General features: G+C 72.4%; 78 protein-coding genes, 1 pseudogene and 1 riboswitch (1 of these 80 only partly in view). Of the genes and pseudogenes, 54 read left to right on the top strand and 25 right to left on the bottom strand.

Annotated features, from left to right (window positions below; all coding sequences use genetic code 11):
• Positions 1-113 precede the first annotated feature (113 nt).
• Positions 114-1424 (bottom strand): MFS transporter, encoded by a 1311-nt coding sequence (locus tag ACIPYS_RS15455; protein WP_400746481.1) that lies wholly within the window; start codon positions 1422-1424, stop codon positions 114-116.
• A 55-nt stretch (positions 1425-1479) separates the two neighbouring features.
• On the opposite strand from ACIPYS_RS15455, the gene ACIPYS_RS15450 reads away from it, so the two are divergent.
• Complete coding sequence (locus ACIPYS_RS15450) at positions 1480-2487, top strand: helix-turn-helix transcriptional regulator (protein ID WP_093862882.1); 1008 nt, start codon at positions 1480-1482, stop codon at positions 2485-2487.
• A gap of 263 nt (positions 2488-2750) precedes the next feature.
• On the opposite strand, the gene ACIPYS_RS15445 is transcribed toward ACIPYS_RS15450, so the two are convergent.
• Positions 2751-3803, bottom strand: coding sequence for a threonine/serine dehydratase (locus tag ACIPYS_RS15445; RefSeq protein WP_400746478.1), 1053 nt, complete (start codon positions 3801-3803; stop codon positions 2751-2753).
• 54 nt (positions 3804-3857) lie between these two features.
• Between ACIPYS_RS15445 and ACIPYS_RS15440 the strand changes: the two genes are divergently transcribed.
• Together ACIPYS_RS15440 and ACIPYS_RS15435 are read left to right on the top strand one after the other, a co-directional pair.
• Positions 3858-4562, top strand: coding sequence for a TetR/AcrR family transcriptional regulator (locus tag ACIPYS_RS15440; protein ID WP_400746476.1), 705 nt, complete (start codon positions 3858-3860; stop codon positions 4560-4562).
• Between the two features lie 239 nt (positions 4563-4801).
• Positions 4802-5008 (top strand): hypothetical protein, encoded by a 207-nt coding sequence (locus ACIPYS_RS15435; RefSeq protein WP_400746474.1) that lies wholly within the window; start codon positions 4802-4804, stop codon positions 5006-5008.
• 358 nt (positions 5009-5366) lie between these two features.
• Here the strand turns inward: ACIPYS_RS15435 and ACIPYS_RS15430 are convergent, their stop codons facing one another.
• On the bottom strand, positions 5367-6101 hold the full coding sequence (locus ACIPYS_RS15430) for a maleylpyruvate isomerase N-terminal domain-containing protein (RefSeq protein WP_400746472.1): 735 nt from the start codon (positions 6099-6101) through the stop codon (positions 5367-5369).
• Entirely contained in the window at positions 6098-7009 is a 912-nt protein-coding gene (locus tag ACIPYS_RS15425) for an NAD(P)-dependent oxidoreductase (protein ID WP_400746470.1), read from the bottom strand. Before ACIPYS_RS15425 ends, ACIPYS_RS15430 begins: the two co-directional genes overlap by 4 nt.
• A gap of 159 nt (positions 7010-7168) precedes the next feature.
• On the opposite strand from ACIPYS_RS15425, the gene ACIPYS_RS15420 reads away from it, so the two are divergent.
• From ACIPYS_RS15420 to ACIPYS_RS15410, 3 genes are all read left to right on the top strand, one after another.
• Positions 7169-8209 (top strand): GlxA family transcriptional regulator, encoded by a 1041-nt coding sequence (locus ACIPYS_RS15420; protein ID WP_400746468.1) that lies wholly within the window; start codon positions 7169-7171, stop codon positions 8207-8209.
• Positions 8210-8339: 130 nt separating this feature from the next.
• Positions 8340-8768: an SSI family serine proteinase inhibitor gene (locus ACIPYS_RS15415; protein ID WP_400746465.1), complete on the top strand. Its 429-nt coding sequence runs from the start codon at positions 8340-8342 to the stop codon at positions 8766-8768.
• A 301-nt stretch (positions 8769-9069) separates the two neighbouring features.
• Positions 9070-11817, top strand: a complete 2748-nt coding sequence (locus tag ACIPYS_RS15410; protein ID WP_400746462.1) for a hypothetical protein — start codon at positions 9070-9072, stop codon at positions 11815-11817.
• Positions 11818-11848: 31 nt separating this feature from the next.
• On the opposite strand, the gene ACIPYS_RS15405 is transcribed toward ACIPYS_RS15410, so the two are convergent.
• The gene (locus ACIPYS_RS15405) at positions 11849-12790 is read right to left on the bottom strand and encodes a helix-turn-helix transcriptional regulator (RefSeq protein WP_400746459.1); all 942 of its coding nucleotides are present in this window, start codon (positions 12788-12790) and stop codon (positions 11849-11851) included.
• A gap of 73 nt (positions 12791-12863) precedes the next feature.
• On the opposite strand from ACIPYS_RS15405, the gene ACIPYS_RS15400 reads away from it, so the two are divergent.
• Together ACIPYS_RS15400 and ACIPYS_RS15395 are read left to right on the top strand one after the other, a co-directional pair.
• A complete protein-coding gene (locus ACIPYS_RS15400; protein ID WP_400746456.1) occupies positions 12864-13340 on the top strand; it encodes a hypothetical protein in 477 nt (158 codons plus the stop codon).
• A complete protein-coding gene (locus tag ACIPYS_RS15395; protein WP_400746453.1) occupies positions 13337-13885 on the top strand; it encodes an NIPSNAP family protein in 549 nt (182 codons plus the stop codon). The genes ACIPYS_RS15400 and ACIPYS_RS15395 overlap by 4 nt, the downstream gene beginning before the upstream one ends.
• Positions 13886-13942: 57 nt before the next feature.
• Here ACIPYS_RS15395 and ACIPYS_RS15390 read toward each other — a convergent pair whose 3' ends face one another.
• The 3 genes from ACIPYS_RS15390 to ACIPYS_RS15380 are packed head-to-tail and all read right to left on the bottom strand — an operon-like array spanning position 13943 to position 15383.
• Positions 13943-14176 carry a DUF397 domain-containing protein gene (locus ACIPYS_RS15390; RefSeq protein ID WP_400746451.1) on the bottom strand — a complete coding sequence of 78 codons (234 nt, stop codon included), beginning with the start codon at positions 14174-14176 and terminating at the stop codon, positions 13943-13945.
• Between the two features lie 56 nt (positions 14177-14232).
• Complete coding sequence (locus ACIPYS_RS15385; RefSeq protein WP_400746448.1) at positions 14233-14466, bottom strand: DUF397 domain-containing protein; 234 nt, start codon at positions 14464-14466, stop codon at positions 14233-14235.
• The gene (locus ACIPYS_RS15380) at positions 14463-15383 is read right to left on the bottom strand and encodes a helix-turn-helix domain-containing protein (protein WP_400746446.1); all 921 of its coding nucleotides are present in this window, start codon (positions 15381-15383) and stop codon (positions 14463-14465) included. The genes ACIPYS_RS15385 and ACIPYS_RS15380 overlap by 4 nt, the downstream gene beginning before the upstream one ends.
• 118 nt (positions 15384-15501) lie before the next feature.
• Between ACIPYS_RS15380 and ACIPYS_RS15375 the strand changes: the two genes are divergently transcribed.
• From ACIPYS_RS15375 to ACIPYS_RS15365, 3 genes are all read left to right on the top strand, one after another.
• Entirely contained in the window at positions 15502-15948 is a 447-nt protein-coding gene (locus ACIPYS_RS15375) for an ATP-binding protein (protein WP_400746443.1), read from the top strand.
• 20 nt (positions 15949-15968) lie between these two features.
• Complete coding sequence (locus tag ACIPYS_RS15370; protein ID WP_400746440.1) at positions 15969-16691, top strand: hypothetical protein; 723 nt, start codon at positions 15969-15971, stop codon at positions 16689-16691.
• An 82-nt stretch (positions 16692-16773) separates the two neighbouring features.
• Positions 16774-17583, top strand: coding sequence for an alpha/beta fold hydrolase (locus tag ACIPYS_RS15365; RefSeq protein WP_400746438.1), 810 nt, complete (start codon positions 16774-16776; stop codon positions 17581-17583).
• 128 nt (positions 17584-17711) lie between these two features.
• Here ACIPYS_RS15365 and ACIPYS_RS15360 read toward each other — a convergent pair whose 3' ends face one another.
• Positions 17712-19013 carry a nucleotidyl transferase AbiEii/AbiGii toxin family protein gene (locus ACIPYS_RS15360; RefSeq protein WP_400746436.1) on the bottom strand — a complete coding sequence of 434 codons (1302 nt, stop codon included), beginning with the start codon at positions 19011-19013 and terminating at the stop codon, positions 17712-17714.
• The gene (locus ACIPYS_RS15355) at positions 19010-19816 is read right to left on the bottom strand and encodes a hypothetical protein (RefSeq protein WP_400746433.1); all 807 of its coding nucleotides are present in this window, start codon (positions 19814-19816) and stop codon (positions 19010-19012) included. The genes ACIPYS_RS15360 and ACIPYS_RS15355 overlap by 4 nt, the downstream gene beginning before the upstream one ends.
• Positions 19817-20172: 356 nt before the next feature.
• Between ACIPYS_RS15355 and ACIPYS_RS15350 the strand changes: the two genes are divergently transcribed.
• The gene (locus ACIPYS_RS15350; RefSeq protein WP_400746431.1) at positions 20173-21576 is read left to right on the top strand and encodes an MFS transporter; all 1404 of its coding nucleotides are present in this window, start codon (positions 20173-20175) and stop codon (positions 21574-21576) included.
• 426 nt (positions 21577-22002) lie between these two features.
• Here ACIPYS_RS15350 and ACIPYS_RS15345 read toward each other — a convergent pair whose 3' ends face one another.
• Complete coding sequence (locus tag ACIPYS_RS15345; RefSeq protein WP_400746428.1) at positions 22003-26394, bottom strand: LamG-like jellyroll fold domain-containing protein; 4392 nt, start codon at positions 26392-26394, stop codon at positions 22003-22005.
• Between the two features lie 520 nt (positions 26395-26914).
• On the opposite strand from ACIPYS_RS15345, the gene ACIPYS_RS15340 reads away from it, so the two are divergent.
• The 3 genes from ACIPYS_RS15340 (at position 26915) to ACIPYS_RS15330 (ending at position 35371) form a co-directional block, all read left to right on the top strand.
• Complete coding sequence (locus ACIPYS_RS15340) at positions 26915-33880, top strand: RHS repeat-associated core domain-containing protein (RefSeq protein WP_400746425.1); 6966 nt, start codon at positions 26915-26917, stop codon at positions 33878-33880.
• Between the two features lie 155 nt (positions 33881-34035).
• Positions 34036-34452 carry a hypothetical protein gene (locus tag ACIPYS_RS15335; RefSeq protein ID WP_400746422.1) on the top strand — a complete coding sequence of 139 codons (417 nt, stop codon included), beginning with the start codon at positions 34036-34038 and terminating at the stop codon, positions 34450-34452.
• Positions 34453-34603: 151 nt separating this feature from the next.
• Complete coding sequence (locus ACIPYS_RS15330) at positions 34604-35371, top strand: transposase (protein ID WP_400746419.1); 768 nt, start codon at positions 34604-34606, stop codon at positions 35369-35371.
• Here ACIPYS_RS15330 and ACIPYS_RS15325 read toward each other — a convergent pair.
• The 4 genes from ACIPYS_RS15325 to ACIPYS_RS15310 form a co-directional block, all read right to left on the bottom strand.
• A complete protein-coding gene (locus ACIPYS_RS15325) occupies positions 35361-35642 on the bottom strand; it encodes a hypothetical protein (RefSeq protein WP_400746416.1) in 282 nt (93 codons plus the stop codon). The genes ACIPYS_RS15330 and ACIPYS_RS15325 overlap by 11 nt on opposite strands.
• 152 nt (positions 35643-35794) lie before the next feature.
• A complete protein-coding gene (locus ACIPYS_RS15320) occupies positions 35795-36754 on the bottom strand; it encodes a transposase (RefSeq protein WP_400746413.1) in 960 nt (319 codons plus the stop codon).
• Between the two features lie 24 nt (positions 36755-36778).
• The gene (locus ACIPYS_RS15315) at positions 36779-37489 is read right to left on the bottom strand and encodes a transposase (RefSeq protein WP_400746410.1); all 711 of its coding nucleotides are present in this window, start codon (positions 37487-37489) and stop codon (positions 36779-36781) included.
• A 904-nt stretch (positions 37490-38393) separates the two neighbouring features.
• Positions 38394-46502, bottom strand: a complete 8109-nt coding sequence (locus ACIPYS_RS15310; RefSeq protein WP_400746407.1) for an RHS repeat-associated core domain-containing protein — start codon at positions 46500-46502, stop codon at positions 38394-38396.
• 353 nt (positions 46503-46855) lie between these two features.
• Here ACIPYS_RS15310 and ACIPYS_RS15305 point away from each other — a divergent pair, with 353 nt between their 5' ends.
• Positions 46856-50641: a ricin-type beta-trefoil lectin domain protein gene (locus ACIPYS_RS15305; RefSeq protein ID WP_400746404.1), complete on the top strand. Its 3786-nt coding sequence runs from the start codon at positions 46856-46858 to the stop codon at positions 50639-50641.
• A 123-nt stretch (positions 50642-50764) separates the two neighbouring features.
• Here the strand turns inward: ACIPYS_RS15305 and ACIPYS_RS15300 are convergent, their stop codons facing one another.
• The gene (locus tag ACIPYS_RS15300) at positions 50765-51913 is read right to left on the bottom strand and encodes a serine hydrolase domain-containing protein (protein ID WP_400746401.1); all 1149 of its coding nucleotides are present in this window, start codon (positions 51911-51913) and stop codon (positions 50765-50767) included.
• Positions 51914-52039: 126 nt separating this feature from the next.
• On the opposite strand from ACIPYS_RS15300, the gene ACIPYS_RS15295 reads away from it, so the two are divergent.
• The 6 genes from ACIPYS_RS15295 to ACIPYS_RS15270 all read left to right on the top strand — a co-directional run bounded on the left by ACIPYS_RS15295 (position 52040) and on the right by ACIPYS_RS15270 (position 59277).
• On the top strand, positions 52040-53509 hold the full coding sequence (locus tag ACIPYS_RS15295) for a serine/threonine-protein kinase (protein WP_400746398.1): 1470 nt from the start codon (positions 52040-52042) through the stop codon (positions 53507-53509).
• 63 nt (positions 53510-53572) lie between these two features.
• A complete protein-coding gene (locus ACIPYS_RS15290) occupies positions 53573-54559 on the top strand; it encodes an aldo/keto reductase (protein WP_093862906.1) in 987 nt (328 codons plus the stop codon).
• A 280-nt stretch (positions 54560-54839) separates the two neighbouring features.
• Entirely contained in the window at positions 54840-56369 is a 1530-nt protein-coding gene (locus ACIPYS_RS15285; RefSeq protein ID WP_400746652.1) for an FAD-dependent monooxygenase, read from the top strand.
• Complete coding sequence (locus ACIPYS_RS15280; protein WP_400746395.1) at positions 56366-57943, top strand: PE-PGRS family protein; 1578 nt, start codon at positions 56366-56368, stop codon at positions 57941-57943. Before ACIPYS_RS15285 ends, ACIPYS_RS15280 begins: the two co-directional genes overlap by 4 nt.
• 13 nt (positions 57944-57956) lie before the next feature.
• Complete coding sequence (locus ACIPYS_RS15275) at positions 57957-58598, top strand: TetR/AcrR family transcriptional regulator (protein ID WP_400746392.1); 642 nt, start codon at positions 57957-57959, stop codon at positions 58596-58598.
• Between the two features lie 136 nt (positions 58599-58734).
• On the top strand, positions 58735-59277 hold the full coding sequence (locus ACIPYS_RS15270) for a DUF4188 domain-containing protein (RefSeq protein WP_400746390.1): 543 nt from the start codon (positions 58735-58737) through the stop codon (positions 59275-59277).
• A gap of 64 nt (positions 59278-59341) precedes the next feature.
• On the opposite strand, the gene ACIPYS_RS15265 is transcribed toward ACIPYS_RS15270, so the two are convergent.
• Complete coding sequence (locus tag ACIPYS_RS15265) at positions 59342-60202, bottom strand: SCO6745 family protein (protein ID WP_093862910.1); 861 nt, start codon at positions 60200-60202, stop codon at positions 59342-59344.
• A gap of 313 nt (positions 60203-60515) precedes the next feature.
• Between ACIPYS_RS15265 and rpe the strand changes: the two genes are divergently transcribed.
• Complete coding sequence (gene rpe / locus ACIPYS_RS15260; RefSeq protein WP_093862911.1) at positions 60516-61199, top strand: ribulose-phosphate 3-epimerase; 684 nt, start codon at positions 60516-60518, stop codon at positions 61197-61199.
• A gap of 555 nt (positions 61200-61754) precedes the next feature.
• Entirely contained in the window at positions 61755-64829 is a 3075-nt protein-coding gene (locus ACIPYS_RS15255) for an AAA domain-containing protein (RefSeq protein WP_400746388.1), read from the top strand.
• A 31-nt stretch (positions 64830-64860) separates the two neighbouring features.
• Here ACIPYS_RS15255 and ACIPYS_RS15250 read toward each other — a convergent pair whose 3' ends face one another.
• A complete protein-coding gene (locus ACIPYS_RS15250; protein WP_400746386.1) occupies positions 64861-65526 on the bottom strand; it encodes a hypothetical protein in 666 nt (221 codons plus the stop codon).
• A 415-nt stretch (positions 65527-65941) separates the two neighbouring features.
• On the opposite strand from ACIPYS_RS15250, the gene ACIPYS_RS15245 reads away from it, so the two are divergent.
• The 6 genes from ACIPYS_RS15245 (at position 65942) to ACIPYS_RS15220 (ending at position 74657) form a co-directional block, all read left to right on the top strand.
• Positions 65942-66580 carry an LmbU family transcriptional regulator gene (locus ACIPYS_RS15245; protein WP_093865255.1) on the top strand — a complete coding sequence of 213 codons (639 nt, stop codon included), beginning with the start codon at positions 65942-65944 and terminating at the stop codon, positions 66578-66580.
• A gap of 284 nt (positions 66581-66864) precedes the next feature.
• Positions 66865-67701 (top strand): phytanoyl-CoA dioxygenase family protein, encoded by an 837-nt coding sequence (locus ACIPYS_RS15240; protein ID WP_093862913.1) that lies wholly within the window; start codon positions 66865-66867, stop codon positions 67699-67701.
• 44 nt (positions 67702-67745) lie between these two features.
• On the top strand, positions 67746-69776 hold the full coding sequence (locus tag ACIPYS_RS15235; RefSeq protein WP_400746384.1) for an NAD-dependent epimerase/dehydratase family protein: 2031 nt from the start codon (positions 67746-67748) through the stop codon (positions 69774-69776).
• Positions 69777-69906: 130 nt separating this feature from the next.
• Complete coding sequence (gene asnB, locus ACIPYS_RS15230; protein WP_400746382.1) at positions 69907-71766, top strand: asparagine synthase (glutamine-hydrolyzing); 1860 nt, start codon at positions 69907-69909, stop codon at positions 71764-71766.
• A gap of 146 nt (positions 71767-71912) precedes the next feature.
• Positions 71913-73136, top strand: coding sequence for an MFS transporter (locus tag ACIPYS_RS15225; RefSeq protein ID WP_093862915.1), 1224 nt, complete (start codon positions 71913-71915; stop codon positions 73134-73136).
• 207 nt (positions 73137-73343) lie between these two features.
• A complete protein-coding gene (locus ACIPYS_RS15220) occupies positions 73344-74657 on the top strand; it encodes a UDP-glucose dehydrogenase family protein (protein WP_400746379.1) in 1314 nt (437 codons plus the stop codon).
• Between the two features lie 108 nt (positions 74658-74765).
• Here the strand turns inward: ACIPYS_RS15220 and ACIPYS_RS15215 are convergent, their stop codons facing one another.
• From ACIPYS_RS15215 to ACIPYS_RS15190, 6 genes are all read right to left on the bottom strand, one after another.
• Complete coding sequence (locus tag ACIPYS_RS15215) at positions 74766-75797, bottom strand: ABC transporter substrate-binding protein (protein ID WP_400746377.1); 1032 nt, start codon at positions 75795-75797, stop codon at positions 74766-74768.
• A 122-nt stretch (positions 75798-75919) separates the two neighbouring features.
• Entirely contained in the window at positions 75920-76504 is a 585-nt protein-coding gene (locus ACIPYS_RS15210) for an ABC transporter permease (protein ID WP_286158662.1), read from the bottom strand.
• Between the two features lie 326 nt (positions 76505-76830).
• A complete protein-coding gene (locus ACIPYS_RS15205; RefSeq protein WP_400746376.1) occupies positions 76831-78111 on the bottom strand; it encodes an MFS transporter in 1281 nt (426 codons plus the stop codon).
• On the bottom strand, positions 78108-78920 hold the full coding sequence (locus ACIPYS_RS15200) for an LLM class F420-dependent oxidoreductase (RefSeq protein ID WP_400746374.1): 813 nt from the start codon (positions 78918-78920) through the stop codon (positions 78108-78110). The genes ACIPYS_RS15205 and ACIPYS_RS15200 overlap by 4 nt, the downstream gene beginning before the upstream one ends.
• An 88-nt stretch (positions 78921-79008) precedes the next feature.
• On the bottom strand, positions 79009-80028 hold the full coding sequence (locus ACIPYS_RS15195) for a zinc-binding dehydrogenase (protein ID WP_093862921.1): 1020 nt from the start codon (positions 80026-80028) through the stop codon (positions 79009-79011).
• A gap of 214 nt (positions 80029-80242) precedes the next feature.
• Entirely contained in the window at positions 80243-80929 is a 687-nt protein-coding gene (locus tag ACIPYS_RS15190) for a DUF402 domain-containing protein (RefSeq protein ID WP_400746371.1), read from the bottom strand.
• A 356-nt stretch (positions 80930-81285) separates the two neighbouring features.
• Positions 81286-81416: riboswitch (FMN riboswitch) on the top strand.
• Between the two features lie 147 nt (positions 81417-81563).
• On the opposite strand from ACIPYS_RS15190, the pseudogene ribB reads away from it, so the two are divergent.
• The 15 genes and pseudogenes from ribB to ACIPYS_RS15115 all read left to right on the top strand — a co-directional run.
• Positions 81564-82232: pseudogene (ribB, locus tag ACIPYS_RS15185) on the top strand (3,4-dihydroxy-2-butanone-4-phosphate synthase); the annotation flags it as partial.
• 290 nt (positions 82233-82522) lie between these two features.
• Positions 82523-82765: a phosphopantetheine-binding protein gene (locus ACIPYS_RS15180; RefSeq protein WP_231977916.1), complete on the top strand. Its 243-nt coding sequence runs from the start codon at positions 82523-82525 to the stop codon at positions 82763-82765.
• A 3-nt stretch (positions 82766-82768) separates the two neighbouring features.
• Positions 82769-84022, top strand: a complete 1254-nt coding sequence (locus ACIPYS_RS15175) for an ATP-grasp domain-containing protein (protein WP_400746369.1) — start codon at positions 82769-82771, stop codon at positions 84020-84022.
• Between the two features lie 174 nt (positions 84023-84196).
• The gene (locus ACIPYS_RS15170; RefSeq protein WP_400746367.1) at positions 84197-85468 is read left to right on the top strand and encodes an MFS transporter; all 1272 of its coding nucleotides are present in this window, start codon (positions 84197-84199) and stop codon (positions 85466-85468) included.
• 9 nt (positions 85469-85477) lie between these two features.
• Positions 85478-86344, top strand: coding sequence for an isocitrate lyase/phosphoenolpyruvate mutase family protein (locus ACIPYS_RS15165; RefSeq protein WP_093862927.1), 867 nt, complete (start codon positions 85478-85480; stop codon positions 86342-86344).
• A gap of 50 nt (positions 86345-86394) precedes the next feature.
• A complete protein-coding gene (locus ACIPYS_RS15160) occupies positions 86395-87216 on the top strand; it encodes a transketolase (RefSeq protein WP_037849208.1) in 822 nt (273 codons plus the stop codon).
• Entirely contained in the window at positions 87200-88132 is a 933-nt protein-coding gene (locus tag ACIPYS_RS15155; RefSeq protein WP_093862928.1) for a transketolase family protein, read from the top strand. The genes ACIPYS_RS15160 and ACIPYS_RS15155 overlap by 17 nt, the downstream gene beginning before the upstream one ends.
• Positions 88129-89901, top strand: a complete 1773-nt coding sequence (locus tag ACIPYS_RS15150; RefSeq protein WP_093862929.1) for a thiamine pyrophosphate-binding protein — start codon at positions 88129-88131, stop codon at positions 89899-89901. The genes ACIPYS_RS15155 and ACIPYS_RS15150 overlap by 4 nt, the downstream gene beginning before the upstream one ends.
• Positions 89894-91198, top strand: coding sequence for a condensation domain-containing protein (locus ACIPYS_RS15145; RefSeq protein ID WP_400746364.1), 1305 nt, complete (start codon positions 89894-89896; stop codon positions 91196-91198). The genes ACIPYS_RS15150 and ACIPYS_RS15145 overlap by 8 nt, the downstream gene beginning before the upstream one ends.
• The gene (locus tag ACIPYS_RS15140; RefSeq protein ID WP_093862931.1) at positions 91195-92166 is read left to right on the top strand and encodes a phytanoyl-CoA dioxygenase family protein; all 972 of its coding nucleotides are present in this window, start codon (positions 91195-91197) and stop codon (positions 92164-92166) included. The genes ACIPYS_RS15145 and ACIPYS_RS15140 overlap by 4 nt, the downstream gene beginning before the upstream one ends.
• Complete coding sequence (locus tag ACIPYS_RS15135) at positions 92153-94669, top strand: amino acid adenylation domain-containing protein (RefSeq protein ID WP_400746361.1); 2517 nt, start codon at positions 92153-92155, stop codon at positions 94667-94669. The genes ACIPYS_RS15140 and ACIPYS_RS15135 overlap by 14 nt, the downstream gene beginning before the upstream one ends.
• The gene (locus ACIPYS_RS15130) at positions 94663-95688 is read left to right on the top strand and encodes a zinc-binding dehydrogenase (protein ID WP_400746359.1); all 1026 of its coding nucleotides are present in this window, start codon (positions 94663-94665) and stop codon (positions 95686-95688) included. The genes ACIPYS_RS15135 and ACIPYS_RS15130 overlap by 7 nt, the downstream gene beginning before the upstream one ends.
• Complete coding sequence (argC, locus tag ACIPYS_RS15125) at positions 95685-96776, top strand: N-acetyl-gamma-glutamyl-phosphate reductase (RefSeq protein ID WP_400746357.1); 1092 nt, start codon at positions 95685-95687, stop codon at positions 96774-96776. Before ACIPYS_RS15130 ends, argC begins: the two co-directional genes overlap by 4 nt.
• A 5-nt stretch (positions 96777-96781) precedes the next feature.
• Entirely contained in the window at positions 96782-98071 is a 1290-nt protein-coding gene (gene pgk, locus ACIPYS_RS15120; RefSeq protein WP_400746648.1) for a phosphoglycerate kinase, read from the top strand.
• Positions 98061-99215, top strand: coding sequence for an iron-containing alcohol dehydrogenase (locus ACIPYS_RS15115; protein WP_400746355.1), 1155 nt, complete (start codon positions 98061-98063; stop codon positions 99213-99215). The genes pgk and ACIPYS_RS15115 overlap by 11 nt, the downstream gene beginning before the upstream one ends.
• A 165-nt stretch (positions 99216-99380) precedes the next feature.
• Here the strand turns inward: ACIPYS_RS15115 and ACIPYS_RS15110 are convergent, their stop codons facing one another.
• Positions 99381-101735, bottom strand: coding sequence for a collagenase (locus ACIPYS_RS15110; protein ID WP_400746353.1), 2355 nt, complete (start codon positions 101733-101735; stop codon positions 99381-99383).
• Positions 101736-102096: 361 nt separating this feature from the next.
• Between ACIPYS_RS15110 and ACIPYS_RS15105 the strand changes: the two genes are divergently transcribed.
• The 9 genes from ACIPYS_RS15105 to ACIPYS_RS15065 form a co-directional block, all read left to right on the top strand.
• Positions 102097-103341 (top strand): aminotransferase class V-fold PLP-dependent enzyme, encoded by a 1245-nt coding sequence (locus ACIPYS_RS15105; RefSeq protein ID WP_400746351.1) that lies wholly within the window; start codon positions 102097-102099, stop codon positions 103339-103341.
• 217 nt (positions 103342-103558) lie between these two features.
• A complete protein-coding gene (locus ACIPYS_RS15100; RefSeq protein ID WP_400746349.1) occupies positions 103559-104902 on the top strand; it encodes an extracellular solute-binding protein in 1344 nt (447 codons plus the stop codon).
• Positions 104899-105831 carry a carbohydrate ABC transporter permease gene (locus ACIPYS_RS15095; RefSeq protein ID WP_231977919.1) on the top strand — a complete coding sequence of 311 codons (933 nt, stop codon included), beginning with the start codon at positions 104899-104901 and terminating at the stop codon, positions 105829-105831. The genes ACIPYS_RS15100 and ACIPYS_RS15095 overlap by 4 nt, the downstream gene beginning before the upstream one ends.
• Complete coding sequence (locus ACIPYS_RS15090) at positions 105828-106736, top strand: carbohydrate ABC transporter permease (RefSeq protein ID WP_400746346.1); 909 nt, start codon at positions 105828-105830, stop codon at positions 106734-106736. The genes ACIPYS_RS15095 and ACIPYS_RS15090 overlap by 4 nt, the downstream gene beginning before the upstream one ends.
• An 8-nt stretch (positions 106737-106744) precedes the next feature.
• Entirely contained in the window at positions 106745-108502 is a 1758-nt protein-coding gene (locus tag ACIPYS_RS15085; RefSeq protein WP_400746344.1) for a glycoside hydrolase family 36 protein, read from the top strand.
• 43 nt (positions 108503-108545) lie between these two features.
• Positions 108546-109577 (top strand): LacI family DNA-binding transcriptional regulator, encoded by a 1032-nt coding sequence (locus ACIPYS_RS15080; protein WP_400746342.1) that lies wholly within the window; start codon positions 108546-108548, stop codon positions 109575-109577.
• Between the two features lie 294 nt (positions 109578-109871).
• Positions 109872-111119, top strand: a complete 1248-nt coding sequence (locus ACIPYS_RS15075; RefSeq protein ID WP_400746340.1) for a styrene monooxygenase/indole monooxygenase family protein — start codon at positions 109872-109874, stop codon at positions 111117-111119.
• A 60-nt stretch (positions 111120-111179) separates the two neighbouring features.
• Positions 111180-113489 carry a PQQ-binding-like beta-propeller repeat protein gene (locus ACIPYS_RS15070; protein WP_400746338.1) on the top strand — a complete coding sequence of 770 codons (2310 nt, stop codon included), beginning with the start codon at positions 111180-111182 and terminating at the stop codon, positions 113487-113489.
• A 2-nt stretch (positions 113490-113491) separates the two neighbouring features.
• Positions 113492-115343: the 5' portion of a PQQ-binding-like beta-propeller repeat protein gene (locus ACIPYS_RS15065; protein ID WP_400746336.1), read on the top strand. Its footprint extends 575 nt past the window's final position; 1852 of the gene's 2427 nt are visible here — the first part of the coding sequence; the start codon lies at positions 113492-113494; its stop codon lies beyond the right edge, outside the window.

Raw genomic sequence — 115343 nt, 5'->3', positions numbered from 1 at the left:
TTATTGTCATGAACGCGACCTTAACGGGCCGGTGGCTCGAACGACAGGAGAACCGTGTGCTCCGGATCGGCCGCTCCGGGGAGGGGTGCCGGCTGCGGGGTGTGCCGCGGGGGCTACGGGGTGGGCTCGTGCTCGCGCCCGGCCCGCTGCCGGGTCGGTTGTTCGGTCCGCTGTTCCCTGGTTCGGCCGTCCCGCCGGTCGTCCTCGCGCGGCCGCTCCGGAAGGTGGTCGCGGACAGCCGGCGCCGCGGTGCGGCGGCGGCGCGCCTCGAACAGGTGGCGGCTCAGGGCGAGGGCGGTGAGCAGGGCGAGGAGGGTGCAGACGCCCGGCCAGCCCGCCAGGGCGTGGGCGCGCAGTCCGAGCCACGAGCCGACGCTGCCGCCGAGGTACCCGAACGTCATGTAGGCGGTGTTGAGCCGGCTGCGGGCGTCGGCCCGGAGCTCGTACACCCGGGTCTTGTTGGCGATCATGCCGGACTGCATCGAGACGTCCAGCAGCAGCGTGCCGCCCACCAGGACGGCCAGCCCCGCCGCGCCGCCCCCGCCCCCGGCTGCCAGGACCGCCGCCGAGGCGAGGGCGCCGAGCAGTCCGGCCAGGTTCACGGGGTCGGCGCCCCGGCGGTCCACCAGCCGTCCGGCGAACGGCGTGCAGACCATCGTCGCCGCCCCGACCAGTGCGACAAGCCCGACCGTCTGCGCGCCGAACCCGTACTCGGGCCCGGTGAGCAGCAGCGGCAGGCAGGTCCAGACGGCGCAGAACCCGCCGAAGACCATGGCCTGGTAGAAGCCCGATCGGCGCAACTCGGGTTCGTCGCGCAGCAGTCGGAGCGGCTCGACCAGCAGCGACCCGTACGACGGCCGGACGGCCGGGGCGACGGCGGTGACGTCCGGCAGGGCGCGGGTCAGGACGGCCGCGAGCACCAGCGTCAGCACCCCCGCCGCCAGGTAGGGGGCGCGCCAGCCCAGGTACTCGCCGAGCGTGCCGCTGAACGTCCGCGCCAGCAGCATGCCGCCGGTGGCCCCGCTCAGCAGGGTGCCCATCACGGCCCCGCGCCGGTCGGCCGGCACCAGCCCGGCCGCCATCGGCGACACCACCTGGGCGGCCACCGTGGTGGTCCCGACGGCGACGCTCGCCGCCAGCAGTACCGGCAGGGTGGGCGCGCAGCCGGCCGCGAGCAGTTCGACGCCGGTGAGTCCGAGCAGGGTGGTCAGCAGTCGGCGGTTGGGTATTCGGTCGCCGAGCGGCACGATGAGGAAGATGCCGATGGAGTAACCGATCTGAGTGAACGTCACCGCCAGTGCGGCGGAACTCTCGGACGTGTCCAGGCCGGCGGCGATCAGCGGGGTGATCGCCTGCGGGAAGTAGATCGTTCCCACGCCGACGGCGCAGGTGACGGTGAGCAGCAGGAGCAGGCGGCGAGTCATACCCGGAGGTTGGCCCGGCGGCGCGCCGTTGCCAATCGATGTAGCGTGGCGCTTCATGGTCATCACCTTCGAGCTGGGCGTCGAGGACCTCGCGGACACCCGGTTCGCCCTCTCGTCGCTGAACGAGACCGTGCTCAGCCTGCGCGTCCTGCGCGAACCGGGCCTGTCGGCGCTGCACCTGCCCTGGCGGCGGTCCGTCCTCCGGTCGATCGGTGAACTCGACGGTTTCGACAGCGGGTTGCTGCTCTCCCTGGTCGCCTCACGGCGGACGGTGCCGGACTTCCTCACTCCCCCTCCGGCGAGCTTCGCGCCGTCGTTCGAGGAGGAGCTGGCCGTCGTCCGCCGCACCGCGCCGGCGGTGGTCCGGCGCGACCTGCTGGACACCCACCTCCCCGATCCGCCGCCCGAGCCCCTGCGCACCGCCCTCGACCGCGCCGGCTCCGGCGACGCGGCCGTCCGCCGGCTGCGCGACGAGCTGTGCGAACTCCTGCGGCGCTACTGGGAGATCGCGGTGCGACCGGAGTGGCCGGGGATGCGGATGCTGCTGGAGGCCGACATGACCTACCGCGCGCGCCGGCTCGCCCTCGGCGGTGCCCGCCTGCTCTTCGCCGACATGCACCCCTCCCTGCGCTGGAACCGGGGGGTGCTGCACATCGCCGACATGATCGGCCGGCACCATGTCCTGGCCTCGGGGCGGGGGTTGCTGCTCCTGCCGTCCGTGTTCGCCCACAAGCCGGCGCCACCGCTCAGTCCGGACGGCGCGCCCACGCTGGCGTACCCGTGCCGGGGCGTGGCGACCCTCTGGTCCCGCCCGCCCGTCGTCGAGCCCCGGGCGCTCACCGCACTGGTGGGCGCGGCCAAGGCCCGGCTGCTCACCATGCTGGACGAGCCGCTGGCCACCGTCGAACTCGCGCGCCGGCTGCGGGTGACGCCGAGCGCCGTCTCGCAGCACCTGCGGGTGCTGCACGCCAACGGCCTGGTCGCCCGGGCCCGGGACGGGCGGCAGGTGCTGTACCGGCGGACGGCGCTGGGGGACCGGCTGGGGGGTGGGGCGGGGGAGTAGGAGGTGTCTCCCGGGCCCGTGCCGGGGCCGCGCTGCCCGGGAGCGAACGCCCCCGGGCCTGCGGGTCGGCGGGCCTGCGGCCGGGGGCCGGGGGCCGGGGAGGTCGGGGGGTCGGCGAGGTCGGCCGCGTACCAGCGGCAGGGCCGAATGCTCCGACCGTGCCCCGCTCGACGGACGGGCCCGGGTCAGGGCCTGCCGCAGCGAGCGGGAACGCCACCCGCCGGCCCCGCCGGCCGCGTCCCCTGCCTCGTGGGTCGGAGCACCTAGACCGCGGCCGGGTCGGTGTTGGCGCCGCACAGGACGACGCAGACCTTCTCGCCGTCGGCGGGGCGGTAGCCGTAGGTGGTGCCGGTGCTGCCGTCATCGGGCCCGCCGTCGTCGGTGAGCAGGGCGGCGAGGGCGGTGGCGGCGCCGTGCTCGACCAGGATCCGGCGGTCCTCCCAGAGCTCCCGGCGGGCCCGGACGATGGCCTCGTCCGGCACGAGCACCGAAAGGGCGCCGGTGCCGCCCGCCTCCGGGCGGGCGGCGTCCACGGCCAGGGCGGTGGCCCGGCGGGCGCCGAGCGAGTCACCGGCGACCGAGTCGACGGTGACGTCCACGGGCCGGCCCGCCGCGAGGGCGGCGTGCAGCGCGCGGGAGCCCTCCGGCTCGACCGCCACCGCGCGGATCCCGTGCTGCCGGGCGGCGGTCGCGACTCCCGCGAACAGCCCGCCGCCACCGACCGCGACCAGCACGGTGTCCAGGCCGGGCACCTGCGCGTGGATCTCCTCCAGCAGGGTGCCGGCGCCCGCTGCGATCAGCGGATGGTCGTAGGCGTGGCTCGCCAGCGCGCCGCTGGTCGCGGCGAACTCCTCGCAGGCCGCCAGCGCCTCGGCGTACTCCGTGCCGACCAGCCGGACGTCCGCCCCGTACGAGCGCAGCCGGGCGATCTTCACCTGCGGCGCGTTGGCGGGCAGGAACACGGTCGCCCGCACCCCCTGCCGGAGTGCCGCCCACGCGCACGCCATCCCGGCGTTGCCGCCGGAGGCGATGGTGACTCCCGCGTCAGGCAGGGTCCCGGCCTCGCGGTGGGCCCGGAGGAAGTTCTGCGCGCCGCGCGCCTTGAACGACCCGGTGTGCTGGAGGTACTCCAGCGCCAGCCACAGCTCGGCACCCTCGGTGCTCCCGGTGCTCCCGGTGCTCCTGGTGATTCCGGTGCTCCCGGTGAGCCCCGTGGCCCCGGGGCCCTCGGCGGGCGCGACGGCCACCGGCCGGACGTGGCCGGCGATCCGCTCCGTCGCCGCCTTGATGTCGTCGTAGCCGAGCTGCTGTCGCATGGTGCCGCCTCCACGGGTCCGTCTTCCGGTACGGCGTACCGTACGCTGTGCCGCATGCCCCGGCAATCCGCCTCCCTCGACCGCGCCACACCCGAACGCATCGCGGTCGCCGCCCTGTCCGTCGTCGACGACCAGGGCCCGGCCGCCCTCAGCTTCCGCACCCTCGCGGCGCGGCTGGACATCTCCGTCGCCTCGCTCCAGCGCCGCTGCACCGACCTGGCGGGCCTGCTCGACCTGGTCACCGACCACCTCGCCGAACGGCTCCCGGACATCGCGCCCGGCACCCCCTGGGCCGACGCCACCGAGAGCCGGTTCGCCGCCCTGTACCGGCTGCTCACCGCCCACCCCGGGCTCGTCGCCCTGCGCGGCAGCCGCCCCTGGATGGGCCGGAACCTGCTCGCCCGGCTCGTCGAACCGCAGCTCGCCGACAGCATCGCGGCCGGGATGACCGCCGAGGAGGCGATCACCGCCTACCGGCGGATGTACCTGCTCACCCTCGGCAGCGCGAGCTTCGTCGACCACCGCGACCCCGCCGCCACCCGGGCCGTGACGCGTGCCGCACTGGCCGCACTCGACCCGGAGGACTTCCCCGTGCTGAGCGGCGGGATCGCCGAGATCGTGCCCGTGGTGACCGACCACGAGGTGTACTACGGGGCCCTGCGCCAGCTGATCCGCGCCGCTGCGCCCGCCTCCCCGCCGGCCTTGTCGCCGTCGGACTCCCCGTCGGCCTCGTCGCCGTCGGACTCGTCCGGGGAGTGAGCGGTGCCCGGAAGGGCAGCTCTGTTCTTCCCGGACGGCCCTTCCGGTGCCGGGCCGGTCGTCGTGCGGCCCGCCCGGTCCGGCGCGCGCAGGCAATCCGCGCGTCGGTCCGCTCCCGCGTCGTCGGCGTGCCCGTCCCGTCCGGCCTGCCCGATCCGCGCGCCGGGCTGCTGAACCGGCGCCCGACCTGGGACTATGCTTCCAGCCGTACGAGAACGAAGGACTTAGGGGTGGGCGACATGATCGGTGCAGTGCTGATCGGCGTACTGGCGCTCGTCATCGGGGGCTGTGTGTGCGTGGTGTGGGCCGACCGCGGGGGCCCGCGCTGGACGCGCGTCGTGGCGGCGGCCACCGTCGGTGCGGGCCGGATGGTGCGGAGCTACCAGAAGGCCCAGCGCCGCCAGGTCAACAGTGGCGACGGCAACTCCGGCGCCAACGCGGGGTAAGTGCGGCGCCGCTGCGCCCGGAGTGTTGGCTCTCACCGGTGCCCCCTGCCGATCGGCAGGGGGCACCGGTGCGTCGGACGCAGCAGAAAGGTGCCGATCGGTACAAGCGGGCAGGGGCGCCGAAACGGCAGGCTGTGGGACGTGGGGCAGCCGGTGGGGCGGCCCCGGGATCGAGGCCCCGTGGTCGAGTACTTCGCCTGTCATGTCGTTGTCCGCCGTCCTGTTGCTGTCCCCGGCCCGGGTCGGGGTGTCGAGCTGTGGCGCCGCCTTCGTTCCTCGCTCCTGCGGGTGTTGTGGTGCACGGCGGCCGCCGTCCTGCGCCGCGTGTGCCGTCCGTCGGTGCGGTGGCGTCCGGTACTCAGCGCACGCGACCGTCCCACCGCCATTCCCCCGCCGGGCGGCGGGGGAGGTGCGGCAGTGCGGTGCGGCCGGTGCACCAGAGCAGGGTGTCCGTGCCACCGTGTCCGGGCGGGGCCTCCGGGAAGAGCCGGGCCACCGCCGGGCCGGCGAGACGGTCCGGCGCCGACCGGTCGAGCTGGAACACCCCGGCCAGGTCCCACCCGTGGACCAGCAGTTCCACGATGCCCATCGCGGCGAAGCCCGGACCGTCCGAGTGGCCCCAGGGGTGCCAGGCGCGGGCCTCCGGCGGTGCTGTGCGGACGGTTGCCGCCAGCAGTTCGGCGGCGATCCGCAGTCCCTCCAGGCAGTGGGAGATCGGAGCGGCCGGGTCCAGTGAGCCGAAGAGGGTGATGTACCGATCGGTGGGCCGCGCGGTCAGCAGGCCCGCGTAGCCGAGCACGCCCAGAGCGAGGTGGTCCAGGGTGGCCCGGGCGGTCCAGTCGCTCCCCTCGGGGCGGCGCGACCAGTCGGCGTCCGCCGCCCGTTCCAGGACGGTCGTGGTCACCTCGGCGGCGTCCACGACCAGCGCTGCCCATTCGGCAGCGGACGGCGAGTCAGGCGCGAGGGCGAGGGTGAGGGCAGAGGTGGAGGCGGCGTAGGTGGTGGTGGAGGCGGCGGGGGTGGGGGAGGGGGAGGGGGAAGCCCCTGTGCGCGAACCGGCGCCGACACCACGGACACCGGACGGAGCACTCACTTGGCGATCACCTCGATCAGCCGCGCGTAGCTGTCGCCACCGTGTCCGGCGGCGACAGCCCGGCGGACCTGGTCGGCGAAGACCTCCGGCAGCGTCGTGTCGACCCCACGGGCCCGGCTCGCGTGCAGCAGGTGTTCCATCGCGGCCAGATGCACGTCCAGGCTGGCGTCGTCCCCCGGGTAGGTCCGGGCGTCGGCCTGTCCGGCGTACCGGCCGACGAAGCCGGCGACGGCACCCGACAGCCACCGCGTGGCGACCGGGGTGAACTCGGCCGCGCGGACGCCGTCCGCGCCGACCAGGGCGACGCCGTGCAGCCAGCCGCTGAGGGCGGACCACATCAGCCCGAGCAGCGCCGTGTCGTACAGTCCGGCGATCCCCGCGTCCGGGCCGAGGTCGACCGGTTCGCCGAGGGCGGCGAGCGCGGTCCGGTGGCGGGCCAGGACGTCGGGGGCACCGCTGTAGAGCACCGTCGCGTCCGGACCGCCGATCCCGGGCGGGGTGATCATGATCGCGCCGTCCAGGTAGTCCAGGCCGATTCCGGCGGCCCGGTCGGCGAACGCGCGGGCCTGCTCGGGCGAGCCGGAGGTCAGATTGACCAGGGTCCGGCCGCTCAACAGCGCCTCCTGGCCCGACAGCACGGCGGACAGCGCGTCGTAGTCGAGCACGCAGGCGACGATCAGGCCGCCGGCCGTGATCGCGGCCTCCGGGGAGGCGGCCGGGACGGCGCCGCGCCCGACCAGGGCTTCGGCCTTGCCCGGCGTGCGGTTCCAGACGGTGGTCGGGTGTCCGGCGGCGAGGAAGGCCTCGGCCAGCGCGGTGCCCATCGCGCCCAGGCCGAGGACGGTCACGGGTTCGGGGGCGGTGGCCGGTGCCGGGTGCTGTGCCTCTTGCGGCTGTTCGTGCGTCATGGGGTTGTCTCCCGTTCAGGGCGTTCGTCGGTGCTTGTCCGCTCATGCCGTTGTGTCGCGGTTCTTGATCGGCAGGACCCACGTTTCCAGCGCCCGGGAAGCGCCAACAGTGGCAGGATTGCCCTTCGTCGAACTGTTCCTGCCAGAGAGGTGGAGCCGATGACCGCCCCCGTCTCCGCGTCCGATACGGTCGCGCGGCCCGGCACGGTCGCCGTCGCCGTCGTCGACCACGCCGAGATCCCGCTCTGGGACATGTACGAACTTGGCATGGCCTGCGCGGTGTTCGGCATCCCGCAGCCCGACCTCGCCGACCGCTGGTACGAGCTGCGCCTGTGCGCCGAGACCCCGGACGCGCCCCCACCGGCCCGCGCGCCGGGCGGCTTCGGCCTCTCCCTGCGCGCCCAGCACGGCTGGGACGCCCTGGCCGACGCCGACACCGTGGTCGTCACCTCGGTACCGGACGCCTGCGTGACCGGCGAGCGGGAGATCCCGCCCGCGCTGGTGGCCGAACTCCGCCGGGCCGCGGCGGCGGGCGCGCGCATGGTGTCCCTGTGCACGGGCGCGTTCGCCCTCGCCGCCGCCGGCCTGCTGGACGGACGGCGGGCCACCGCGCACTGGTCCCACACCGCCGAGCTCGCCCGCCGGTACCCGGCCGTCACCGTGGACGACGGCGTGCTGTACGTCGACGAGGGCCAGGTGCTCACCAGCGCCGGTGTCGCCGCAGGGCTGGACCTGTGCCTGCACATCGTCCGCCGCGACCTCGGCGCCCACGTCGCCAACCAGCTCGCCCGCAAACTCGTGGTGCCCGCCCACCGCCCCGGCGGACAGGCCCAGTTCGTCGACCTCGCGCTCCCGGTCGCCGACGACGACAGCCTCGCCCCGGTGCTCTCCTGGGCCACCGAGAACCTCGAACACCCGATCACCGTCGACGAGTTGGCCCGCCGCGCGCGGATGAGCCCGCGGACCTTCTTCCGCCGGCTCCAGGCCGCCACCGGCACCACCCCGCTCCAGTGGCTCCTGAACCAGCGCCTGGCCCGCGCGCAGTCCCTCCTGGAGGCCACCGACCTCCCGGTGGAACGGATCGGGGAGCGCAGCGGGCTGGGCAGCGCCACCAACCTGCGGCGCCACTTCACCGCCCGCGTCGGTGTGACGCCCACCGACTACCGCCGCGCCTTCCGCTCACCGGCCGCCCCGGCGTGACCTGGCGTGACCTGACGCGCGGTGCCTTCTGGCCAGGACCTCACCGCACAGGAAGTCGACGTCACCGACTTCCCACGCCAGTACCGCGATCTGCCGTGACGCCGCCACCGAAGGGCTCGTTGCACCGGACGTGAAGACGACCCGCGCCCTCGCCCTCCTCGCGACCACGCTGCTCACCACCGCCCTCGCGAGCATCGCCGGCCCCATCAGCACGGCTTCCCCGACCACCGTCCTCGCCCCGGGGACAAGTCTGCGCCTCACCGTCGCCCACGGTGACACCCCCTCCAGCGGAACGCCCCGCACCGTCACCCTCGAGTGCCCGCCCTTCGGCGGCACCGCCACCACCCACCCCGACCCGGTCACCGCCTGCCGCCTGGTCGACTCGGTGAACGGGCACCTCGCCCGGCTCAATGTCGACCCGGGCGTCTGCACCGACCAGTACGACCCCTACACCGCCACCGCCTCCGGCACCTACCGGGGTCGCCCGCTCTCCTTCCGGCACACCTACGGCAACCACTGCGTCCTTGTCCGCACCGCCGGGGAGGTCTTCGACTTCTGAACCCCCTGCCCCTGAGGCCCCGGGCCCCGGACGTCCACCGCCGTCCGGGGCCACTCGAATACTCGTGCGCGGAGCGAGTGATCGTTCTGCTTCAATGTCTCGTCCCCGTCGAGGCGTGCGCGATTCCCGCCCGTCCGGGTCGGGGGTTCGACGAGACGGGGGAAGCATGTTCACGCGACGACCGGGTTCCGGGCCCGGCGGGAGGTCAGGCCGCTGGGCGGTTCTCGCCGTGGCGGCCGGCCTGACGCTGTTTCCCGGCCTGGCCACGGCTGCAGCGGCCGCCGGCCCCGCGCCGGCTCCGGTGACCACAGCAGCTGCACCGGCGGTGCCGGAGGAGACCACGGCCAAGCTCGCCGGCGGAACGCTGCCGTATCAGCAGGACCTCGCCGGTGCCTTCGTCCCCAGCGGCCCGACCCGGCTGCTGGACACCCGCGACGGCACCGGCACCGGCGGCGACGTACGGCCCGTCGGGCAGAGCCCGTTGGTCCTGGACGTCTCCGAGGTGTCCGGCAACCCCTCGGTCCGGCCGACCGCGGTGGTCCTCAACGTCACCGTCACCAACCCGACCGGTGACAGCTATCTGGCCGTCTACCCGACCGGCAGCACCCGCCCCACCACCTCCAACCTGAACTTCTCGCCCGGCCAGACCGTGCCCAACCAGGTCACCGTCCCGGTCGGCTCCGACGGTCGGGTGGCCTTCTTCAATCACGTCGGCACCACCGACGTCGTCGCCGACCTCGCCGGCTACTTCACCCTCGACAAGGCCGCCTCGACCTTCGTCGCCAACGGCCCGACCCGGCTGCTGGACACCCGTGACGGCACCGGCACCGGTGGCGTGCGGGCCCAGGTGGGCGAGGACGCGAGCATCGGCCTGCAGGTCGCGGGCGTCGCGGGCGTGCCCGCCCGGAACGTCACCGCCGTGGTCCTGAACGTCACGGTCACCGGGCCGACCGGCGAGAGCTTCCTGACGGTGTACCCGAGCGGCAACGCCGTCCCCTCGGCGTCCAACCTGAACTTCTCGGCCGGGCAGACGGTGCCGAACCTGGTCACGGTGCCGGTCGGTGCGGACGGCAAGGTGGCGTTCTACAACCACGTCGGCTCCACCGACGTCGTAGCCGACCTCGCCGGCTACTACGTCTCCGGCGAGCCCCGGACCGGCGGCGTGCTCCGGACGCTGGGGACGCCGAAGCGGCTGCTGGACACCCGCGACGGCACCGGCACCGGCGGTGTGAAGGCCCAGGTGGGCGAGAACGCCAGCATCGGACTCCAGGTCGCAGGCGTCTCGGAGGTCCCGTCCCGGAACGTCACCGCCGTCGTCCTCAACGTCACGGTCACGGAGCCGACCGCCGAGAGCTTCGTCTCCGTCTACCCGAGCGGCAGGAGCGTTCCTTCCGCCTCCAACCTGAACTTCTCGGCCGGGCAGACGGTGCCGAACCTGGTCACGGTGCCGGTCGGTGCGGACGGCAAGGTGGCGTTCTACAACCACGTCGGCTCCACCGACGTCGTCGCGGATGTCTTCGGCTACTTCAGCGCGGGCGACCGGCTCGGCCTGTCCGCCCTGAGCTTCTCCCAGCCGACCGTCGACGCCTCCACCGGGACCGCCGCGGTCACCCTCACCTGGACCGTGACCGACTCTGACCCGCAGGCCCGGCAGAACGGCGGCACGATCGTCGTCCGCCAGCAGGGCGACGGGCCGGACACCTACGTCGGCCAGAGCCGCGTGGTCTCGTTCCTCCAGGAGAACAACGTCTACGGCGGGGCCTCGTTCGTCTCCGGCAACGCGGCGAGCGCCACCTACTCCTACCGCTTCGCCGTGCCCCGCTACGCGGGCGCCGCCACCGCGAAGTGGGCGGTCTCGCTGGTGACCCTCCACGAGATCCAGAGCCAGCAGCGCCAGGTGCTGGCCGGATCCGCCCTGGCCGGCTTCGGCAACGTGCTCACCGCCACCTCGCAGGTCTCGACGGCGACGGCGCTCCAGCCGACCGTGTCGACCGTCTACACCGGCCGCCCCGCCTACGTGTACGCGGGCAACAACGCCTATGTGGTCTACAACCTCGGCATCCAGGAGCAGCAGTCGGGCTTCTGGAAGGGCACGGTCAAGCTGGTCGGCCCTGGTGGGGCGACGCTCACGGGGTCGTTCGAGAACTCCACCTACGACGGGCAGCTCTACTCGACCTGCCAGTCCGACGCCAACCACCCGTACTGCTCCGCCGTGGTGCTGATCCCCTCCACGGCACCGGCCGGGACGTGGAGCGTCGCCTCGGTGACGCTCACCAACAACGCGGGCCAGGCCAAGTCCTTCAACGGCCTCAACGCCCCGCTGATCACGGTCACCTCCAACGGGACCGTCCAGGCCGACGGGTTCACCGCGACGCCGAACGAACTCAACACCTGGACGGGACCCGCCCCGTTCAAGGTGTCGATGAACGTCCGGGGCGCGCAGGGCGGCGTCCGCTCGATCCAGCTGTTCTGGACGGGCCCGTGCGGTTCCTCGTCGACGACCCCGACCGCGGAGCCGGACGGCAGCTACTCGGTCCCGGCCGGACTCGGGCAGTCCAACAACGGGTCGCCGTCCGGCTGCGCCCTCACCGGGGCCGCCATCACGGACGGCGCCGGGAACGTGGCCGTCTACGGCTCGGACTTCTGGGCGCCCGGTATCGGCGTGCAGGTCCGGGGCCTCCCGAACACCACGCCGCCGACGGTGACCTCGGCCGCTCTGAACGTCACCAGCATCCCGAAGAGCCAGGCGCCCAACCGGTCCTTCGTCGTGAACGCGCAGGTGGTCGCCCCCGTCGCTCCCGTCAACGGCTTCTCGAGCTACCTGTACGACAGCGCGGGCACGGTCGTCGGCCAGGTCAGCGGCGGAACGACCGTCGGCGCCGACGGGAAGGCCGTTCTCTCGGTCTCCGTCCCGTACGGGATCGCGGCGGGTACCTACACCGTCGGTTTCGAGATCGTCGACGCCAGTTGGCTTCGTACCGGCTACGGCACCCCGGGCGGGCAGCCGGTCCCCGGTGGACCGCTCACGCTGGAGATCACCGAGGGGTGATCCCCGCCGAAGGCTGAAGTTCCGCTGCCCGCTACGACGCGTCGTAGCGGGCAGCGAGCTTTCGGACGGTGGTGGCGATGCGTTCCCGCAGCTCCGGCGGCGCCAGCACCTCGACGTCCGCGCCCAGGCGGAGGAACTCCCCGTGCGCGTGCTCGACCGACTCGATCGGCACCCGGGCCTCCGTCCATTCATCACCACCCGAACGTGTGAGGCCCAGACGCCGCGCGCCCTCCGCCGTCACCCGGACGAGTGCCTCCCCGGTGTGCAGCCGGGCCCGGAAGTCGGCCACGTGCGCGTGCCAGTGGGCGGCCAGGTCGAAGCCGGCGGGGGCATCGCTGTGTTCGTCCAGCAGGCGCAGCCCGAGGATCTGGTCCACCCGGTACGTCCGCAGCCCGGACGCCCCGCCCGCGACCAGGTACCAGCGCCCGGCCTTCAGCACCAGCCCGTACGGCTCGATCCGCCGCTCGATCTCCTCCGGCGCCCGCCAGCGCCGGTAGCGCAGCAGCACCGCCCGCTGCTCCCAGACGGCGGTGGCGACGGCCGCGAGGTGCGGGTGCGGAGCGCGGTCGGCGTCGCCGTACCAGCCGGGCGCGTCGAGCAGGAAGCGCTGCCGGATCCGTCCGGCGTGCTCGCGCAGGGCTTCGGGCAGCGCCGCGTCCAGCTTCAGCCGGGCGGTCGCGAGGGCCTCCCCGAGTCCGAGCTGGGCGGCGGCCTCCGGCAGCGCGGCGAGGAAGACGGCCTGGGCCTCGTCCCCGGTGAGCCCGGTGAGGCGGGTCCGGTAGCCGTCGAGCAGCCGGTAGCCGCCCGCGTGCCCGGCGTCCCCGTACAGCGGGATGCCGGCGGCGGCGAGGGCCTCGACGTCCCGGTAGACGGTGCGGACGGAGACCTCCAGCTCCTCGGCGAGCTGCCGGGCGGTCATCCGGCCCCGGTTCTGGAGCAGGAGCAGCAGGGTGACGAGTCGGCTCGCGCGCATGGCGCCGAGTATCCGGTACTCCACCGACTTCACTGACAGGAGGTGTCAGTGGAACGCCCCTAACCTGCGGCGCATGAACGATTTCGACTTCCTCCACGGCTCCTGGGACGTGGCCAACCGCCGTTCCACCACCCCGCTCGACCCCGGATCCGGCCGCTGGGAGGAGTTCCCGGGCCGGTCGGTGGTCCGGCCGCTGTTCGAGGGTGCCGGCAACATCGACGAGATCACCTTCCCCACTCTCGACGGCCGCCGGGGCGTGACCCTGCGGCTGTTCGACCGGGAGGCCGGGCAGTGGTCGATCTACTGGTCCAGCAGCCGGACCGGTCGGCTCGACCCGCCGGTGACCGGCGGCTTCACGGGGGACCGGGGCGACTTCTACGGCGACGACACCTACGAGGGACGGCCGATCCGGGTCCACTTCACCTGGCACCGGCTCGGCCCGGACGCGGCGCGCTGGGAGCAGGAGTTCTCGGCCGACGGGGGAGTGACCTGGGAACTCAACTGGGTCATGGACTTCACCCGCACCGGCCCGGCGACGGTCGGCCTGTGAGCACGTCGCTGATCGTCGAGCTGCGGCAGTACACCCTGCACCCGGGGGCGCGGGACACCCTGATCGAGCTGTTCGAGCGGGAGTTCGTGACGGGGCAGGAGGCGGTCGGGATCGCGGTGGGCGGGCGCTTCCGGGACCTGGACGACCCGGACCGCTTCGTCTGGCTGCGGGCCTTCCCCGACATGGCGAGCCGCCGGCGCTCGCTGGAGGCCTTCTACGGCGGGCCGGTGTGGCGGGAGCACCGGGAGGCGGCGAACGCGACCATGGTCGACAGCGACAACGTCCTGCTGCTCCGGGGGCCGGGCTTCGCGGCCGTGGACGCGGAGGTAGGCGCCACCGTCTGCCACCCGCCGGACGCGGCGGCGTTCGACGCGTACGCCGCCCGGCACCTCGGCCCGGCTCACGCCCTTCACCGGACCGAGCAAGCAGTGAACGACTTCCCGGCGCTGCCGGTGCGGGAGGGGGAGGACGTCCGGGTGTGGTTCAACGGGCCTGCGGATCCGCCTCCGTGGCGGTCGCAACGGCTGCGCCTGGCGCGGGTGTGACCCGGCGGAGTGGGAAGTCGGTGTATCTGACTTCCCACTCCGCCGTCTGCTTGTCCGTCAGGCGGTGAAGTTGGGAGCCTGCGTCTCGATCGCCTGGACGAAGGCGGCCCATTCGGCGCGGTCGAAGGCGAGGTGGGGCCGCTCGGGGTTCTTGTCGTCGCCGAGCCAGACATCGCCGTTGGGGAAGCGAGCGACGATCACGCAGTCTCCGTTGCCGTCGCCGGAGAACGGGGACTTGGACCAGGCTGCCTCGGCGGGACTGTGGTCGTAGGGGTCGTGTTTGGCAGTCACGTGGTCTCCTACGTATGGGAGAAGGGCCCTGCCCGCTCGGGCAGGGCCTTCGACGATCAGGCGGTGAAGTTGGGAGCCTGAGCCTCGATCGCCTTGACGAAGGCCGTCCATTCGGCGCGGTCGAAGGCGAGGTGGGGCCGGCCGGGGTTCTTGTCGTCGCCGAGCCAGACATCGCCGTTATGGAAGCGAGCGACGATCACACAGTTGCCGTTACTCTCCCCGGAGAAGGGGGACTTGGACCAGACCGCCTCGGTGGGACTGTGGTCGTAGGGGTCGTGCTTCTCGCTCACGTGATCTCTTCCAACTTGCTCTCAAGGGCGTTGATGGTGTCGGCAGGCGACAGGGCGAACCGCTTCAAGCGGCTGAAAGCCCGCTCGGCTCGTCGAACATCTCGTCCCGATCTACGCGGGAGCATACCGCCGACGGCCTCCGTGAAGACAAAGCCGCCATCCGGCTCGTCCGGAAAACGCAGGAGCGTCAGCCCGGAGACGAGGATGCCGGGTCTTCCTGCGCTCAGCGGCACCATCCGGACTGTCACATTGGGGTATTCGGAGACCTTGATGACATGGCGGATCTGCTCGGCCAGGATCTCTTCGTCACCGGCCACCAGTAGTGCGACCTCCCCGAAGTAGACCTCCAGATCGAGCCTGGGGTCCTCGGTGAGGCGGCGCTGGCGCAGCATCCGGATCTCGGCCGCAGCTTCGTTCTGATCCTCGCTCAGACCGTCGAGACCTGCCGAGATCATCTCGCGGGCGTACTCCGGTGTCTGCAGGAGTCCCGGGAAGGCGGAGTGGTAGTAGTCGAGCATCTGTGTGGCCGCGGCTTCGAGGCCGAGGAACTCGCCGAACGCCGCGCTGATCGTCTCGGCGAACTCGTGGTCCTGCCACCAGTTCCGGTCGGGCCCGTCGCCGATGAGGTTCTCGATCTCGGAGCGGTCCGTGCCGGTGATGCCGCAATGATCGAGTAGCCGATTGAGGTCAGCTGCGTCGACAGGGACCTTTCCGTGCTCGACTCTGCTCAGGCGGCCCGGGTTCCAGCCCTTCAGACCCCTCGTCATATCGATCTGGGTCTTGTTGTTCTCCACTCGCCAGGCGCGCAACTCCTCCCCGAGTCGGATCCTCCGGAGCGTGGACCTGTCCATGGACAAGAGCTGTCCCTCCCTGTAGGCGTTCGCGACCAGTCTGTCCATGAGGGCGACGAGGCTCAAGCCGGGATCATGATCAACAAATTTATTTTTAGCTTTCGTAGTTCGAGTTGCAAATTCGAATCAGGCTGCCCCACACTCAACGTGACCGATCGGACACGCTCCTGAAGGGGCCTCCTCCATGTCCACTCCGGGTATGCCTGCCTTCCGCACCTGGGAGGCCCAACTCGTCGATCACAGCACCTCGGTGCGTACCGCCCGCCGGGAGATCCGTGACCGACTGGCCTCCTGGGGCTGGTCCGGCGACCGGGTCGACGACCTCGTCCTCATCACCTCCGAACTGGTCACCAACGCCGTCGTGCACGCCTGCGCCGGTGCCGGGGAAGTCCGGCTCCACCTTCAGGAGTTCGACGGCGACTGCCGGCTCGAAGTCTGGGACCCCCGGCACGACCTCCCGCTTCACTCCCGCGCGCCGCGCCGCTTCAGCGAATGCGGACGCGGCATCGACCTCGTCCGCCAACTCGCCTTCGACTTCGGGGTGGTCACCCGCAAGGGGGCCGGAAAGCGGGTCTGGGTGCGGATGTTGCTCGATCCCTCCGCCGCCCCACCACCACCTCCCACCTCTTGAACTCCTGAGGACCAGGCCCCATGCACCCCGCCGCCATCGCTTTCCAGGACCCCGCCCGCCTGCACGCGCGCTGCGAGATCTCCGGCGTCCGTCGTTTCACCCTCCGACCGGGGTACGAGACCACCGTCGCCGTCCCGGAAGACGCCTGGGAACCGCTCCCGGACGGCTACCCGGAGCGGTTCGCGCCCAGCGTCTTCACCCGGGACAGCGGGCTCGTCGAACTCTTCCGGCTCCCGGAGACCGTCTTCGACGTCCCGACCGCCACCGCCCTCGTCGAAATGCTCGGCGATCCCTTTCCGATCACTCTCGGTGAAACCACCGACCCACCGGGGCTGTCCTCCACCCACACCCACCCCGACACCGGCCTCCACCTCGGCCTGCACATCGACAACCACCAGCCCGTCCCGTACCCGACCCGCGAGACCGCCCGCCGACGCCTCTGCGTGAACCTCGGGCCGGGCAGCCGGTACCTCCTCCTCGCCACCACCGACATCAAGTCCGTCTGCCGCACCGTCCACGCCGACTACGCGACCCACACCCCGACCACCGCCGACCTGCGCCTCTACGTCACCCTCCGCAGGCCGATCCACGCCCTCCGGCTGCGCATCGACCCGGGGGAGGGGTGGCTCGCGCCGACGGCCGTGCTCCCGTACGACGAGTCGACCGCCGGCCTGCCGCTCCCCTCCGTGACCGCCTCCTGGCTCGGCCACTGGGACCGCGGCCTCTTCCCGCCCCTGATCTGATCCCCGCCCCTCCCTCCATCCCCTCCTCCACCCCCTTCTGTGTCAGGCTGGAGGGTGCACGACCGAGGTCGGGAGGCTCTCGATGGCCGAGATCAGGGTGAACGGCGTGTCGCTCTACTACGAGACCCGGGGTGCCGGGCCGGGGGTGGTGCTGGTGCACGGCTCCTGGACGGACGCCGACAGCTGGGTCCGCGTACTGCCGGGGCTCGCCGAGGAGACCACCGTCGTCTCCTACGACCGCCGCGGACACAGCCGCAGCGAGGACCTGCTCACCCAGGGTTCCGTCTACGAGGACGCCGCCGACCTCGCCGGCCTGATCGTCGGACTCGGCCTGGCCCCCGCCTACGTCTGCGGCGACTCCTACGGCGGCCTGGTCGCCCTCCGCCTCGCCGCCGCCCGCCCGGACCTGCTGCGCGGCGTCACCGTCCACGAACCCCCGGCGACCGGCACCCTCCTCGCCGACCCGGAACTCCGCCCCCTCGGCGTCGCCTTCTCCGAGCGGATCTCCTCGGTCCGCGAACTCCTCGAACAGGCCGAATCAGCGGCCGCGGCCGAGCTCTACACCGACACCGTCGCCTTCGGCCCGGGCGCCTGGGACCAACTCCCGGCCCCGGTCCGCCACACCTACATCCGCAACGCCCCCACCTATCTCGACGAACTCCGAGACCCGGACGCCCTCGACCTCGACCTCACCGCCCTCAACCGGTTCACCGAACGCGTCCTCCTCACCCAGAGCGACGACAGCGCCCCCATGTACGGCGAGATCCTCGACCTGATCGACCTCTCCCTCCCCAAACCCGAACGCCACGTCTACCCCCACGCCGGTCACACCCCCCACCTCTCCGAACCCGAACGCTGGGTCCGCACCACCCTCCCGCATGCCCTCGGGTGAGCGTCCTGCTCCACCCGGGCGGTAACGGGACCGAGCCCGGGACCGGGGCCGGAGGGGTGTGAGGCCGGCGCGGCGCCGGGCACCGGTCGCGAGAGGTGACGGATGGTCGAGGTGCCACCGGGAAGGAGTCAGCCGGCGGCGCGCTGGGCGGTGAAGCGCTCGGCGGCGTCCGCGAGTCCGCGCACGCGCCAGTCGTCCTCACCGCCGTGGTGGTCGGCGATGGCCCTCCGGGCGGCGTCGAGGTCGCCGCCGAGCAGCTCGCAGACGATGACCAGGGAGTCGGCGGTCCCCGTGTGCTGCTCGGAGGTGCGCCGCAGGACGGCGTCCAGGCCCTCCTCCGCCACCACCATCCGCAGTTCACCGATCAGCGGTGCCAGCCACTGGGCGCGCAGCGCGTACTCGGTGCGTCCGGCGAAGGTGGCGCCGAGGGCGGCGAGCAGCTGCGCCGGGTACTCCTCGACCGGCTCGGCGAACTGCGGGTGGTCCTTGGCGAACTCGTCCCAGTCGACCTCGAGTTCGCCGATGTGGTGCGGCAGCACCGGCGACCGTGACCACCAGGAGCCCTCGTCGGCCTGGGCGAAGACGGCGCGCAGCAGGTCGTAGGGCACCTCGGCGGTGCGGGAGAGCAGGACGGCGTCGTAGAGGTCCTTGCCCTGGGGGTGGTTGTCGGAGACCAGCCAGAGGATCTTCCAGGCCAGCGAGAGCTGGGGCGTCGCGGTGAGCAGTGGGCCGGTGACCCCGGGGAGCCGGCAGGACTGCGGTTCGACGGGCAGGTGCTCGGTGAAGACGAAGTCCAGCTGGACGGTGCCGCCCGGAACGTCGGGCGCCGTCCAGGGTATGACGAGCCGGCGGCCGGGGATGCGGCTGTAGGTCCAGATCTCGTCGCTGAGCGCCCGGTCGGCGTGCAGGCGTACCCCTGTGTGCTGCTCGTCGCCGCCCGTGGTGGAGAAGTGGTCGGCGGCGGTGGCGAGTCCGTTCAGCATGCGGTCGGTGCGGGGGTCCTCCAGCTGCCAGTCGACGGGGCGGACCACGAAGTCCAGGTCCCCGGGCTCGCGGGCCTGCTCGCCGTACCAGGCACGCAGCAGGACGCTGCCGCGCAGCACCAGGTGCTCGGCCCACGGGGAGGCGGCGACGGCGGACAGCACCGTGTCGAGGGCGGTCCTGCGGGCGGCGAGCCAGCGCCGGGCGAGCTCCGGGTCGGTGAAGGCGGGTTCGCTCGGGCGCAGTGCGCGGCTGTACGAGGCGAGGGCGGGGTCGAAGACGGGCTGCTGGGTGACCGCCTCGTCGTCGATGGGGTGGACGCTGCGGGGCAGGTCGCGGTCTTCGCGGACCTCCTCGCTCGGGGGCGTGCGGGGCAGCCGCACGCCCTGCCAGGGCCCGTACTCCAACTCTGCCCACTGGGTGGACGGCGCGGACAGCTCGTCGGTCATCGCGGGTCTCCTTCTCGTGCTGCTGCTGCTTCTGGTTCTGCTGCTTCTGCTGGTTCGGGCGCTGCTTCGCGGGGCCCGGCCGGGTGGTCGTGCTCGGTGATCCAGCCCGCGTCCAGAGCCTCGTCGCTGTCGACGGCGACGAACTCGCGCTCCGCCGACAGCACCCGGTGCCCGGCGGCGGCGAGGTCCGCGAGCAGCGCGTCCAGGCGCCGGCCGGCGGTGTCCAGGCCGACGTGGCGGCACCGCTGGGTGACGAACCATTCGCGGTGGCCGTCCTCGCGCGTGCGGCGCGGGTTGTGCGAGAGGTGGGCGTCGTGCCGCACGGCGAGGGCGGCCAGGGCGGCCAGGGCTGCGAGAGCGGGGCTGTCGGCAGCGGCGGCGCCGACGGGTGCCGCGGGCGGCAGGAGCAGCTTGAGGTGGTGTTCGAAGTACCGGTGCGGCCCGTGCGCCGCGGCGTCACCGTCCGTGGCGGGGACGCCCTCGGCCCACGGCGTGGCCTCGATCTTGGTCCGCAGGACGGCGAACCCGGCCCGGGCCAGCCGCTCTGCGGTGCGCGCGGTCGCCGCAGCCGTCTCGTCCAGCGTGCCGCGGGCGCGAAGGGTGAGCATCGGCTGGGAGGGCGCCGTGCCCCGGGCCAGCAGGATGTGGGTGAACTTCAGGCCGTGGTCGGCGGCCCACGCGGCCAGCGCCTCGGCGGCGCCCGGCCCCACAGTCAGGTGCACCTCGAAGTCACCCCGCAGGCCGGGCAGGTCCGACGGGTCGTTGCGGCGCTGGTCGGGACAGGTGGCGAGCATGGGCAGCATGCTGGCACTCCCCTGTGACAACGCCCCCGCCGGGGCCGCGAAGGTCCCGGAAAGTGCCCCCGAGTGAGGAGGGTCACCCGTCGGGGCGGTGCGGCGGGCCGAGGCGGTCCCGGGCCCGCCAGGACTGGACGGGGGCCGCGGCGGCACGGGCGGAGGGCCCGTCCGCTTCGGGACCTTGGTCACGAATTCGCCCGACCTTCGGCCCGGTGGCGCCCCCTCCCGGCCCGGGCAACCGTGGACGGTCGCCTGCTCACACCGGGCGACGGCACCACCCGCCGGGCGGTGCCGATCCCTGCCGTCTACCCGGCGCACACCGTGCGAAAGTACACCGTGCGCTCCGGAGGACCCGAAGACCCATGTCCAGCACCATCGACAACGCCCCGTATACCGCCTTCCACCGCAGACTGGCCCTGGCCTGCTCCGGTGGGCCGCTGCTCGACGGCTACATCCTGAGCATCGTCGGCGTCGCCCTCATCGGGATGCGCCCCGAACTCGGCCTCTCCACCGCCGAGGTCAGCCTGATCGGCGCCGCCGCGCTGGTCGGCATGTTCGTCGGCGGCGCGCTCTTCGGCGTGCTGACCGACCGCATCGGCCGGGAGGTGATGTACACCGCCGACCTGCTCGTCATGGTCGCCTGCTCGGTGCTCTCCTTCTGGGTGGACACGGTGTGGGCGATCGCCCTTCTGCGCTTCGTGCTCGGCATGGCCGTGGCCGCCGACTACCCCATCGCGACCTCGCTGCTCGCCGAGTGGCTGCCGGCCAAGCACCGCGGGCGGCTGCTCGGTCAGCAGATCGTCGCCTGGTACGCCGGCTCCGTCCTCGCCTACGTGACCGGCTACGCCTTCCTGCGCCTGGCCGGCCCCGGCAGCTGGCGCTGGATGCTGGCCAGCTCCACCGTGCTGTGCGTCGTCTTCCTGGTGATCCGCCGCGGCTCGCCGGAGTCCCCGCGCTGGCTGGCCGCCAACGGGCGGGTCGGTGACGCCGTGCGCGTGGTCGAGAAGCACCTCGGCGTGCGGGTCGACGGCCGGGAACTGATGCCCGACCCCGCGCGGGCCGCCGGGCCCGGCGGGCTGCGCCTGCTGATGACCCCGCCCTACCGGCGCCGCACCCTGTTCTGCGGCCTGTTCTTCCTCTGCCAGGTCGGCCCGCTCTTCGCGATGCTCACCTTCGGCCCGCAGATCCTCTCGTCCTTCGGCATGCCGGGCGGCACGGTGATGGAGACCCTGGGCACCGGCCTGATCAGCCTGGTCTTCCTGCTCGGCTGCTACCCCGCGCTGCGCCTGATCGACACCCGGGGCCGACGGCCGGTGATCATCTGGTCGTTCGCCCTGATGACCGTCCCGCTCGCCCTGCTCGGCGTGTGGCCCACCGCCCCCGCCGCCGTCGCGCTCACCGCGCTGTGCGCCTACGCCTTCCTCTGCGGCGGACCGAACGTGCTCGACTGGACCTACCCCAACGAGCTGTTCCCCACCGAGATCCGGGCCACCGCCGTCGGCGTCGCCACCTCGGTGAGCCGGATCGGCGCCGCCGTCGGCACCTACCTGCTGCCACTCTCCCTGACCGGCCTCGGCACCGGTCCGACGATGCTGATCGCGGCCGGCACGACGGCCCTCGGCCTGCTGGTGTGCGTCCTGTGGGCCGAGGAGACCCGCGGCACCGCCCTGGGCGCGGCCCCGGCCACAACCGAGCCGGCGCCCGCCGGGGCGACGGGCGCACGCAAGGGCGTCCCGGCCCAGCGCGTGGCGCAGTCGCTGCGCTGACGTCCGGCCCTCTGCCCCGTCGTAGGAGCCCGGCGCTCCCGGTGTCCGTCCACCGTGCACGGACACCGGGGGCGCCGGGGCTTTCGGCTGGACCCTTGCGTAGAGGTGAGATGGCGGTGGGGCCGGCGAAAGTGAACTGCCCGTCGGTCTGCTGCGCAGAGTCGCACCCGGAGGAGCCTGACCACGGCCTCGCCGGGAGGCCCCCGCAAGGGGAACAGCCCAGTCAGCCAGCCCGTCTCGACAGCGCACAGATCGCCTGTCAGCGCGGAGATCATCGTCGCTGTCCGGGGAGTCGGGAAGAGACAGCCCCTAAGGGTCGGCGTCAAAATGAACGGTGTCCCTTCCCTGGACGGAGATCCGGGGAAGGGACACCTGGGCGAGCGGCGGCGGAGGGTTCCGGTCGTCAGGGCCCTCGGCCCGCTCAGGTCAGCTCACCTGGGCCTCGGCGAACCAGCGCTGGTTGGCGTTGCCGGTGCACTGCCAGATTCCGACGGCTGTACCGTTCTCGGTGCTCCAGCCCGGGAGTTCGAGGCAGCTGTCGGCGGCCGGGTTGTACAGGCTTCCGTCGAAGCGGCGCACCCAGTTCTGGCCGGGCCTGGCGCCGTCGCAGGACTGAATCTGGATCTTGGACCCCCAATGCGGCTGCGCGTCGGCAATGCCGAGGCAGCGGTCATCGGTGCCCCTGACCTTGATCTTGTTGTCCGTGGTCAGCGAGAGGTGCTGGGATTCGCCGTTCCAGCAGTCGTAAACGGTGACGAGTGTGCTGACAGTTCCGCCCCAGTCGTCCAGGCACTTTCCCCGGTCGTAGGAACTGCGTATCTGGACCCGTGAGTTGGTGGTTGCCAAGGCGTTGGCCTGGAGCTCGGTGAACGCGTAGGGGTATACCCGGACGTCACTGATCGCGCCGTTGAGCAGATCCTCGGCGGCACTGTACCGGTCGGTGACGGCGCCCCCGATGTTGATGCTGCCGGTAGCTCGCCACGTGCCCGCGACCCACGTCGATCCGGCCGTCCTTCCGTTCACGTACAGGGTGGCGGTCCGGCTCGGGGCGTTGTATGTGCCGACCAGGTGGGTCCAGGCACCCGGTTCCGGAGCCCTGTCGTCCGCGGCGGTGAAGTAGGTGTCGGTATTGCGGTAGTCCTGGCCCGGAAGGGTGAATGCCCACCGGTTCAGATTGGCCGCGTACTGCAGATAGAACGGGCTGCGCTCCTGGCCGGTCTGGCTGACGACGGTCTGGTAGCCGTTGGTGTTGTTGATCTTGACCCAGGCGGCGACGGTGAAGCTCTGGCCGGTGTCGATCCCGGGCTGGTTGGTGGAGCGGTAGAGACTGGACCAGCCGTCGAACGCGGTGGCCCGGTCGCCGGCACCGTTGTGGTCGGCAGTGTGCGTGAACGCATTGGGGTAGAGCGGGTTGCTCTCGGAGCTGTCCACGTCGCCCGCACCGCCCAGCCCCCACCAGAGCGGGTTCGCCGAGGTGTCGGCGATCGTCTGCGGGCCCGCATGCCAGGCGATGCCCGCATTGTCGCCACCGGGGTCGGTGGTCTCGCCCCACCAGATGTCGATCTGGCCGCTGGAGTTCTTGCCCCACAGGGCGGGGGAACCGTTTCCGGTGAGGTCACCATCGGATCCGAGGACCGGCCATCTGTCGACCGGAACTCCGCCGAGGTGATGGGGAGCGGAGATCGAGGCCAGCGTTGGCACGATCAAGATTTGGTTGGTGGCGTCGTGAATGGGCCGGCCGGACTTGTCGATGGCCGTTACCGTGTCGGTGTTGAAGGTATAGGCGAGCAGGGTTCCCTTCTCGCCGTCCGGGCCGTCCTCCAGATTACGGGTCCAGAGCCCCGGGTTGCCCTTCTTGGCCCAGTCGCCCGGCGTGATGAGTTCCTTGTTCCGCCACCCGGAGGCAGCCAGAAGGACCGGCTTGCCCAGGACATTCGGGTTGGTGGCGGGGTAGTACCAGAGCGCGGCGTCGGTGCCGTTGTTCGTGCTTTCGACGGCGAGCAGGCCGGACTTGTTCTTGAACTGCAGCCCGTAGTCCAGGGTGGGGTTCACCGGGTCACCCAGGGACGCGATGCGAAGGGTGTTCGACCAGTCCGCCGCGTTGTAGCCGGGCGTGGTGAGCCAGGAGCAGTTCTCGACGCCGATGACCACCTGGCACTTCGGTTTCTCTAGAGCGGTACTGGAATCTATGCGTCCGTAGTAGTGGGTGGATCCCGGGTTGCCGTACACACGGAGCACCTTGTCGCCCGGGGCATGAGTGATCACGTCGTCGATGTTGTTTCCGCCGGTGAATGTGCCCCGGTGCGCGAACTGAGTGGTGAGCCAGCCGTCCCCGGTCGGGGAATCCGCGGGTTTGGCCACCAGGCTGACGGCCGGACTCTTCGTCAGCGGGTTGCCGGGGACGCTGTAGGCGCGAAGGTTGCCGGCCTGGTCGGTGGTCACGATGTCGGGCGCGCTGTCGCCCGTGACATCACCGAACACGGGCGGAGGACCGTCGGGGTTCCAAGGGACGTAGAACGCGTACGACGCCACCGCGGACACGTTGCGGGCGTTGTCCATCACCTGGATGAATCCGATGTTGGTTCCCCAATGGCCGGGGAGAACGGAGACACCACCCTGCGGCATGTCGCTGCCGCACTGCCAGGAGGAGTTGCTGAACTGCGGGTCCCAGGAGAAGCGGGCGCAGGCGATGCCGGACGGCGTGCCGCTGTCGGGGGCGGTGTCGACCGCTGAGAAGGGAACAATGCCCCACTCGCCCGAGCGCTTCCGGCTCACCTGGCCGTTGCCGGACGGCGGGAACCGGTCCGCGAGCTCGGCCTCGGAAAGCGTGTCGTAGACGCCCTTGACGCTGAGCGTGGGAGGAGTCAGGTCGACGCCGAACCGGCAGGTGGGTGTCGGACCGGACGCGTCGATGAGCTGATCGGTCGAGTGAGCGCTCCAGCCGTAGACGTGGCCGTCCTTGATCACGTCACTGCGGACGTTGAAGGCCGCGTTGGCACCGTTCGCCACCTCGGAGGACAGTCCGCTGTCGACGTCGGGAACGCCCGGGAGACTGTAGTCCCAGATGTGTGACCAGGAGTAGAGGGTCGACTGCACGGGGCTGTGCACCGTCGCGTTGAGGGTCACCGCGCCGTTGAAGTCGCTCCCGGCGCTGAGCCAGCCCAGTGAGGAGCCGTCGCAGCCCTGGTTACTGGCCCAGGGCACGGTAGTGCCGGGTGCCGGCGACACGTACGGGTTGGTCGGCGCCTCTGGAGCTCGGTCGTACTCGACCTCGATCACCGGGCGGTAGTCCAGTCGCTTGAACGCCATGAGGTCGGCCTCGTTGCGGGCCCGCAGGCCGAACGTGACGGTCTCGTTGAAGGGTGCGTAGTCCCGGAATACCGAGGTGACGTCGTAGTCGAACCTGACATTGCCCTGGCAGTTCGGGTAGCCGGACCCGGCCACGCGTGCTTCGCCCAGCCGGCCCCCGAAGGTGCCGGGCTCGTTCGACCAGACCGTGTTCCGGTTGATGTCGCCGGTCTGGTAGAGGTCCACCAGGTAGGACGTGGTGCACGAGTGGTCCGAGGATTCGTCCTCCCACACCGCCATGGTCGCTTTGCTGACCACGGTGCCCGCGTAACCGCGGGTGTCGAACTGGAAGAACGAGCGCTCCCTGCCCTTGGGGGTCTTGAAGCCCTGGTAGCCGACACCCGGGCGGGCGTACTGGTCACCGGACGCCGTGGTCTGTCCGTAGCGGGGGGTGTTGAATGCCTCCTGGGTCCACGTCCAGGCGTTGCCCTCCCGCCGGTCGTAGAGCCACCCGGGGTCGATGAACCAGGGACCCTGCCCGTTCTCCAGGATCGACCGGTCCGGCGTCAGCTCGATGGTGCCGCCCGACACCGTGGTCGCCATGCTGGCCACCTTGGCGCCCGGCGCCGGCCCGTCGGCGCTGCTGACGGGGCCCGGCGCGGAAGGTTCCGCCGTTCCGGCGGCCGGAGCCGCTGCCGCCAATTGGAAGGGCTTGGCCGGAGTTGTTGGAGTGGGGGTCGGCGCGGTCGTGGGCGCGGCCGTGCCGGTCGAGCTGTCCCACATCTGGGGCACTGGAGCGTGCCAGCGGACGGTGCCGTCCTTGCCCGTGGCCGAGAGGTTGCCGGCCTGGTCGCTCGTGACAGTGAGGTCCTTGGTCGTGGTGCCGAAGCGGACCTTGGCGAGTTGCGGATTCCTGGCGGCCTCGGCCGTCTTGACGATCAGGACGGTGTTGAGACCGCCGAATTTGTTCGCGGTGACCTTCAGGTCGACGCCGGTGGCGACCTCGGGGTACACCAGGCCGTCGCCGTCCTCGTCGAGAACGGGCTTGGTGAGCGGGAACGGTGAGTCGATGGCGAGCGTCTCCCCGTCGAGGCCGGTCAGTGTGCCGAGTGGCCCAGAACCGCCTCCGGACAGGTGCACACCGGTGGCGGCAGCCGTCGGACGGAAGCCGCCGGCGGGGTCGGCGACGAGCTTCGCGTCCAGCGGTGCCCAGGTGCCGGAGGTCTGCTTCACCCGTTGCTGTTCGGGGTGCTGGGTCCGGGCGAGGTGGCCCTCGGGGGTTGCCACCGTCTCGCTGAACTCGTCCGTCAACTCCGCTACGGGAACACGCTTTCCGGTCGCCCTGGCCTGGGCGAGTGCCCGGTCGGCGGCCGTGACGACCGGCTTGTCCTTGGCCCGCTTGGCGTCGGCGGCCGCGATCGTCGTGGCGAGGCTCGGCGGAATCGGCGGATTGACCGGTCCACCTGGCGATGCTGGGCTGCCCGCGAAGGCGGTGGGCGCTGTCGGGGCCAGGACGAGTACTAGCCCCATGGCGGCGGCGGTCAGCCACCGGGAGGGAGTCCGTGAGCTTCGGAGCACGCCGAGGCGCGCCCCCGGCGGAGCGAGTGGCATTGGCTGGGTCTCCCACGTGATGACGTTTAGGGCCGCCCGTGAACGGTCCGTGAAGGCGGGGCGGCGGTGGTCACCGTGAACGCTTTCGCAGTCACCGACGGTGAGTCAATCGATTTCGGGTGGCGTTGCGCCCGCTTTGGCCGTGACCGAACCGCTTTGGTGGCGACGTGACGTCCGTCACGTAGGGATAGGTCGACAATTCGCTCGCGATCACTGTGATGCAAGCCCTACTCTCCGCCACAGTCTTCCGTCCGCAACCGACTTGAGGTGCGGTCATGCCCTGGGGGGTTCAGTGCAGGTTTGGCGTGTCCATGATTTGCTCTCGATCAGGAGGAGGGAGTCTCCATCACGTTCGAGGAGGCCCCGCACTGCAGTAGTCGCGGCACTGGCTGTCGTCGGCGTGATAGCGATGCCCGCGGTCCCCGCCCTCGGGGTGCCGGTGACGGACAAGGACAAGGACCGGATCTGGTCGCCGCCCGGCACTCCGCTGCCCAGGACGGCCGCTGTGACCGGTACCGCGGAGAAGCCGACGGCGAAGCCTCCGGTGACGGGCACGCCGAACTGGTCGCCGCAGAAGAGCAGCCCTCCGCCGTCGACCGGTTCGGCTGCCACGGTGCTGGACGCGGTTCCGCCGGCCGGCGCCAAGGCGACCCGCGTCGGCGCCGACGGCATCGACGTGCAGGAATCGGCGGCCGGGGCCTCGAAACAGGCCGGTCAGTTGCCTGTCTGGCTCGCGCCGGTAGCCCCGGATGATCCGGCCGCGCGGGCCGGCAGCGCCCCACAGGGCGGCGAGGGGGCCCCGTCCGGGACACCGGTCAGGGTGACCCTCGCGGACTCCAGGACGGCAGCCGCGGCCGGCGTCCAGGGCGCGCTCGTGTCGCTGTCCCGGACAGAGCAGGCAGACGAGGCCAAGGTCCGGGTGGGGCTGGACCTGTCCGGCATCGCCTTCGGTGGTGATTTCACGGAACGCGTGCGACTGGTCTCGTTGCCCGCATGCGTACTGACCACACCGGAGGTTTCAGACTGCCAAGCGAGGACACCCGTCCCTTCGCACTACGACGAGGCGGCCCGACGGCTTGTTGCCGATGTGGACCTGCCCGCCGTGGACGGTCCTGCGACCAGGCGGGGCCGCGCGGAAGCCAAGTCCGCCGACCTTGCGTCCGCCGGTGTCTTCGCCGGGCGGGCGGCAGCGGCGCCGCCTTCGGTCCTGGCCACCGAGAGCCTTCCGTCGAGCGGCCTGGGGACCTACAGCGCCACCTCTCTCACGCCAAGTCAGGCGTGGACCTCCGGCAGTTCTTCGGGTTCCTTCACGTACAACTATCCGATCCAGACACCGCCCACCCTGGGCGGCTCGGCACCCCAACTGGCCCTCGGCTACGACTCCGCCTCGGTCGACGGGAGGACGTCCTCCACCAACTCCCAGGCGTCGTGGATCGGTGACGGCTGGGACCTCGGCGCCGGCTTCGTCGAACGCTCGTACAAGTCGTGTGACAAGGCGGGCATCGCCAACTCCGCCGACCAGTGCTGGGGAGGGGCCAATCTGACCCTCGCGTTGGGCGGCCACTCCGGCGAGTTGGTGCCAGACGACCAGTCCTGCGTGGCGGGCACCGCCAAGGACGAGCAGTCGAAGTGCACCTGGCGATTGAAGAACGACGACGGCACCAAGGTCGAGTTTCTGACCGGAGCCACCAACGGCACCTGGAACGGTTCCTATCTGAAGGTCACCGACACTGTCGGGACGGTCTACTACTTCGGGTTGAATCACCTTCCCTCCGCCACCGGGGCACCGACCAGCACCGGTCCGGAAAGCCGATCCGCGTGGACGGTGCCGGTCTACTCGCCGTCCGCCGCCGGTGGTGGAAAGCCGGCCGACCCGTGCTACGAAGCTGCCAAGGGCAAGAACTCGTGGTGCCAGATGGCATGGCGGTGGAACCTCGACCATGTCGTGGACGTCCACGGAAACCTCACGACCTACTCCTACGCACCCGAGACCAACTGGTACGCGCGCGGGACCGGGACGGGCACCAACACCAAGTACACCCGGGCCGGGACGCTCGCGTCGATCGAGTACGGCCAGCGGCTCGCCGACCAGCTCGCGGCCGGCGGTACTTACCAGTCCGCCACCAGGATCGACTTCGGCACCGGCGAGCGCTGCGAGGGCGGTGACTGCGACGCCGGCAGCCGCACCCCGGCCAACGCCGCGCGCTGGCCCGATGTGCCGCTCGACAAGGAGTGTGCCGAGGTCGGGGTCTGCTCCAACCGCAGTCCGAGCTACTGGTCGACCAAGTGGCTGGACACGATCACCACCTCGATCCGCTCCGGTGGTTCGTACCGTCCGGTGGACCGGTACGAACTCAAGCACACCTTCAAGAACTCGAACAACGCCGACCCCAAGGAGAACACGAGGATCCCGTGGCTCCAGTCGGTCAAGCGGATCGGCAAGGATGCCTTCGGCGGACAGGGGGATCAGCCGCTGCCCGAGGTCACGTTCGCTGACAAGCTGCTGCCCAACCGGGTGGACGGGCTTGTTCCTGCCCGCTCGCAGTACTACCGTCCGCGCATCAACACGATCACGACCGAGACGGGCGGACGGATCGTCGTCGCCTACCGCGAGAACTCGTGCAGGCGCACGACGGGCCTGATGCCGTCCTCTGCGGACCGCAACACCATGAGCTGCTACAACGTGAAGTGGTACGACACAGGTGCGGCCAAGACGGTGGACGACTGGTTCCTCCGCTACCCCGTCGCCACCGTGACGGTGGATCCGAACTCCGACCTCACCGCAGGCGCGTTGGCCCAGGTGACTTCCTACGAGTACGACAAGGCCGCGTGGCACCGCAATGACGGAGCCCTGGTGGACGACCAGAGCCGGACCTGGGACCAGTTCCGCGGCTACTCAAAGGTGACCGTGGTCACCGGCACGGGCCAGGACGGTACCCAGTCCAAGAGTTCGACCAGCTACTACCAGGGCATGGACGGCGACCTCAAGGCCGACAAGAAGGCCGCGCCTGCCTCGGTGGCCGGCCCGACCAGTGGTGGCAGGACCGACTCGGACTGGCTCTCGGGACGTGTCCTGGAGAGCAATGCCTACGCGAACGCCGACACCTCCACACCCGAGTCCTCGACCGTGAACACCAGCAGCGGTCCGGTCGACACCGCGACCCACAAGCGGACCGGGCTGCCGGACCTCGTGGCCCGGTACGGCGCGACGAGCTCGGCCAGCGTCTCCACGGTCAGGACGTCCAGTGGCACCCGGACGACCTCCACGCTGACCACGACCGACAAGGATTACAACAACCGGGTCAAGACCTCGCTGACCACGGCCGACGGCACGCCCGACGTCTGCACGCGCACGACGTACGCGACCGGTAGCAATCCGCAGATGACCGGCCTGGCGTCGGAAGTGCTGACCGTCTCGGGCGGCAACGCCTGTGGCGTGAACCCCACTTCGGAGAACACCGTCTCCGGGGCCCGCGTGCTCTACGACGGCCTGCCGTTCAAGAGCGCGAGCGCGATGGGCGAGGCCACAGGCGCCCAGGTGCTGGACCGCTACGAAGGCGGCAACGCCCAGTGGGTCACCACGGGAGCCACGACCTACGACGCCTACGGCCGGGTGGCGACCGTCACCGACCTGACGGTCACGGACAGCGCCAACCCCTCCGGCGCGGTAGTCACGACCGCCTACAGTTCCGCCGCCCAGGGCGAGCTGCCGGACCGTACCGTCACCGGCACCCCCGCGCCGGCCGGCGCACCGGACGCCGGCAGCCGACGGGAGAGTACCGTCACCCTGGACCCGGCACGTGCGCTGCCGATCACCGCGACCGACCCCAACGGCCGGACCGTCACGCAGTCGTACGACGCACTCGGCCGACTGAGGGCGGTCTGGACACCCGGGCGGGCGACGAACGCGACCCCCGACCGGACGTTCGACTACGGCGTCAACGGCACGAGCACGCCGTCGGCGATCGTCAGCCGGACCATGCGCTCCGACGAGAGCTACGCGACCTCGACCCAGATCATGGACGGTCTCGGCCGGGTGATCCAGACCCAGACCGATCCGGCGATCTCCGCCTACCACGGCAGGCTGGTCGCCGACACGTTCTACGACTCGCAGGGCCGCGCGAACCGGGCCTACGCGCCGCACTACGACGACACGACAGGCCCGAACACGGTCCGGTTCACGGTGAACGCGGCACAGGTACCCGGGCAGACCTACACCGTTTTCGACGGGATGGGGCGCCCGGTCGCTTCGCAGTTCATCGCCCTCGGTGTGCCGCAGAACACCACCACCATGGTCTACCCGGGAGCCGACCGGGTCGACGTGACGCCGCCCGCCGGCGCCACCGCGACCAGCACGGTCACGGACAGCCGAGGCCGTACGGCCGAACTGTGGCAGTACCGGACGCCGAACGTGACCGGCAACCGGGCCGACGCGGACGTCACCGGCTACACCTACACGCCGGGCAGCCAGCCCGCGACCAGGGTCGACGCGGCCGGGAACTCCTGGAGCTACAGCTACGACCAGCGAGGCCGCCAGGTCCGCGCGGACGACCCGGACACGGGTGTCTCGACCCGGACCTACGACAGTGCGGGCCGACTGGCCACCACCACCGACGCACGCAACCAGACGGTCGCGATCACCTACGACCTCCTGGGTCGCAAGACCGGTACGTTCAGCGGCAGCGTCAGCCCGGCGAACCAGCTCACCGGCTACACCTACGACACGGTGGCCAAGGGCCAGCCGACCGACGCCACCCGATACGTCGGCGGCGCCGGCGGGAACACCTACACCAAGTCGATCGTCGAAGTCGACGTGGCGTACCACCCGACGAAGACAACGGTCTCGATTCCGGGAAGCGAGATCGGCCGTGACGGCCAGGCGACCTTCACCTACGGCGCCACCTACGACCCGATCACCGGTGCGATGACCGAGGACGGCCGAGCCGCCGCAGGTGACCTGGCCGAGGAATGGGTCTCGTACAACTACGAGGCCTACGGCCTGCTGTACAACCTGGGAGGCGCCGGCGACGTCTATCTCCGGCAGGCGGACTGGGACGCCTACGGGCGCAACATCCGCTCGACGGTGAACCCGTGGGGAACCCAGATCGTGGCCACCAACACCTACGACGAGTCCACCGGCCGGCTGCTCACCCAGTACGTCGACAAGCAGACCGCGACCACGGGCACGGTGCAGAACACCACGTACGCCTACAACCAGGCCGGCCAGGTCACCGCGATCCGGGCCATCCCGAACAACACGCCGTCCGCCACCGACCTCCAGTGCTTCACGTACGACCACCTGGGGCGGCTGACCACCGCCTGGAGTGACACAGGGCGCCTGCAACAGCCGACCCCGTCGCTCGCGGGACAGGGCGCCTGCGCGAACCCGACGCCGACGAGCGGCGCCGAGGCGCCCGCGAGGACCACCGTCGGTGGCAGCGCGGCCTACTGGCAGGACTACACGTACGACCTGACCGGCAACCGGACCAAGGTCGTCCACCACGACCCGGGCGGCGACCCCGCCAAGGACATCGCGGTCGACCAGGCATCGCCCGCGCCGGGCACCCGCAACACCCCGACCGGCGCGGCGGGAACGGGAGGCGGCACCGGTGGCCCCCACGCTCTCTCCGCGACGACCAACACCTACGGCTCGGTGGGATGGGGCACGGGCGGCAACCAGTACGACGCCGCCGGCAACACCACACAGATCGGCAATCCCGGCGCCAACCGGGAACTCAGGGCCGGTTTCGTCCTGAACTCCGGCGAGTCGGTGCGCTCCAACAGTGTCCAGCTCGCCATGCAGGCCGACGGCAACCTCGTTCTGACCTCCCTGCGCAGCGGTGAGGCCATCTGGTCCAGCGACACCCAGGGCAACCCCGGTGCCTGGGCCACCATGCAGGACGACGGCAACTTCGCCGTCTACGACACCCAGTACAACGCGCTCTGGTCGTCCCACACCTGGGCGGGTGACGGCAGCGGCAACTTCGCGGTCGTCCAGGACGACGGCAAGTTCATGGTCTACGCCCCCGGCTGGGACCCCAAGTGGGGCACCGAGACCTGGAACCCGGTCGACGCCGCCAACGGCTCCGCCCTGACCTGGGACGTCGAGGGCAAGCTCGCCTCACTCACCCAGGGCTCGGCCACCACGACCTACGTCTACGACGCCGACGGCAACCAGCTCGTGCGCCGCAACCCCGGCAAGGTGACGGTCAACCTCGGCGGCGGGGACGAACTCACCTACGACACCAACACCGGCGTGAGCACCGGAACCCGCTACTACAGCATCCCCGGCGGCATCACCCTGGTCCGCCAGGGCCCGACCCGGCTCACCTACCAGTTCGCCGACCACCACGGCACCAACTCGCTGTCCATCGACCGCACCACCCTGGCCGAGTCCCGCCGCACCACCGACCCCTTCGGCGCCCCCCGCGGCCCCGCTTCCCTGCCCACCCCCTGGGCCGGCGGCAAGGGCTACGTCAACGGCCTCAAGGACGACACCACCGGCTTCACCAACCTCGGCGCCCGCCAGTACCAGCCCTCCACGGGCCGCTTCCTGAGCCCGGATCCCATCCTCGACGCCGGCGACCCCCTCCAGTGGAACGCCTACGCCTACAGCAACAACAACCCGGTCAACCGCAGCGACTCCAATGGCCTCAAGTCGGAGGAGTGCGGGACTCTCTACGACTGTGGTTCGGCCGGCACCATCACAATGAAGAATGCTGCGGAGACTAGTGCACAACGTGTAGACGAGTCGGCATATTATCGCCTTGTGGAAAAGGAGGCGGGATTCACGGAGGAACGCAAGGAGCAGCGACGTCAAAATGGACTGCGCGCTGGGCGAGATTATCGCCTCAAGACGAGCTATCCGTTCGATTGGGACAAAAGTGGCCGCCATCCGTATGACCGGAAGAACAGTGAACCTGCAAGCAAGACCGAGCTGGCGAGGTGTGGCGATCATCCTATCGATTGCAAAGAGGCTCTGGGAATCAAGAAAAGGGCAGTTGAGCTAACCGAGAAGAATTACGAGGGGCGCGAACGAAAGGCTACGTATCCGTATGACCGGGGAGATAGTGCTGAGACAAATGCATTTCGGCATACGGTTTGGCAGGCTTCCCTGACATTCTATCAGGGAGAGAAGTCGGCGTGGGATTGGGCCGATGCCCACGAGGCATATCACGCGAAGGATCAGCAGATTGATCACCTGGTTGACCTGGTGAACAATGAGAAGGGGCGTAGCGTGGGACTTGCGGCGCGAGCCGCCCTGCCCCGCGCTATCGACGAGGTGGGGTGGCATCCAATGGCGCTTCAGGCTTGGATTGAGGACTTCATAATTAATGAAGCCCGCTTGTACGTCGACAGTGGATCGTACGGGAAGGCCGATGATTTTCTGGACGGCGACCTGTAGAGACGGCTCTACTGGCTTGCGTAATAACTCCAGCCAATAGTGCGGGCTCGCAGTGATGCAGGGGTTCGCTTGGTATTCTCTTTCACCAGGCGAACCCCTGCGGGTAATTCAAGTGCTGAATGATTGTCTTTCAAGTGATCTGGTGGAGGCTCTTTATGACCGCACGAGTGAAGGTTGTACTTTCGATGCTTGTGGGCATCACAGTTGCTTTGGCGATGCTTTCTATATGGTGGTTTCGGTCAACCTCGGATCGTGTGAATCTGGAGGGAGAATGGCGCAGTGGTTCATATTTTCTGGAGCTTCGGGGCGACGGAAAAATCGGCAACTCTTCGCTTCCTGCTGGAATTTGTGCAGGGAGTCGATACTCTCCAAGGGATGAATCTATCGAGCTCGACGGAAGTTGGCGCAAAGAATTTGAGGCCGATTCCGGGAGCGGTGTTCGGATTCAGGCGATCCGGAAAGATGGTGGCGGAACTTGCACCTTCTGGGCCTCGTACGACTCGGGAAATGCGATTTCGTTGACACTTGGCACGGATTCTTTGCCGGTGAAAATTCTGCAGAAGGATCATTGAGTCTGACAATTTTATACGTCGGGCGGTCGTGTTAAAGTCTCTGGGTATATTGGTATTCTCGCTCTAGCCGGACCTGGTCTCGATACCTTGTAGCGGCAGGCTGCTAAAGGTTGTCCCGTAACTGCTGCGTAGCTTGAGCGTTGGTCACGGCATGGGTGGGGTGATCTCGCCGAGCGATCCGCTGTGGATCGAGCCGTTCTCGGGGTTGAGCGAGTCGCAGTTCCGCAAGTTGGTCGCACTGGTCCGCCGTCGCGGCGGTGACGTCCAGCGCGGCCGGCCTTGGCGGCTGTGGCTGGAGGACCGGGTGCTGCTGGTTGCCACCTACTGGCGGACCAACCTGACGTTGCGGCAGGTCGCGCCGCTCTTCGGGATCTCGAAGTTCGCCGCGGACCGGGTGCTGGACCACCTCGCACCGCTGCTGGCGATCTCGCCCGCCCGGCGGTCGCACCAGGACACCGTACTGATCGTGGACGGTACCCTGGTGCCCACCCGCGACAGGACGATCGCGGCCTCCAGCAAGAACTACCGGTATTCGACCAACCAGCAGGTGGTGATCGACGCCAACAGCCGGTTGGTCGTCGCCGTCGGCCTTCCCCTGCCCGGCAATCGCAACGACTGCCGGGCCTTCATCGAGTCGGGCGTCGACCGGGCCTGCCGGGACGCGCCGGTCCTGGCGGACGGCGCCTACCAGGGAACCGGCGCCCTGATTCCGTACCGTCGCCGTCGCGGACAGGAACACCTCACGCCCGAGCAGGAGGCCGACAACGCCGTCCACCGCAGGGCCCGAGCCCGGGTCGAGCACGTCTTCTCACGGATGAAGAACTGGAAAGTCCTGCGCGACTGCCGCCTGCGCGGAGCCGGCGTGCACCACGCGATGCTGGGCGTCGCACGGCTCCACAACCTTGCGCTCAGCGGATGAGCTGGTCCCGCCGCACCGTGAACTCATCAAGTCCGTCCGGCGTCGTGACACCGTGCCGAGAATTGGAGACGGTGACGACCTCGTCGTCCCACGCCAGGCCATCGCCCTCGACGACCGCGCAGGCGACGGTGACCTCCACCGGATACGACGTGTCCGGGCCGAGCTCGCCCATCGCTGCGAAGATCGGGGCCTTGTCGAACAGCGACCAGCGCCGCTCTGCCGCATCCGTGAACTGAACCTCGACCACACCGGGCCACAACTCATCGTCCACCCAGCGGACCGCCTCACATCGCAACTCAGGCACGAACGCCCCCACAGCCGAACAAGGTCATCAACGAGCGCCAGTATGCCGCGTGACGCCGGGCGGCAGTTACGGGACAACCTTTAGCTTGACTCTGTCGGGGATCTTGGTAGCTTGCCCTCTCAGCTGACGGCTCGCCAGGAACGTAGGCGCGGGATGCCCCGCTGGTCGAGGTGGTCCTGGAAGGCTGTCGGCGGTCGGGGAGGCGCGCTCTCGTCGGGGGCCTGCTTGCTGAGGCGTTCGATGTTGACGGCGATGGCGGTGAGTACGTGCTGAATGTGGGTCTTGGCCTGCCCGCGGTAGCGGCAGTGCGGCATGCCGTGGCGGTGGGCGAACTCGCAGACCGTGCCCTCGATGCCGGAGCGGACCGCATATCGCTTGTGCCATGCCGGGTCCTGCTGGTCGGCGCGGTTACGCAGTTGCAGTTCGAGCAGCTCGCGCGGAGGGAAGCCCACGGTGCGCTGGGCGTCGCGGGAGCTGGTGCACTTGGCCCGGACCGGGCAGGGCTGGCACTGGCTCCTGGTGAAGCGGGCCACGATCAGCGGGGCGGCGGTCGGCGAGGAAGTCGGGTAGGGGCCGTGCCAGCCAGCGCTGACCTGGCCTTGTGGGCAGGTGACCTCCTTTCGGTCGAAGTCGATACGGAAGTCGTCGCGGGCGAAGCCCTCGCTTCGGCGGTGCTGGCGGGTGGGGTTGCCCGGCAGTGGTCCGACGACGGCGACACAGTGTTCACGCTGGGCCTGTTCCAGGTGGGGCAGGGAGGTGTAGCCGCCGTCGACCAGGTGCTCGTCGGGCAACAGCTTCCGTCGTACCAGCCGGGTGTGGATGCCGGGCAGGGCCTCGGTGTCGGCGCTGGTGGCGGGCATGGTGGCCACGTCGGTGATCACGTTGGGTCCGTCGCCGGAGCAGGTCTCGGTCACGTGGGCGAGGAACCCCGTCCAGCGGGTGACCTGCCCGCGGCGTGAGTAGCGGGCCGTCGGGTCGTACGGGGAGACGATCCGCCTCGCCGAGGGCGGCAGGCCGCTGGCGTCGTCCTCGTCGCGCCAGCGCAGGCGCCCGGCGGGGTCCCAGTAGTAGTTCTGCACCAGGATCTGCCGCAGGAACTGGACTTAAGGCCTGCCGAGCAGGGAAGGGTGGTTGCGGCTGAGGTGTTCGAGCAGGCGGCGGGCGTCTTCGCCGGTGGTGTTGATCCGGGTCTTGGGCCGGGTGGGGTTCTTGCCCAGGCGCGCCGGTCGGCCGTAGCGGCGGCCCCAGTCCTCGCCGACCAGGCCGTCCAGCGCGTGGCCGGTGGTGCGGGCGAGGTCTTCTAGGGCCGCGCGCACGGCCTCGGTGACCAGTTCGAGGCGGGTCAGGTCCCGGACGGTGGCCAGGACGTGGGTGGAGTCGGTGCGTTGGGCGGTGCGCTCGCGGACCAGGCCGGCCTCTTTCAGCCGGGCCAGGGCGATGTCGAGGAGCCGGTCCGCTCGGCCGTCCCGCAGCAGGCGGTCGCGGAAGTCGGTCAGCACGCTGTGGTGGAAGCCGGGGTCGTCGAGTTCGAGGCCGAGCGCGTATTTGAAGTCGATGCGGCAGCGCACGGACTCGGCGGCATCGCGGTCGGACAGGCCCAGCAGGAACTGCAGCACGCTCACCGTGGCCAACTGGGCCGGTGAGAGCCCGGGCCTGCCGTCGCGCGGGTACCAGTCGGCGAAGTCCTCGTCCCGCCACAGGCCGTCAAGACGGTCACGCACCCACATCGCCGTCGTGCCGCCGGGGTTGCTGGACCGCGCCATCCGCGCCGTCAACTCCGGGACTGCGGAACCCGGACGGGGACGGACCGACATCTCGCACTCCTCGGAAGTCTCGCGATCATCGTGCACCCGCGAGACTGGCGTACCACCATGATCACCCGCAGCCGAACACCAAGATCCCCGACAGAGTCAAGTTAGGGCGGCTCCCCGGGCCTGTGCATCGAGACGATCCTTCGAAGGTTGATATGGCCCGACATGGTCACGATTGTCCGGCGCCACCTCACTTCACCGCGCCAGCGAGGACAGATGCTGGCTGTCCCGCCTGGGTTCACACGGTTCGAATTCCGCATTGCCATTCTCTTCTGCAATGCTGGCGTGCAGCCGATCCGGGGCTACGGCGTTCGCTCATCCGACAAGAGGATTCTCCTCCAGGAGCGATTTTTCATCGTTACGGCGGAGAATTAACGGTGGAGTGACACTGGTGCAACCTCGACGGAACATTCTTCACTGTTCAGTTCCCGCGATGCTTTACTCTCTCCCAGGGTGGCGGTGAAGTGCTCCTAGGCGTATGTAGACTATCTGCTCGCTGGCTTTCAATCGGTAGGCGCGAGGCCCTACCGGAACCGATTCCGGTAGGGCCTCAGGAGGAAACGATCACCTCATTCGGGATGAGTACGAATCCATTCCTCGATCAAACACGTCGCAAGCCAGTGTCCTCTGGTGAGGGCCATGTGCTTCGCCGAGGCGCCAGTTCCCCTGTCAGAACGCCGTCGTGGGTCGGCCCCTCGGGCAAGAAGGTAGGCAGTTGTGTCTACGTGGAGTGGATCTCCAGATTGTGTGTGCCCATCGATCTCGACATCGATTGCGTGCTGGAGCAGCGTCAAGCCCGAGCTCTCCTCATTGATGTCGACTCCCTGGTCTAGGAGATCGCGAAGAGCTGGCAGGTTTTCCATCTCCACGGCCTGATGGGCTGGTGTCATGTCCATTATGAACTTCCCTATCCGATCGTTATGTTGAGCTCGATGTTCGGGAAGGCGTCTCGGAACTGCGAGACGACCGAGCTGCAAGACGGACACAATGGTATCTCGGAATGAAGGTTGATCTTTCCTGTGACCGACTCGGATGATGGCCCTAGGCGATTTGCAATAGAATTTAGAATCTTGAACTCCGTGTCGGAGAATCGAGTATTGTTCTTTGTAGTCTGGGGAATGAAGCGCTGGGGGTTGCCATGAGATCCAACCAGGGGGACGGTTCCTGGGCGTTCCGCATCGCCGCTCACGGACCGCAGTACGTATGAACCCTGGCCGTCAATGCTGACTTCGGCGGCCGCAATATTGCGCTTACTTCCAACCTGTCCAGAGGATCGCAATTCGGAGACTGCAGTCGTGGCGGCATCGCAATTATGGACTAGGACTGGCGTGGTGCCTGCTAGTACATAGTACGAGTGAAGGCTGTCGATCGTTAGGTCATGTGCCTGCTGAGGCCGTGTGGCGTAAGTTTTGGTCTCGAGTATCAGCAGTTCGCCCTGGTCGGACGTGACAAGGCGGTGGCCAGTTTGAAGAGAGGCTGCTTCGGTCCAGCGCCGAGAGGTTTCGTCCCAGTAGGGATGGGTGGCTGTAGAAATGATGGTCGTCTTGGTGGGTGAATCTCCTTCGCTCGTGGGAGCCGCCAGGGTAACCTCGGTGAATATGGAGTCGTCAGGAGTCGTGATCGTGGCCGCCACGCGCCCGGGAACTGTCTCGCTGGTTTGAGGGTCGGTCGAAATGACCGAGTCTCCGGACTGGATTTCTTCTATCGTCCGGCTGCTCCCATCTGACATCAGTACCCTGGTGCCAGGAAGAAAGCTGTGATTGCAGATGATCGGCCTGCGCGTGAGGCCGTTCCATATCTCCCTCGCGGTGAGGTTAATCCATCTGCTTTGGGAAGCATAACTGCCAATTACTTCAAGGGCACCCAGGCAGCTCGATGCGTCCTTTTTCGATCCGCAGTCCTCCAGCGATTGCAGGCCGGAAATCTCCTTGGCCTTTTTCTTGGCCCGTGCAGCGACGTCCTTAATTGTTTCCTCGGACAGTCCTGCGTTTTTAAATTTCTGGGCGCGAATCCACTGGTGCGTTACGCTCTGATTGTCATCCTTAATGGTTTCGTAGTAGCGATGCTGTGTGTCGGAGTTTACGTATCCGTCTGTATCCCCTCGGTTGTTCATCGTGATCGTGCCGCCCGACCCGCTGCAGTCGTAGAGCGGGCCGCACTCGGGTGTCGCGAGGCCGCTGGGGTCGCTGCGGTTGATCGGGTCGTTCTCGCTGTATGCGTAGCCGTTCCACTGCTGTGGGTTGGTCGCATCGAGGATCGGGTCCGGGCTGATGAAGCGGCCGGTGGTGGGGTCGTACTGGCGGGCTCCCAGGTTGGTGAAGCCGGTGGTGTCGTCCTTGCTGCCGCCGACGAAGCCCTTGGTGCCGGCCCACGCGGAAGCGTTGGGCTGGGTGCCGCGGGGATTGCCGAAGGGATCGGTGGGGCGTCGGGTGACCGACTGAGCGGCGTCCATGGAGATCTGTACGCCGTTGGTGCCGTGCGGGTCGGAGGCCTGGATGACGACCGTGCCGCCGCCGATGGGGGCGGTGACGCGGGTGTAGGTGAGGCCGCCGCCTGCTCCGACAGTGCGCACGTTACTCATCGCGCCGGTGGCGGTGTCGAGGGTCACCTCGTCCGTCGGCAGGTTGAGCGTGATCTTGCCGGGGTTGCGCCGGATCAGCTGGTTGCCGTCGGCGTCGTAGAGGTAGGTGGTGGCGCCGGCCTGGCCGGTCCTGGTGACGGAGCTGAGCTTGTCCTCGCCGTTCCAGGTCAGGCTGGTGGTGCCGCCGGTGTCGGTGATGGCGGTGGTGTTGCCCTTGGCGTCGTACTGGTAGCTGACGGCCTTGGTCCCGCCGGCCGTGGCCGTGGTGGAGGTCAGCAGCGCGTGCGGCCCTCCGGTGCCGCCGCCGGTGTTGGGCGCGTGCGTGGGGGTGTTGGTGGTCCTGGCGGCTCCGAAGGTCTGGGTGGTGCTGCTTCCGCCCGTGGTGTAGGTCGGCACGGCCGACCAGGCCGACCAGTTCTTGGTCTCACCGTCGCGGACGGTCTGGTTGACCCTTCCCGACCCCAGGGCGATGACCTGAAGGTTGGTACCCGGGCTCGTCGCGGTGACGCCGGTGGTCGACTCCAACTGTCCGGCGACGGTCGTGACGTCGCCCCAGCTGGACCATTCACCATTGTTGTTGCGAATGGAATGGCGGGTCCTGCCCTGGGCGAGTGCGACGACCTGGAGGCCGTCCGTGGTGTTGGCCAGAGCCAACTGGCCCTGGCCGGTCTGAACCTCGGGAAGAGCCCCGGTCACACCGTAGACGTCGCCCCAGCCCTGGACCTGCCAGTTCCCGTCCGGCTTGCGGACGGTGTGCCACAGTCGGCCACCGGCGCCGACCGCGATCTCCAGACCGGAGGCGGTGGCGGCGGCCGCCATCTGCGTCGGCGAGGAGAGGGTGCCGACGACGCTGTAGACGTCGCCCCAGCCCTGGATCTGCCAGTTGCCGTCCGGCTTGCGGACGGTGTGCCAGAGTCGGCCGTCCGAGAAGGCGAGGACTTCGAGCCCGGAGGCGGTGGCGGTCAGGGCGAGCTGACTGGGTTGGGAGAGAGATCCCACGGCGCCGAAGACGTCGCCCCACTTCTGCCAGCCGTTGGTGCCTCGGACGGTGTGCCAGATCTTGTTGCCGGCCACGGCCATGACCTGCAACTGGCCGTTGCTCACCGCGGCGGAGACTGCCGTGACGTTCGTCAGTGAGCCGGCTTCCGTCATCAGGTCGGTGAACTGGGACCAAGATCCGTCAGGGGCTTGCGAGCCGAGCCAGAGACGACCGTTCGCCAGGGCGACGGACCACGTCCGGTCGCCGTCGGACGCACTAGTCATCTGGGTGATCTGCGCCGGGTCCAGCGGTGTCGCGGCGGTCGATCCGTGCTGGGTGAAGGCGGTCCGGTTGCCGGTCGCGTCGTAGCTGTAGTCCTGCCAGTACGGCGCCGGACCTCCGACGCTGTTGGAGCCGTTAGGCGCTGTGACCGGGCCGTTCGCGTTGTCGCAACCGCCGGTGCCCGGTACGGCCGACGAACTTCCGGTGCCGTGCTTCGCGCCTGACGAATCGATCCAGTCGGCGGTCGTGTGGATGCCCGCGATGTCTGTCCACGCCCGGGTCAGGCGCCCGAGGTGGTCGTAGGCGAAACACTGGTTGTCGCGGGCGGTCGCGTTCTGGAGGTCGGTGATCGAGGTGATCCGGCCGGACGGCGTGTAGGTGTAGCTGGTCTGGTCGAGCGAGACGGTTCCGAGTTGGCGGTCGAGGAAGGAGTTGATGACCCGACCTGTTGCCCAGTCGTACTCCTGAGTGGAGACGGCCTGGCTGCCGTACTCGCCCATCGTCGTCCGGGTCGGCCTGGCGAGCGCGTCGTAGGCGACAGCCGACACCACCCGCATCTTGAGGCTGGCGGAGCTGGTAAGCAGGCCGGTGACCGTTCGGCCGTAGCTGACGGTCTCGGCGGGGAGTCCGCCCGCTGCGGAGATGGCGAGTGACTTCGGTACGCCGAGAACGGGGCTGTAGGTGCTGGCGGTGGTGTAGGTCCCGGCCAGTGCGCCCTCGACGCCGTCGACCTTCGGGATGGTGATTGCAGTGCCGAGCGGACGGTAGGCGGCGTCATAGCCGGTTACGCCCGTGGTGTAGGCCGCTCCGCCTGCGCCGCCGACATAGCGGGTGGAGGAGGTCTGCTGCCCCTTCGCGAGGGTGTCGTAGGTCCAGCCGGCCAACTGGTTCGCCGGGGTGACGCTCCCGGTGTACATGCCGGTCTTGCGGCCGAGGAGGTCGTAGCTGTAGGCGAGGGTGTTGCCGACGGCGTCGGTGGTGTGGTCGATCTGCGAATCTGCGTTGTAGTACGTCCGGGTCACACCCGTGTCCGGGTCGGACGCGGTCACCTGGCGTCCGCGCAGGTCGTATTCGTAGGTCCAGTTGTTTCCGCTGCTGTCGGTCCGCCGCGAGGACAGGCCACCGGCCGTGAAGCCGAACGTGGTGACCTCCGCGTCGGAGGCGTTGCCTGTGGCGGTGGGCGTGCGGTACTGCCAGGCGGAGACGGTCCGCCCGCGGGCGTCGGTCACGACCGAGGTCGGGGAGGCTCCGGCCGGGGGCGTGACGTCGGTACGGTCAGCACCGGGGTACGAAGTGGTGCTGGCCCATTGGGGGTTGGCATTGGAACGGAACTCCGAGCGGATGATCCGGCCGTTGCCGTCGTAGGTGTTCCAGGTGGAGCTCGGTACCTGACTGTCCTGCGGCAGGAAGATCGTGCCGGAGGGGAAGGACTTCCCCTCGTAGTACGGCGCGGTGGTCTTGATGACCCAGCCGTGCGAGTCGTACGCGGTGTCGCTGATCAGGCGGCCGGTGGGTTTGGCGGCACTGGTGCTCTGCGTCTGTCGTGACCGGCCCAAACCGTCGAGGATCTCGAGGGCCGCTTCGGAGGTGGCCTTGTCGTCGTTGAGGGTCTCGGACATGACCCAGGACGGGCCGTCGGTACCCCGTACCGCGTAGGTGAAGGTCTTGTTCGGGAGCTCGTTGGTCGGCCGGTCCGGAGCCCACACCGCGGTGATGCGGCCCAGGGCGTCGTACCTGGCGGTGGTGACGCGCCCGTTGATGTCCCGATTGGTCAGCGGTGACCCGCGTGCCGGGTCCTGGGTGACTCCGGTGGTCCAGCCGGCGCCCATCGGGCCGGTGGTCCACACCTCGGTGGGCAGTACGCCGGTGGCCGGGTAGAGGGCCACCGTCGTGACGGCGGGGGTGACCGAGGGGCCGCTGAGCTGCGCGCCGTCGCGGTTGTAGGTCGAACCGTCGGTGGTGGAACTGGTCAGGCTGCGACCGTAGGCATCGAAGGCCGCGCCACCCGTATTGACGTAGACGGGGTTGCCGGCCTGGTCGAAGTGGTCGAGGACCTGGGTGCTGGTCGGATCACCGGCGGTACGGAACTGCCCGAGCGGCTTGCCGTCGTAGAGCGTGCGGCTGCCGGTGATCGTGTTCGAGGCCGTGGGAGCGGTCCCGCACGCGCCCTGGACGGTGACCTGCTCCGAAGCGAGCGTCAGGGTCTGCGGGCTGTCGGTGGAGCTCGCGTACTTGGTGCTGGTGCAGGTCTCGGGGGTGGCGGCGGTGCCGTCGCCCTTGTCGTCGATCTGAAGGACGCGGTTGCCGTTGGCCGGGTCGCTCACCGTGACGATCGTGACGGTTCGCCAGCTGTCGTCCGCCAGCTTGGCCGCGGAGAGCGTCGTTACCCGGGACTCCGGCCGTCGCGCGTAGCTGTTCGGCGCGCCGGCTTCCTGCTTGTGGGTCGCGGTGACCGGGTTCTCGCCCGGGGCCGTGCTGGAGGTGCTTCCGGAGGCTGTCCGGACGCTTCCACCGGCCTGGTTGTAGATCTCGGTGCCAAGAACCTGGCCGTTCCGCCAGTCGCTGTCGACGACTGCGGGTCCACCGAGCGGGTTGGCCACCGCGACGCTGCGCCGGGTGCCGTTGGCGAGGTAGTCGCCGTCCATGCCACGAAGGTAGGTGGCCTTCTGCTGGGACTGGGGGGCCTCGCCGGTGGCGCCGCTGCCGGTGGTCGTGGTGACCGTCGCGAAGCCGCGGAAGTTGTCCCAGGTCCGGGTCTTGGGATCGGTGAACTCGGCGTCGTTGCGGTGCCAGGCGGCCCGGCGCACGCCGTCGGCGTCGCGGTAGTCGTAGCCGGTGACCTTGTTGACCGCCGGGCTGGTGACCAGGTCCTGCTCGGTGACCGTCTCGACCACGGGCTTGTTGAACCAGTCGTTCACCGGGTCCGGGGAGGACTGGCCGGGCAGGTACCACTTGACCGGTACGCAGGCCATCGTGTTGCCGTCCTCGGACGCCGGCATGCGGCCTTCGAGACGGGAGCACTCCGGGCTGCTGTAGACGACGTTGACCCGCCCGCCGGTCTCGGTGGTGATCCCCTTCAGACGCGGGCGCATGAAGAGCTTGCCCTCACGCACCCCGCTCTGCAGTTCGATGCCGTCGACGCGGTTCGCCATCATGTCGTACTCGAACGCGACCGGCGGCAGGTTGTCGATTGCCGCCTGCCCGTTGCTGGGAACACGCTGGACGGAGTCCAGCTGGAGCAGGCGGGGGGTGCCGTCACCCGGGTCCGCGAGGCGCTGGTTCAGCTTCCACGTGTCGACGGTGCGGTAGGCGGAGTCCGCCAGGACCTGGGTGGAGATCTCGGTCAGCCGCTTGGTGGTGAAGAACGTCGGCGACGCGTTGTCGCAGGAGCCGCCGTTGCAGATCTGGTCGATCGGGACGTCCGGCCAGGCTTCCTGGTTGGCGGTGGTGCGCTGGCTCTCGTCGCAGCTCGACGCCTTGGCTGGGTCGCAGCGCTCCTCGACCTTGAACAGGACCTTCGCCGCAGGGTTGAGAGTTCCCTTGGCTGTGCGCTGGTCGTCGAGACGCTGGCCGTAGCCGATCTCGCGCAGGTGGCCGGCGCGCTGGTACTCAGTGGCGGAGCCGGTGCCGCCACCCTGGACGAAACCACGGCTGTACTTGTTGACCTCGGTTGCGTAGCCGTAGCTCGTGAGGTTGCCGTGTGAGTCGACGACGTGGTCGAGCTGCCAGCGCCAGGCCATCTGACACCACGAGCTGCTGCCGGTGGATGCGTTGTAGCAGACGTCCTTGGCGTTCGGCGAGTACACCGGCATAGTCAGGACCGAGTTGGCCGCCGGGTCGGTGCCGTCGCCGCCGGGAAGGTGGTTGAGGCCGAAGTAGTACTGAATACCGTCGGTGGTCGTGATCCGCCAGTACTCCATGGCGTAGTAGCCGAGGTCACGGCCGGTGCGTGGTGCTCCGGTCAGCCGCTCGATCTTGGAGCCGTCGTCGTTCTGGAGGTGCCAACTGCCGGTGGCGTCGTCGCGCACGATGGTGCCGGAGCGGCCGCCCAGGACGAGGGTGGCGTTCTCGCCGCCCCAGCACTGGTCGGTCGAGTGGGTGATGCCGGCCTTGTCGCACGACCTGTAGGAGCGCTCGATGTAGCCGGGCTCGTACGTCCAGCCGTCGCCGATCCAGGACGGCTGGGCGTTAGTGGCCGACGTCTTGCCGTCGACCGACGCCGAGTTGTAGGCGAGGGAGACGCCGGGGGCAGCGCCGCCGACGGACGGCGGGACCGGGATCGGGTAGCTGTAGGTGAAGTTGCCGCTGTTGGAACCGGCGCTCCAGGCCGCCGACGGCGAGAGCGGGCTCGCGGCGTAGTTGCCGAGGGCGCCGTTCGGCGCGGGTGCGGCGGCGAGCACCATCGCGCTGCCCGAAGCGGCGGCCGCTGCTGCGGCTGCGGGGGCCTCGGCAGCAGCGAGCGAGGCCTTTCCGGCCCCGCCAGTGCCTGAGGAGACTGCTGCGGTGTTGCTCGGGGGCAGGGTGATGTCGGCGGTGATCTTCCCCTTGCCGTCGGCCCGCGAGGGGACCGTCGTCGTCGTCCGGCATTCCGGGCGCTCGGGGGTCGTCAGCGCACAGCCGGGCAGGGCGACGAGGACCGCCCGGTCGGACCACCCGGCGGCCTGCAGGGCCTTGAGATCCAGGGTGACGCTTGCGCTGCGGCCCTCGGCAGTGACAGGCGGTTCGGCATCGGAGAGGGCGATCAGGGGCGCGTTCACGCCGGCGGCCTTGCCCCGGGCCGATTCGGTCACCTGGACGGTGACCCTGCGGGCGCTCTCGCCTTTGCCTGGGGCAGGGGCGATCTCGACCGCCAGCGGGCCGGCCTTCGCAGCCGTTCCGCCGGCGGCCGGTGCTGCGCCGTCGGCCGCAGAGTGGGCGGCATTGGCCCTCGAGCCGTTCTCCCCGATCGTGACCGTCGCCGTACCCGTGACGACCGAAGGCGCCACCTGCGGCTTCCAGTTGTCGGGCTTCGCGGCCGGCCTGCGGGCCGGCGGCTGGGCGTCGTGACCCTCCACCGACGGCGTCGTGCTTCCCAGCGGCGTGTTCGGCGGCGTCCAGACCTTGCCCTCGGGCTCGGGGAACGTCCACGCCGCAGCGGGCGGAACCGTCACCCCGGTCAATGCCAGGGCGACCATTGCCGCCGTAGCAGGTGAGCGCCAACGGCTCCCCGCTCGTCCACCAGCCCGTTTCCGGGCAGGCCAAAGCCCCACGGTGATTGCTCCTCATTTGTATCGACATAACGCCATACAGGCACAGAAGGCCCAATGGTCGATGTGACGATATGTGGTCCCTCAGACGCCCCGCCAGGTCGTTCGGTCACTATGCAAGTGATGTTTATGGATTCTTGATCTGCTGAACGACTGTTTTCGGACATCTCTACCCACATCGATGGCTGGTTTGACGATTGTGCAGGTCAAGGGTCATCGTTCCGACCCGAACGCTGCCCCAAAGCCGAGGGCTGCCACCCGGGAGGGCTCACAGAATCGACATGTCCACTACTTCACGTCCACGTGCGGGCATGCGGACGCCACCGCTCGCACTCCGGCGCACTCTGCGTCTGACCGCCCTCGGTACAAGCTGCCTGCTCGGTCTCGGCCTGCTGACGGCGCCGGTCTCCTCCGCCGCCGATGTGCCTCGGCCGACCTCCCACGGACCGGCGGGCGGCGTGCCGCCACTTGTTCCTCCGGCCACCTCGCCACACCGGACGGCCGCGCAGCAGGCGATGCTCGACGCTGTCGCGAAGGCCCGCTCCACCGGTGAGCCGGTCGTCGTCGAGGCGATGACCGACGAAGCCTCGCGGACGGTCGCGAACCCGGCCGGAACGCTGACGACCACTGACAACGCACAGCCCGTCCGCACCAAGCACGACGGTGCGTGGGTCGATCTGGATGCCGCGTTGCGACCGAACGCGGACGGCACCGTCGGGCCGGCTTTGACGAGTCTCCCGGTGGCGTTCTCCGGCGGTGGCAGCGGACCGATGGCTACCGTGTCGACCGCCGACGGCAAGAAGCTCGCTGTCGACGCCCCGTTCCCGTTGCCCCGCCCCACGCTGAACGGCGCGACCGCCACCTACCAGAACGTTCTTCCCGACGTCGACCTCCAGCTGACGGCGCTGTCGGTCGGCGGCTGGCGCGACGTGATTGTGGTTCACACGGCCCAGGCGGCGGAGAACCCCGCGCTGAAGACCTTGCGGTTCCCCCTCACCGCGCAGGGACTGACGGTCACCTCCGACGAGCGCGGGGGCATCGACGTCAAGGACGACAAGGGTGCGCTGCGATTCCGCTCGCCAGCGCCGCTCCAGTGGGACTCATCCCGCCCCGCTGCCGGCCCCGGCGCCACGGCCCCGGTCAAGGCGGCGTTCGCCTCCTCCGCAGTGACCACCGCGAACGATGCACGGCCGACCGACGGGACCGCGTCCACGGCCGAGGCTCCCGGGGACGGGGCCAAGGTCGCCGTGATCGGCAGCAAGGTCTTCAACGGTGCTATCGAATTGACTCCTGATCAGGAAGCGCTGGGCTCCGGAGCCGGTCCTTGGTACCTGGACCCGACCCTCACCGCGGTCACCAGTGCCGTCGAGGGTTCGGTCCAGGTCCAGGAGAACTACAAGGACGTCGCCAACTACAACAAGAAGTCCAACCTCTCCACCGGCTTCTGCGGCTACCGCAGCAGTGATCCCGCGCTGGACTGCAAGGTGCAGGGCCGAGAGCGGGCCTATTTCCAGTTCAAGGTCAACCCGGCGATCCACACCAAGGTCCCCGGTGCCGAGTACCCGCCCACTCTCTTCACCTCGACCCTGAACGGGCAGGTCAGCGGCGCCTCAAGCCCCGGCACCCCGACCGACCTCGGTGTCTACTGGGCACCGAGGGGAATCGGTGAGCCCACCACCTGGAACAACCAGCCCTGCGGCACCAACGGCAATGTGGTGATGGAGGGTTGCTCCTACGTCGGCGGTCAGAAGATCACCGGCACCGGGCCCCTGGCTGTCGACGTCACCGACATCATGAAGCAGGCCGCAGCTGGTACCTGGAGCACTTGGACCATCGGCATAGCCCCGATGGCCACCGAATGGGAGAAGCTCTACCGCCACGCCATCGCGAGCAATCCGAGCATCACCACCACCTACGACATCGCCCCCACCGTCTGGTATCCGCGCACCAGTCCGGCGCCCGGTTTCGCGAGCAGCAACAGCACGGCCGAGTGCACCAGTGGCGGTGCCAACCCCTGGGACAACCCCGGTTGGGTCGGCAACAATCTGAACCTCTATCTGACCGTCAACAGTTGGTCCCCGGCCGGTCAGAACGTCTACACCGGCTACATCCTCTGGGACGACAACGACCCGGACTTCCGTATCGAACAGGGGAGCTGGGGCGGCGCGCAGAACAACCCCGGACCGTCGCTGAGCGTCGGCTCGCTCGCCGACGGCCACCAGTACGGCTGGCTGGCCCGAGCGACGGACACCCTTCTCACGTCGCCCAACAGTGCCTGGTGCTACTTCCGCGTCGACCGCACCAACCCCCGTTTGAGCATCGCCTCCAGTGACTTCCCGCCCTCCGGTACCCCCAACGACCACCCCGCCCGCTACGCCGGTGACAGCGGCTCCTTCTTCGTCAACGCGGAGGATCCCGCTCCCGGGAACGGCCTCCAGGCCTCCGGCGTCGCGTGCGTGCGCTTCAGCGCCGACCCCACCCCTGTTGTCGGCTGGCAGTGTGGTCAGCCCGGCACGTACGGACCCGGCGCGCAGGTCCCCTTCACTCCGCGCAACTGGGGGACCAACATCGTCTACGCCTGGGCGATGGACAACGCGGGCAACTTCAGCCAGCCCGCCTCGTACAGCTTCTACGCGCCGTGGAAGCCCGGGACGCAGCCCGTGTTCGGTGATGTCGACAACGACCAGAAGCCCGACATTGTCGCCTCGGATGCGAAGGGCGATCTGCGGATCATCGGTGGTACCACCGACCCGGTCAACTCTGCAGCTGCTCCGGCTGCGGCGGCCCCTGGCAATCGGCAGTTCGGAGCTTCCTGGGCGGATTTTCAGATCAGCCATCACGGAACTCTTGCTGCGGGCCAGGCTGTTGACCAGATTGTTGCCCATTACACAAAAGAATCGCCGAGTGAGCTCAAGAACGCGCTCTATCTTGTGCACAACGACGGGACGGGGCGATTCGACCAACTGAAGGCCGGTGCTTTGACGCGTCCCGCGAACTGCACGGTCTACGGCAGCGAGACTGCGTGCCCGGACTACGCGGCGAGTGGTTGGAGCAGGGTCTCCCAGGCCGCAGCAATCGGGACGCCTGAAGGTGAAGCCGTCGGCGGCTCCCCCGCGGACCCGGCCCGCACCATCATCATGAGCCAGACTTCGATCCTGACTCTGGAGCAGAACAGCCTCTATGTTTTCCAGGCCGACGGCCTCGCGGACGACCTCCTGACCGCAACCCAGATCCCCACGACGAGCGGAAGCTGGGCGGACTACGAACTCCTCAGCCCCGGTGCCGCCAACGGTGCCAGCGTCAAGCCCGGCACCACTACCCCGGTCAACCAGACCACCGTCTGGGCCCGTCACCGCACCAACGGGAACATCTACTCCTACGCGCTCGGCTGGAACGCAGACGGATCGGTCGACTACTCCTCCCTGACCCGTCCGGACAACGGCTTCCTCATCCTCTCCGGAGCCGACTGGACCACCGCGGCGCAGCCGCAGGTCGGCGCGGGAGACCTCAACAACGATGGCTTCCCCGATGTCTGGGCCATCGACAACAACCAGGTGATCACCGTCTACCCGGGCCGTAGCAGTGACGGCACCAAGAACAAGGTCGACGGCTTCAGCCCCCTTCAGTACCTCGGGCACGCGAACGCCGCGGTCTCCATCCGCTCCAACCGAGTGAGCTCGCGCTGCGTCGATGCCGAGGGCGGACCGCACGACGGCGCCACTGTCGCTCTGTGGGGCTGCTGGGAGACCGCGAGCCAGCGGTTCAACTTCGCTACCGACGGCACCGTGCGGGCGGGCGGCTACTGCCTCTCGACCAAGGACGGCGGCCTCGGTGACGGGACGGCCGTGGTTCTCGCCCGCTGCGAGGACGGCAAGGGGCAGAAGTGGGCGATGCGCCCCGACGGTCGCCTCTTCCTGCCCGCGACCGTCGACGGTGACCACCCCGCGGGCCGCTGCCTGGAACTCCCCGGCTGGGTGACCGAGCCCGGCACTCGTCTCGACATCTACGAGTGCCCCGGGCTGCAGGACAACCAGCAGTGGTCCCTCGTCCCCGAGCGGACTCCCTGACCCCGGCTCGCGGTGACGGGAGGCCGTAGCCGACCGTCACGTTCCACGCTTTTGCCCGCCTGGGTCGCCCCACGTGCTCGTGGGGCGACCGGGCGGGCTTCGTGCTGCTGGCCTGTCCTCCCGTCAGGGGCGGGGGAGGGCGGCGACGAGGTTGTCGGCGCGGGGGTCGGCGTGGCCGATCATGCGGTTGGTGGTGTAGGCGAAGGTGAGGGAGGCGGTGGGGTCGGCGAAGGTGAACTGGCCGCCGGCGCCGTCGTTGCCGAAGCTGGTGGGGGAGAGCATGGGGCGGAAGGCGGGGGAGGGGAGGAGGAAGCCGGAGCCCCAGCGGGCGCCCATGTCGAAGCCCAGGTGGCCGGGGCCGGAGGTGAGTTCGCGGGTGGCGTCGGCGACGGTGGCGGGGGTGAGGAGGGGCGGGGTGCCGTCGAGGCCGGTGACGGCGGCGGCGAGGGTGGCGGAGAGGCCGGTGGCGGTGGCGACGGCGCCCGCGCCGGGGAGTTCGATCGCGTGGAGGGCGGGGTCGTTCCAGCCGTGCGGTTCGTCGAGGCCGGGGAAGACCAGGGTGCCGTTCATGGTGACGATGCGGGTGAGCAGGTGCTCGGGTCCGGGCATCGGGCGGCGGCCCTCGGCCTCGGCGAGGCGGGCCAGGCGCGGGAGGTCGGTGGCGGGGAGGCCCAGGTGGGCGTCCAGGCCGAGGGGTTCGGCGAGGGTGCTGCGGAACCATGCGCCCGGGGTGAGGCCGGTGATGCGGCGGATCACCTCGCCGATCGCGAAGCCGAAGACGTGGCCGTGGTACTCGTGGGCGGTGCCGGGCTCCCAGAGGGGCTGCTGGTCCTCGATGGCGCGGACGACGGGGGTCCAGGCGGCGATCTCCTCGAAGGTCGGGGAGGCGTCGAGGACGGGGATGCCGGCGCGGTGGGAGAGCACCATGCGGGTGGTGATCGCCTCCTTGCCGTGGCGCGCGAACTCGGGCCAGTAGGTGGCGATCGGCGCGTCCAGGTCGAGGCGGCCCTGCTGAGCGAGCAGGTGGGCGGAGAGGGAGACCAGGGCCTTGGCGCAGGAGAAGACCGGGACCAGGGTGTCCGACTGCCAGGGCCGGCCGGTGCGTTCGTCGGCGACGCCGCCCCACAGTTCGACCACCTTGCGGCCGCCGACGTGGACGGTGACGGCCGAGCCGAGCTCCGGGAAGTCGGCGTAGTTGCGGGCGAAGGCGTCGGCGACCGCGCCGTAGCCCTCGTCGGCCCAGCCGTGGTGGTCGGGGTGAGCGTGGTCCATGGGGTGGTTCCGTCTCCGAGGTGCAGGATTGTTGGCGCGCCAACGGTAGGCGGAGGCCGGGGGCCGGGGGAAACGATTTGTTGATCCGCCGTCAGCGGGGGGTGGGGGGAGCGCTAGGGTTTGCGCGTGGCAGCGGTGAGCGGGGCACTGATCGGGGGCCGGTACCAGCTCGTGGAGCTGATCGGCCAGGGTGGCATGGGGCGGGTCTGGCGGGGGTGGGACACCACGTTGGGCCGGGACGTCGCCGTGAAGGAGGTGCTGCTGCCGCAGGGCGTCACGGAGGCGGAGCGGGAGCAGCTCGTGCAGCGGGTGCTGCGGGAGGCGCGCGCCGCGGCGCGGTTGAACCATCCCGGGATCATCACCGTGCACGACGTGGTCGAGTACGAGGGTGCTCCGGTGATCGTGATGGAGTTCGTCACGGGGGCGTCGCTGGCGGCGGCCGTCGCGCGGGGCGGTGCGTTGCCGGTGGCGCGGGTGGCGGAGCTGGGTGCGGCGATGGTGAAGGCGCTCCAGCAGGCGCACGCGGCGGGCATCGTGCACCGGGACCTCAAGCCGGACAATGTGCTGCTGATGGGCGACCGGGTGATCCTGACGGACTTCGGGATCGCGCACATGGCGGACGCGACCACGGCGCTGACCAGGACCGGGGCGGTGATCGGCACGCCCGCGTACATGGCGCCGGAGCAGTTGGAGGGACGGCCCGCCGCGCCCGCGAACGATCTGTGGGCGTTGGGCGCGACGCTGTACTCGGCGGTGGAGGGCGAGGCGCCGTTCAGTGGGGAGACGTTCGGGGCGCTGTGTGTGGCCGTGGTGACCAAGGAGCCGCGGCCGGCGGTGCGGGCGGGGGCGTTGGCGCCGTTGTTGGGCGCGCTGTTGGCCAAGGACCCAGCGGCGCGGCCGACGGCGGAGCAGGCGTTGGCCGCGCTGGAGGCGGTGGCGCGGTCGGGGGGTGTGGCTGGGGGAGGGGCACCGGGAGGGGCGTTCGGGCCGCCGCCGGTGATGTCCGGGGGTGTGCCGCTGGGGCCGGTGCGGATCCCGCCGCAGGTCGGGCCCGGGCCGCTGGCGACGCCCCGGCCGACGGGCGGGTTCCCGCAGGGGGGCTGGCAGGATCCGGTGGCGGCGGGGTGGGGGATTCCCACGGCGGCGCCGGCGGCGGGATCCGCACCGGCCCCAGCGGCACCGGCCGTACAGGCAGCACCGGTACCGGAGCGGTCCGGGCCGAGTCCGGCGGTGGCGGTGCTGGTGCGCTTCATCGGCTGTCTGGCGCTGATCTGGCTGGTCGGCTCGGTCCTGCCGTGGAACTACCTCGACCAACTGCCGGACAGGTTCGCGTCGCTGGCATTGGCCATCACCGGCGTCCTGGCACTGACCAACGCCCTGCCCCGGCCGCGCCGGCACCCGGCGCTGGTGTGGGTCGCGGCTGTCGTCGCGGACTTCGGCCTCTGGTACCTCACCTGCACCCTGCTGGAGGTCAAGTACGGCGGCTGGCTGACGGCGTTCGGCGAACTGCCGTGGCAGATCGCCGTCAACATGCTCCTGCTCGGCACGGGTGCCTGGCTGCTCTGGATGTTCGTCCCGGGCAGCCGCCGCCGGTAGGGCACCGGGCGCCGGGGCCAAATGTGCTGGACAGTACGGCCGGTGCGGCGGAGGGTGGGGCGCATGGAGTTCACCCACCTCGGCCGCACCGGCCTCACCGTTTCCCGACTCTGCCTGGGCACCATGAACTTCGGCCCGCACACCGAGGAGTCGGATGCCCACCTGATCATGGACAGCGCCCACGAACGGGGCATCAACTTCTTCGACACCTCGAACAGTTACGGCCGCGACTCCGAGGGCAACCACAAGGGTCGCACCGAGGAGATCATCGGCCGCTGGCTCGCCAAGGGCGACGGCCGCCGCGAGCGGACCGTGCTCGCCACCAAGGCGTACGCGCCGATGGGCGACTGGCCGAACGAGGGGCGGCTCTCCGCCCTCGCGATCCGCCGCTCCGTCGAGGCCAGCCTGCGCCGGCTGGGCACCGACCACATCGACCTCTACCAGATGCACCACATCGACCGGGACACGCCCTGGGAGGAGATCTGGCAGGCGATGGAGGTCCTGGTCGCCCAGGGCAAGATCATCTACGTCGGCTCCAGCAACTTCGCCGGCTGGCACCTCGCCCAGGCCCAGGAGGCCGCCAGGGCGCGGCACTTCCTCGGCCTGGTCAGCGAGCAGTCCCTCTACAACCTGCTGGACCGGACGATCGAACTGGAGGTGATCCCCGCCGTCGAGCACTACGGGCTCGGCCTGCTGCCATGGTCCCCGCTGCGCAGCGGCGTGCTGGGCGGCGTGCTGCGCAAGGAGCGGGAGGGCACCCGGGTCCGGGGCGGCCTCCCGCACGCGGGCGAGATCCTGGCGGCCAACCGGGACCGCATCCAGGCGTACGAGGACCTCGCCGACGAACTCGGCGAGCACCCCGCCGACCTCGCCCTCGCGTGGCTGCTCTCGCGTCCCGTCGTGACCGCCCCGATCGTCGGCCCGCGTACCCTCGATCACCTCGACGCGGCGGTGCACGCGCTGGACATCAAGCTCGACGACGACCTGCTCGCGCGCCTGGACGTTCTCTTCCCGGGGCGGAAGCCGGCTCCGGAGGACTACGCCTGGTAGCGGAGTTGTCCGCCGGCCCCTCCCCTGCCGTCGCCGGTGGGGGAGGGGTCGGGGCAAGAACAAAGGCAACGAGGAAAACCCCACTCGTTGCCACTCTCAACTTATAGCGGGTGGGGGGTCTTGCCGCAAGGGGGTGGGGGTGGCGCAGAATGACCGACCTGAACCGGGCGAGGATGAATACGGCTGATTCATGGGATTTGGTCTTCTTTGTCTCCCTTGGTGGATGGCAGGACACGGCGGGACGGGGCAAGCGGTGATGGACGTGGGCGTGGACGTGGACATGGACGTGCGTTCGACGGTGGACGTGATCGTGGTCGGCGGCGGGCCGACCGGGCTGATGCTGGCGTGCGAGTTGCGACTGCACGGGGTCGACGTCGTGGTGCTGGAGCGGCTGGCGGAGCGGACCGGGGAGTCGCGCGGGCGCGGTCTGCACGCGCGCAGCGTGGAGATCATGGACCAGCGGGGGCTGCTGGAGCGCTTCCTCGCGGTGAGCGAGAAGTTCCGGGTGGGCGGACTGTTCGGCGGCGTGATGGCGGCCTGGCCGGACAGCCTGGACACCGCCCACCCGTACGGGCTGGCGACGCCGCAGGCGGTCACCGAGCGGCTGCTGGAGGAACGGGCGCGCGAGCTCGGGGCCGAGATCCGGCGCGGCCAGGAGGTGACCGGGCTGGACCAGGACGCCGAGGGCGTGGACGTCGAGCTGGCGGACGGTACCCGGCTGCGTTCGCACTACCTGGTCGGGTGCGACGGCGGGCGCAGCTCGGTGCGCAAGGCGATCGGGGTGGGGTTCCCGGGCGAGCCCGCCAAGGTCGAGACGCTGATCGGCGACCTGGAGCTGACCGAGGACCCGGCGAAGGTCGCCGAGGTGGTGGAGCGGGTGCGCCGGACCGAGCTGCGGTTCGGTGTGGCGCCCGACGTGGACGGCCGGGCCGGGGTCGCCCGGGTGATCGTGCCCGCGGACGGCGTCGCGGAGGACCGGTCGACGCCGCCGACGCTGGAGGACTTCAAGGCGCGGCTGCGGGCCGTCGCGGGTACCGACTTCGGCGCCCACTCGCCGCACTGGCTCTCCCGCTTCGGCGACGCCACCCGGCAGGCCGAGCACTACCGCGTCGGCCGGGTGCTGCTGGCGGGCGACGCCGCGCACATCCACCCGCCGACCGGCGGGCAGGGGCTCAACCTCGGTGTGCAGGACGCGTTCAACCTGGGTTGGAAGCTCGCCGCCGAGGTCGCCGGCTGGGCGCCGGAGGGGCTGCTGGACAGCTACCACGCCGAGCGGCACCCGGTCGCTGCCCGGGTGCTGAGCAACACCCGCGCCCAGATGACCCTGCTCGGCGCCGAGTCGGGGCCGACCGCGCTGCGCGAACTGCTCACCAGGCTGATGGAGTTCGAGGACGTCAACCGGTACATCACCGGCATGATCACGGCGGTCGACATCCGCTACGACATGGGTGCCGGTGCTCCGGACGGCGGCGACGCTCCGGGCGGCGGTCACGAGCTGCTCGGCCGGCGCCTGCGCGACCTGCCCCTGTCGGGCGGCCGCCGCCTCTACGGGTTGATGCACGAGGGCCGCGGGCTGCTCCTGGACCGCACTGGTGGCCGGTTGTCGGTCGACGGGTGGGCGGACCGCGTGGACCACGTCCTCGACGTCGCCGGCGACACCGAAAGCGCTCCCGCCGCGACGGGTGCGCCGGCGCTGCTGCTGCGTCCGGACGGCCATGTGGCCTGGGTCGGCGACGACCAGGGCGGGCTGGAGGACGCACTGGCCACCTGGTGGGGAGCCCCGGCCCGGGGGCCGGTGGACGGCCGATGACCGGGGACGAGGTGGCGGACTGGGTACCGGTTCTGGAACTGGCCGACACCACGACGGAGTTGCGGGACGCGTGGCGGAAGGGGGCGTTGCTGAACCCGGCGATGCCACCGGAGTTGGGTGTGCGGCTGATCGAGGAGTGCGGGCCCACCGACCCGTTGCTGCGCGAGCTGACGTACCTGGTGCTCCCGGAGGCGGTGGTGGACGCGTGGATCGCCCACCCGGTGGCCGCGGTGCGGGCGCTGGCGGCGGAGCGGCCCGGGCTGACCGACGCCCAGCGGCGCCGGCTGCTGCGAGACGAGAGTCCTCGGGTGCGGTGGATCGTCCTGAGCCTCGGTGGGCCGGACCTGGGACTGGAGGAAGCGGAGCTGGACGTACTCCTGGTCGGAGCGAGTCCTCTCGTACGGGATGAACTCGCCTGTCGTGAGGGCCTTTCGGTGCGACAGCTGCTCCAACTGCTCGACGACCCGCTGGGCAGCGTCCGGGCGCTCGTGGTCGTGCGGGCGTGGCCGCACCTGGGCGAGGCGGCGCGGGCCGCCCTGCTGGCCGACCCGCACTCCGGTGTCCGGGCGGCCGCGACGCTCGTCCGGTACGCCGAGGATCCGCTGTCGGCGGACGAGTTCGTGGCGCTGACGGCGGAGTTCGAGGCCGCGGACCGGCAGCGAGTCGTCGAGCGGTGCGCACTGGCCCCGGAGCTGGCCGGGGAGTTGGCGCACGGAGACGCCCGGGTCCGACGGGCGCTCGCCCGGAATCCCGGGCTCGGTCCCGCCCTGGTCGCGCAGTTGGCCCGGGACGAGGACCCGGACGTCCGCCTCGAGGTCTCGCTGCGGCCGGAGTTGACCGAGGAGGAGCGCTCCCGGATCCCCGTCGACATCGATCCGCGCGACCACTGCGGTGCGCTCCCGTGGGTGCTGGAGCGGCAGGGGGACGCGGCGGAGATGCGGCGTTGTGCCGCGTCCGCCCACGTGCTGGTGCGGCGCAGTGTGGCGCGGGTCCGCGACCTGCCGGCGGATGTCGTCGAAGTGCTCGCCGGCGACGAGGACTTCGCCGTCCGCCTGTTGCTCGCGGAGCACTGCGCCCAGGCGCCGTCCGGGATGTTGCTGGAGATGTGGGTGGACTGGCGCGGCCGCTCGGCGTCGAGGTTCCGCGAGCACCCGAACTTCCCGCGGGCGGGCGCGATGCGGTTCGCGGCGGACCCGAATCCGGTGCTCCGGCAGCTCGCGCTCGACGACCCGGCGGCGCCGGTGGAGCTGGTGGAGCGGTTCGGGCGCGACGAGGACCACGGGGTCCGGCTGCGGGCGCTGGACGATCCCCGGTTGTCGGTGGACTCGGTGGTGCGGCTGGTCGACGACGAGGACTGGGTCGTCCGCCTGAGGGCGCTGTGGGCACTGCGGGACCGGCGGCTGCCGGAGTCCGTGCTCGCCGGGCTGATCACGGACGTGCGGACGGCCGAGGGCGCGGCGTCCAATCCGGCGGTCCCGGTCGAGGTGCTGCGGCACCTGCTGGCGTTGCCCGCGCTGCCGAGGGTGCCCGCGGTTCCGGCACCGCCCGCGCTGCCGATGGCGCGACAGCTGTGATAGCACTGCCCGCATGACGGAGAGGCCCGCGGAGCGCGGTAGTTACCACCACGGGGCGCTGCCCGAGGCGTTGGTCGCGGTGGCGTTCGAGCTGCTGGACGAGGCGGGCCAGGAGAGCGTCACCATGCGGGAGGTGGCGCGGCGGGCGGGGGTGTCGGCGGGGGCGCCGTTCCGGCACTTCGCGGACCGGCGGGCTCTGTTGACGGCGGTGGCGGACCGGGTGCTGGCGGACTTCGAGAGCTGGCAACGGGCCGGGATCGCGGCGGCGACGGGGGCCGGGGACGGGGCCGTCGACGGCACGGGGGACCAGCGGGCGGTGCTGCGGGCGCTGGGGCTGGGCTTCGTCCGGTACGCCGTCCGGCACCCGCACCGGTTCGCGCTGGTGCGGTCCCGGGTGTTCGCGCCGGCCCCGCAGCCGGAGCTGCGGGAGCGGCTGTCGGGGATCGACCGCGCGTACACCGAGGTGATCGTCGCCGACCAGGAGGCCGGCCTGTTGCGGCCCGGTGATCCGGAGCTGGTGGGCTTCGCGGGGCAGGCGCTGGTGTACGGGCTGGCGCAGATGGTCCTGGACGGGTACCTGCCGGCCGAGAAGGCGGAGGAGGTGGCCGCGCAGGTGCTCGACACCCTCGGCCGGGGAATCGCCAACCCCCGCTGACAGGAGGGAACTTGGTGTGCGCGGAGGGTTGACCGGGTCGGTGCGCGCTGATGTAATCGCCGATTACATCGACCTCTACCCGCGAGTAGCCCAAGGGGCGGGAGGGTCGGAAGAGCCGACAGGGCTGGGGGCAGACGTGTTCGCGAAACCGACTCCGGGCTTCACCACCGCGGCCGCCACCGGGGAGACCGTCGTCCTGCTGATCGGGATGCGGATCAACCGGTTCTGGGCCGTCCACCAGTGGTTCCCGATGCTGCTGGCGATGTTCCGGATGCTGCACGAGCTGGGCCGGCAACCGGAACGCGGCCTGCGCGGGAAGGTCCTGCTGACCGCCTCGCCGCGCACCTACTACGCGGTCCAGTACTGGGAGTCCGAGGAGAAGCTCTACGCGTACGCGACCGCGCCGGACGCCTTCCACCACCGGGTCTGGAAGATCGCCAACAACAAGCTCAAGAAGGGCAGCATGCGCGGACACGTCGGCCTCTGGCACGAGGCGTACATCGTGCCGGAGGGCGGCTACGAGTCCGTGTACTTCGACATGCCGCCGTTCGGGCTCGCGGGCGCGAGCGGCGTGCTGCCGGTGGAGAGCCGGGGGCGCGGCGCCAGGCAGCGGCTGGCCTTCCGCTCGGGCCCGGAGGGGAAGGGGCCCGGCGCGACCCCGGCGGACACGTCGGAGTGAGGAGCGAACGGCGGCCGCCCCCGCGGACTCCCTCCGCGGGGGCGGCGTGCCGTCGGGAGACGGCTCAGGCGGTGGTGGCCGCCGGGAGGCCGATCGGGTTGATCGGGGGCAGTGCGGCGCGACAGAGGGCCGAGATCGGCTTGAGCGCCGCCGCGAGCCGGTCGAGCTCGGCCCGCGGGTGGTGCTCCCAGACCCGGGCCGCGGCGAGGTCGGTGGCCGCCTCCAGCGCCTGGTGCCGGATCCGGCCGCACTCGGTGATGGTGCCGCGCTCGGTGATCCAGCCGCGCTCGACCAGCCGGGCCGCCGCCGCGTCCCACTCGGCGTCCGTCCAGCCGCGGAACGGCTGCAGCGCCTCGCGCCGCACGTCCAGGGCGCAGCGCACCACCAGCGCCTCGCAGCCGTCCAGGCCGGCGGCGACCAGGGCGGCGACGTGGCCGTCGCCCCGGTGCTCGCGCATCACCGTGGCGGCCTGCCAGAGCCGCCCGTGCGGGTCGGACGGCACGGGGAGGGCGGCGTTGGCGGCGGCCAGCACCCGTCCGGCGCAGTCCAACCGGGTGACCGCGTCCGCCAGCAGGTCCGCCGCCAGCTCGATCCGCGCCGGGTCGACGTGCTCCAGCAGCCGCTCCAGGGCCGCCGAGGCGCCGCTGATCCGGGCGGCGAGCGCGGCCTCCGGAGCGGCCAGCTTCCAGATCGCCGGGAGGGCGCGCTCGATCGGGGCGGGCGCGAAGTTGAAGAACGCGGCGATCACCGGCGGGGCGTCCACCGCGCCGAGCGGGGCGGCCCGGCCGCCGAAGTAGCTGCGGGCGACGCCGCGCAGACCGGCCTCCTCGAAGGCGGCGAGGCCCTCGGGGGTGAAGTAGGTGACGGCGTGCACGGGTTCGAAGAGCCACCACAGGGCGCGGGCGGGGTGGACCAGATCGGCCAACGGAGGACCTTCCTCGAGGGAGCGCGGGGAGCGCGAGGGGGAGGGGTGCGGTGTCGTACAGGCCTGATGACCACGGTGGCGGTCACGATAACCCCGCCCCCGGTGTGATGACGGTCACGGGGAGGTCTCACCGGTGACACGCCTCCGACGGCGCGAGGGATGATGGGCACGGGTGCGCCCCGCGCGCGCCCCGGACCCCGGCGGTCCGGACCCCAGGGTCCGGGCCCCAGGGTCCGGGCCCCGACCGCCGGGCCCCGGACCCCCGGGGCTCCGAACACCCTCGGCACGCAGGCAAGAAGAGGTAACAGGCCCCATGGCGCAGATCAACCCCAGCATCCTGTCCGCGGACTTCGCCCGCCTCGCCCAGGAGGCCGAGGCGGTGCGCGGCTCGGACTGGCTGCACGTCGACGTGATGGACAACCACTTCGTGCCGAACCTGACCCTCGGCGTCCCGATCGTCGAATCGCTGGCCCGGGCCACCGACATCCCGCTCGACTGCCACCTCATGATCGAGGACCCGGACCGCTGGGCGCCCCAGTACGTCGAGGCGGGCGCCGGCTCGGTCACCTTCCACGCCGAGGCCGCCGCCGCCCCCGTCCGCCTCGCCCGCGAGATCCGCGCCAAGGGCGCCCGGGCGTCGATGGCGCTCAAGCCGGCCACGCCGATCGAGCCCTACGAGGACCTGCTGCCGGAACTCGACATGCTGCTGATCATGACCGTCGAGCCCGGCTTCGGCGGCCAGTCGTTCCTCGACATCATGCTGCCGAAGATCCGCCGGACCAGGGAGCTCATCGCCAAGCACGGCCTCGAACTGTGGCTCCAGGTCGACGGCGGCGTGTCGGCGAGCACCGTCGAGCGCTGCGCCGAGGCTGGCGCGGACGTCTTCGTCGCCGGCTCCGCCGTCTACGGCGCCGAGGACCCGGCCGCCGCGGTCGCCAAGCTGCGCACCCTCGCGGAGGGCGCCACCACCGACGCCTGGTGGGCCTGCGCGCACTGAGGCGGCCGGCGCCGCCGTCGCGGACCGTTCCGAGCGGGTGTTCGGCCGGAGGATCGTTGCGACGGCTCCTTCGGCCGGGGCGCGGTGGCCCGTTCGGCCGGGCACGGCGGCCCGCGGTACCGGTACCGCGGGCCGCCGCGCCGGTCCGACGCGTGCGGTGGTGAGCCTGCAGTGGGCAACCCCGCTGCCCGGGACCGGTTCGCAGCCTGACGACCGCAGCCTGAGAACCGCGGCCTGACGACCGGAGCCTGACAACCGCGGCCCGCTCTCCGTCGGCGGCCTCGCCGAGGTGGACCTGACCCGTGCCGCCCCGCCGTCCCGGCCGGTCCGGGCAGGGAGTCCGGAGCCGCCGGTCCCGGGCTGATCGTCGGGGCTCGGGGGACCGGTCCCGTGCACGTCCGTCCTCGGCACGGTGCTGGTCGGAGCCGGTGCTGGTCGGAGACGTACGGCGGCCGCGGCCCCCCGGAGGCGTCCGGCCGAACTCGGCGGCGCTGTCGCCTGCAGTCCGTACAGTGGACGAAGCACTGTGCAGACGTTTCGGGGGAGTGCAGATTCATGACGCAGGTCGAGCAGCCCTATCCGGTTCCCGAACTCCTGGCCGCCGTGCAGGCGGAGATCCGGGCGGAACGCCGCGACGAGGCGAAGGACGCGGAGAAGGCGGCGCTCTCGGACGGGCGGCCGGTGTCCGCCTCGGAGGGTCGTTACGAGTACCTCTTCGGGTGCGACAGGTGGCCGGGGTCCTTCGACGGCGGCCCCGTCCTCGTGCGTCCCGCCCAGGCACGTGGCGCCTGGATCCCCGCCGAGGCCTCCCCGATGCCGGACGGGAGGGTCCGGCTGGTGGTGAGCGAGGGGCTGCCGTCCGGGGCGCGCAACGTGCAGGTGCGGAAGGACGATTCGGCGGGGCTGCTGGTACTCGCCGAGCGCCTGGAAGCCGCGGGTGCGGAGGACGGCGGCATCCGGGTCGAGAGCGCCGGTTGGGTCGTCGGGCAGGGCGCGCCGACGGTGGCGCTGGCGGCGGACCCCGAGAGGTGGGTCGCCGGCTGGCACGGGCTGAAGCTCAACCCGCGTCAGCGGACCGCGGTCGCCCAGGCCCTGGCGAGCGAGGTGCTGTTCCTCTGGGGGCCGCCGGGGACGGGGAAGACCGATGTCGTCGGCCACATCGTGGAGGGCAACGTCCGGCAGGGGCACACCGTTCTCTTCCTGGCACCGACCAAGGTCGCCGTCGATCAGGCGCTGGAGCGGATATGCGACCTGCTGGAGGCCGAGCAGGGCTTCGCCGAGGGCCTCGTCCAGCGGGCCGGGGAGATCGAACTGCCGTCGCTCCGCGAGCGGTACGGGGACTTCGTCGACCCGGCCCGGGTCGCCGGCCGGGTCTCGGCGCAGCTGGACGGAGCGGCGCGGGAGGCGCGGGAGGCGCTGCGGCACGTCCGGGCGGGCGTTGCGCTGTACGACGAGGTCCGGGAGCTGGAGCAGCGTCTCGACAGGGACCGGAGCGCCCGCCAGGAGGCGGCCGAATCCGCCGGGACCGCGGAACGCGACGCACTGCGGGCCGAGGCCGAGGCGGCCCGGCTGCGGCTGGCCGTCAGTGAGGTGGGGGACCCGAGAGGTCTCTTCGCCGCGCGGAGGGAGCAGCGGCTCACCGCGCTGAGGGCGGACCTGACGCGGGCGACCGAGGCCGCCTCCACGTCCCAGTACGTCGGAGCGGCCGCCCGGAAGCAGGCGGAGGAGCTCGCGGCCCGGATCGGCGCGACGAGCGGGACCCTCGCGGGCCTGCGGCCCCGGCTCGTCGGCCTTCCCGCGTACACGACGCTCGTCCGCGAGGCCGGCACTCTTCAGGAGCGCATCCAGGACCTCGACCGCCAGCTTTCCCGCATCAAGCAGACCGTCCGGTCCCGCTGCCGGGTCATGGGGGCCACGGTCGCCAAGGCGGTGCAGTCGCGCAAGCTGCTCGACCGGGTGGACGTCGTGGTGGTGGACGAGGCGGGCATGGTGGACCTGCCCTCGGCCTGGCTGGCGGCCGGTCTGGCGGGGAAGCGGCTCGTCGTGGCAGGCGACTTCCGGCAGCTGCCCGCCGTCACCAAGGGGGACGGCGACCGGAGGGCCACCGAGGAGGAGCGTGCGCACGCCCGGGACTGGACCGCGCGCGACGCCTTCCACGCGGCCGGCCTGGTGAGTGGGAACGGCTCCGTGCGCCAGGACCCGCGCCTGGTGGCACTGGACACCCAGTACCGCATGCGTGAGGCGATCTGCCGGGTGGTCAACGTCGTGGCGTACCCGGACGCGCCGCTCGCGACAGGGCGCGCCGACGGCAGCCGCATCCCGGCCAACCCGCTGGTGGATGCCCCCGTGATCCTCGTCGACACTTCCAAGCAGCGGATCCCGGGCCCCGACTACCGCGCGAACACCGTGAACGAGGCCGTCGTCCACGAACTCGTCCGCGGCCTCCAGTACGAGGGAGTGCTCCCCGGCCGCAAGTGGGGGAGCGCGGAGACCGCACCGGGGGAGCGCGCGACGGACCGGCTGGCGGTCATCGCGCCCTACCGGGCACAGGTCAGGGCACTCAAGGGGAGCCTGAAGTACCGGTTCGGGGAGGACTACGAGGGTCTGGTGGACACCATCCACCGGTTCCAGGGCAGTCAGCGCCCGATCGTCGTCTTCGACACCGCGGTCGGCGCCGGAAAGGACCCCGGCATCTTCTACGCCGGAACCGGTCTCTCCTCCCAGACCTGCCGGCTGCTGAACGTCGCGCTCAGCCGGGCCCAGGACCACCTGATCGTGGTGGCCGACGTCGAGCACCTGCGCAAGCACCTCAGCCCGCACAGCGAGGCCCGGGCCATGCTCGACCATCTGGAGAGCCGTGCCCAGGTGATCGCGGCCGACCAGTTGATCCCGACCCGTGACGCGGCTCAGCTGTCGGTCCTGTCGGACGAGGAGCTGGCACGGCCGGCCTTCTTCCCCGCCGACGAGGTGCAGAAGGCCGTGGAGTGGGACATCGCCCGCGCCCGGACCAGCATCGAGGTCCACTGCGCCTTCCTCGATCCGACGCCGGTGCGCCACTGGTCGGCGCTGCTGGGCGCCCGCGCGGCCGACGGAGTGAGGGTCGTCGTCCACACCCGGTCGCCGGAGGAGCAGCGGGAGGAGGCCGGGGCGGCCCGTCACCGGAAGCAGATCGACATCCTCAGGGCGGCCGGCTGTCAGGTGGGCTTCCGCGACCGCATGCACGAGAAGGTGCTCATCCTCGACGACTCCGTGCTCTGGCACGGCTCGCTCAACCTGCTCGCGAGCAGTGGACCGACTGACCTGATGATGCGCTTCACCGACCCCGCGTCCTGCGAACGGGTCGCCCGGGTCATCGACCGGGCCCGCAAGGAGCGGCCCGCGTGGAACCCGCGGGCGGCGGGGGACGCGGCGAGCGGCGTGAGGGTTGCTCCGTCCCCGCGCGCCGCTACCGGTGCGGCGGGCATACGCCCGGGGGACGTCGTCGGCGGGCGGCTCTATCTCAATGTCCCGTACGGCGAGAAGGACGACGCGAAGAGGCTCCTCAAGGCCGGCTGGGACAAGCCGAACAGGCTCTGGTACGTCGATGCCGCGCGAGTGACCAGGGAGCAGGCCGCCCGCTGGCTCCCCTGAGGGGGAAGATCGCGATGGTGCTGACGATATGTCAGATCATCTGGGTGGAGGTGATCGTGGAGGGATCCGCCGGGGGGAGGGCGAAGGCAACCATGTCCCGGTAGCGGGGGTGGGGGGTGTCGGTGGGGGAGTACCAGTCGCTCGGGCCGGTGCGGTCCTCCCAGGAGAGTTGGGCCTCGGCGAGGGCGTCGACGAGGTCGGTGGCGAGGCGGGCGGCCTCGAAGAGGTCCTGGTCGGTGGACTGGGAGCTGGCGCCGACGATCTGTCCGCGGATCTCGGCGGAGTGGCCGTAGCGGAAGGCGCCGCCGCCGCACAGGTGGGGGTCGGTCAGGACCGCCTCGCCGTAGTTGCGGCCGAGCCGGCGGTGGCCCGCGGCCTTGGCCGCCGCCTTGGGGAGGAAGCGGTGGGCGTCCTCGCCGACGGTGATCACCGCCATCACCGACTCGGGGTCGGGGGCCCAGGGGCCGGCCGTCGGGTCGAGGAGGACGAAGCCCATGCTCGCCCGGGGGTACGGGTCGCGGGGGGCGGTGCCGGCGGCGGCGGTGTGGTTGCGCCAGATGCTGGCTGCCCGCCGCAGTCCGAGGTCGATCAGCAGTCCAGCGAAGCCCGCGTCGTCGAAGAGGTGGTCGTACGGGTTGTGCCGGTGCTGGGCGCGGACGGTCAGGCCGTGCTCCGAAACGCTCTCCCGGGTGGTCACGTCGGCTCCTTCGGTGGTGTGTGGTGTCCTGGCCTCCCCTGCGGGGGCCGGAGCGGTGCGATTGTGGCCACGGGGGTGGGTGGGTCGCCAGATCCGTGGTCCGGGGGAGCGGGCGGCGGGGGGCCGGGTTTCCGGTTCCGGGGCGGCCGAACCGGGTCTGGTCTGCGGTTTCTGACGCGGCCATGTCTCGCCGGCGGGACGGCGGGCGGGACGGCCGGCGGGACGGCGAGTGGGACGGCGGGCTGTGCGAGGGGGTGCGGCGCGCGGTGCGGTCGGCCGGACGGCGGGCGGTGGGGGAAGTGCCCGGGGTGCGGTGGGGGTGCGGCGGGGGATTCCGAAGGCTGGTCTAGACCTTGAAGCGGTGCGGTTCGTTCCCCAAAATGATCGACTGTTGCTGAACAACGGGGAGGACAGCATGCGAAGGGCGGATCGGCCGGACGACGTGAGGATTCTGGGAAGGCGTACCGGGAGAGGGTCGGAACTCTCCAGGGACCAGACCTCGCTCGCCCTCCCGGCCAGGCTCCCGATCGACGCGTGGATGCGCATCGGGCAGGATCTCGGAACCGCCGCGGATTCCGCGACCTGGTGGCTCGGCGACTGGCTGGTCTACGGCCAGGACCGATATCCAGAACGCTACCGACGGGCCATTGACGAAACCGCGCTGGATTACCAGACGCTGCGGAACTACGCCTGGGTCGCCCGGAAATTCCCGCCGGGCCGCCGCAGGCCGGTGCTGAGCATGCAGCACCACGCCGAGGTCGCCTCACTGGATCCCGAGGTGCAGGACAACTGGCTCGACCGGGCGCAGCAGGGCCGCTGGTCCCGCAATGAACTCCGCCGCCGGATCCGCACCGCCACCACCCCCGGCGCGGGCGCTCGCCCCATCGCGGTCGAACTCCGGCTCGCTGTCACCCAGGCCCGCCACGGCCTCTGGGAGGACGCCGCCGACCGGGCCAACCGCGATCTCTCCGCCTGGGTGCTGGAGGTGCTCGACGCCGCCGCGCGCCGGGCAACCGAGGACCGCGAGCGGATGCGGATCGCCGAGGCGGGCTGACCGGCCCGGGGCCCGGGGTCCCCGCCCCCCGGTCGGCGGACCGGGGGGCGGGTGGACGGAACGACGGACGTTGACGCGCCGAATTACCGGCTATTTGATGACCGGGGTCGGGAAACGCCGGAACGGCGAACACCCGATCCGCCATCGGGCCGTGCACCAGGAATCGCGAATCGCGACCGCGGAATGAAGCGACAGAACGAATCCACGGCGTTCCGCCGTGCCCGCGCCGATCGGACGCGGCGAATTCCACCGGCCCCGGACCGTACACGGGAAAGGATCAAGTCATGACCGTCAGCGCGAACCCCGACCTGGTCGGCGTATTCCGGGAGGACGGATTCGTCTTCGCCGGAACCCTGCTCTCCGCCGACGACGTCGACGCGTACCGGGCGATCTACGACCGCTTCCTCAGCGGTGAGATCGAGAGCGGCGACAAGCGCTCCGACCTCGGCTCGCACGCGCCGCGGGCCGAGGGCGCCGAGGCCGGCGTCGAGAACATCACCCAGATCATGTGGCCCTCCGCGCTCCACCCGCCGATCCTCGACCTGCCGCTGCACGAACGCGGACTCGCCCTCGCCCGCGAGCTGATCGGTGACGACGCGATGCTCGACTTCGACATGCTGATCCACAAGGCCCCGCACACCGCGGTGCCCACCCCCTGGCACCAGGACGCCGCGTACTGGATCGACCTGCCGGACACCCGGGCCGTCTCGCTCTGGGTGGCCCTCGACGACACCGGGCCGGACAACGGCTGCATGTGGTACGTGAAGGGCTCGCACACCCGGCCGCTGCGCCCGCACCGCCCCACCAGCGACGGCAAGAACATCGAGTGCGACTGCTCGGAGGACGAGCCCGGGGCCACCGCGGTGCCGGTGACGGCCGGTCAGGGCATCGCGCACTCCGGCACCACCCTGCACTACTCCCGCGGCAACACCAGCGACCGCGTGCGGCGGGCGTACATCCTCAACTACCGCCCCGCGGCGATGATCCGGCTGGAGCGCGAGCAGGGGTCGGACCACGGCCTGAACGACAACGAGCGCAAGGTCCGCAACGCCGGCGCGGACGGCACCGACAGCGTGGACGGGAGCGCCGGAAACGGCGGCACCGCCGGCGCCACCCGCTGATCCGACCCCGACGGACCCCCACCCCCCCACAGCGAGGTACTTCGATGGATGCCAGTACGGACAGCAGTAAGGACAGCCGCACGGACGCCCGTGGCGACTCGGCCCGGGTACGGCTGAGCGGCGCGGTGATGAGCCACCCCAAGCGTGCGGAGGAGGCGCGGCGGCTCGCCGACGCCGACCCCCGGGGCCGCGTCCTCGTGATCATGGACCCCGAGCCGGACGGCCGTCCGACCGCGCTCCGGGTGGCGCCGCTCTCCTGGTCCTGCGTGGCGCCCGACGCCACCCATCACCTGGTGCTGCAGGACGATGTGGTGCTCGCCGAGGGCTTCTACGAGCACGCCGAGCGCGCCGCCGCGGCGGCCCCCGGCGAGGCGATCGCCCTCTACGCGGGCTGGGAGGCCCGCAACGGTGCCGTCGCCCGGCTCGCCGCGCTCGCCGGCGCGCCCTGGGCGTACACCCTCCAGGAGCACGTGCCCTGCCAGGCGCTGATGCTGCCCGCCGAGGCCGCCCGCGGCTACGAGGCGTACCAGCGGGAGCACGGCGGCGGCTGGCCCTACGACGTGGTGGTGCAGCGCTACCTGAACGCGATCGGCATGCCGGTGCGCTTCTGCACCCCCAGTACGGTGCAGCACGACGACCTGCCCAGCCTCGCCGGCAACACCTACCACGGCTTCCGGCAGGCGACCCTGTTCACCGGCGCGGCCGGTCCGGCGGAAGCCGACGGGCCGTGCCCGCGCTTCCCGGTGGTGCCCTTCTACCAGTACGGCGAGGCCCGCTGCGCCGTCCTGCGGGGCACCGAGTGGGAGTACCTGGAGACCGAGCGGCAGCTCGCCCGCACCGGCCTGCTGGACGCCTGCCTGGCCGCCCTCGCGGCCGCCGGCCCGGACGCCGCGGCGGGTCTGCCGGACGGCGCCGGCCGGGCCGTGTGGCTGACCGCGTTCGCCCTCGGCGCCGTCACCGCGGACCTGCCGGAGCCGGACCCGGGGATCGCCGCCGCGGTCATGGAGACGCTCGGATCGGGCGGTCTGTGCGAGGAGTTCACCGCCGCCGAACTGCTCGCGGCGGCCCCGGCGGTGCGCGACCTCGCGCTGACCGCGCTGGCCGCAGGCCGCCGCGCCGGAGCCGACCCGGCCGCCCGCACGCCCCGCCCGGCCCCGCTCGCCCGGGTGGCCGTCACCGGTGGCGACCCCGCCTTCGCCCGGCAGCTGGCCCGGCTGCTCGCCGACGCAGGACACGGCACCGGCCACGACGCAGGGCACGGCACCGGCCAGGGCGCAGAGCACGGCACCGGCCGGGGCGCAGACCACGACGCGGTGCAGCCGGCCGGGCGCCCGTCCGCCGGGGACCTCGACGGCGTCCGGTACGTGGTGCACCTGGGCCGCCCCGAGGACGACGGCCTGCTGGCCGACGTGCTCGCCGCCGCCGCCAAGGCCGGGGTGGAGCGGGTGGTCTACGCCGGGTCGTCCGCCGTCTACCGGGGCATCCGCGAACGGACCGTCACCGAGGAACTCCCGGCCGCCGCCCCGGCCGATCCGGTGGCACTGGCCTGGTGGCGCGAGGAGCAGGCCGTCCTGGCCTGGGGCGCGGAACACGGCGTCGCCGTGCAGCTCCTGCGCCTCGCCGACCCGGTCGGCCGGTACGCGCCGCAGGACAGCCCGCTGGTGCGGTGGGTGAACCTGGCCTGGACCCGGCGACCGCTGGCCCTGAACCCGCTGGGCCGCCACCAGGTGCTGGACCACCGCGACCTCGCGGACGCGCTGCGCGCCGTGCTGGCGGCGCCGCCCGCCCGGCCGGTGTTCAACGTGGCTTCGGCGGCCTTCGACGAGCAGGAGCTCGCCGGGTTCCTGGCCGACGTCTCGCGCCGTACGCCCTGGGAGTGGGTCCAGGACCCGACGGTCGACCGCTGGACCATGGCGACCGACCTGATCGGGGCCGAACTCCACTGGCAGCCCTCGGCCGAGCTGCGCGAGAGCATGCGCGCCCTCGCCCAGTGGTGGGCCTGCGACATCCACGGCGACTACACCGTCGCCGCCTCCGTCCCCGGCGCCCCGACCGGGCCCGCCGCGCGGGCGTGACCGTACCGGCCGGCGGCGCCCCGTCCGGTGCCGCCGGCCACCCCGCCCCCGCCCCGCCCCCACCGCGTCCCCTCCCCGCACGCTGCCGCCAGCGCAACGAGCCCGCCACCGCCCACCCCTGGAGTACCGCATGTCCGCCATAGCCGGCTGGGTCGACTTCTCCCACGCCACCCCCTCCCACGACCCCGCGGACCCCGCGGACGGGCAGGACGTCGTCCGGGCCATGACCACCGCACTGGCCGGGCGCGGGCCCGACGGCGAGGGGCTGTGGAGCTCCGCGCACGCCGCCCTCGGGCACCGCCGCACCGCCCGCGACCCGCACCCCCAGCCGGTCACCGCCCCCGGCGACACCGGCCCGCTCGCCGTGCTCTCCTTCGCCGGCCACCTCACCAACGCCCGCGCGTTGCGCGACCGCCTCACCGCCGCCGGGCACCGCGCCGTCACCGGCGGCGAGGCCGAGGCCGTGCTCCAGGCGTACCTGGCCTGGGGCGAGGACTTCGTCACCCGGATCGAGGGCAGCTACGCGCTCGCCCTCTGGGACCCGCGCCGGGAGGAACTGCTGCTGGTCCGCGACCGGATGGGCGTCAAGCCGCTCTTCTGGGCGGCCACCCCGGACGGCGTGCTGTTCGGCTCCGAGCCCAAGGCCGTGCTCGCCCATCCCGGCTTCCGGCGCGTCCTCGACGCCGACGGCCTGCGGGACATCCTCTCCGTCGCCCGGGTCCCGGGCCATGCGATCTTCCGCGGCCTGCGCGAGGTCCTGCCCGGCACGCTGCTGCGGGTCGGCCGCACGGGCGCGACCGAGCGCCGCTACTGGCAGCTGCGGGTCGCCGGCCACTCCGACGACCTGGCCACCACCGTCGACACCGTCCGCACGCTGCTGGAGGACGCCGTCGCCCCGCACCTGGACGGCGAGGAACTGCCCCTCTCGCTGCTCTCCGGCGGCCTCGACTCCAGCACCCTCACCGCGCTGGCCGCCGACCTCGCCCACCGCCAGGGCCGCGGTCCGATCCGCTCGCTCGCCGTCAACGACCAGGAGCCGGGCGCCGACGGCGCGGCGGCGCAGGGCAACGAGGACCACCACTACGCCCGGCTGATGGCCGAGCACGCCGGCACCGAGCACGGTGAGATCTCGCTCGCCGGCCTGGACCTGCTCGACCCCGCGCTGCGTGCCTCGGTGCTCGCCGCCTACGACATCCCGATCAACAAGGGCGACCAGTACGCCTCGCTGCGGCTGCTGTTCGGCGAGGCGCGCCGGCACGCCGCCGTCGCGCTGTCCGGCGAGTGCGGCGACGACGTCTTCGGCGGCTACAACTGGAACCGGCTGCCCGAGTGGATCGCCCGGCCGACCTTCCCGTGGGTGGCGGAGGGCCGTCCGCGCTTCCTCGGCACCGACGTCGTCTTCGACGCCGGACTGCTCGGCAAGCTCGACCTGGCCGGCTACGAGGAGGACTGCCACCGGGACGCCGTCGCCGAACTCGCCGCCGCCGACGCGCTCGCCGACCCGGTCGAGGCCCGTTACCGCGAGGTCACCTACCTCGCGCACACCCGCCACACCCGGGTGCTGTTCGACCGGCTGGACCGCCTCGGCAGCGCGGCCGGGCTCGACATCCGGGTGCCGTTCGCCGACCCCCGGCTGGTCGAGTACACCTTCAACATCCCCTGGGAGATGAAGGCGTTCGACGGCCGGGAGAAGAGCCTGCTGCGGGCGGCGATGAAGGACCTGCTGCCCGAACCGGTGGCGATGCGGATCAAGACGCCCTACCCCAACCTGCGGGACGCCGGCTACGACCGGGTGCTGCGGGAGCGGCTGGCCGGGGTCGTGCTGGACCCGGACAGCCCGGTCGCCCCGCTGCTCGCACCCGGGCTCCGGGCGGCGGTGGCCCGGGACGGCGCGGACGCCCTGGTGAAGGGGGTCGGCCGGGCCGCGCTCGAGACCGCCCTGCAGACTGACGCCTGGCTGCGCGCGTACGGGGTCGAACTCGCGCTCTGAACCGGCGCCGACACCGGCGCCGACGCACGCAGCCTCCCGACACACGCAGCCTCCCCGCGCACGCCGCCCCTCGGAGCAGCGCACCCGCCCGTCCCCGAGCACCCGCCCGCCCCGGCGGACGTCCGAACCCCCCTCGAAGGAGCCCCATGGCCGCGACCCTGGCCGCGCCGCCCGCCCCGCCGGCCCGCCTGTGGACCCGCAACTTCGGGTTCTACTTCACCGCCCGCACCATGGCGGTGCTGGGCGACACCATGATCCCCGTCGCGACGGCCGTGGCGATGCTCTCGCTCGGCTTCGGGGTGGGCGCCGTCGGCGTCGCGCTGGGCGCCTGGATGGGGGCGTTCGCCCTGTTCGTGGTGTTCGGCGGGGTGTTCGCCGACCGGTTCCACCCCCGGCCGCAGATGATCGCCGCCGACGGGGCGCGCTGCGCGATCCAGGCCGGTCTGGCGCTCTGCCTCTGGCTCGGCCACCCGCCGCTGTGGCTGCTGGTCCTCGCGTCGGTGCTCGGCGGGCTCGCCACCGCGATGTTCCAGCCGGGGCTGACCAGCCTCGTGCCCCAGGTCGCCACCGACCCGCAGCAGGCCAACGGCGTGCTACGGGTCAGCCAGGGCGTCGCCACGATGGCCGGCCCGGCCCTCGCCGGCACCCTGGTCGCCGTGGTCTCCCCGGCCTCGGTCTTCGCCGCGACGGCGATCACCTTCGTGGTCAGCGGGCTCTGCCTGACGGCCCTGCGACTGCCCCACGTCGAGCCCGATCGCAGCGCCTCGACCCTGCAGAACCTGCGCGAGGGCTGGACGGAGTTCCGCTCCCGCTCCTGGCTGTGGTCGGTGATCCTGATCTGGTGGGTCCTCGGCGTCGCGGTCTGGGGCCCGATCACACCGGTCGGCGCGGTCTCCATCATCGACGCCCACGGCAAGGCGGCCTTCGGCTGGGCGGAGAGCGCCTTCGGCGTCGGCTGCGTGCTCGGCGGCCTGGTCGCGATCCGGCTGCGCCCGGCCCGGCCGCTGTTCGGCGGGGCGGTGGCGATGCTGCTCTTCCCGCTGATGCCGCTGTCCGCCGCGCTGGTGCCGCCGGTGCCGCTGCTGATGGCGGGCTACCTGGTCAGTGGCATCGGGTGGGCGTTCTGGGGCGTCCAGTGGGCGACCTCGGTCCAGACCCGGATTCCGGAGGACAAGCTGAACCGGGTCGCGGCCTACGAGATCGCCGGTTCCATCCTGGCCGTGCCGCTCGGTCAGGCGGTGGCCGGTCCGGTCAGCGGCCTGGTCGGCGTGCACCGGCTGCTGTTCCTCGGCGCCGTGGTCGGGCTGGGCTGCGCGCTCGCGCTGCTCGCCGTCCGGCCCGTGCGCCGGCTGACCCGGGCCGTCGACTGACCCGGGCCGTCGACTGACCCGGGCCGTCGACTGACTCGGGCCGTCGGTTAACTCGGGCCGTCGACTGACCCCGTCGGCCGACCCGGGCCGCCGACCTCGCCCCTCCTCCCGGCCGCCCCTCCGTATCCCCGGCCGGTCCCTCCGCCGGCCGGTCTCCCTGCCCCGTCCGGCAATGCCACGCACCCCCACAACGACAGGAGACCGACCGTGCGCCACCGCCTGACGGTGATCGGCAGCGGCTACCTCGGCATCACCCACGCCGCCTGCATGGCCGAACTCGGCCACGACGTCCTCGGAACCGACATCGACGAGGACCGGGTCCGCTCCCTCAATCAGGGTGAACTGCCCATCCACGAGCAGGGGTTGGGGGAGCTGCTGCGCCGCAACCTGGCCGCCGGGCGGCTGCGCTTCGGCACCGACCCGCAGGAGGCCGCCGCCTTCGGCGACCTGCACTTCCTCTGCCTCGGCACGCCCCAGCGCAAGGACTCCGGGGCCGCCGATCTCTCCCAGCTCGACGCCGCCGTAACGGCCCTGGCCCCGCACCTGGACCGGCCCTGCCTGGTCGTCGGCAAGTCCACCGTCCCGGTCGGCACGGCCGAGCGGCTGGCCGCCCGGATCGCCGCACTGGCGCCCGCCGGGGAGGCCGCCGAACTCGCCTGGAACCCGGAGTTCCTGCGGGAGGGCCACGCGGTGGAGGACACCCTGTCGCCCGACCGGATCGTGCTCGGGGTGCGCCCCGGACGCGCCGAGGGCCTGCTGCGCGACCTGTACGGACCGCTGGGCGACATTCCGACCGTCGTCACCGACTACGCCACCGCCGAGCTGGTCAAGACGGCCGCGAACGCCTTCCTGGCGACCAAGATCTCGTACATCAACGCGATCGCCGAGGTGTGCGAGGCGGCCGGAGCCGACGTGGTGCGGCTGGCCGAGGCGCTCGGCCACGACGAGCGGATCGGCCGGCGCTTCCTCGCCGCCGGACTCGGTTTCGGCGGCGGCTGCCTGCCCAAGGACATCCGGGCGTTCGTGGCCCGCGCCGAGGAGTTGGGCGCGGGCGAGTCGCTGGAGTTCCTGCGGCAGGTGGACGCGATCAACCTGCGCCGCCGCACCCGCGCGGTCGACCACGCCCGGGAGCTGGTGGCCGGGTCCTTCGCCGGACGGAAGGTCGCCGTGCTCGGCGCCGCCTTCAAGCCCGAGTCGGACGACATCCGCGACTCGCCCGCGCTCGGCGTCGCGGCGGCGGTCGCGCGAGAGGGCGGGCAGGTCTCGGTGTACGACCCGGCGGCCCTGGACAACGCCCGCAAGGCCTTCCCCGAGCTGTCCTACGCGGCCTCGGCCGCGGCGGCCGCCCGCGGGGCCGAGGTGGTGCTGCTGCTGACCGAGTGGCGGGAGTTCGTGGAGCTCGACCCGGTGGCCCTGGGCGAGGAGGTCGCCGTCCGGGCCGTCGTCGACGGCCGCAACGTCCTGGATCCCCGGGTGTGGCGCGCGGCCGGCTGGACGTACCGCTCGCTCGGCCGCCGCTGACCGCGCCGGGACGACGGAGCCGGGCCAGAAGGACGGGGCCGGGGCCGGGGTAAGGGCCGGGCCGGGGTGGCGAAACGGCCGCCCCACCCCGGCCCGGCCGCCCGCGGCCTACGGGAGGTAGTCGTTGCTGAAGGCCTCGGCCGCTGCGGCGGGCTTCTCGATCAGACCCTGCTCCTGCATGAAGGCGGCCATCCGGTCCCAGGTGGCCGGGTCGTTGAGGCCCGGCTTCCCGGTGGCGGGCGCCTGCATCAGGGGGGCGGTGGCGCGCAGCACGGCGAGGGCGGAGTCCTGCTGCTTCTGGTCGTTCATGCCGGGGATGTGGCTCTTGCTGATCGACACCGCCTCGTCGGGGTGCTCGACCGTGTACTGCACTCCGCGCAGCGTGGCCGCCACGAACTTGCGGATGTCGTCGCCGCGCTTGTCCAGGGTGGTCCTGGTGGCGCCGAGGCCCGCCGCGACCAGGGGCAGGGCCGAGGCGTCGCCGGTGCCCTCGACGGCGCGGACGGCCAGGCCGGCCTGCTGGAACTGGACGGCGTCGTTGTTGAGGTAGCCCATCACGGCGTCGACCTTCTTGCCGACCAGGGCGGCCTGCTGGGTGAAGCCGATGTGCTGGACGTCGACGTCCTTGGTGGTCAGTCCGCCGGCCTTCAGCTGGGCCAGCAGACCGAAGTAGGTCTCGCCGTAGGGGCCGGGGGTGCCGACGCTGTGACCGCGCAGGTCCGCGATGGTGCGGATCGGGGAGTCCTGCGGCACCAGCATCGCGACCGGGTAGGTGTGGTACAGGGTGGCGATGTCCACCACCGGCACGTCCTTGGCCCGGGCCTGCAGCATCTCGTCGCCGCCGGCGTAGACCACGTCCTCCTGGCCGGCCGTCATGGCGCCGAACAGGTCGTCGGTGAAGCTGTGGTGACGAAGTGTCACCTTGAGCCCGGCCTCCTTGTAGAAGCCCTTGCTCTCCGCCACGTAGAAGGGGGCGAACTGGATGTTCGGGATGTAGGTGAGGCCGACGGTGACGGCGCCGCCGGTCTTGCCGTCCGAGGACTTGGCGGCGGTCGGGTCGGAGGCGCAGGCCGAGAGCGTGGCGCTGCCCGCGAGGAGCAGGGCGAGCGCCCCGGCGGCGCGGGCGGTGGTCTTGGGCATGCGACAGTCCTTCTTCGTAGGGATTTCGACGGGTACGGGCACGGGCACGGGGAAGGGCAGGGTGCGGGAGAGCCGACGGGAACGGGAACGGGCAGGCGGCGGGAGGAGCGGGGAGCCCGTGCTCAGCGGTCCACGGTCAGCTCGACCAGCCGGACGGCTCCGTAGGTGGCGGCGGCCAGCAGGGTGAGGGTCAGCAGCGAGACGAACAGGCCGGTGGAGTCGGCCTGGCCGCGCTGGACGGCCAGCAACTGGCCGAGGCCCTCGCCGCCCATCACGAACTCGCCGACCACCGCGCCGGTGATGGAGAGCGTGCACCCGGTGCGCACCCCGGCGAGGATGCTCGGCAGCGCCAGCGGGAACTCGATGTGGCGCAGCATGCCCCACCGGCCCACCCCGTCGACCCGGGCGGCGTTGAGCACCTCGCGGTCGAGCTCGCGCAGGCCGAGCATGGTGTTGACCAGCATCGGGAAGAACACCAGCAGCGCGCAGAGGATGGCGATCGGCAGCAGCCCGTAGCCGATCCACAGGGCGAGCAGCGGCGCGAGCGCCACCGCCGGTACGGCCTGGGAGGCGGCGAGGTAGGGCTGCAGGGCGCGGGCGGCGACGGTGCTGCGGGCCATCAGGTAGCCGAGCGGCAGGGCCGCCGCGATGCCCAGGCCGCTGCCGGCGGCGCTCTCCACGACGGTCTGCCAGGCGTAGCCGAGCAGTCCGCCGTCCGTGATCGCGTCCACGAAGGCCCGGGCGACGGTGCCGGGGGAGGGCAGGAAGAACGCCGAGACGGCCTTGGTCCGGGTGACGAGGTCCCAGGTGCCCACCAGGAGGAGGCCGAACACCAGCGGCGGCAGTACCGTCGCCAGCCGGCCGGTGGTCCGTGCGGACCGGCCGGGGGCGTCGGTCCGGGACACCGGGGTGGTGGCCGGTGCCGACGGTGTCCGGTGGGCGGTCTTCAGCTCTGACACGGAAGCTCCGTTCGTCTCCCCGTACGCAGGGTGGGTGGTTCTGGCGCCGGGCTGCGGCCGGCTCGGTGCGCTCCTCATCGGGCCGCGTGGCGCAGCAGGAGGGTGACGGCCAGGACCGCCGCGGCGCCCGCGGCGAGCGCGAGCCAGCCCGTGCCGGTGCCGGTGGCCGTCACGACCGCGATGCCCAGCGGTGGCCCGACGGCCGTCCCCGTGCTCCAGGCCAGCGAGGACAGCGCACTGCCCCGGCCGAGCGAGGCGGGGCCCGAGAACCGTACCAGCAGCGGAAAGAACGCCGAGGAGTAGGCGATCTCGCCGATCGCGAACAGCGCGGCGAAGCCGGCCAGCAGGGCGGTCCTGGCGGCGCCGTCGGTCGCCGTGGCGAGGGCGCCGGCGCCGAACGCGGCGCACCACAGCAGTGGCGCCGCGATCAGGGCGGCCTCCTCGGCCAGCCCCTCGAGGCGCCGGGCGACGGGGCGCTGGAGCAGCAGCAGGACGAGGGCGTTGCCGGCGGTGACGGCGCTGACGCCGGCCAGGCCGATGCCCATGCCGTGGTGCAGCAGCAGCGGGACGGTCGCCTCGATCTGGGTGAATCCGGCGGTCGCGAAGAGCGCCTGGGCGAGCATCAGCAGGGCGATCGGACGGCTGCGCAGCAGTGCCCGGTAGCCCGGCGGGTCCGGTTCCCGGTCCGGAGCGATGCCGCCGGGCATGTCGGGCACGTCGGGCACGCCGGGCACGTCGGGCACGTCGGGAACCGCGGGCACGGCCGGGCGGCGGCGGTGGACCAGGAGGAAGAGCACGGCGAGCGGTACCGAGGCGGCGGCCGCCGCCTCGTACAGCCAGGGCAGGGTGCCCGCCGGGTGCCCGGCGGCGAGCAGCAGCCCGCCACCGGTGGCACCGAGGCCCATGCCCGCGTTGGTCATCACATGGCGCAGCACGAAGGCACGGCGTTGCTGCGCGGCCGGGACCAGGGCGGTGACCACCCCGGTGATCGCCGCGTACTGCAGGCCGTAGCCGACGCCCGCGAGCAGGCCGGAGGCCGTCACGGGCAGGCTGCCGCCCGCCGCGCCGAGCAGCGCGTACGAGAGCACCAGCGAGGTGGTGCCGACCGCGCCGACCGCCGCCGCGCTGCCCCGGTCGGCCCGGGGGCCGCCGAGGACCGCGGCGGCGCACCCGGCGGCCGCCATCGCCACGAAGTAGGTGCCGGCGCCGGTTCCGCCCAGTCCGAGCCGGTCGCTGATGTAGATGCTGGTCAGCGGGAAGACCAGTCCGATCCCGGCGCTGGACGCCAGCAGGGCGGCCATCAGGCCGTGGAACCCGGCGCCGGGACGCCCGCCCGGCTGCCCGGATCCGGTCATCGGCCGGCCAGGCCGTCGCGCAGCGCGAGCAGTTCGCGGACCGGGGCGAGGTCGAACGGGCCGGGGACGGAGACGATGATCTCGGTGGCGCCGGCCGCCGCGAACGCCTCGGCCAGGCCGGTCTGCGGGGCGTCGATCATCACGGTGCGGCCGATCTCGCGCGGGTCGCGGCCGACCTTGGCGCACCAGTCGTCGAGCACTCCGCTGCGGCGGGCGAACTCGGCGACCGGGTCGGTGGAGTCCCAGCCGTACCAGTTCCACAGGTCGGCGTAGCGGGCGACGGCCTGGAGGGTGCGCTTCTCGCCGCCGCCGCCGATGAGGATCGGCAGCGGGCCGGCGGGCGCGGGGTTGAGCTTGGTGAGGCGGTCGCGGATCGCGGTGACGGCCTCCTCGAAGGCGTCGATCCGGCCGCCGGGGCCGGGGAAGGGGTAGCCGTACTCGCGGTGCTCCTGCTCGAACCAGCCGGCGCCGACGCCGAGGACGACCCGGCCGCCGCTGAGCAGGTCGACGGTGCGGGCCTGGTCGGCGAGCAGGTGCGGGTTGCGGTAGGCGGTGCAGGTCACCAGGGTGCCGATGGTGGCCCGGCTGGTCTCGACGGCCATCGCGGCCATCAGCGACCAGCACTCGTAGTGGCGGCCGTTCTGGTCGCCGGTCTGCGGCATGAAGTGGTCCCAGGTCCACAGCGAGTCGACGCCGAGCTCGTCGGCGGCGCGCCAGGCGGCCCGCAGGTCGGCCAGGTCGCAGTGCTGGGGGTGGAGCTGGGCGCCGATCCGCAGGGTGGGGCGGGTGGCGTCGGGGGTGGTGCTCATGGGGGTCTCCTGGTGGTGCGGGTGCGGGTGGGTGTCCGACGCCTGGCGGGCGCCCGACGGGGTGTCAGGAGGGTGTGGGGGTGCGGAGTCAGCGGGGTTCGACGAAGACCCGGAACACCGGGGAGCCGGAGCTCTCGGTCAGCGCCTCGCCGGTGTCGGCCAGTTCGTGGCGGGAGGTGACCAGCGGGGCCAGGCCGGCGGCGAGAGCTCCGCCGCGCAGCAGGGCGGCGGCGGCACGCCAGTCGGCGGGCTCCTGGCTGTACGAGCCGGTGACGGTGAGCTGGCGGCGGTGCACCTCGTAACCGGGCAGGACGGCGTCGGGGGTGTCGTGGGAGCCGCCGAAGAGGACCAGCCGGGCGCCGTCGGCCGCGGCGCGGAAGCCGGCGGCGATCGCCTCGCGGGAGGCGATGGTGACGAACACCACGTCGGCCTTGGGGAGTTCCGCGAGCTCCTCGGGCGTCACGGCGTGGTCGGCGCCGGCCGCCAGGGCCGCGGTGCGGCGGGTGCCGTCGGTCTCGACCACGGTGACCGAGCGGGCCTGGTGGTGCTGGGCGAGCAGCAGGTGCAGTCGGCCCATGAAGCCGCCGCCGATCACCGCGACCCGGTCGCCGGGCTGGAAGGAGCCGCGCCGGAACGAGTGCACCACGCAGGCCAGCGGCTCGCCCATGGCGGCGTGCAGCGGGTCGGCGTCGCCGACCGGCCAGGCGTGGGCGGCCGGCACCCGCACGTACTCGGCGAGCCCGGCGCCCATGCTGATGCTGCCGTCCGGCAGCAGACTGCCCTGCGGCGAGGCGCAGATGGCGCTGTTGCCGGAGCGGCAGTGGCGGCAGGTGCCGCAGCGGGTCAGCAGGTCCACGGTGACCAGATCGCCGACGGCGGGGGCGTCCTCCAGTGCGGCGGCGCGCGCACCGACCTGCTCGACCCGGCCGGAGACCTCGTGGCCGGCGGCCACGGGGTAGACGGGCATGGCGCCGGTGTAGAGCTTGGCCTCCATGGTGCACAGCCCGCAGGCGGCGATCCGGACGAGCACGTCGTCCTCGCCGATCTCGGGGCGCGGGGTCTCGCGGATCTCGACGGAGCCGGGGGAGGTCACCAGGGCTATGCGCATCGGTCGTTCCTTTCGCGGTGCTGTGGTGCTGCGGTGCGGTACTGCGGTGGTGCAGCGGTGTCGGCTGCTGCGGTGCGACTGCCGCGGTGCGGGCCGCCGCGGGCACGGGGGTGCCGCGGTGCGGGTGGCGCCGTGCGGTCGCGCCGCCGGGGCACGGGTGGCGCCCCGACGGGCCGGTCGGTCGGGTGGACCGCCCGGACGGCGGGGGGTCGGCTCAGGCCGGGGGAGGGGGAGCGGTCCACTGCGCGGCGGGTCGCCAGTGCGTCCACCGCTCGGTCCACCAGGTGTCGCCGCGGTCGATCCGGGCGGCGAGCGCCGCGGCCTCGGCACGGACGGCGGCGGCCTGTTCGGGGGTGAAGCCGCCGGTGCGGGCGCGCTCCTCGAAGGCTTCGACGTCCTTCCAGCGGTACGGGCCGCCGTCGGCCGGGATCCAGAGGTCGAGCTCGTGGTCGAGGGTGTCGACGCCCTCGTCGGTGATCCGGTACGGGTCCTGGAAGTTGACGTACCAGCCGGAGAGCTCGTCGGTCTCCGGGTCGCGGAAGGCCCAGACGGCGTAGGCCTCGCCGGGGCGCTGCAGCTGCAGGACACCGGGGCTGCGCCAGCGGTCGGCGACGGTGCTCCAGCCGTGCGGTCCCCAGCTGAACTCGCCCTCGCCGAAGGAGAGCCGGGTGTCGTGGGCCAGGTACACGGCGAGCAGGTCGGGTTCGTGGGCGACGACCCGGACGGGGTGGCTCAGCCAGACCCGTCCGTCGAGGATCTCCCGCCGCAGCACCACCTGACCCGGCGTCAACAAGGCGCCGGCGAAGACGGGTTCGGAGACCGGCACGGCCGTCGGAACGGCTGCGCCGAGGCCGTTCGCCGGCCCGGCCGCGCCTGCGCCGGGTTCGTCGCCGACGGACACGGCGGAGCGCCCCGGACTCCTCGAAGGATCGTGCATGAACGTCTTGCCCCCGTTTCGCAATGCCGCCCCCGGAACGCGGGCGGCGAGACTCCGGCCCCCGCCGGAGTGCCGAACGCCCGCCCCTCGGACCCCGTCCCCAGTGGTTCGACGCAGGTCGAACGGGGGTCACTACTTGTGGGTAGGCATCGGCGGTCCGGATCTTAAGCACGCTCGGACGGCATTGGCAATGCCCGCCGAACGGCGGGGTCGGGAACCCCCGGTTCGGCGTGTGATGCAGCCCACGGCTCCACCCGTTCACCGACGTCTTGTCAAGATCGCGGCAAGTGTGCGAGGTTGACGGGCGTTGTTCAAGACGTTTGCGCACTCCGGGGTCGGTGAAATTCCGAACCGGCGGTTACAGTCCGCGACCCGTCCGCCGCCAGCGGCCGGTTGACCAGGTGAAACTCCTGGACCGACGGTTAAAGTCCGGAAGGGAGGCAGTGCGCGGCGGGCAGGTTTTTCCGACGGCCGGGGGGATTCCCGTCGGCCGGTCGGTCGCGGGCCGCTTCCACCGGAATGCGGTCGACGACCGCCCCTGCACGCCCATGCTCCAGCAGCCCCGGAAGTCCGCGCCCCGAGCGCGAGGAGAGTTCCGATGGGCCACACCACGGGCACGACCACCGCCGACGCGACCTCGTACGCGGCCGGCGACACCGAGCAGCCGTTCGACTCCGTCGAGTACGCGGTCGCGCAGATCGCGGCCGGCCGGGCGGTCGTCGTCGTCGACGACGAGAGCCGCGAGAACGAGGGCGACCTGGTCTTCGCCGCCGAGCTCGCCACCACCGAGCTGGTCGCCTTCGCCATGACCGAATGCCGCGGACTGCTCTGCGCCCCGATGACCGGCGCCGACCTCGACCGGCTGGAACTGGACCAGATGGTCCGTGAAAACACCGAGCACCACCGCACCGCCTTCACCGTCTCGGTCGACGCCGCGGCCGGCATCAGCACCGGCATCTCGGCGGCCGACCGGGCGCTGACCCTGCGGCTGCTGGCCGAGCCGGGCACCCGCCCGGCCGAGCTGGTGCGCCCGGGCCACGTCTTTCCGCTGCGGGCGGTCGACGGCGGTGTGCCGGCGCGGGCCGGTCACACCGAGGCCGGGGTGGACCTGTGCCGGCTGGCCGGCCTGCGTCCGGCGGCGGCGATCTGCGAGATCGCGATGGCCGACGGTGCCATGGCCAGACTGCCGGAGCTGCGCGAGTTCGCCGGCCGGCACGGCCTGGCGCTGATCTCCATCGCCGACCTGATCGAGTACCTGCGCACCGCGGGCGGTGCGGCCGGGGCGGTGGTCCCGGAGGGTGCGGCCGGGGCGGCGGTCCCGGCCGGAGCGGCACGGACGGCGGTCGCGGTGGCCGCCGGCTGATTCCGCCGGGAAACCGGCCGCAGGGGGGCGGTTCCGCCGGGAATTCCATTTCCGGGGCGGTGCCGTGATTCGTCCTGCCCGCAGGAATTCCGGCACCGGCTCCGGTTAACCGGCTGTTTTCCCGGAATTGACAGTTCCGCAACCCTGCTCCAATAATCGATTCACGGATGCACGCCGACGGGGAGAGGCCTGGTATGTCCGACACCAGCACCACGGAAACACTCAGAATTATTTGGGAAGAAGTCCTCGGCACGCCGGTCGACGACCTGGACGCCGATTTCTTCGATCTCGGCGGGGATTCCCTGCTGGCCCTCGCGATTTCCACCCGGGCCATCGAGTCCGGTCTGGACATGCCCCGGTCGGCGGTGCTGCGCCGCAGCACCCTCCGGCAGCTCGCCGAGGCCGTCGAGGACCCACGACTCTTCGATCGCGCCTGAGCGATGGCCATCGTCGTCGTCTACGACCAGGGCTCGGCCTCGCCGCGCGAGGTGATCGCCCTGGGGCGCACGGCTCCGGTACTGGTCGCGCTGGCCGACTCCGACCACGCCCGGCAGGTCGGCCCGCTGTTCGAGGAGAACTGCGCGGGCGTCGTCACGCTGGCCGAAGGTGACGGGGCGGCCGCCGCCCGGCTGCGCGAGTACGGGGCCGCGGGCATCCTGACGTTCAGCGAACGGATGCTCGCCGACACCGCCCGGCTCGCCGGACTGCTCGGCCTGCCGTTCAACACCCCGGAGACCGTCCGGGTGTTGACCGACAAGGCGGCGCAGCGTCGGCGGCTGCGGGAGGCGGGGGTGGACAGTGTGCGCAGCGCGCTGCTCACCGACGCCGAGGGCTGGCGCGCCGCGCTGACCGAGGTGGGCCTGCCCGCCGTGGTCAAGCCGGTCCGCGGGGAGGGCAGCCGGAACACCGTCCTGGTGACGGATCCGGACCGCGGCGCCGCCGTGGTCGAGGAGTTCCTGCGGTCCGAACCGGCGCTGGTGGTCGAGGAGTTCCTGCGGGGCGCGGACTGCGCGCCGTTCGGGGACTACGTGTCGGTGGAGAGTGCCGTCACACCCGCCGGGATCCGCCACGTCGCCGTCACCGGAAAGCTGCCGCTGGCGCCGCCGTTCCGGGAGTCCGGGCAGTTCTGGCCCTCGCAGCTGGCCCCCGGGCCGGAGGCGGAGGTGGTCGGGCTGGCCGACCGGGCGCTCCGGGCGCTCGGGGTCACGCACGGTCTGGTGCACACCGAGATCAAGCTGACGGCCGCCGGGCCCCGGCTGATCGAGGTCAACGGCCGCCTCGGCGGGGACCAGACCGATCTGGCCGGACGGTCCGTCGGGCTCGATCTGGTCGCGCTGGCCGGTGAGTTGGCGCTCGGACGCGAGCCCGGGCCGCTCCCGGCCCGTCCGGACCGGGTGCACTTCCAGTACTACACCCCCGGCCCCACCGGGGGCGGCCGGCTGACCCGGGTCGACGGCCAGGCCGCCGTCCGGGCGCTGCCCGGGGTCGAGTCGTACCGGCTCTCGGTGCGGCCCGGCACCGAGCTGGCCGCCGGGACCTCCACCACCCTGCTCGACATGCTGTGCGGCTCGGCCGCCGACCACCGGGGCATGACCGCGCTGGTGGAGCAGGCGGTCGCCCTGCTGGCCTACGAGTTCGACGTCGACGGCCGGCCGGTCAGACGCACCGCCCGGGACCTGCTCGACCACGTCTGAGGCGTCCCGTCCGGGGACGCCCGGTGGGCCGTCGGCGCCGCCCGGACCGCCCGGACCGCCCGGACCGCCCGGACCGCCGGGTTCGGAGGGCCGCGGCCCGGCCCCGGTCGCGTCCACCCCCGCGAACCACGCCCCGGACGTGCCCACCTCCGCGAACCACTCCCTGGATGACTCATGCCTACCATCGGCTCGGCCGCCGCCGGGTTCCTGAGGGAACTCGTCCCGGCGCCCGGGGCCGAGCGCCGCATGGGTGTGCTCACGCTCACCCAGTCGCTCGGCACCGGCCTCTTCCTGACCTCCAGTGCCATCTTCTTCACCAGGACCGTCGGGCTGTCCGCCGAGAGCGTCTCGGTGGCCATGTCGGCGGCCGGGCTGTGCGGGTTCCTCGCCACCGTCCCGGGCGGGCGGGTCGCCGACCGGTTCGGCGCGCGCCGGCCGCTGGCGGCCAGTTACGGTCTGCTCGCGGTGCTGTTCGTCGGCTACGCCTTCGTCGAGGGCGTGCCCGCGTTCACGGCCGTGGCCTGCGCGATAGCGGTGTGCGAGACTGTCGGCAGCCCGCTGCGCGCGGCCCTGACCCACGCCCTGTTCGGCTCCGCCCGCTCCGCGGGGGTCCGGGCGAGGATGCGCAGCCTGTTCAATCTCGGCTTCACGGCCGGCGCCGGCCTGGCCGGGGCCGCGCTGGCGACGGATTCGCGGATCGCCTTCCTGCTCGTGATCGCGGTCAACGTGGCCCTCCAACTGCTGTGTGCCATCATGGCGTTGGGCCTGCGGCCGGACGGACCGGAGGTGGTCCCGGCCACCGCGGGGCGCTCCTGGGAGGCCTTCCGCGACCGCCGGTTCCTGCTGGCCACCGCGCTCTCCGGGATCCTGGAGCTGTTCCAGCCGGTGCTCGCGGTGGGCGTACCGCTGTGGATCGTCAACCGCACCAGTGCGCCGGGCGCCCTGGTGGCGGCCCTGACGGTGGTCAACACCGTGCTGGTGGTGCTGCTCCAGGTCGCCGCGGGCAAGGGCTCGGACACCGTGTCCGGCTCCGGTCGCCTGCTGCTGCGGGCGGGCCTGCTGATGGCGCTGGCCTGCTGCCTGTTCGCCGGGTCCGGCGCCGCCGACACCTCACTGGCCGTCGTCCTGCTGTTCGCCGGCACGGTCCTGATGACCCTGGGCGAACTCGCGCAGTCCGCCGGCGGCTGGGGACTGTCCTTCACCCTGCCGCCCGAGGGCCGGATGGGCGAGTACCAGGGCGTGTTCGGGCTCGGCCGGGGGCTCCAGCAGTTCTTCGGGCCCGCGCTGGTGGTCATGCTGCCGCTCGGCATGGGCGCCGCGGGCTGGCTGCTGCTGGCCGGAGTGTTCGTGATCTGCGGCCTGATCGCCCTGTGGGCCTTCGTCCGGGACGCCCCGCCGGCCGGCGTGTCCGACGAACCGTCAAATGAACCATCACCCCAGACGTAGGAGCACCACGTGAGTCCCACCCCCCACAGCTACCCCTCGTTCCGCAGCGTCCTCGCGGAGCACCCGCTGGTCCGGATCGCCGGCGCGCACTCGGCGCTCGGCGGCGTCATCGCCGAGCAGGTCGGCTTCCAGGCCGTCTGGGCCTCCAGCTTCGAGATCTCCGCCGCCCGCTGCCTGCCCGACGCCAGCCTGCTCAGCATGAGCGAGTACCTGGACGCGGCCGCGCACATCCAGAAGGCGCTCTCCGTCCCGGTGGTGGCCGACTGCGACACCGGCTTCGGCAACAGCATGAACGTGGCGTACATGGTGGCCGAGTACGAGCAGGCCGGCATCACCGCCGTGTGCATGGAGGACAAGATCTTCCCGAAGATGAACAGCTTCGCGGCGGCCGACCACAGCCTGCTCGACGTGAACGCCTTCGCCCACAAGATCGAGACGGCCAAGAAGTCCCAGCGCAGCGAGGACTTCTTCGTCATCGCCCGCACCGAGGCGATGATCAGCGGACTGGGTGTCGACGAGGCGCTCAAGCGCTGCGCGGTCTACGCCGACGCCGGTGCCGACGCCGTCCTGGTCCACTCCAAGCAGGCCACCAAGGACGAGGTGCTGTCCTTCCTCGACCAGTGGGACGACCGGCTGCCGGTCGTCGTGGTGCCCACCACCTACCCCGACTGGCACGCCGACGAGGCCCGCGCGGCCGGTGTGTCCGCCGTCATCTACGCCAACCAGGGCCTGCGCGCCACCATCACCTCCCTGCGGTCCGCCCTCGGCTCGATCTACGAGACCGGGCACTCGGCCCACCTGGAGGACAGCATCGCCGGGGTCAAGGACGTCTTCGCGCTCCAGCGCCTGGACCAGTGGCAGGAGTTCACGGCCTGACCGCCGGGACCACCTCGACCACGACCCCGACCCACCGAAAGGATCAAGACTTGTCGTCGCAAGACGTGGCGCTGGTGCGCCGTCGGGCGGCACGGGCCCGAGCACTCGCGCTGACCACGGTCAGCACCGCCGGGACCGGCCACATCGGGGCGGACCTCTCCGCCATGGACATCCTCTGCGCGCTCCACTTCGGCGTGCTGCGCGGCGGCCCGGACGACCCGGACCGGGACCGCTTCATCCTCAGCAAGGCCCACGCCTCGGCCGCCATGTACAGCGTGCTCGCGCTCCGGGGCATCCTGCCCGAGGAGGAGCTGGCGACCTACGGGGCGGCGGACTCGCGGCTGAGCACGGTGGTCTCCACCCGCGTGCCGGGCATCGAGTTCAACACCGGCTCGCTCGGCCACGGCCTCTCGCTCGGCGTGGGCGCGGCCCTCGCCGCCCGGGTCCAGGGCTCCGGCCGCCGGACCTTCGTGCTCACCGGCGACGGCGAGCTCCAGGAGGGCAGCAACTGGGAGGCCGCGATGCTGGCGGCCTCGCGGGGGCTGGAGAACCTGGTCGTGATCGTCGACCGCAACCTCGCCCAGAAGGGCGCCAGCACCGAGGACATCAACGCCCTGGAGCCGCTGGACGAGAAGTGGCGCTCCTTCGGCTGGGCCGTGCGCGTCGTCGACGGCCACGACGTCGAGGAACTGCTGACCGTGCTCGGCGGCGCGCCGCTCGAGCCGGGCCGGCCGACCTGCCTGATCGCCTCCACGGTCAAGGGCAAGGGCGTCTCCTTCATGGAGCGCAACCTCGAATGGCACAGCCGCCGACTGACCCCCGACCTTCTCGACCAGGCACTCCGGGAGCTTGAGCATGGCACCGACGACTGACTGCGCCGCCGCCTTCTCGGCGGCCCTGCTCGACATGGCCCGCGCCGACGAGCGGATCTGCATCGTCAACAACGACTCGGCCGAGACCCACTCGGCGCTCGGCTTCCAGGCCGAGCTGCCCGACCGCTTCGTCGACGTCGGCATCGCCGAGCAGAACCTGGTCGGCGTGTCGATCGGCCTGGCCAACGCCGGCCTGCGCCCGTTCGTCTACTCGGCCTCCTGCTTCCTGACCGCCCGGGCGCTGGAGCAGATCAAGAACGCCGCCTACACCAACGCCAACGTGGTGTTCTGCGGCTTCGTCAGCGGCCTCGCCTACGGCGCGCTCGGCGGCACCCACCACGCCGTCGAGGACCTCGCCTGGATGCGGTCGATCCCGCGGATGACCGTCCTGGCACCGGCCACCCCGAACGACACCGTGGCCGCCCTGCGCGAGGCGATGACCATCGAGGGTCCGGTCTACATCCGGATCGTCAGCAAGCTGGACACGCCCGAGCTGTTCCCGGCCGACCACACCTTCGCGTCCGGCGGCTCGGTGCAGCTGAGCGAGGGCGAGGACGTCACCCTGGTCGGCACCGGCCTGCTCACCACCCGCCTGGTGGAGGCGGCCGAGCTGCTGAAGGCCGACGGCATCCGGGCCGGCGTGCTGCACCTGGGCTCGGTCCGGCCGATCGACGCGGAGGCGATCGGACGGGCCGCGCGCCGGAGCGGACGCCTGGTGGTCGCGGAGGACCACGTGCTCAACGGCGGCCTCGGCGGCGCGGTCGCCGAGACCGTCGTCCGCACCCACCCGGTGCCCGTGCTGCAGCTCGGCGTGCCGAACGAGTACGCGCCGATCGGCCCCGCCGAGTTCCTCTACGAGCACTACGGCCTGACGGCGCAGGGCGTGGCGAAGCGGGTGGCGCAGTGGCTGGCATGACCGTCACCGTGGCCGACTACACGGCCGCCTACCTGCACGGGCTGGGCGTGCACACCTGCTACAGCCTCTCCGGCACCGGCTCCATCCACCTCGACCAGGCCTTCAGCCAGCGGCCCGGCCTGGTCACCATCTGCGCCCGGCACGAGACCGCGGCGGCGCTGATGGCCACCGGCGCGGCCAAGCTGACCGGCGAGCTCGGGGTGGCGCTGGTGACCAGCGGCCCGGGCGCCGTCAACGCGCTGGCCGGACTGGTCGACGCGTACGCCGACGGCGTGCCCGTACTGGTGGTCTCCGGCCAGGTCGAGACCCGGCACATGGAGGAGGGCGTCCGCTCCTTCGGCGTCCAGGGCTTCGGCGTGGTGCACAGCGCCCGCAGCATGACCAAGTACTCCGCGGTGGTGGAGCGCCCCGGCGACATCCGCCGCCACCTGGACGAGGCCGTCCGGCACGCCCTGGAGGGCCGCCCGGGCCCGGTCTGGCTGGACATCCCGCTGGACGTCCAGGCCGCGCTGGTCGACCCGGACGCCCTGGAGGGGGCCGAGCCGCCCGCCGCCGAACCGCGCGGCTCCGGCGCCCGGCAGACCGCCCGGCAGCTGATGACCATGCTGCGCTCCGCCGAGCGCCCGCTGATCGTCGCCGGCCAGGGCGTCCGGCAGGCCGACGCCGTGCAGGCGTTCCAGGCCATGGTGGCGAAGCTGCGGATCCCGGTGGTCACCTCCCGGCTGGGCACCGACCTGCTGCCCTACGACTCGGAGTTCTGCTTCGGTCAGGGCGGCATCCGAGGCCGGCTCTACCCGGGGCTGATCATGGGCCGCTCGGACCTGGTGATCTCGCTCGGCTCCAGCCTGTCCACCGCCTTCGTCGGCGAGGACGCGGACGCCTTCGACCCGGACGCCACCGTCGTCGCGGTCGACATCGACCCGTCGCAGCTGACCAAGAAGGGCGTCCGGGTGGACTTCCCGGTCTGCATGGACGTCGGCCGGCTGGTCGAGGCGCTCCAGGAGGAGGCGGCCGAACCCGCCGCCCCCGCCCACGAGGCCTGGCTCGCCGAGTGCGCCGCGCTCAAGGCCGCCCACCCCACCGTCGGCGAGCAGCGGCCGGACGGCCCGATCAACTCCTACCGGTTCGTCGACCGGCTGGAGGCGCAGACCGGCCCCGGCCACGTCTTCGTGGTCGACACCGGCAGCGCCTACTACGTGACCGGCCAGACCCTGGAGTTCACCGCCTCCCAGCGGGAGATCACCTCGGCCGCCTTCCTCAATATGGGCGCGGCCGTGCCGATGGCGGTCGGCGCGGCCTTCGCCCGGCCGGACGCCCAGGTGCTGGTGATCGTCGGCGACGGCGCGATCGAGCTCAACATCCAGGAGCTCGCCACCATCAGCCAGTACGGGCTCGGCATCAAGGTGTTCGTGCTGAACAACGGCGGCTACGCCTCGATCCGGGAGTCCCAGGCCGCGCTGGTCGGGGGACCGGAGCTGGAGGAGCCCGAGACCCTCGACTTCTCCGCCGTCGCGACCGCGTTCCGGCTGCCGTACCGCACGCTGCAGCACACCGGCACGCTCGACGCCGACATCGCCGCCGTGCTGGCCGAGGACGGGCCGGCCCTGGTCGAGGTGGTCTGCGACCCGGCGCAGCTGCTGCTGCGTCCGCTGCGGGCCGACGGCGGGCGCCGCGCCCACGACGGCGCCTCGATGGTCCGGGCCGGCGGGCCGGACGACCTCCCGGCGCTCACCGACCTGGTCCGGGAGCGGGAGCTGAACCATGCGTGAGACCCTGCGGGCCTCCTGGAACCACCGGCACCGGCTCGGCCAGACCCGGGAGGACGCCGGGCGGGGCGTGTTCAACCCGCACCACAGCACCCTGCCGCTGGTCCTGCACGGCACGCTCGACGTGGCCGCGCTGAACCGCGCCTGGCACGCCGTGCAGCGCCGGCACCCGGCCCTGCTCAGCGGCTTCGACACCGACCGGGCGCTGTGGCACGTCGGCGCCGCCGAGCCGCAGGACGTCCGGCGGCTGCCCGCCGGGGCGGACGAGCAGGCCGACCGGACCGCCGTCCGGGACGCCGTGATCGAGCCCTTCGACCTGGAGAACGGGCCGGTCGCGCGGCTGGTGGTGCTCCCGCGCTCGCCGCGGGAGACGTACTTCGCGCTCGTCACCGAGCACATGGTGAGCGACGGCTGGTCGCTGAACGCCCTGATCCGGGACCTCGCCGTGCTCTACGGGCAGGGGGTGGGCGCGGCGGTGCCGCCGCTGCCGCCGGTCGAACTCCCCTTCCAGGAGTTCGTCCGCCGGCAGAACCTCGCCGTCGACTCGCCGGCCGGGCGCGCCGCGCTCGCCCGGCTGGCCGCCCGGCTGGACGGCGTCGGCGCGATCCCGGCCATGCCGGTCGAGGGGTTCAGCGGCGCGACCGGCATCCGGTACGAGGAGAACGAGGACTTCGTCCGCCGTCTGCCGGGCGAGCTGTGCCGCGACCTCGCCGCGGTGGCCCGCCCGCTGCGGATGACCGCGCTGAACCTCATGCACGCCGCGCTCCACCGGGCGCTGTACGAGCGCTCGGGTCGCCCGGTGGTCGCCACCACGCTGTCCACCGCCAACCGGGAGCTGCCCGGACTCACCCACGCCGTGGGCTGGTTCGCCAGCAAGACGGTGCTGGCCAGCGAGCCCGGCCGGCACCCCGACCCGGTGGAGTACCTGCGGCACTTCCGCGAGCGGATCCTGGTCACCCTGGACGACAGCGACCTGCCGTGGCCCGCCCTGATCGGCCTGATGGACCCGTCGGCACTCGGCCGGCAGGCCACCGTCCCGTACGTCACCTTCAACGCCCGGCCGCTCGGCATGCGCCGCAGCGTCGGCGAGATCGAGATCCCCGGTGTGCGGACCGAGCCGCTGCGGATCTCCAACGGCTGGCACGACGCCGCGATCGCGACCTTCTGGGACGAGGACGAGGACGGCGTCACCGTGAACGTCATGTTCAAGACCGACTGGTACACCGCCCCCGACGTCCTGGCCCTGTGGGACGCGGTGGAGGCCCGGCTGTACGAGTGGGCCGAGGAACTGCGCCCGTGACCGGCGCGCCCGCACCCACCGACCCGTCGACGAGGGAGAACACCATGCACGACACCGGCATGCACATCGCGACCATTCGCGAGTCGACCGTCGAGACCGCCGTCGAGCGCGACTGGACGCCGCTCACCGACGAGCAGTTCGAGAGCTACGAGCAGAACGGCTACCTCCACCTGAAGGGCCTGTTCAGCCCCGAGGAGGTGGAGCGCGGTCTCGCCGTCATCGACGAGGTGGTCGCCGACGGCGCGCGGACCATCGAGAACCACGCCAGCTTCACCGACCGCGCCCACACGGTCCGGGTGCGCGACGCGGTGGCCCGTACCGCCGGCATGGACTACTTCCTCGACCACCCGAAGCTGGTCGGCCCGATGATGTCGCTGCTCGCCGGCAGCGTCCAGCTGCTCGGCACCGAGATCTTCGTCCGCTCGCTCCAGGACGAGGCGCTCGAGTACTGGCACACCGACGGCGGCGAGTACCTGCAGCAGCTGCGGCTCGTCCACGGCAGCCCGAGCCTGCAGATCAAGGCGCAGGTGTTCTTCACCGACACCACGGAGTCCGACAGCGGCAACTTCCTGCTCGTCCCCGGCAGCCACCGCAAGGTGCCGACCGACCGGACGGCGCTCTGCTACATCGAGGAGCTCGACGAGCCGCTGCGCCAGGGGGTGCTGCCCGACGACGCCCTGGAGGTCAAGGCCGCGCCGGGCGACGTGCTGATCTTCCCGTACTCGCTGTGGCACGCCGTGGCGCCCAACAAGGTCCAGGAGCGCAAGACCTTCATCCTGCGCTACGGGCACCTGTGGCACCGCCCGCACGACTACCTCCAGCAGCCGGCCGAGGTGCTGGACCGGATGTCGCCGCGCCTGCGCCGGATGTTCGGCGACTTCGGCGACCAGGTCCACCCCACCGACTACTACAAGCCGGTCGGCCAGGGCGACGTGATGGCGGTCGGTGGCAACCATGCAGCTGTCTGACCTGCCGGCCGGCGCCCGGTCGCTGCCGGAGCTGTTCGCCCGCGTCGCCGCCGTGCGCGGCGACGCGGCGGCGGTGGCCGGCGGCGGCGAGCAGCTCGGTTACGCCGAGCTCGACCGGCGGGCCGGGGCCGTCGCCGCCCGGCTGACGGCCGCCGGCCTGGGCCGGGGCGACCTGGTGGGCGTGCTCCTGGAGCGCTCGCACCGGGCGCCCGCCTGGATCCTCGGCATCCTGAAGTCCGGTGCGGCGTACGTGCCGCTCGACCCGTCGTACCCGGCCGAGCGGCTCCGCTTCATGGCCGCGGACGCCGGACTCGCGGCCCTGGTCGGGGATCCCGGCCGGGCCGCGGCCTGCGGGCTGGACGCGCTGCCCGTGATCGACCCGGAGGCCGCCGATCCGGAGGCCGCCGGGGCGGAGAGCGCCGCCGCGGAGGCCGCCGGGCCCGCCGGTCCGGCCGGAGCCGCACCCGGCCCGGACGACCCGGCGTACGTGATCTACACCTCCGGCTCCACCGGCGTGCCGAAGGGCTGTGTGGTCACCCACGGCAACGTCCTGGAGCTGCTGCGGGCCACCCTGCCGCTGTTCGACCTCGGCACCGGGGACCGCTGGACGCTCTTCCACTCCGCCTCCTTCGACTTCTCGGTCTGGGAGCTGTGGGGCGCCTGGGCGACCGGCGCGACCGCCGTGCCGGTGCCCGCCGCCACGGCGCAGGCACCGGAGGACTTCCTGCGGCTGCTGGCCGACGAGCGGATCACGGTGCTCAACCAGGTGCCGTCCGCCTTCCGCCACCTGGCCCGGGAGTACGGCGACTCGGGCGCCCCGGCGACCGCGCTGCGCTACGTGGTCTTCGGCGGCGAGAGCGTCGACCTCGACGTGGTGCGCGGCTTCCTCGCCGCCGCGCCCGCTCCGGCGCCCGTCATGGTCAACATGTACGGCATCACCGAGATCACCGTGCACGCCACCCACCTGGTGCTCACCCCTGAGCAGCTGGCCGCCGGCACCGCCTCGCCGATCGGGCGCCCGCTGCCCCACCTGGCGATCGAACTGCGCGACGACGCACTCCGGTTGGTCCCGGACGGCGCGACCGGCGAGATGTGGGTGGCCGGGTCGGGGGTCGCCGACGGCTACCTGAACCGGCCGGAACTCACCGCCGAGCGCTTCCGCACCCTCGACGGCCGCCGGATGTACCGCACCGGCGACCTCGCCCGCCGGCTGCCCGACGGTGGGCTCGCCTACCTCGGCCGCAACGACCAGCAGGTCAAGCTCCGCGGCCACCGGGTCGAACTCGGCGAGGTCGAGGCCGGTCTGCGGGCCGCCCCGCAGGTCCGCGACGCGGCCGCGCTGGTCGTCCGGGACGGCGCGGGCAACGAACTGCTGACCGCGCTGGTCGTCCCGGCCGGGCCGGAGGAGCCGGACGTCGCCGCGCTGCGGCGGTTCGCCCGCGCCACCATGCCCGCGCAGCTGGTCCCCAACCGCTTCCACCCGGTGGACGAGCTGCCGCTCACCTCCTCCGGCAAGCTCGACCGGCGGGCCCTGGCCGAGCTGGCGCCGCGGGCCGGGGCGCCGCGCGTCCGCGTCCTGGTGCTCGACCCGATCGACCCGGGGGCGCTGGACGAGCTGCGCCGCCGCTACGACGTCACCGTGGCGCTGCGCCCGCCCGTCGACGAACTCCTCCGACTGGTGCGCGACCAGGAGGTGATCGTGCTGCGCAGCGGGGTGCGCCTGGACGCCTCCGTCATCGCGGCGGCCGGCCGGCTCAAGGTGATCGCCCGGGCCGGTTCCGGGATCGACAACATCGACGTCGGGGCGGCCCGGAAGGCCGGTGCGACCGTCTTCAACATCCCCGCCGTCTCCGCCCCGGCCGTCGCCGAGCTGGCCCTCGGGCTGATGCTCACGGTCGGGCGCCACCTGGCGCTCGCGGACCGCCAGGTGCGGTCCGGGATCTGGAACAAGGCCGCGCTGTCCGGGGCCGAACTCGGCGGCAAGACCCTGGGCCTGGTCGGCTACGGCCGGATCGGCTCCCGGATCGCGGCGCTCGGCCGCGCCCTCGGCATGCGGGTACTGGTCGACGTGGCCCGTCCCGACGACGACCGCCGCCACGAACTGGAGCGTCTCGACTACGAGTTGGCTCCGCTGAAGACGCTGCTGCCGGCCGCCGACGTGGTCTGCCTGGCCGTCCCGCTGACCGACCGGACGCACCACCTGATCGACGCCGCCGCGCTGGCCGCGATGAAGCCGACCGCCCTGCTCGTCAATGTCTCGCGCGGCCTGGTCGTCGACGAGGACGCGCTGTACGAGGCGCTGGCCGAGGGCCGGATCGCCGGCGCCGGGCTCGACGTGGTCGCCGAGGAGGGTCGCCCGAACCGGCTCCACGAGCTGGACAACGTGGTGATCACCCCGCACATCGGCGCGATGTCGGTCGACTCGCAGGTCCGGATCGGCCGCATCCTGGTCGACTCGGTGGCCGCCGCCCTGGCCGGCCAGGAGGTGCCCAACCAGTGCTGACGACACGTCAGGACACGATGGAGAGCGCGGTTCTGACCGACTACGGGCGGATCGAGCACCGGCGTACCCCGCTGCCGCCGGTCGCCCCCGGCGAGCTGCTGGTCCGGGTGCTCGCCACCGGCATCTGCGGCTCCGACCTGGCCACCTACCGCGGCGCCCATCCGTACAAGACCGCGCCGACCGTGCTCGGCCACGAACTGTGCGGCACCGTCGTCACCCCGGCCGGCGGGTTCGCGGAGGGCGAGCTCGTCTGCGCCGCCGCCTACGCGCACTGCGGCGACTGCCCGATGTGCGCCCGGGGGCGCACCAACCTGTGCGGCGCCAAGGCCAATCTGTGCCACCTCGGCTGGGACGGCTCCTTCGCGCAGTACGTGACGCTGCGGCCCGCCATGACCTACCGCCTGCCCGCCGGCACCGACCCGGAACTCGGCGCGCTGGTCGAGCCGTTGTCGATCGCCCACCACGCCGTCGCGCTGGCCGGACCGGCGGACGGGAGGGCCGTGCGGATCATCGGCGCGGGCAACATCGGCCTCGGCTGCCTGGTCGCCGCCAAACGGCTCGGCTTCGGCACCGTGGTCTGCTCCGACCTCGGCCCGCACAAGGGGCGCCGTGCCCGGGCCCTCGGCGCCGACGGCTATCTCGACGTCCTGGCCGGGGGGACCGCCCCGGGCCCGGACGTGCCGGACGCCGACGTGGTGCTCGTGGCCGCCGGCCACCCGGGCGCGGTGGACGAGGCGGTCCGGGCGGTACGGCCCGGCGGCACCGTGGTCGTGGTCAGCTTCTTCGACCACCCGCCCGCCGTCGCGGTCAACGCCATGGTCGGCAAGGAGGTCCGGGTGATCGGTTCCTCGCTGTCCACCGCCGAGGACTTCCACGCCGTCATCGGCTGGCTGGCCGAGGGCAGCGTCGACCCGCGGCCCATGGTCACCCACCGCTTCGGCCTCGCCGGCACCGGCGCCGCGATGGCGCTGATGGCCGCCGGCGAACCGGCCACCGGAAAGATCATCATCACCCCGTGAGGACACGAATGACGCTCACCATCGGCATCGTCGGCGGCACCGGGCACGCGGGCGGCGAACTCTGCCGCCTGCTGCTGAACCACCCCGGCGTCGGCACCGTCCTGCCCACCGCCCGCGGCGGCGAGGACCTCGAACGGGTCCACCCCAACCTGCTCGGCAGCGGGCTCGCCTTCACCACCGTCGAGGAGCTGCGGGAGCGGGCCGGCGACCTCGACGTGGTGTTCTTCTGCACCCCCTCGGGCGAGGCGATGCGCTCCGCGCCGTACTTCCTGGACCGCGGCGTGAAGGTGGTCGACGTCAGCGCCGACTTCCGGTTCGCCGACGCCGACCGCTACCGCGAGGTCTACGGCGAGGAGCACGCCAGCCCGCAGCTGCTGCCGGAGGCCGTCTACGGCGTCACCGAGCTGTACCGCGACCGGGTCGCCGGGGCCCGGCTGGTGGCCAACCCCGGCTGCTACGCCATCACCACCGTGCTCGGCCTCGCCCCGCTGCTGCGCTCCGGGCTCGCCGACCTCGACACCGCGATCCACCTCGCCGCGGTCAACGGCACCTCCGGCGCCGGGAACAAGCCGCTCACCGAGATCATGCACGCCGAGGCCTTCGCCTCGATGCTGCCCTACAGCCTGGAGGGCCACCGGCACGCCCCCGAGCTGGAGACCCAGCTCGCCCCGCTGGCCGGCCGCGCGCCCGTGGTCGACATGACCACCGCCCACGGCAACTTCGTCCGCGGCATCTACATCCAGGCCAGTGTCGCGGTCCGGGCGGAGGCCCGGGCGGACCTCGACCGCGCCGCCCTGCTCGACCTCTACCGGGAGCACTACGCCGGCGAGCACTTCGTGCGCGTCAACACCTTCGCCAAGAAGGGCAGGCTCAACGCCAAGGAGTACGGCGTCTACCCGAGCCTCGCCTCGGTGACCGGCTCCAACTTCTGCCACATCGGGGTGGACTACGACCCGGTGCGCGGCTTCGCCAAGGTCGTCGCGGTGACCGACAACCTGGTCAAGGGGGCGGCCGGGTCGGCGATCCAGAACATGAACCTGATGTTCGGCCTCGACGAGCGGGCCGGCCTCGGGCACTACGGCCTGTGACCAGGATGCGGCTGCTCGCCGACCACACCCCGGCGCCCGGCGAGCGCTGGATCTACTCGGCCGGGTTCAACGCCGGTCCCGCGCTGGCCGACACCGGCCGGATCGACGTCGAACTGGCCGACCTCGCCCGGCTGTCCGACGCCGGCGCGCGGACCGCCCTGCTCAGCCACCAGGGCAGCGCCAAGGACGGCAGCGCCCGCCACCTGGACTACCTCGCCGACTACCTCACCCGGCGGCTCGGCCGCCCGGTGACGTACCTGCCGGAGAACAGCACGGCCCGCGCCCGGGGCTGGGCCCTGGCGCTGGAGCCCGGCGGGATCGCCCTGTTCGGCAACACCCGGCTGGACCCGCGCGAGGAGCGCGGTGACCCCGAACTCGCCCGTGACCTGGCCAGGTTGGGCGACCGGGTGGCGATCGGCGGCTTCTCCAAGGCGCACCGGCGGCACGCCTCCAACACCGGGCTGCTCGACCACCTTCCCGGCTGGGCCGCGGCCGGGCTGGTCGGGGAGGCCCGCGCCCTCGACCCCTGGGCGGCCGGGGCCGGAGCCGCGGCCGGTGGCAAGGCCGGAGCCGACGGTAGTGGTGACCGCGCTGGTGACGGCGCCGGCGACGGCGGCCCCTCGGTCGCGGTGCTCGGCGGCGTCAAACCGGAGAAGACCCTGATCGGCCTGCGCGGCCTCACCCGCACCCACCACCTGGTGATCCCGGGCGGAGTCGTGCTCAACACCCTGCTCGCCGTCACCGGCCACCGGATCGGCCGCTCCGAGCTGGGCAGCGACCCCGAGGGCTGCGCCCGGGTGGCCCGCGAGGTCCTGGCCCGCACCGGCGGGGCCGGCATCCACCTGCCGCGCGTGGTCGTCGCGGCCGGCCCGGACGGCACCGTCCGGCACCTGCCGCTCGACCGGGGCGTGCCGGACGACCACGCCATCGTCGACTTCGAGGTCCAGCCCGGCGCGATCGAGCTGCTCCGCCGCGCCGGACGGGTCCTGGTCGCCGGCACCCCCGGCCGCCACGCCGAGGGCAACCGGCACGCGGCGGCGGCCGTGCTCGCCGCCCGGGCGCACGCCCCCGGCCGCACGCTGCTGCTGGGCGGCGACACCGTGGCCGAACTGCCCTGGGACGGGCCGCGCTCCACCGGCGGGGGCTCGGCCCTGCAGTACCTGGTCGAGGGCACCTGCGCGGTGTTCGAGGCACTCGACGCCAACGCCGCCCGCACCGACCCGGCCCCGCGGCGGCCGGGCACCGATCCGACCCCGCACCAGCCCCGGCGAGGAGCCGCCCACGATGACCGCTGACCCGCACCCCGGCACCGTCGACCTGGACGACCTGCCCGTCCCCACCCGGGTGCTGCTCGGCCGGGGCGTGCTCGACCGGCTCGGCCCGCTCGCGGCCCCGCTGGGCGGCCACGCCCTGCTGGTCTGCGGCCGGACCGCGATGCGCCGCACCGGCATCCTGGACCGGGCGCTCGGCTTGCTCACCGCTGCCGGGCTCGCCGTCACGGTCTTCGACCGGATCGGCGCCAACCCCCGCTCGGACGAGATCGACGAGGCGCTCGCACTGGCCCGGGCGAACGGCTGCGACCTGGTGGTCGGCCTCGGCGGCGGCAGCGCCATCGACGCCGCGAAGGCCGTCGCGGTCGCGGGCGACGCCGACACGGTGCGCGAGCTGATCGGCCGCACCCTGCCCGGCTCCGCCGGCGCGCTGCCGGTCGTCGCCGTCCCGACCACCGCGGGAAGCGGCTCGGAGGTCACCCAGGGCGCCATCGTCACCGACGTGGTGCGGGGCTTCAAGTCCGGGATCCGGGGCGAGGACGTGGCCCCCAGGATCGCGCTCGTCGACCCGGACCTCACCGACCGGCTGCCCGTCGCCGTCGCCCTGGAGAGCGGCTTCGACGCGCTGGCCCACGCGGTCGAGGGCGCGGTCGCCAAGCGCGCGACCGAGCGCAGCCGGGCGTACTCCCACCGGGCCCTCGCCCTGATCCGCGACCACCTGCCCGGGCTCGCCCGCGGCGCGGCCACGCCCGAGGCCCGGGAGGCGATGGCACTGGCCGCCCTGCTGGGCGGGGTGAACGTCACCACCGTCAGCACCTGCCTGCCGCACCGCCTCCAGCAGGCCATGGGTGCCGTCGCCGGCAACCCGCTCTCGCACGGGCGCGGTCTGGCGCTGCTCTACCCCGCCTGGCTGCGCAGCGCCCGCCCCTTCGCGGACGAGGCGTTCGACGCCATCGGGGACACCCTGGGGCACCGGGACGCCGCCACCGCCGTGGACGCGCTGCTCGCGCGCACCGGCCTGGGCACCTCGCTGACCGAACAGGGCTACACCGAACGGGACATCGACACCTTCGTGGCGGGGCTCAGCGGCAACCTGGAGAACGACCCGCACCCCGAGGTCGGCACCGGGCTGGTCCGCTCCCTCTACCGCGCCAGCCTGACCCGCTGACCCGCTGACCCGCTGACCCGCTGGCCCGCTGACCCGCTGGCCCGCTGGCCTGCCGACCGGGTCCGGGGCCCGGAACGCCGCGCGGCCCCGGACGGTCGGTCCGGGGCCGCGCGGGTCAGTGCGGGGCGGGCCGGTCGGGCACCGCCGCGCCGTGGCGGGGAGGGGTCACCGGCGCAGCGGGCCCTCGCAGGTGTAGTCGGCGCTGCCGGCGCGGCCGGTGGGCCAGACCTCGACCTGGCCGAACCAGCAGTTCATGTCGGCGAGGTTGTTGGCGGCGGCGCCGCCGCGGGCGAGCAGGAAGTAGTCGACGGTGGCGGCCATGTCCGCACGGACCTGTCCGGCGTCGAGGGTGTTGGTGAGGTTGGCGGTCATCCGGCCGGTGCAGGTGAACCGCATGGTGTTGTTCCAGTCGGCGTTGTCCTTGCAGACCGGGGTGTTCTGGGTGGCGCGGGCGAACGCGTCCTGGACCTCGGAGGCCCAGGCGTAGCTGAGCCGACTGTTCGGCGTGTAGGTGGTGACCGGCACGTAGAGGTTGTCGGCGAGCGGGATCTCGGCGTCCAGGAAGGCGTTGTACTCGCGCTGGAGGGCGGCGTCCCGGCCGAGGCGGTCGCGCCAGGCGTTGTAGCCGGTGACGTCGTCGGCGCGCAGCAGCCGGTACATCTCGGCGAGCTGGTCGGGGTGGTGCTCGCCGAGCAGGTTGAAGAACGTGGCCGCGTACGGGTAGACCCGGAAGCCGAGGGTCTCCCAGCTGGCGTGCAGGATCTGATCGATCGTCAGGCGCGGTGTGCCGGATGCGCCTTCCTGGGCGATCTGGCGGACCATGTACTTGCGGGCCTTGACGCCGTCCCTGGAGGTGGAGCCGGCGAAGTACTCGGCGGTGCCCTCGTTCATCGCGAAGGTGGCGCTGCCCGGCCAGCGGGTGGTGTAGCCGGACTCCGGGATCGCCCAGCGGGCGTTCAGGTAGTGGGTGTACTCGTGCCGGAAGAGCTCCTCCAGGCTGAAGTACGACTCGGCGGTGGTCCGCTGGTAGGTGTAGAAGGTGGAGTTCTCCTCGATGAACATGCCGCCGTTCTCGACGTCGCCGATCCCGAACAGCAGGTACTGGAGCGAGCGGTAGTTGGTCTTGGTGTCGTACAGCTGCACCGTGAGGGTGGGGTGGGTGTCGTCCGCGAGCGGCCGGTCGGTGCCGAGGACCCGGAAGAACTGGGCCTTGACCTGCTTGGTGGCGTAGTACAGCTGGTCCGCGGTGGCCCGGTCGAGGGCGGTGCGGATGACCAGGGAGCCGTTGTCGTAGGTGTAGGTGTTCGGGAAGAACTGCCGGGTGAGCTCGGCCCGGCAGGCCCCGTACTGGCCGCAGAGGCCGAAGTCGTTGAGCGGGACGGCCAGGTTGAGCCAGGGGCGGCTGAGGCGGCCGAAGGTGTTCTGGACGGTGCCGACCACCCCGCCGATCTCGGCCCTGATCTCGGCCTTGAGCGAGTCCACCGCGGCGTACCGGGCGTACTCGTTCATGGCGTCGCCGACGGCCCACTCGGTGTCGGTGCCCTTGAGGTGGCCGTAGCCGGCGAAGGCGCGGATCGCCTGCCGGTAGCCGGGGGCGGCGACGGCGGCGGCCCGGAAGGCGCCGCCGTCCTCGGTGACGTTGTTGACGCCCTGGAAGTTGAGCTGGAGCACGGCCTGCAGGGCCCAGTTCCAGCCCCGGTCGCCGATGTACGCGGTGCCGGGGGTGGCGTACTGGCGCAGCACCCGCTCCAGCAGCGGGAGCCGGCCGGGGCGCAGCTTGGGGGCGGTGGAGGTCTGGAGCAGCTCGCCCATGGTGTTGCCGGCGGCGGTGGTGGGGTCGAACGCGCGGGGGTTGGCGGTGTAGGCGGCGATCGCGCGGTCGATCGCGGCCGCGGTGGCGTCGTCGTTGAGATCGAGCTCGGCACGGCCGTAGTCGAAGTAGACCGCGACGTGCAGGTAGTACCAGAGTTCCTGCTGGTTGCGGTTGTTGGCGCTGTCGAAGCCGGGGGAGAGGGCGGTGATCCGGTCGGCGACGGCGCGCACGTGGGCCGGGGTCAGCACCTTGGCGAGCCCGGGGCTCCAGTCGACCAGCAGCGGGCGCAGACAGCCCTCGTAGGTGTGCGAGCGGTCGGCGAGGAAGTCGGCCAGGGCGGCCGGGGACAGGGCGGTGAAGGAGGCGAGCGAGCAGGCCGCGGAGGCGTCCGCGGCGGCCGGGGCGGCCTGGGCCACGGGGGTGGCCGGGTCGGTGGCCGGCCGGGTGGCGTCCGTGGTGGGCTGGAGCGCTTCGTTGCCGGGTGCCCCCTCGGGGCCGGGGGCGCCGGTGGTGCTGCTGCCGTGGGCGACGTCGCCGGTGGGGCCGGCGGGATGGGCGGCGGTCCCGCCGAAGGCGGTGGCCGGGTCGGTGGCCCGCTCGGCGGCGGGGGGTGCGACGGCCCGGGCGCTCTGGACGAGCGGGGCGGCCATGGTGACGGCGAGGGCCGCGGAGAGCAGGACCGAGCGCAGGCGCGGGGTGGTTGGCACAGGAACTCCATGGGGTGGGGGCGCGCGGGGTGGGCGGGTTGGGGGCCGGAGCCGTGGGGGGCGCCGGGTCCGCCGGACCGTGCGGGAGTACGGGTGACGCCGAGGGAAACGAAGATGATCTCTCGACTCACTGGCCAGTAAAATAGTAATGTCAAATTGCATTGCGCAAGGGCTGGTCGGAGGGCAGATCGGCCGCCGGTAACGAGAGGGTCTCGACCGGGGGTCGGTGGCGCGCAGGGTCTTGACGGGGAATCGGCCGGGGGCGTTTGCTGGCTCCCGCTCGTTGAAGGTTGATCGCTTCTGTTCGTTTGTGTGGGATTTGAACGTTCAAATCACTGCGCCGCCCGACCAAGGAAAGGTCATGCCCGAGTACCTGAAGAAGTTCGCCGAGCCGTTCGGCTACCTGGACTTCGCCCGCTTCGGGCCGGTGTCGGAACCGGTCCGCCGGGTGCTGCTCCGCGAGGCCGACCGGCTCCACCGGCACGGCTGGGACGCGCTCGAGAGCCTCGACGCGGACACCGCGGCGGCGGCCCGGACGGCCGGCGGGCTGCTGGGCTGCGCGCCGCACGAGATCGCCTTCGTCGGCTCCACCTCGCACGGGCTCTTCGCCGCCGCCCACGCGGTCGGCGCGGGTGCGGTCGGCGCCGGTGCGGGGGGTGCCGGTGCGGGGGGTGCGGGCGTGGGGGGTGCCGGTGCGGAGGGACGCCGGTCCGCCCCGGACGGGACGGTGCTGGTGGCGCGGAACGACTTCCCCGGCGCCGTCTACCCCTGGCTGCGCGCCGCCGGCAACGGCGGACTGACGGTCCGTCAGATCGAGGGCCCGGTCACCGCCGACCTGGTCCGGGCCCACCTGGACGACCGGGTGCGCGCCGTCGCCGTCTGCGCCGTCGACGCGGCCACCGGGTACCGGGCGCCGCTGGCCGCGATCAAGGAACTGATCGGGCCGGACCGGATCCTGGTGGTCGACGCCGTCCAGGCCCTCGGCGCCGTGGAGTTCGCCGCCGACGCGGCCGACGTGCTCGCCGCCGGCGGCCAGAAGTGGCTCCGGGCCGGCTGGGGCGCGGCGGTGCTGATGGTCCGCGACCGGACCGCCGACCGGATCGGACCCGGGCTCGGCGGCTGGTCCGGGGTGGTCGACCCGATCGACGCGCCCGCCCACCCGTGCCCGCCCCGGCCCGGAGCCGTCGCCCACACCCTCACCAACCCCGACGGCCCCGCCGTCGCCGCCCTGGGCGCCGCGCTCGCCCTGGTGCGGGAGGAGGGTGCCGGCCGGATCGAGGCCCGGATCGGTGAGGTGCTCGGCGGACTGCTCGCCGCCGCCCGCGCCGCGGGCGCCGAGACCGGCGGCGGCCCGACGGCGGACGCCCCCTACGGCACCCACCGCGGTGCCGGGGACCCGGTCGCCGTCGGCAGCGGCATCGCCCGGTTGCGGCTCCCCGGCGCCGACCCCGTCGCCGTGCACCGCGCGCTGACCGACGCGGGCCTGGCGACCACCCTGCGGGCCGGCTGGATCCGGCTCTCCCCGCACGCGAGCACCGACCCCGCGGCCGCCGAACTGCTCGGCGCGACGCTCGCCCATGTACGGCGGGGCGCCCGCACCGCCTGAGCGGACGCCCCGCGGCCCGGCCGTCCCCGCCTCCCGGCGGGGCGGCCCGGCACCCCGCACCACCCGAACACCCCGCACCACGGAGTACCCCGCACCACGGAGTACCCCGCACCACGGAGTACCCCGACGCACCGTCCGCACCACCCGCATGCACCACCTGGCACCACCGACGTCCCACCCGTCCCGCTCGACGTCCACCCCCTCGGAAGGTCATGCCATGTCACACCTCTCCCGCCGCGACCTGCTCCGCGCCTCCGGCGCCGGCCTGTTGACCCTCACCGCCGGCGGCGCCCTCGCGGCCTGCGGCGGCTCCGGCGGTTCCGGCTCCTCCGGTGGGGACGCCGCCACCGGCACCGTCACCGTCTGGTCCTGGACCAGCGCCGCCGACGCCCTGCGCGGCGTCGTGCCCGCCTTCGAGAAGGACAACCCGGGCATCAAGGTCGACGTCCAGGACGTCGGCAACCCGGCCATCTGGGACAAGATCACCGTCGGCCTGGCGGCCGGCGGCCAGGGACTCGCCGACGTCCTGCACATCGGCTGCGACTACCTGCCCGGCTACCTGGAGAAGTTCCCCAACGGCCTCGCCGACCTCTCCGCCCTCGGCGCCGACGCCCACAAGGACAAGTTCACCAAGGGCCTGTGGCCGGTCGTCACGGACAAGGACGGCAAGGCCCGCGCCCTCCCCTGGGAGGTCAACGCCCAGGGCTTCTTCTACCGCAAGGACATGTTCGACCGGGCCAAGCTCGACCCGACCGCGTTCGAGACCTGGGACGACGTGATCGCCGCCGCCGACGCCTTCAAGGCGGCCAACCCCGGCGTCGGCCTGGTCGGCATCAACAAGCCCGGCACCCCCGGCCCCGACGTCGACTTCCTGCAGTCCCTGATGCAGCAGCAGGGCGCGTTCTTCTTCGACCTCAAGGGCGACATCACCCTGACCTCGACCGAGTGCGTCCGCGCCCTCACCCTGGTCAAGCGCCTCAACGACGCCGGGCTCGTCCTGGAGACGCCCGGCTCCACCGCCTGGCGCACCCAGATGAAGGACAGCCAGCTCGGCGCCGGCCCGCAGCCCTCCTGGGCCGCGCACTACATCGAGACCAAGTTCCCCGACCTGAGCGGAAACTGGCGGCTCACCCGGCCGCCGGCCGTCACCCCCGGCGGCAAGCGCACCGCCATCGTGAACACCACCCACCTGGCCGTCGCCTCCTCCAGCCCCCGCCGCGCCGCCGCCTGGAAGTTCGTCGAGTACGCGCTCACCCGGGCCGACTCGGTCAACGCCATGTTCAAGGCCGGCAGCGTCTTCCCGGCGCTCACCGCCGCCTACCAGGACCCGATCTACAGCGAGCCGAGCGCCTACTACGGCGGCCAGCCGGTCCTGAAGACCTTCACCGACCTGCTCACCGAGGGCGGCGACGCCACCAACTACTCCGGCGACTACGCCCGCGCCCTCAAGCTGGTCAGCGACGCCCAGACCAAGGTCCTGGTCAAGGGCGGCGACCCGGCCGAGGCGCTCCAGGAGGCGGCCAAGCAGCTGGCCCAGCAGACCGGGCGCAAGATCAAGTGACCGCCGCCGCTCCTCCGGCCACCCGGCCGGCCGTCCCGGCGGCGGTCCGCCCGGCCGCCGTCCGGCGCGCCAGGCTCCGCCGCCGGGCCGTGCCCTACCTGCTGCTCGCGCCCGCGCTGATCCTCTTCGGGGTCTTCAAGGCCTACCCGATCATCTCCTCGATGCTGCTGTCGCTGACCGCCGGCTCCGGCAGCGTCACCCACAGCGCCGGCCTCGCCAACTACCAGCGGCTGCTGCACGACCCGCTGTTCTGGACCGCGCTCGGCAACACCGCCCGGATCCTGGTCGTGCAGGTCCCGGTGATGCTCGCGCTCGCCCTCCTGCTCGCCGTCGGCCTCAACGCGGCCTTCGTCCGCTGGCGCGCCGTGTGGCGGCTCGGCGTCTTCATGCCCACCGTGACCGGGCTGGTCGCCACCGGCATCCTGTTCTCCTTCCTCCTCAACACCAAGGACGGTGCGGTCAACAACGCCCTGGGTGCGATCGGCCTGCCCGGCGTCGACTGGTTCGGCGACGGCTTCTGGGCCCGGATGGCCGTCGTCCTCGTGCTGACCTGGCACTACACCGGCTACAACGCCGTCATCTACCTGGCCGGCCTGCAGGGCATCCCCAAGGAGCTGTACGAGGCGGCCATGGTCGACGGCGCCGGACCGGTCCGCCGGTTCCGCTCCGTCACCCTGCCCGCGCTGCGGCCCGTGCTGCTTTTCACCGTGGTGCTCTCCACCATCGGCACCCTCCAACTCTTCGACGAGCCCTACGTCCTGACCCGCGGCGGCCCCGACAACGCGACCCTCACCGTCTCGATGTACCTGTACGACAACGGCTTCCGCTACTTCGACTTCGGCTACGCCTCCGCCATCGCCTACGCGCTCACCCTGCTCGTCTCGGTGCTCGGCGCGGCCCAGATGCGCCTGATGGGAGAACGCGAATGACCACTGCCGCCACCTCCGCCGGGCCCGTCGCGCCGGGCCCGGCGGCCCCGCCCGCCGCCCCGGCGCCGACCGGCCCGAGTCCCTGGCGCCGGCTGCGCGGCTGGCCGCTCACCCTGGTGCTCGCCGCCGTCACCGGGCTCTCGATCGCCCCGTTCTACTGGCTGGTGGTCTCCGCCACCCGCAGTGACGGCGAGATCTTCTCCTGGCCGCCGAAGCTGCTGCCCGGCTCCCACCTGGGCGACAACATCGGGCACCTCCAGGACCGGATCGGCCTCGGCCGGGTCCTGCTCAACTCGCTCCTGGTGTCCGGCCTGCAGACCCTCGGCGGGCTCGTCGTGGCACTGCTGGCCGGGTACGCCTTCGCCAAGTTCCGGTTCCGCGGCCGCACGGTGCTGTTCGCGGTCCTGCTCTCGACCCTGGTCGTGCCGGACCAGGTGATGCTCGTCCCGCTGTTCAGGATGATGATGTCCTTCGGGCTGCTCGACAGCTACCAGGCGCTGATCCTGCCCGGCCTGTGCGTGCCGTTCGCGATCTTCCTGATGCGGCAGTCCCTCAGCGCCATGCCGGACGAACTCCTCGACGCCGCCCGGGTCGACGGCGCCGGCGAACTGCGGGTGCTGTTCGGCATCGTGGTCCCGGTCATGCGGCCGGTGCTCGCCGCGCTGGGCATCTTCCTCTTCCTCGGCTCCTGGAACAGCTTCGTCTGGCCGCTGATCGCCCTGCGCAGCACCGACATGCACACCCTGCCGGTCGCCCTCGCCACCCTCCAGGGCATGAAGGCCAACACCGACTACGGCTCGATCCTCGCCGGAACCGCGATATCCACCCTGCCGATGATGGTCCTCTTCCTGGTCCTCCAGCGGCAGTTCATCTCCGGCCTGCTGGCCGGTGCCACGAAGGGCTGAACCCGACCATGACGGACACCAGCGAAGAGATCTGGGAACCCCACGCCCCCGCCACCACCGCCCGCCCCCGCAGGGTGGACGTGCCCGCCCCCTTCGCCGGACGGCTGGAGCTGCTGGTCGCCGGGACGGCGACCGTCGACGTCCTCGCCGAGGGCGTCGTCGAGGTGACCGCCGAGGACCCCGACGGCGGCACCGGTGACGTCCGGATCGAGTGGCGCGTCCCCTGCGTCGACGTCACCTCCTTCTGGACCCCCGAGCCGCGCGGCACCGGCTGGCTGCCCGCCTCCTGGAGTGCCCCGCGCCGTGTCGGCCTCTCCCGCGGCGCCCCCGTCGCCGCCCTCGTCGGCACCGGGGACACCACCGTCTGCGCCTTCGCCGCCGACCGCGAGGAGGTGCTGGCGAGCGGCGGCGTGGTCGAGGAGACCGGTGAGTTCCGGTTCTGGGTCCAGGCCGCCGGCCGCCTCACCGTCCGCATCGACACCTCCGGCCGGCACTTCGGCCGCAGCCTCGCCGAACTCGCGGGCTGGTGGGCCGGGGACCGCCCGGTCCACGTCCCCGACGCCGCCCGCCTCCCCGCCTACTCCACCTGGTACGCGCTGCACCAGAACATCACCCCGGAGAGCGTCGAACGGCAGGCCGCCCTCGGCAAGGAGCTCGGCCTCGACACGATCATCGTCGACGACGGCTGGATGACCACCGACCGCACCCGCGGCTACGCCCACTGCGGCGACTGGGAACCCCACTCGCTGCCCGACACCGCCGCCCACGTGGCCCGCGTCCACGGCCTCGGCGTCCAGTACATGCTCTGGTACGCGCTGCCGTTCGTCGGCAAGGACAGCGCCGCCTGGGCCGAACTGAGCCGGTACGCCCTCGTCGACGCCGCCCACATGGGCGCCGTCGTCGTCGACCCCCGGTACCCGGCGGTCCGCGCCCACCTGGTCGACCGGCTCGCCCGGGCCGTCGAGGAATGGGGCATGGACGGGCTCAAGGTCGACTTCGTCGACTGGTTCGGCGTCCAGGACCCGCCCGCCCCCGGGCCGGAGGCCGACTGCGCCACCGTCGACGAGGGACTGCACCTGCTGCTCGCCGGGATCCGCCGCCGGACCGCGGCCGCCGCGCCCGAGTCGATGATCGAGCACCGCCAGCCCTACGTCAGCCCCGGCCTGTGGCCCTACGCCACCATGGTCCGGGCCGTCGACTGCCCGCTCAGCCCGCAGGAGAACCGGCAGCGCGTCCTCGACACCCGGCTGATCGCCGGACCGCTCGCCGTCCACTCCGACATGCTGATGTGGCACCCCGCCGAACCGGTCGAGCAGATCGCCTGCCACCTGATCAACGTCTTGTTCGGCGTGCCGCAGATCTCCGTCGACCTAGCCGTCCAGAGCCCCGCCCAGCGCGAGGCGCTCGCGTTCTGGCTCGGTGTCTCCCGCGCCCACGTCGACACCCTGCAGCTCGGCGAGTTCCGCCCGGCCCGGCCCGATCTCGGCTACCCGATGGCCGTCGCGGTCGGCGACGGCACCACCGTCGTCGCCCGGTACGCGGCACTGCCGGTCGCCACCGGCACGGACGGCGCCGGGGAGTGGCGTACGCTGCTGGTCGCCAACGCCGACGCCGACCCCGGGGTCCGTCTCACCGGCGGCCGGGGCACCGCCGAGGCAACCGTCCAGGACGCCCGCGGCCGGACCGTCGGCACCTCGACCGTCCACCTGGACGGCGGCCTCGTCGACGTCCCGCGCGGCGGCCTGCTGACCCTCCGCCGGGTCTGACGGCCGGCACCCGGCGGCGCAGCGCCCATGTGAAGGAGAACCGATGACCACCCCGGGAGCACGCCCCGCGCGCCGCGTCACCACCATCGCGGACGTGGCCCGGGCGGCCGAGGTGTCCCGGCAGACCGTCTCCAACACGCTCAACGCCCCGCACCGGGTCCGCCCCGACACCCTCGCCCGGGTCAACGCGGCGATCGAGCGGCTCGGGTACCGGCCCGACCAGTCCGCCCGGTCGCTGCGCACCGGCGAGCGCCGCACCATCGGCTACCTCGCCCCGGTCGACGACCCCTTCGACCCCAACCCGCTGATGGCGGGCTTCCTCGAGGCCCTCGTCGACGCGGCCGGGGCGGTGGGCCACCACGTGCTGCTCCTGCGCCCGGCGGCGGGGGAGCAGCACGTCCGGGCGGTGATCGACGGCGTGGTGGCGGCCCGCCAGGTCGACGGCCTGGTCCTCGCCGACGTCCTCCCCGACGACCCCCGCGCCGCCCACGCGGCCCGGGTCGGCATCCCCTTCGCCGCCTTCGGCCGCACCGGGCCCGGCCTCCCGCAGCACTGGGCCGACATCGACAACGCGGCCGCCACCGCCGAGGTCGCCCGCCACCTCGCCGCCCGCGGCCACCGCCGGGTCGCCTTCGTCGGCGCGGCCACCGCCCTGCCGTGGCTCGCCGCCCGCCGCGAGGGCTTCCACCGCGAGGCCGCCCGGCTCGGCCTCTCCCCCGCCCCGCAGGACGCGGCCGGCGACCTCCGTGCCCTGCTGCGCGACCCGGACCGGCCGACCGCCCTCGCCGCCGACAACGACCTCGCCGCCCTCGACATCTACGAGGCCGCCCGGGCGGAGGGCCTCCGGGTCGGCCGCGACCTCGCCGTCACCGGCTTCCACGACACCCCCCTCGCCCGCCACCTCCACCCGCCGCTGACCTCGGTGCGGCTTCCCCTGCGGACCATCGCCACCACGGTCGTCACCCGTCTGCTGGCCCAGTTGCGCTCCGACGTGCCGACTCCGGCGGAGGGTGTCGAGCTGGCGGCCGAGCTGGTGGTCCGGGAGAGCTCCGACCACCCGGTGCCGCGCACCTGACCGGGCGGACCGTGGAGGTCCCGGCGAGTCGGGTGCCGCGGCCTCCGGCCCGGCCGGGGCTCCCCGGCACGGGGCGTCGGGCCGCGTTCCGCGACCGTCCGGGGGGCGTGCCCGTGCCCGGATCCGCCGGTCCCGGCCGAGGTTGCTGCCCCTCGCCCCTCGGGGACGGCCACCGGACGTCCGGCGTCGCCGGCGACCGGGGAATGCCGGGCCTCGTCGGCGGAAACCGGCGGTTCAGCACTCGAACTGACGTAACATCACCTCCTTCGTTCGTCGTCGGCACGGAGGTGCGGGATGCGTCGGGTTGCGATCGTCGGGGCGGGACAGGCGGGGTTGCAGGTGGCGTTGGGGCTGCTGGCGGCCGGTGGGTACGAGGTGACGGTGGTGTCCGGCCGGACGGCGGAGCAACTGCGGTCGGGGCCGGTGCTGTCGACGCAGGCGATGTTCGGCCCGGCGCTGCGGGTGGAGCGGGCGGCCGGGCTGGACCTGTGGGCGGGGGAGGCGCCCCAGGTGCGCTCGGTGGACGCCGTACTGGTACCCGAACCCGGCCTGCGGGCACTGGAGTTCACGATGACCCTGGACGAGCCCGCGCAGTCGGTGGACCAGCGCATCAAGATGGCGCGCTGGCTGGAGCTGGTCGAGGAGCGCGGCGGTCGGGTCGAGTACCGGGAGCTGGACCGGGCCGGGCTGGGGGCGTTGGCGGCTGCGCACGAACTGACCCTGGTCGCGGTGGGGCGGGGCGAACTGGCCGGGATCTTCGCACGGGACGCGGCCCGCTCGCCTTTCGACGCCCCGCAGCGGCGACTGGCGGCGCTGTACGCGCACGGCGTGGGCGCGCCCGATCCGGCGGCCGGCCCGCGGGCGCGGATGCACGCGGTGCCCGGAATCGGCGAGTTGTACCTCCAGCCGGCCCTCACCCGGTCGGGACCGTGCGACATCCTGCTCTGGGAGGCGGTGCCCGGGAGCGTCTTCGACTGTTTCGGCGACCGGCCGACGGGCACCGAACAACTGCGCCGGATGCGGGAGTTGATGGCGGAGTTCATTCCGTGGGAGGCGGAGTCGTGGGCCGCTGCCGAGCCGACCGACGCGGGCGCTTCGCTGTACGGCGCGCTGACCCCGGTGGTGCGCCACCCGGTGGCACGGCTGGACGACGGTGGGGCGGTGCTGGGCATCGGGGACGCATTGGTGGTCAACGACCCGATCACCGGCCAGGGCGCCAACAGCGCGGCGCGGGCGGCCGAGACGTATCTGCGGGCGATCGTCGGCCGGGGCGACGGGCCGTTCACGGTGGAGTGGATGACGGAGCTGTTCGAGGGCCACTGGGAGCGGCACGCCCGCCACGGGGTGGCGCTGACGGCGGACCTGCTGACGATGCCGGAGCACCTCCAGGGGGTGTTCGGCGCCGCCGCCGAGCACGAGCAGGTGGCCCGCCGGCTGGCCAACACCTACGCCGAACCCGCCGACCACGCGGCCTGGCTGGCCACGCCGGAGCTGACGGCGGCCTATCTGGCCTCGCTTCCCGGTCCGGGCGGAAGCGGCTGATCCGCTGTCATGATCGCGCCGTGCGGCCTAGGGTGAGGGGCTCACGGGGAGGGGACACGGGTGGAGCAGCTCGGACCGACGGATCCGCGGCAGGCGGGGCCCTATGTGCTGGCTGGCCGGCTCGGCGCCGGTGGCATGGGGGCGGTGTACCTGGGCCGGGCGGCCGGCGGGCGGACCGTCGCGGTGAAGGTGGTGCGGCCGGACCTGGCCGGGGACGGGTCCTTCCGGGCGCGGTTCCGGCAGGAGGTGGCGGCCGCCCGGCGGGTGTCGGGGGCGTTCACCGCGCCGGTGGTGGACGCCGACACCGAGGCCGCGATGCCGTGGATGGCGACGGCGTTCGTGCCCGGGGTGTCGCTCCAGCGGGCGGTGTCCGCGCACGGTCCGCTGCCGGAGGCGACGCTCCGGACGCTGGTCGCGGGGCTCGCCGAGGCCCTGGGCGAGATCCACCGGGCGGAGCTGATCCACCGGGACCTCAAGCCGGGCAATGTGCTGCTGGCCCTGGACGGCCCGCACGTCATCGACTTCGGCATCTCGCGGGCGGCCGACGGCACCGGGCTGACCACCACCGGGTCGGTGATCGGCTCGGCCCCGTTCATGTCGCCCGAGCAGGCGCTCGGCGAACCCCTGACCCCGGCGAGCGACGTGTTCTCGCTGGGTACGACCGTCGCTCACGCGGCGCTCGGCCGGCCCCTGTTCGGAGAGGGCGCGGCGGCGGCCGTGCTGTTCCGGGTGGTGAACACCGACCCGGACCTCGGCGGGCTGCCGGACGGCCTGCGGCACCTGGTGGCGGCCTGCCTGGCGAAGAACCCGGCCCACCGGCCGACGCCGCGTCAGCTGGTCGAACTGGTCGAGCGGACCGGCCGCCCGGAGACCTCCGGCGGATGGCTCCCGCCCGGGGTGGCGGCCGACGTGCTGGCGGTGCGGCGTCTGCTGACCGCCCCGCAGCCGGGCCCGCACCCCGCCGTCCCCCCGGTCGCCGGCGGGCCGGTCCTCCCGGCGCCGACCGTTCCGGACGCCCCGCCGGCACCCGACGCCCCGTCGGGCCGCCCGCCCCGGCGCGCCCTGCTGCTCGGCCTGGGGATCGGTGGTGGCGTGCTCGCCGCCGGGGGGACGGTCGCCGCCGTGGTCGTCCGGCAGCGCCGGCGGACGCCCTCCGGGACGTCCTCCGAGGGGAAGCCCTCCGACGGGAAGTCCCCCGGAGCGACGGCGTCCGGCGGAGCGCAGGCCGTCGACCGGCCCACGGGGGAGGAGGTCAAGGAGGGCGTGCTGTCCTGGAAGACCTCCCCGCCGGAGTCCTGTTCGCAGGCACTCGCCGCCGGTGACCTGGTGGTCGGCGTCGCGGAGAGCACGCTGGCGGCCTTCGACCGGCACGGCACGGTCGCCTGGACCCTCGACGGCCGGGCCGCCGGTCTGAGACTGGCGGGCACGAAGCTCCCCGGCCGGCGGGCGCTCCTGGACGGCGGCGTGCTGTACACCGCCGCGACGCGGATGGCCGCGGGCACGGAGGCCGGGCAGCCGACCGTGTCGATGACCACGGCCCTGCTCGCCGTCGACCCGACGACCGGCAAGGAGGCTTGGCGGGCCGAGACCGGGGGACACCGCACGGCCGGGGCGATCCAGATCCTCGGCGTCCGGGCGGGCCGGGCCTACCTGTTCGGGCTGGGCGACGGGACGGGCAAGTTCACCGGCGGCCACGTCTGGGCGGTCGACCTCGCGACCCGGGAGACCGCCTGGTTCCGCGGCTTCGACGGATTCGCCCTGGTCGGCGCCCTGCCGCCGGAAGGCGACCGGCTGCTCGTCGGCGGGGAGAAGACCGTGCAGGGCCTGGACCGGGACGGGCGGACCGCCTGGTCCCGGGACACCGTGCTGTCGGCCGCCGGCGCGGTCGGCGGGCGTTTCCTGACCGTCGTCGACGGCGTGCTGTCCGCACTGGACGCGGCCACCGGTGAACCGGCCTGGACCGTGCCGGGGGTGCTCCCGGTCGCCGGAGGCTCCGGGAACGCCGTCGCCGCCTCCGAGGACGGCACCGTCCTGTTCTGTCTGCTGAAGGACACCGACGGCGGCGCCTCGCTGGGCACCCTGGACGCCGCCACCGGGGCGGTCCGCCGGCGCACCCCGCTGCCGCGCGAGTCCGACCGCGGACTGCCGCCGGTCGCCCGGCTCCAGTGCGCCGACGGCAATGTGTACCGGCTGGGTGCGGACGCCGTGCTCTGGGCCCTCGATCCCGCCGACGGCACGCCCCGGTGGAAGTTCACCGGTCTGCGCGGCACCGATCCCCAGAACCTGTCCTGGACGGCGGGCGGCGGGCGGGTGTGCCTCGCCGATTCCTCGGCCGGCACCGTCGCCTCGCTCTTCGCGAACGGAGTCTGACCATGCGCGGAACGGAACCGGGGGACCCGACCAGGATCGGCCCCTACACCCTGGTCGGCCGGCTCGGCGCGGGTGGCATGGGCGTGGTGTTCCTCGGCCGCTCGGCCGGCGGCCGCACCGTCGCGGTCAAGCTCGTCCGCCCCGAACTCGCCGGGGACCAGGGCTTCCGGGCCCGGTTCCGGCACGAGGTGCGGGCGGCGCGCGCGGCCTCCTCGGCGTTCACCGCGCCGGTGGTGGACGCCGATCCGGACGGGCCGCTGCCGTGGCTGGCCACCGCCTTCGTGCCGGGGGTCGGACTGGACGAGGCGGCGCGGCTGGTCGGGGCCTTCCCCGAGCACGTGCTGCGGATCCTGGCCGCCGGGATCGCCGAGGAACTGCGCGCCATCCACGCCGTCGGGCTCACCCACCGGGACCTCAAGCCCAGCAACGTGCTGCTGGCCCTGGACGGCCCGCACGTCATCGACTTCGGTATCGCCCGGGCCGCCGACGGCAGTGTGATCACCGCCGAGGGCGCGATCTTCGGCACGCCCGCCTACATGTCCCCGGAACAGGCGCTGGGGCGGACGGCGACACCCGCGAGCGACGTGTTCTCGCTCGGCGCCACCCTCGTCCACGCCGCCTCCGGCGGCCGCGGGCCCTTCGACGGCGAGCCGGGGGGCCACCCGCTGGCGCTGCTCAACCGCGTCGCGCACGAGGAACCGGACCTGTCGGCGGTGCCGGAAGGGCTGCGGTTGTTGGTGGCCGCCTGCCTGGCGAAGGACCCGGCGGCCCGGCCGGCGCCCGCGGAGGTGCTGGCCGCGGTGGCGCGGGACGGATCGCCGCTCGGGGTGCGCGGACCGTGGCTGCACCCGGTGCTGGTGGAGCGGATCGAGGAGGCCGCGGCCGTCCTGGCACCGGACGCCGCCGCGACACCGCCACCGATGCCGCCGCCGGAGCACCCGGTGGACGACCGGACCGTGCCGCTGCGCCCGGACGCGCCGCCGCGCCCGACCCTGCCGCTGCTCCCCGTCGCGCCGCCGCCGACCCCGCCGGCGGGCCCGTCCCGCCGCAAGCTGCTGTGGGGTCTGGCGGGCGGCGCCGCGGCGCTGGCGGGCGGAGGCGCCGCGCTCGCCCTCGGGCTGCCGGACGGCGGCGGCTCCGGCCGTGGCGGTGGCACGCCGCCCGGCAGCTCCTCGTCCGGAGTGGCGGCGGCCCCGGCCGCCGCGTCCGGGACCCCCTCGGCGACGCCCTCCCCGACCCCCTCGGCGGCCGTCACGATCGGGACCGACACCGTCGCCACCCCGCTGTGGACCGGACCGGTCACCGAGGCGCTGGTCCAGGTGGCGGGCTCGGAGAAGGCGGTGCTCGCCGTCGGCAAGGACAACATCTGGGCCTTCGACCTCGGCGGCCGCCCGCTCTGGGGCCCGGTGCCCAACCGGATCGACTCGACCACGACCTACCTGGGCGGCACCACGGTCGCGCTGGACGGCTCCCGGGTGTACACGGCTACCAGCGGCGGCCGGGTCGGCTTCGACCGGCTGCTGCGCGCGCTCGACCTCGGCACGGGCCAGGAGGTCTGGAACACCGGGGAGTTGGCGAACCTGGTGCAGGCCTTCGCGCTGCCGGGCATGCTCGACGGCTCGGTCTTCGTCACCGGCCTCGCCAACGTCGGCGCGAACGGGGACCGGTCGACCGGCACCGTCTGGGCCGTCGACGCGCAGACCGGCAAGGTGAACTGGACGGCCCGCACCCCGGACGAGGACTGGGGCCGGATCAAGCTCCTGGTGCCCTCCTCGGGGCGGACCCTGCTGTGGACCCGGGCCACCCTGCGCGGCGACGCGCCGAGGATCACCGGGGTCGACACCCAGGACGGCG

This window comes from Kitasatospora sp. NPDC089913 (genome assembly GCF_044748625.1).
Classification (GTDB): Bacteria; Actinomycetota; Actinomycetes; order Streptomycetales; family Streptomycetaceae; genus Kitasatospora.
This window is presented reverse-complemented; position numbering and strand designations above follow the sequence as displayed.

Excerpts from the sequence above, each read along its gene's own strand:
- ACIPYS_RS15455 (WP_400746481.1), bottom strand. The coding sequence starts at position 1,424 with ATGACTCGCCGCCTGCTCCTGCTGCTCACCGTCACCTGCGCCGTCGGC.
- ACIPYS_RS15450 (WP_093862882.1), top strand. The coding sequence starts at position 1,480 with ATGGTCATCACCTTCGAGCTGGGCGTCGAGGACCTCGCGGACACCCGG.
- ACIPYS_RS15445 (WP_400746478.1), bottom strand. The coding sequence starts at position 3,803 with ATGCGACAGCAGCTCGGCTACGACGACATCAAGGCGGCGACGGAGCGG.
- ACIPYS_RS15440 (WP_400746476.1), top strand. The coding sequence starts at position 3,858 with ATGCCCCGGCAATCCGCCTCCCTCGACCGCGCCACACCCGAACGCATC.
- ACIPYS_RS15435 (WP_400746474.1), top strand. The coding sequence starts at position 4,802 with ATGATCGGTGCAGTGCTGATCGGCGTACTGGCGCTCGTCATCGGGGGC.
- ACIPYS_RS15425 (WP_400746470.1), bottom strand. The coding sequence starts at position 7,009 with ATGACGCACGAACAGCCGCAAGAGGCACAGCACCCGGCACCGGCCACC.
- ACIPYS_RS15420 (WP_400746468.1), top strand. The coding sequence starts at position 7,169 with ATGACCGCCCCCGTCTCCGCGTCCGATACGGTCGCGCGGCCCGGCACG.
- ACIPYS_RS15405 (WP_400746459.1), bottom strand. The coding sequence starts at position 12,790 with ATGCGCGCGAGCCGACTCGTCACCCTGCTGCTCCTGCTCCAGAACCGG.
- ACIPYS_RS15400 (WP_400746456.1), top strand. The coding sequence starts at position 12,864 with ATGAACGATTTCGACTTCCTCCACGGCTCCTGGGACGTGGCCAACCGC.
- ACIPYS_RS15375 (WP_400746443.1), top strand. The coding sequence starts at position 15,502 with ATGTCCACTCCGGGTATGCCTGCCTTCCGCACCTGGGAGGCCCAACTC.
- ACIPYS_RS15370 (WP_400746440.1), top strand. The coding sequence starts at position 15,969 with ATGCACCCCGCCGCCATCGCTTTCCAGGACCCCGCCCGCCTGCACGCG.
- ACIPYS_RS15365 (WP_400746438.1), top strand. The coding sequence starts at position 16,774 with ATGGCCGAGATCAGGGTGAACGGCGTGTCGCTCTACTACGAGACCCGG.
- ACIPYS_RS15360 (WP_400746436.1), bottom strand. The coding sequence starts at position 19,013 with ATGACCGACGAGCTGTCCGCGCCGTCCACCCAGTGGGCAGAGTTGGAG.
- ACIPYS_RS15355 (WP_400746433.1), bottom strand. The coding sequence starts at position 19,816 with ATGCTGCCCATGCTCGCCACCTGTCCCGACCAGCGCCGCAACGACCCG.
- ACIPYS_RS15350 (WP_400746431.1), top strand. The coding sequence starts at position 20,173 with ATGTCCAGCACCATCGACAACGCCCCGTATACCGCCTTCCACCGCAGA.
- ACIPYS_RS15345 (WP_400746428.1), bottom strand. The coding sequence starts at position 26,394 with ATGGGGCTAGTACTCGTCCTGGCCCCGACAGCGCCCACCGCCTTCGCG.
- ACIPYS_RS15335 (WP_400746422.1), top strand. The coding sequence starts at position 34,036 with ATGACCGCACGAGTGAAGGTTGTACTTTCGATGCTTGTGGGCATCACA.
- ACIPYS_RS15330 (WP_400746419.1), top strand. The coding sequence starts at position 34,604 with ATGGGTGGGGTGATCTCGCCGAGCGATCCGCTGTGGATCGAGCCGTTC.
- ACIPYS_RS15315 (WP_400746410.1), bottom strand. The coding sequence starts at position 37,489 with ATGTCGGTCCGTCCCCGTCCGGGTTCCGCAGTCCCGGAGTTGACGGCG.
- ACIPYS_RS15310 (WP_400746407.1), bottom strand. The coding sequence starts at position 46,502 with ATGGTCGCCCTGGCATTGACCGGGGTGACGGTTCCGCCCGCTGCGGCG.
- ACIPYS_RS15305 (WP_400746404.1), top strand. The coding sequence starts at position 46,856 with ATGTCCACTACTTCACGTCCACGTGCGGGCATGCGGACGCCACCGCTC.
- ACIPYS_RS15300 (WP_400746401.1), bottom strand. The coding sequence starts at position 51,913 with ATGGACCACGCTCACCCCGACCACCACGGCTGGGCCGACGAGGGCTAC.
- ACIPYS_RS15290 (WP_093862906.1), top strand. The coding sequence starts at position 53,573 with ATGGAGTTCACCCACCTCGGCCGCACCGGCCTCACCGTTTCCCGACTC.
- ACIPYS_RS15285 (WP_400746652.1), top strand. The coding sequence starts at position 54,840 with ATGGACGTGCGTTCGACGGTGGACGTGATCGTGGTCGGCGGCGGGCCG.
- ACIPYS_RS15280 (WP_400746395.1), top strand. The coding sequence starts at position 56,366 with ATGACCGGGGACGAGGTGGCGGACTGGGTACCGGTTCTGGAACTGGCC.
- ACIPYS_RS15275 (WP_400746392.1), top strand. The coding sequence starts at position 57,957 with ATGACGGAGAGGCCCGCGGAGCGCGGTAGTTACCACCACGGGGCGCTG.
- rpe (WP_093862911.1), top strand. The coding sequence starts at position 60,516 with ATGGCGCAGATCAACCCCAGCATCCTGTCCGCGGACTTCGCCCGCCTC.
- ACIPYS_RS15255 (WP_400746388.1), top strand. The coding sequence starts at position 61,755 with ATGACGCAGGTCGAGCAGCCCTATCCGGTTCCCGAACTCCTGGCCGCC.
- ACIPYS_RS15245 (WP_093865255.1), top strand. The coding sequence starts at position 65,942 with ATGCGAAGGGCGGATCGGCCGGACGACGTGAGGATTCTGGGAAGGCGT.
- ACIPYS_RS15240 (WP_093862913.1), top strand. The coding sequence starts at position 66,865 with ATGACCGTCAGCGCGAACCCCGACCTGGTCGGCGTATTCCGGGAGGAC.
- ACIPYS_RS15235 (WP_400746384.1), top strand. The coding sequence starts at position 67,746 with ATGGATGCCAGTACGGACAGCAGTAAGGACAGCCGCACGGACGCCCGT.
- asnB (WP_400746382.1), top strand. The coding sequence starts at position 69,907 with ATGTCCGCCATAGCCGGCTGGGTCGACTTCTCCCACGCCACCCCCTCC.
- ACIPYS_RS15225 (WP_093862915.1), top strand. The coding sequence starts at position 71,913 with ATGGCCGCGACCCTGGCCGCGCCGCCCGCCCCGCCGGCCCGCCTGTGG.
- ACIPYS_RS15215 (WP_400746377.1), bottom strand. The coding sequence starts at position 75,797 with ATGCCCAAGACCACCGCCCGCGCCGCCGGGGCGCTCGCCCTGCTCCTC.
- ACIPYS_RS15205 (WP_400746376.1), bottom strand. The coding sequence starts at position 78,111 with ATGACCGGATCCGGGCAGCCGGGCGGGCGTCCCGGCGCCGGGTTCCAC.
- ACIPYS_RS15200 (WP_400746374.1), bottom strand. The coding sequence starts at position 78,920 with ATGAGCACCACCCCCGACGCCACCCGCCCCACCCTGCGGATCGGCGCC.
- ACIPYS_RS15195 (WP_093862921.1), bottom strand. The coding sequence starts at position 80,028 with ATGCGCATAGCCCTGGTGACCTCCCCCGGCTCCGTCGAGATCCGCGAG.
- ACIPYS_RS15180 (WP_231977916.1), top strand. The coding sequence starts at position 82,523 with ATGTCCGACACCAGCACCACGGAAACACTCAGAATTATTTGGGAAGAA.
- ACIPYS_RS15175 (WP_400746369.1), top strand. The coding sequence starts at position 82,769 with ATGGCCATCGTCGTCGTCTACGACCAGGGCTCGGCCTCGCCGCGCGAG.
- ACIPYS_RS15170 (WP_400746367.1), top strand. The coding sequence starts at position 84,197 with ATGCCTACCATCGGCTCGGCCGCCGCCGGGTTCCTGAGGGAACTCGTC.
- ACIPYS_RS15155 (WP_093862928.1), top strand. The coding sequence starts at position 87,200 with ATGGCACCGACGACTGACTGCGCCGCCGCCTTCTCGGCGGCCCTGCTC.
- ACIPYS_RS15150 (WP_093862929.1), top strand. The coding sequence starts at position 88,129 with ATGACCGTCACCGTGGCCGACTACACGGCCGCCTACCTGCACGGGCTG.
- ACIPYS_RS15145 (WP_400746364.1), top strand. The coding sequence starts at position 89,894 with ATGCGTGAGACCCTGCGGGCCTCCTGGAACCACCGGCACCGGCTCGGC.
- ACIPYS_RS15135 (WP_400746361.1), top strand. The coding sequence starts at position 92,153 with ATGCAGCTGTCTGACCTGCCGGCCGGCGCCCGGTCGCTGCCGGAGCTG.
- pgk (WP_400746648.1), top strand. The coding sequence starts at position 96,782 with ATGCGGCTGCTCGCCGACCACACCCCGGCGCCCGGCGAGCGCTGGATC.
- ACIPYS_RS15115 (WP_400746355.1), top strand. The coding sequence starts at position 98,061 with ATGACCGCTGACCCGCACCCCGGCACCGTCGACCTGGACGACCTGCCC.
- ACIPYS_RS15105 (WP_400746351.1), top strand. The coding sequence starts at position 102,097 with ATGCCCGAGTACCTGAAGAAGTTCGCCGAGCCGTTCGGCTACCTGGAC.
- ACIPYS_RS15100 (WP_400746349.1), top strand. The coding sequence starts at position 103,559 with ATGTCACACCTCTCCCGCCGCGACCTGCTCCGCGCCTCCGGCGCCGGC.
- ACIPYS_RS15090 (WP_400746346.1), top strand. The coding sequence starts at position 105,828 with ATGACCACTGCCGCCACCTCCGCCGGGCCCGTCGCGCCGGGCCCGGCG.
- ACIPYS_RS15085 (WP_400746344.1), top strand. The coding sequence starts at position 106,745 with ATGACGGACACCAGCGAAGAGATCTGGGAACCCCACGCCCCCGCCACC.
- ACIPYS_RS15080 (WP_400746342.1), top strand. The coding sequence starts at position 108,546 with ATGACCACCCCGGGAGCACGCCCCGCGCGCCGCGTCACCACCATCGCG.
- ACIPYS_RS15075 (WP_400746340.1), top strand. The coding sequence starts at position 109,872 with ATGCGTCGGGTTGCGATCGTCGGGGCGGGACAGGCGGGGTTGCAGGTG.